This is a genomic window from Rhizobium sp. BK538 (genome assembly GCF_014197575.1).
Taxonomy (GTDB): Bacteria; Pseudomonadota; Alphaproteobacteria; order Rhizobiales; family Rhizobiaceae; genus Rhizobium.
Map to the genome: position 1 here is coordinate 615 of NZ_JACIFT010000006.1, position 109768 is coordinate 110382.

Consider the following 109768-nt stretch of genomic DNA (forward strand, 5'->3'; position numbering starts at 1 on the left):
GGATTCCGACTCCGGCTTTCCGATGACCGGCTGATCGTCGACGACATTGACCGTGAAGGTGTTCGACGCCGTGTCGCCGTCCGAATCCGTCGCCGTGAAGCCGAAGTTCAGCTTCAGGCTGTCGCTGTTCGGCGCGTGGTCGATGTTGTCCTTCAGCGTGAAGACATAGCCGCCGCTGCTCTGATCAGACAAGGTCACGGTGAACACGACGCGACCGTCGGACGACTTCGCCGTCAGTTCCGTGTGATCTTCGTTGAAGGAGTAGGTGATCGGCTTGCCGTTCGAACTCAGACCTTCCGGTGCTGTCAAGCCGGACGCGAAAGCCACCGAACGGTTGGCAATGCCGCCGTTGTTGTTGTCCGCGCCCCAGGAGATATTCAGGTCTCCATGCTGGACCGTCGATTCCGGCAAGCCCATGTCGTTGCCGTGCGGCAGGTCGTCTTCGTTGACGGATTCCGACTCCGGCTTTCCGATGACCGGCTGATCGTCGACGACATTGACCGTGAAGGTGTTCGACGCCGTGTCGCCGTCCGAATCCGTCGCCGTGTAATTGAAGGTCAGCGACAGCGGGTTCTCGCCATTGCCGGCAACATGATCCAGCGGCTGAACCAGCGTGAATGCGTAGGAACCATTTGAGCTTGCATCCGAAACCGAGGCGAAGAAGACGACGTTCGCGGCGCCTTCACCGGTCGCTGCCGTCGGAGTCGTTTCGCCGGTATAGCCAACGAGAACGCCATCGATCAGCACCGTGTGCACAGCCTGGCCGAGCGACGTCAGCGTTTCGCCGGCCTCACCAGTAACGGCGACGTCGGCATTGGTGAAGGCAACCGCGCGATCACCCGGCTGGCCGTTGCCGTCATTGGCGCTGTCTGCGCCCCAGTTGATGTTCAGTGACCCGCCGGCCGTTGCCGACAGGCCGTCGCTTTCATTGTTGCCGCCATTGACCGCTTCGTCTTCCACGGTCGAGGCCGTGCCGGCATTGGCGACCGGGGCGTCGTCATTGATGTCGATCGAGGCGGTGCCGGTTGCGGAATCGCCGTCCTTGTCGGTGACGGTATAGCTGAACTGCAGACGCAGGACGTCATCGAGACCTGCCTGTCCCTTGTCCGGATGGTCGAGCGGGCCGAACTGGGTAAAGGTGAAGGCGCCGGTTGCCGCGTTCGTAACAGTCAGGACGAAGACAGGCTGGCCGTCGATGCTACCGGTGATAGTCAGGCCATCGACCGTGATGACGACAGGCTTGCCGTCGGACGTCAGATCAAGGTGCGAACCGTTCTGCGTGCCTTCATCCATGTCCAACGAATCGATGAACTGGATCGCGGTGATCTGGCCAACGTCTGCGCCGCCGTCGAAGCCGAACGTGCCGTTCACCGACTGTGTCTCGAAGCCGCCTTCCTGGCCTTCCGTTTCCGTCAGGCTCAGCGTTGCGGTGTCGGAGATCGTCGGCAGATCATCGAACAGCTCCTGGCGATCGCCGGGGCCCGGGTCGGGCTGTTGCGTGTCGGCCAGCAACTGCGCAAGCTGTGTCGGATCGTTCGGGTCCTGCTGGATCGTGTCCTGGAAGTCGGCACCGGAGCTCGGAGGAGCCGCGCTTGCAGAATAGGAGCCGTCCGGACCGGCCGCGACGTTGATGTTGCTCTGCTCGAGGGCGGCGATCACGGCCTGCTGCGGCAGCTCGACTTCGCCAAGCAGGAAGGTCGGCACGTGCAGGGCGCCGTTGACGATGACGATCTCCGTGCCGTCGGCCTGAACGAGCACGAGATTGTTGCCTTCGACGCGAATGTCGTCGATCGATACATCAGCCGGCAGATGGGCGATGTTGTTCTGATCCGGGACGATTTCGGCGGGATGGGCGTTCGCAGCTACCGTCTGCGGGGCCGCCGGCACGCGGTCGGTCTTCTCAGGCTGCTGGCTATTATTGGCTTGCGCGACCTCGACGCCCTCACGAGCGGAAGCCTCAATACTTGCGTCTTCATGAATGTCCTGGCGGAAGTCGTGCGAGACGTTTTCGCTTGCAGTAGCGGAAATGCGCGGATCTTCGATAGACATAACAAAACAACCCCAATGAGAAACTGGGGCCAATCAATTACGCAGAAGAGCCAAAAGCAATACTTGCAGCCGTCTAAGACATAGCCGGTTATGCATCCACCCAAAAATGTTTTAGGAAGAGTTAACGGCGAGGCGCTGAATGTGGCTGGAAACGCTAAAATTCTAATAAAATTAATGAAATACAAACACGCTCCGGCGCTGATGGCCGTGCGTTCCGGGCCGTCGATTCAACACCCACGCCGCCTCCAGGACATTCCGGCAGCACGCTTGAACCCTCCGATGCACGTCAGTGCGAGACGGCTGACACCGTCTCGCACTGAGCTCAAAAAGGTCATTCCGCTGCGCCTATCGGGTGGGCGCCACGAGGCAGAAGAATGCGCCCTGCGGATCGGTCGCATTGATGATCCAGCTGCCGCCGGGCACTTCCATCGGACCGACGATCACTTTGCCACCGCCCGCATTGACGCGTTCGATGGCGCTGTCGATCGCCGGCACGTTGAAGTAGTAACCCCAATAGCACATCGGCACGTTGGCGGGTTTGGTCATCATGCCGCCGATCTGCTTTCCATGCTCGGCGAAGATGCGATACGCGCCCATTTCGCCCATGTCGAAATCGTGGTCCTTGGTCCAGCCAAAGATCTTCGAATAAAAGGCGAAGGCCTCCTCCATGTTGCCGGCCATCAGTTCGTGCCAGCCGATATGGCCGGGCGTACCCATCGGCGCAGGCGGGGTCGGATTGTCTCTCGGCAGCGGGGTCATGACGCAGATCACGGCGCCGTGCGGATCGGCGAGGACGGCAAAGCGTCCGACCGTCGGAATATCCTCCGGCTGGCGGCGGACCGAGCCACCATTGGCAGCAAAATCCTTCGCCGTTTGATCGACATCATCGACGGCAACATAGCCCGTCCAGTTTGGTGGAATGCCCTTCCCCTCGAGTTCTGCGGGAAAATCCATGAGGCCGGCGACGCCTGCACCATTCGCTTCAAAGATGGTATAGGGCGGCAGGTCCTGGATCTTCATGTCGCTCGTCGTCCACCCGACAACCTTGCCGTAGAATTCGGCTGCGGCCTTGGGATCGGGGGTCATCAATTCGCACCAGATGAATTTGCCGTGGGTTTCGGACATCGTGTTCTCCATTTGCGCTGGGTTATTGTCGGTTGCGGACCGCACCGCGTCGGCGATACTGTCCGCTCACCCGCAGCTAGCGCTTGCGGGTGTAATGCGCTTCCATGAACTGCTTCCAGCTGCCGTCCGGTTGCTTGGCAGCGGAGTTGAACGTGCGGTGGTCGCGATCGCGAAAGATGATCTGCTCGCGATAGTCGGCGAGCTTGTTTGCGTCGCTGAAATCGGGGCCTGATGTATAAAGGCTGAGGATCTTGCCGTCGTCGGAGACCTCACCCTCATAAACCCATAAGTGGTCCATCATCGTGCCGATCCAGGTGCCGACATACTTGCCTTTATCGGCGCTGTAGCCGAGGGTCAGCACCGTCGTCGCGGCTCCGCCGCCCGGCATCTGGCCGGAGCCTTCGGCGATGAACCAAATCCCGTGAAGCGACCGCACAATTTCCGTCCATGGCTCCTGTCCGGTCATCTCGGGCGCCGTCACGTCCCAGAGGCCGACGAGATCTTCCAGGAATTCATGCTCCTTCAAAACTTTCGCTTGCTGCATCGTCCTTCTCCCCTGGATGATGGTCGCAGATATCAGTGACAGCTGGATGGCGCGTTCTTCGCCGGTTCGTATTCGTCGTGGCGCTTGACGAAGTCCATCGTGCTGTCCTCGTTGCGGCCCTTTGGCGCGCGATCGAGGATCATCAAGGTGCCGACCGCCTCTTCAAGGCCGCGGGCATAGGTCGAATAGGTATGGAATACCTCACCATTCTCATTCTTGTAGAACGCACTGAGGCCCGGAAGCTCGTCATTGGCGTTGGCGGGCTCGATTGCCTCGAAATTGTAGAAGACCTTGTCCTTCGCCAGATCGTCCGGGCTGAAGGACACGTGGTAGTCGAAGTTGAAGCTGTTATCGAAGGACGAAACCCACGGGAATTTCCAACCCATTCGCCTCTTGTAGGCCTCGATCTTGGCGAGCGGCGCGCGCGAGACGGCGACCCAGGTGACATCGTGGTTATTGAGATGCGGCAGCGTTCCGTCGACATGATCGGACAGGAACGAGCAGCCCGGACAACCGGCCTCCCAATCGGGTCCAAGCATGAAATGATAGATCAACAGCTGGCTGCGACGATCGAAGAGTTCAGCAAGGCTTTTCTTTCCCTGCGGCGTATCGAACACGTAATTCTTGTCGACCTTGACCCAGGGCAAAGTCATGCGCTCGGCATTGACCTTGTCCCTCAGATGCGTTGCTTCCTTCTCCTTGAGAAGCAGCGCGCGGCGGGCTTCCAGCCATTCTTCACGGGAAACGACTTGGTTCTGCATCGCGTGCGCCCTCCTCCGGCGCGATCGAGACGTGGCGGTCCATGCTCCTTTTCCTTGACTATTTACATTGATATCAATATAAATTGAGCATGTCAAATGCAGTAGAGATTCCTTTTTCAACGACGCTCCTCGTACGCGACACGTGCCTGTGCCTGCATGTGCAACGGGCGGCGCGCGCACTGGCGCGGCTCTTCGACGATGCCCTTCGCCCTGTCGGGCTCACCAACGGTCAGTTCTCGCTGATGATGTCGCTAAACCGCCCGGAGCCACCGCCGATGGGACCGGTCGCGACCCTGCTTGCTATGGATCAGACGACATTGACGGCAGCGCTCAAGCCATTGCAGCGCCGTGGTTGGGTAAATGTAACGCAGAATGCGAAAGACAAGCGCCGGCGCTTACTTAGCCTGACGCCGGAAGGCAAGGCTGTGCTTGCCGCCGCGCTGCCGATCTGGGAAAGCACCCACGCCAGCCTCGATGAGGCCCTGCCGAGTGGTGATATGGAAAGGCTGCGACGCGACCTGCAGGCCCTCGCCTAAAGACCGGTCGTGCATGCGGCATGCATTTAGCCGCGCGCCATTCTTGGATCCCTGGCGAAATCCTCCACCGAGAATCCAATTCTGACCTTTGGGAAATCGCAGAGTGCCTGGACGCCAATTCCCGAGAGCCGGATCCTCCATGTCTGGCGTTCAACGGGCTCGCGGGCGGCGAACGCCGCAGCCGTCAAAAGCGCGATATTGCGGCCGCGCTGCGGATCCCGCACGGATTCGTAGAGGATGGCCCGGCAGCCGGCCTCCCGTGCAGCGTCGGCGAGAGCTTGGCAGGGCGCATAGTTCTGTGGATCGGTCCATGTCGCCCGATCGGCATCGAGCGGAGGGCGCGCGAGATCGATTGCTGACGGTGTCGCGATGGCCGCAGCAAAAGCGGTGTATTCGGCGGCATTGCCGGGAGGCGCCGTAGCGGGCGACTCGGAATAGAAGAGCAGCCGGTAGAAAGCCATTTCCGCAAGTGCAGTTTTCACCCGCTCGGATGCGTAGAAGACACCGAGCGTGCGCCCTGCCCGGCGGAAACGCGAGCCATGCGGATAGACGGCACCATAGCGGAACGGCGTGGCGAGCAGGTAGTCCAGCCCGATGCACTCCGGCGGCAGCGCCGGCTTACTTTCTTCGAGCAAGGTTTCAAGCAGCGCCTGCTCCTCGAGTGTATCGACGAGTTTAAGCGTCGAAATCTGATGCTGCGCCTCGACCAGACGCCAGAATCTGCCCGAGATCGCCCGTGTCTCAGACGATAGCGCGGCGGGCGTCCAAATAGGCAATGACATCGGTCAATCCCGAGATGCTGACGATCTTTTCCAGCGGCGTCGCGCCGAGTGCGGTGTTGGCGTTGCGCAGCCATTGACGGGCAACGGCCTCGTCGCCGCCGACAATCGCATCGAGTGAACGAAACAGACGCACGAGCAGGATAGCGAGTTCAAAGGACTTCGAGCCGCGCTCCAGCAGATAATCCTGCCGCTTCATACGCGAGACGGTTGCCTCGGAAACACCGAGCACCGCCGAAAGCGTTCGAGCGTTGAGGCCAAGATGGTCGGCGGCATTAACGGCCGCTTTGGTGATCACGGCAGCCTCGGGGGACCGGGCGCCGGAGATCGGGTGTGCTATAGCCATGCCATATTCCTTTCGCTGGAAAGAATATAGCACTTTAATTTCACATGAAAAGAGCGTCGCCATGCACGACGCTCTTTTTGCACTTATGATCAAGCAACGGTGACCGGAACTTCCGTCGACGTGCGCATGGCGTGGCTATAGGGGCAGACGATGTGCGCTGCAGCGGCAAGCTTCTCAGCGGTCGGCTTGTCGAGGCCGGGAATGTTCACCGTCAGGGCGACTTCGATGCCGAAGCCCGTGCCGTCTTCACGCGGGCCGATGCCGACGGTGGCGCTGACCGTGGTCTCTTCGGGAATCTTGACCTTTTCCTTGCCGGCGACAAATTTCAAGGCACCGAGGAAGCAGGCCGAATAACCGGCTGCAAAGAGTTGTTCCGGGTTGGTGCCGGTTGCGCCGTCGCCGCCGAGTTCCTTCGGAACAGTCAGCGTGACATCGAGAACGCCGTTTTCGGAAACGGCGCGGCCCGCGCGGCCACCGGTGGCGGAAGCTTTGGTCGTATAGAGGATAGGCATGTCAGTCTCCTTTGCGTTGGGGTTGGATTTTGTATAATGCACAATTAAATTGTGTGCAAGTTAATTTTGCAAATTGCATTTCGAATTCGAAAAGAGGACAATTGTTCCCTAGGAAAGGACGACAATGAAAGCGCATCTGGCAAAGACGATGGAAATTCCGGAAGAAGAAAAGCGGCTCGACAACCAGCTCTGTTTTGCGGTCTATTCGACCGCGCATGCCTTCACCCGCGCCTACAAGCCGATTCTCGACAAGGTCGGCCTTACCTACCCGCAATATCTTGTAATGCTGGCGCTGTGGGAAAAATCCGAGCAGCCGGTCAAGGCGATCGGCGAACAGCTCGATCTCGATTCGGGCACGCTATCGCCGCTGCTCAAACGCCTCGAGCAAAATGGCCTGATCAAGCGCACCCGCGATTCCCGCGACGAACGGCAGGTCATCGTGTCGCTGACCGAGAAAGGCCGCGCCATGCGGAGCGAAATCGATACCATCATGAGCGCGATCGGCCAGGCTGCGGGCTGCACACTCGAGGAAATAAAGACAATACGCGAGATGCTGAAGGGGCTGCGGTCCAACCTCACGGCTGCGGTATAGGGGTCGCGCTGGCAGCAACGGGATTGGCCCAAGCTTACCGATCCCACAGGGCAGCATGGCGGGAATGGTTGCGCAGAAGGTCGAATTCTCGATGGTTTTCGATGGCAGCAGGGGGCCGACTTTCCTGCAGAAGCTCGATCTTCAGCCGCTCGACAACGGCCGTCGTTATTTCGTCCTGAACCGCGAAGATCTGCCCGAAATGACGATCAAAGCGTTCCGCCCAGATGATTCCGCCGGTTCGCGCATCGACAAGCTCGGTCGTTAGACGCAGTTCGTGGCCGCTCACGCGAGCGCTTCCGCTGAGAACATAGTGTACACCAAGCGCTAGCGCGACGTCCGGCAGGCGGTCGACCTTGTCGCGATAGGAGAAGCTCAAGTTCTTCGATGCGACAAAGAGATTGGGAATCTTCGCCAAGGCAGTGATGATGTCCTCGACAATGCCGTCGGCAATCCACGTGTGCCGACCGCCGGGCACCGCGACCGTGAACGGAAGAACCGCGATCGAGGGCCGCCCCGACGGACCGATCCCCGCGGGCGGTGGCGGAGCCTCGCTGCGCAGCACGAGCTTCTCGTCCAAGGCATAACCGCGGCGTGGAATGGTGCGAATGAGCTTGCCGCGCCCTCACCCAGCGTCCTGCGTATATCCGTCATGCACTGGCTGAGCGAGCCGTCCGTGACAGCCACATTTGGCCAGACAGCTGAAACCAATTCGTCCTTGGTGACGACGCGCCCCGAATTTTCAAGCAGATAAGTCAGCAACCGGGGGGATTTTGGGCGCAAACGAACATCCTGCCCGCCCTTGTGCAGCCGGCCCTGTTGCAAATCGAGCTGGTGTCCCGCGAATTCGAACATCGACATTGGATGCTCCGAATGTTGGCGCGCAATTTAGCAAACGCTTCCCACCACGACAACGAAGTGTATCCAAGCACGACACCGAAACCAAAGAATTTCAGAGAAATTTCAAAAGCGCTTCAGCGGGTCTTCACGACAACCACACGGGTAAATGGGAGGCTTTGCCAATACGACTGCAGCTTGGGGGGCTACCATGACATTCCTGCACCTACATGGCGTTCGCGCTTTTTCGCCGACAGCGGCGTTTTCGGGAACATGGCACGCGCTCGCGCATTTGGTCCCGCATGGCCATGCAGCGCCTGCAGATCACGTTGCGTGCCGGTCGTTGGACAAGCTTGACGACGAGCAGCTCGCCGATATCGGCATTGTCAGACACGAAGAGTTCGCCGGTTGGCATGAGTCAGCGAGAGGCTCCGGTCCCGACCCGATCATGTCCAAAAGCTATTCGTGGCGGTAGATTTCAACTCCGACAAACTCGCGCCAGAAGACCACACTGTCTCCCTTGGGAAGATGGCGTCTCCCTTGGGAAAGGGAGACACCAGGATGCAAATCGATCACTGCAGAACGACGACCGGTGCCTTGTTCGGCACGCGGTCATAGAGGTCGATGATGTCCTGGTTCAGCAGGCGCACGCAGCCTGACGAAACGGCCTTGCCGATCGAGCGCCATTCCGGGTTGCCATGCAGGCGATAGAGCGTGTCTTCGCCATTCGAGAAGATGTAGAGCGCACGCGCGCCGAGCGGGTTCTTCAAGCCCGGCTCCATGCCGCCGTTCTCGATCGAATACTTGGCGAGTTCGGGCTGACGCGCGACCATCTCGTTCGGCGGCTTCCAGCGCGGCCATCTCTGACGCCACTGGATAACGCCGGAACCCTGCCAGGCGAAGCCTTCACGACCAATGCCGACGCCGTAGCGCATCGCGGTGCCGCCGGGCTGGACGAGGTAGAGGAAACGCGAGGGCGTATCGACGACAATCGTGCCGGGCGCCTGGCCGGTCGGATCGACGACCTGTTGGCGATAGAAGCGCGGATCGATCTGCTGGTAAGGCACGGCCGGAATGAGAAAGCCACCGTCCTCAATCGGACCATACATCACCGCCAGCTCGGCATCACCCGGCGTCTGCGGCGCCTGGAACATGTTGATCGGATTGCGCATGACGACCGGCTGAGCCACGGGAGGCGGCCCAGCCGTAGATGCGCACCCGGTCAGCGCCGAAGCTGCGGTCATTGCCGAAAGCGAAAGGAAGCTGCGGCGGGAAAGGGATTTTTCAAAGCTCATAACGCGGGTCTGGTTTCCTGTTGCGCTGGAAGGACGAACGCCCTTCGCGGAGGGTGATTCAACGCCGGTGACGCACGGGAAATCTATCCGCTTGCGCTAAATAAACCATCACCTCACGAAGTCGTGTCCGCCCGCGACACACGATATCCCAAACCCTGTTGCGCCGCTACATCACGACGATCTCTGTCTTCGCCGGAACACGGTTGTAAAGGTCGACGACGTCCTGGTTCAGCATGCGCACGCAACCCGACGACGTGGCCTTTCCGACCGACTGCCAGTCCGGCGTCCCGTGGATACGGTAAAGCGTATCCTGTCCATCCTTGAAGATGTAGAGGGCACGGGCACCGAGCGGATTTCCGAGGCCGGGGTTCATGCCGCCGTTTTCTGCGGAAAAGGCGCGTATATCCGGCTGACGCGAGACCATTTCTGCCGGCGGTGTCCAGCGTGGCCATTTCTGCTTCCATTGAATGACGCCGCGGCCGGACCATGCGTAGCCTTCGCGGCCAAGGCCGACGCCATAGCGCATCGCCTTGCCGCCCGGCTCAACGAAATAGAGGTGCTTGCTCTTCGTATCGACGATGATCGTGCCCGGCTTCTCATTGGTCGGATAATCGACTTCCTGGCGCAGATACTGCGGATCGATGCGGCTGATCGGTATGGCCGGCAAGGTGAAGTCGGTGTCGCGCACCTGACCATACATGGCGCTGTTCACCGGATTGGTGACCGGCAGGCCGTAGGTCCGGCTAAAATTCGCGCCTGGGATGCCATAAGTCTGATTGTATATCGTCGGCGGCACACCCGGCCTCTGCGGAATCGGCGTATCCACCGGCTTGACCCGCATGGGATCAACACCGGGTGGGTTATAGAAAACAGGGGACGTTTCCTGCACGAAGCGGGCCGGATCGGTGGCACCGGTGTCGGGGATCAGGATATTGCAACCGCTCAGGCAAAGAGCAGCGGCCGCAAGCCCGACAAATGGCGACACCCGGCTGAGAACAATCATAAAATACCCTCATCGACAACAGCGAGACGTATAGCTGCGGCAAGGATGGCACTTGCGGCTGGCGCGAGGCTGGTGACTAGATCAGCCTCGCATCGATGGACGTCATCACGATCAGGCCGCGACGCCGTGGAAGAACCGTATGCTCTGTTCGATCTCCGCCGGCAGCGCCGAGGTGTGGTTGCCGGTCACCGTATCCGTTTCGATACGGACACCACCGGAGCGGGCGCGGCTTGCAAGCAGGCCGGCGCGGTCATTAAAATGCGCTTCCTCGGTGCCGTGCACGATACGAACGGGGCATTTGAAGCTCTTGGCATAGCAGAGCGCGCTGCGGACCTCGAATTCGTGGGCGTTGCCGTCGTCGAAACGAATGTCCTGCGGGTAGCGATTGAAAAAGCGGAAGGCATCCGGATTGCCGGAGATCGGCGCAGCTGCGCGGAACTTATGGCTGCTCATCGCTGCCAGCATGGTCAGCGTGCCACCGATGCTGTGGCCGGCGACGAACAGGCGGTCGGCATCGACGCCCGGAAGATGCTGCAGACGATCGGCCGCCGAAAGCACGTCATCGACCTCGTCATAGAAGCCCGAGAAATTGCCCATCTGGCCGTTTTCGCCGCGCAATGACGGCAGCATCACCACGAATCCGGCGTCGACATAGGCCTTGAGCAGAACCCAGTGGCCAAGACCCATGGCGTTGCCCCCATGCAGGAACAGAACGCCCGGTTTGGGCTTGCTGCCACGCTTGTATTTGGAGACCCAGGCGACCAGCTCCAATTCGCCGCCGTAACCGGAGCGATAGAAAATCTTCTCACCGTCCGCGGGAGCGTCGAGCGGCTCGTACTTGTCGGGAGCCGGCCCCTTCTGCAGCAGCTTGGTATGGAAGCGCTTGCGAACCTTGGCATAGTCGTGATCGATCAGCCTCGGCACGTCCGGAACCTCGAATGCACTTGCCATGCGCGGGAGCAGAAGAGCTCCAGCCAGGCCTGCGAGAACCGAGCGGCGCTGGCGGAGAAAAGAATTACCTTCGTCTGACGTCATTTCACGCTTCCATCGTTCCCGGCGATTCGAGAATTGCACCGGAAGCGTCCGGTCGCCAACACACGTTGTGTTGAAAAAGGTGGCCCTGCGGCGTTTTGCGCCAAGAAAACCTACTGCTCGCCCTTGGCATCGATCATGGCGACCAGTGTCTGGAGACGATCCGCCTCATAGGATGGTTTGTCGGGGCGCAGGCGGGAGATTCGCGGAAAGCGCATCGCAACACCGGACTTGTGGCGGGTGGACCGGTTGATGCCTTCGAAGGCGACCTCCACAACGAAGCCGAAGTCCCTATCCGCCCTGACGGCGCGCACCGGGCCAAAGCGCTCCGTCGTGTTGTTGCGAACGAACTTGTCCAGCACTTCGAGTTCGGCATCCGTGAAGCCGAAATAGGCCTTGCCGACCGGCACCAACTGTTCACCTTCCGGGGTCTCTGTCCAGACACCGAAGGTGAAGTCCGAATAGTAGCTGGAGCGCTTGCCGTGGCCGCGCTGCGCATACATCAGCACGGCGTCAACATTGTAGGGATTGCGCTTCCACTTGAACCACGGCCCCTTCAGCCGCCCCGCCTGATAAATGCTGTCGCGGCGCTTGATCATCACCCCTTCGATGACAGGATCCGGCGGCGAGGACCGCAGCTGATCCAGTTCGTCCCACGACGAGAACTCGACCAGCGGGGACAGATCGAAGCGGTCGTGCGGCGCATGGTCGATGACCTCCGCAAGACGCGCACGGCGATCGACATAGGAGCGGCCACGCACGTCCTCCTCCCGATCGAAGAGCAGATCGTAGGCACGAATGAAGGCCGGATACTCGTCGAGCATCTTCGTCGTCACCGTCTTGCGATTCAGGCGTTGCTGTAGATCGGAGAAGGTACGCGTCGGGCTGTTCGAACGGGTGGTTCCGCCAACGAGCAGCTCGCCGTCCATCACCCCGTCAAAGCTGATCGAATCGACGATATCGGGAAACGCGCCCGAGATATCGTCGCCGGAACGCGAATAGATCTTGCGCGTATCTCCGGAACGCGACAGCTGCACGCGAATGCCGTCCCACTTCCATTCCGCGGCATATTCGGCTGGATCGAGTTGTTCCAGATCCCCCTCCTCGACCGGATTGGCAAGCATGACGGAGTGGAAAATCGCCGGCGTTGCCAGGATTGGCTTGTCGCCCTGCCCTTCCAGCCAGCGAAACAACGGTTCGTAGGGTGGTTGCAGGCCATGCCAGAGCGTCTCGATTTCGGTCACGTCGCGGCCGCCCATGTCGGCGAGCGCCTGTTTCGCTAGGCGGGACGAGACCCCGATGCGGAGAGCCCCGGTCGCGAGCTTAATGAAGGCGAAGCGACCTGACGTGTCCAGCCGATCGAGCAAGTCGCGCACGAAGCTGCGGACTTCGGTGCGCCCGAGCGCGTTCATCTGCCGGACGACATCGCCGAGCCGCGGCTGGGCAAGTGCCAACCGCTCGATGTCCTTCCCGGCGTCCCAGACAAGGGAGATCGTCTCCGCGAGGTCGCCGACATAGTCGTAGGAATAGCGGAAGAGCACGTCGTCCATCCGTTCCAGCACTAATTCGCGCAGCATGGCCGGCTTGACGTTGCGCACTTCGAGCGTGCCGGCGATGGCGGCAAGACCGTAGCCGCGATCCGGGTCCGGGGTGTTGTGGAAGTAATCGGTAAGCAGCTTCAGCTTGCCGTTGCGGCTGGGGGTGAGCACGAGGCGGTCGAGCAGGTCGGCGAAGGCTTTCATCAGTCGGCCTCGTCTTCGTAGCCGACCAGATGGAGCGGTCGAGCCTTGATGCCTTGCAGCTGGCACCAGCGTACCAGCGCCTCCTCGCGGCCGTGCGTCACCCAAACCTCCTCAGGACGCAGATCGCTGATCGTCTCGGTCAGTTCCGGCCAGTCGCAATGATCGGAGATGACGAGCGGCAGTTCGACACCTTGCTGCTTGGCGCGCTGGCGCACCATCATCCAGCCCGAGGCAAACGCCGGCAACGGCTCATTGAAGCGTCGCGCCCAGCGATCGGCAAAGGCGGATGACGGGCCGACGACGATTGCTCCCTTGAAGGCGGACTTGTCGCTGCTCTCAATGGTCGCGGGTCGAAGTTCACCGAGTTCGATACCCTGACTGACGTAGTAATCACAGAGCCTTTCCATCGCGCCGTGGATATAGATCGGCTGGTCATAGCCTGTATCGCGCAGCAGGCGGATGACGCGCTGCGCCTTTCCAAGCGCATAGGCGCCGATCAGATGCGTGCGCTCCGGAAACTGCCGCAACGACGCATAGAGCTTACCCATTTCGTCGACCGGATCCGGGTGATGGAAGACGGGCAGCCCGAAGGTGGCCTCGGTAATGAAGACATCGCAGGGCACCGGTACATAGGCTGCGCATGTCGGGTCCGCGCGCCGTTTGTAATCGCCGGAGACGACGATGCGCGTGCCGTTCTTCTCGATGGCGATCTGCGCCGAGCCGAGCACATGGCCGGCGGGATGAAAGCTGACCCTGACGCCGTTGATCAGGATTTCCTCTCCGAATGCGACGGCCTGCTCATTTGTGCAGAAGCCCTCACCATAGCGGATCTGCATGATATCAAGCGTCTGGCGCGTGGCGAGCACGTTCGTGTGGCCGGGCCGCGCATGGTCCGAATGTCCGTGGGTGATCAGGGCTCGCTCGACCGGCCGCACGGGATCCACATAGAATCCTCCCTCGGGACAATAGAGCCCTTCGGGGGCGGGATAGAGCAAGGCGTCTGGTCTCATGCATGCAAAGATAGCGGGAAAGAATGGAAGGGCCAGTGGCACGCGCTTCGCAGACAGGAGATGTTGATCTGCACCAAAATGAAACAGGCGCGCTGGCACGTTTCCTGCAGAGCAGTAGAAATGAAGGAAAGTCCGTTAACCTCCCGCCGTTATCTGCTCCGCCTTGCGGGAGCATCCGCGCTTGCACTGATGGCCTCCCGCAGCTTTGCGACCACGCGCAAGGGCGGTCTGCGCGGCGCGATCGATGCTGTGCAATACAAGACGACGCCGAGCGCGGCCGATCGCCAGAGCGTCAGCCTGCAGAAGATGATTGATCAGGCCGCAGTGCAAAACGTGCCGGTTTTCCTGCCGCCCGGCACCTACAAGGTTTCCAATCTCGTGCTGCCGGAGAATACGCGGATAACAGGCGTACCCGGGGCGTCGCGTATCGTCTATACCGGCGAAGGCCACCTCTTAAGCGCGGAAAACGTCAAGCGCGTCGAGCTATCCAATATCGTCATCGACGGGCAGAACCGCTGGCTCGGCGACTATGCCGGCGCGCTGCTGCAATTTACCGGCGTCGACGAGGTGATGATCGACAATTGCCAGATCTCCGGCAGCCGCAAACATGCCGTCCAACTGGAGCGATGCGGTGGCCGGATCGAGCGTAGCCGCATCTCCGGCGCGGGCCATTCTGGCATATACGCGGTTGAATCCGATGCGCTCTCGATTACCGGCAACGAGGCCTTCGATTGCGGCAATGGCGGCATTCTCGTGCACCGCTGGAAGAAGGCGACGGACAACAGCGTCGTCAACGGCAACCGCATCTACCGGATCAGGGCCAATGACGGCGGCACCGGCCAGAACGGTAACGGCATCAACATCTTTCGTGCCGACAACGTCATGGTGGCGAACAACCACATATCCGACTGCGCCTTTACCGCCATCCGCGCCAATTCGGCCTCCGACATCCAGATCACCGGCAACCAGTGCCAGCGCTCGGGCGAGACAGCGATCTATGTCGAATTCGAATTTGAGGGCGCTATCGTCTCCAACAACATGGTGGACGGCGCGGCAAACGGCATCTCGATCGCTAATTTCGACCAGGGCGGCAGGCTGGCAAGCGTCACCGGCAACGTCGTGCGCAACCTCACACTCAAGGGCCCTTACGAACATGAGGTCGGCTTCGGTATCGGCATTGCCGCCGAGGCGGACACGCTGGTCTCCGGCAACATCATCGAAGGTGCTCCACGATGGGGCATGCAACTCGGCTGGGGACCGTATCTGCGCAATCTTGTCGTGACCGGAAACGTCATCCGCAAGGCGCCGATCGGCTGTGCGGTCTCGGTGGCGAAGGGCGCGGGAACGGCCGTCATCACCGACAATGTGTTTCAGGAGACACCCGGGGGCGCTGTCCTCGGCTTCGAATGGGACAAGAAGGTATCAGGAGAACTGGCGGCCACGGGCTCCTCACGTTTTGCGCAGCTGACGGTCGAGCGCAACCGCATCTCCTGAGAAACATCAAAAGCTTTCATCGATTCATAAGGCTCGGCAGCTTCCGTTGGGACGCTTCGGCTCCTACCCTGTGGCCAGTCGAACCGGGGATGTAGAAATGCTGACAATCTATGGGGTCTATCGCTCGCGCGCCTCGCGCGTTTACTGGATGGCCGAGGAACTGGGGCTGGAATTCGATTCCGTGCGGGTCATTCAAGCCCGGCGTCTTGCCAATCCACTTGCCGCCGATGCGCCTGTTAACACGCTATCGCCCGATTTCCTGGCGATCAATCCGATGGCGCTCATCCCCAGCATCAAGGACGGCGACCTTGTGATGCATGAGTCGCTTGCCATCACGCTCTACCTTGCGCGCAAGCATGGCGGCCCCATTGCTGGTCAAACCGTCGAGGAAGACGGTTTGATGACGATGTGGACCATCTGGGCGGCAACCGAGGTGGAACCGCATACGGTGAAGATCGTCTACGTCTATGACGACGAGAAGCAGAACAGCGACGAGGGCAAGGCGACGATCGGCGTAGCGGTGCGCTCGCTGAAGAAGTCGTTTGCGACCCTGGAGAAGCATCTGGCGACGAACGACTACGTCGTCGGCAACCGCTTCACGGCAGCCGATCTCAATATCGCCGAGGTGCTTCGCTACGCGCAGACGGAACAGGCGCTGTTCGACGCCCATCCCAACATCAGCGCCTGGATCAAGCGCTGCCAGTCGCGACCAGCCTACATTGCCATGCAGGCGACGCGTTCTGAGGAGCCGATCTGATCAGGGGAAGAGCTTCAGGGTGCCTGCCATTTCCTCGCGGATCCAGGCCTTGAAATCCCTAACCTTCCTGGGCTCGCGCGAACCTTCGGCCGTTACGAAATAGTGGCCGAAGCCGGTTTGGGCGCGAATGCCGAAGGGCGCGACCAACTGCTGCTGCTGCAGGGCAAAGCCTGCCAGCGTCTGCCAGGCGAGCATGACGCCCTGGCCTGCGATTGCCGCATCGAGACAGAGCGAGGCGTCGTTGAAGATGTGGCGGGTATCGAGCGTCTTGCCGGAAAGGCCGGCCTCGCGCATCCACACCTCCCAGGTGAACATGGCGCGGCCATCGATCACGGCCGGAAGCGACAGGATATCGGCCGGCTCGCGCAGTCGCGCCGCCATGACAGGCGAGCAGACCGGGAAGACCTCCTGCTGAAGCAACAATTCCGCCTTCACATCGGGCCACTGCCCGTTGCCGACACGAATGCCGATATCGATATCGCACAGCGCCGGATTGACCAGCCGGGTGGTGGCATCCATCCGCAGGCTGATCTCGGGATGCCGCTCGGCAAAACGATCGAGCCGATAGACGAGCCAGCGTGCGGCAAAGACGGGTGCCACCGAGATCGTCAGGATGCTGTCGTCGTGCCGCTGTGTCGTCGCCACCGCCTGTGACAGGGCGTTGAAGCCCTCCGTCAAGCCGGTCAGCAGGCGCGCGCCTGCCTCCGTCGCGACCATGCCTTTCGGCGTGCGTTCGAAAATCACCTGATCGAGCTGTGCCTCGGCCTTGATGACCTGCTGGCTGACCGCACCGATCGAGACGCCCAGTTCCTCGGCCGCGGCCTGCAGGGAGCCGAGCCGTCCGACTGCTTCGAGCGCACGCAATCCGTTCAGATGAACCGAGTTCAGGTTTCTCATATAGTTTTTCTATACTGACAGATTGGTAATCTCAATTGAAACGTGTCTCACCGGCCGCGATAATCCGGCGGTATTAAGCAAATGCTCCGTTCGCCACCCAAGAAGGAAGCGAGGTATGCCATGCAAATCCTGAAGTTTTTCTTGAGCGTCGAAACCATAGAGCCGCCCTACAACGCGGATATCAAACAGGATCCGTTGAACCACCCGGATCTGGCGCGGATGTCACCGACTGCGCTCGCCGATCTGCCGCTCGGTCCGGAGCCACGCACGCCGAAGCCCGAGCGGCCGCAGCCTGCAAGGTGCGCTTAAGAGTGAGAAATCTGCTAGTCTGTGCGAGCTTCAATTCGAGCGAGCCCAATGACCGACAGCGTCGACACGATCTTTGCGCGTCTCAAGCGCCTCTCCGTGGAAGCCAATCTGCCTGAACTCGAGGAGGGCACGTCCTATGGCAATCCAGCGCTGAAAGTGGGCGGCAAGTCCTTCGTGGCGGTCAAGAACAATGAGACCATCGTGCTTTCCATCTCGATCGACGACAAGGAACGGCTGATCGAGATGGCGCCCGAGATCTACTATCAGACACCCCACTATATCGGCTGGCCATATATGCCCTTGCGCGCCGCCATGATCAGCGACGCCGAACTGAAGGAACGGCTGATCGGCGCCTGGCGGTTCCGTGCACCAAAGCGGCTTGCCGCGAGTTTTCAGGGCTGAGCGCACCGCCCTAGCGACTTGTCGCCCTGATCCCCTGATATGCTCGGCGAGCGGGCTACGCCTGTTTAGGCCTGCTCGCGCTCCAATGCCCGCTGCACGGCCGGGCGCTCCATCATCTGGGCATAGTGCGCCGTCGCTCTCCTGAAGCGGGCCGGATCGACGCCGTCGGGACGCAGCCAGCCGGTCATGACGAAGAGATAGGGATCGGCGACCGAGTAGTACTCGCCCATTACCCACGGGCCCTCCAGCATCTGCGCATCGATGAGTTCAAAGCACTCGGCCATGGTCTGCGGCACCTTCGCCTTCATCGCCCCGTGCGCGGCCGGATCATCCGCCCAACGGCTGCCGCGACGACCGTGTGCGTGGTTCACATGCACCGTCGAACAAAGATAATTGTTGAATGCCTGCATCCGGGCGAACTCGAAAGGATCGAGCGGCGCCAGCTGCGCCGCCGGTGCGAGCTGCGCGATGTAGGCCAGGATTGCCGGCGTTTCGGTTAGGACGCCGCGTTCCGTCACAAGCGCGGGAACCCGGCCCTTCGGGTTGATTTCGAGATACTCAGGCGAACGCTGCTCCGCATCGGCGAAGTTCAGCTTCTTCGTCTTGAACGGCAACCCAGACTCTTCCAGTGCGATGAGGCTTGCGAGCGCACAGGTGTGGGGCGCGAAATACAATGTCAGCATGATCGACTCCCTTCGATGCTGACTTTATAGCGCGACGATCCGCAAACGCACAGATCGAGGCCGGCAAGCCGGCCTCTCAAAATAAAGCTACTTCAGGCACAGCCCGGAACATCCTCGACCCGATGCCAGACGGGAATGCCGCGTTCACGCGCGATCCGCACGTCGTTGTCGGCGCCTTTCGATTCCCCCTCGAGCCGAAGCACACCGTCGCAAAGCTGCAGCAGCCGGCCGGCAACGGGGTGGAATATCTCTTCGTAGAGATCATCGCCGACAGCCTTTCCGCCGGCGGCGTTCCACACCGGCAAAGCCACCCACTCTCCAATCATCGGCACGTGGCCCGCCTTGAACAGCCGATGCGAGGGCTGCTCCAGCCTCTTCAAATTCGCTGCCATTTTTGCGGGATCGTCCCCCGTTCCGGATCTGTAGGGCCCGGCAATCAAAATTAACATAATCAAACTCCATTTCTCCCGGCTTCATGCACGAGAAGTCAAATAACTGCACGAAATTTCTTGATTGTCGAATCATTTCGTGCATCATCATGATACTTCATGCAAACATCGGATCGAACCATGCTCACGAGCCAGCGCAAATCGTTGATCCTCGACATCCTTCGGCGAGATGGCCAGGTAATCGCCAAGCAAATCGCCAAGGACCTGTCGCTGTCGGAGGACACGATCCGTCGTGACCTCCGGGAGATGGCGGCAGAAGGATTGCTGAAGCGGGTACACGGTGGGGCAATGCCTGTTGCGCCCGAGTTGCCCGACTTCTCGACGCGAAAAGGCGTTTCGTCTGAGACCAAGGCGCGGCTCGGGAAGAAAGCTGCCTCACTTGCGCGGCCGGGCCAGCTGATTTTTCTGGATGGCGGCACGACAACGGCGGAGATCGCCCGGCAACTGCCGCGCGACTTTGCGTTCTCAGTCGCGACACACAGCCCGACGATTGCCGCGGAGCTGGAACATCACCCGACGGCCAGCGTGATCCTCATCGGCGGTAAGCTCTACAAGCACTCGATGGTCGCGGTCGGATCCGTCGCCATGGCTGCGATTTCGCAGCTTCGGCCGGACATCTTCTTTCTCGGAGTGACGGCTGCCCATCCCGTGCATGGCCTGTCGACGGGCGATTTCGAGGAGGCGGCCATCAAGCGGCACATTGCGTCCTGCGCCGCCGAGACCTATGTGCCGCTGACGGAAGAGAAGTTCGACCACGTCTCGCCCTGCAAAGTCCTGCCGATCTCAGGCGTATCGGGACTGATCGTGGCGGCAGGCCTTGCCGCGGCTGCCATCGAGCCCTATCGCAACCTCACTGCCGAGATCCTCGAAGCATGAACGGCTGCACGAAGCGCGCCTTTAGTTCGCGGGGGTTCTGCGGTAGCAGGCTCACGGCGAGACCGGCGACAAAGATTGCCAGGACAATATACGCGAAGGTGTCGCGGGCCATCCCGAGGGTCATGACATCGTGCAATCCGGGCTGCAACGCAGCGATCGACGTCGAAAGCCGCAGCTCCCCGATGAGACGACCCGGAATGGTCGCAAAGGCCGGCGCCTCCGACAGCGCCAACAGCGCGCCATAGAGAGCAGCGACCGAAATGGCCGCTCGCAGAGCGCGCCACACACCAAGTGGCCGTGCGCCACTCTCTTCAAATGACCAGCCGATATAGGCGCAGAAAGCCACAAAGAACAGGAACGCCACCGGCAGCCCCTCAAGCACGGTCTCCGGCTTCAACTGGCCGGTCCAACCATTGGCGAGCAGCAATGGAAACGGCGCCGATGCGACGAACCAGATTGCGACGATAGCGCCCCAGACCCAGCTCATCGAAAGATAATGGATGCGGGCAAGGGTAACGACGAAGATGATGCCGCCCGCGAGGTAGACGCCCGACGGTTTCATGGAACCGGTCATGGTGACGATGATCGGTCCGCAGGAGCCGGCGATCCGGGCGCAACCCGACGAAACGACCGTCAGCCAGGTCACGTAATCGAAACACATGGTGAAGAAGAGAAAGATCGCTATGGCGATCAACATCCACCAAAGATAGCGGCCCGCAAACATATCCTGCCCTCATGGCGTTCGATGTAGTGGGCAAAGGGTAACTCAGCCTTCGAAAATCGCATCCGTTCTCGTGGGCTGTAGTTTCACATACATTAGCAATTTCTGCTGCTGCGGCGCGACTGTTTCGTTCCGGAACGGCTTATGCGGTCAACGCAGCCGTCGCGCGAATGTCGCCGACATGAATGCCGTTCCAATTGTGCATCTGGACGGTCGCCATGACGGCCAATCTCGCGCGAATCGGGTCGTCCTTGCCGAAGAAGCGGCTGAGCGCGGCGGCAACCATCGCCTCGGAGGCACGCGAATGGCCGTCGTCGCATTTGACGGCGATCGCAATTCCTTGCTCGGGAATGGCCGCGCAGAAGACACCTTCGGCACCGGTTTTTGCGAAGATGCGGTGGGGTGCCACCTCCATCAGCTCCGTGCAAGCGCGGCCGGTTCCGGCCACATAGAAGGGCTCGGCCATGCAGGCATCGAAGAGCCGCCGGGAAGCCCTGGCGCGAAGGGGCTCGAGTCCGTTGCCGGTCGCCATCTTGGCAAAACCATGCGCCAAGCCGCGCAAGGGAACCGCATAGGTCGGGATGGAGCAGCCGTCCGTGCCGCAATTGTCATGGCCGAGCACCGCGCCCGTCAGGCTTTCCATGATGCCGCGGATTTCGGCCTGCAGCGGATGGTCGTAGCCGACATATCCCTTCGGATCGACGCCCTGATGGCAGCAGGCGCAGACGAAGCCGGCATGCTTGCCCGAGCAGTTGTTGTGCAACGCCGTCGGCTTGTCCATTGTGCGCGCCTGGTGGATCAGCACCTTCTGGCTCGAGGACCAATGCGCGCCGCATTCAAGCGCTTCGACATCGCGTCCGGCACGCGCGAGCATGGCAGCAGCGAGCGCCACATGCTCGTCTTCGCCATTGTGCGAGGAGCAGGCGAGCGCCAATTCCTTGTCGCTGAAGCCATACGCATCCGCCGCGCCGCTTTCCATCAGCGGTAGCGCCTGCATCGCCTTGCAGGCCGAGCGCGGAAAGGTTGCTGCATCGACGTCGCCGATCGAGAACACGACCTTTCCATCACCATCGACGGCGACGACTGCGCCGCGATGCCGGCTTTCGACGAGCGAGCCTCTGGTGACTTCGACGGTGACGGGATTGGTCATGGCATGGTCCTGATCGTATACGCAGATGCGTCACGCATAGCGAGTCGCGAGGATAAAGCAATTGCCTTTCGCCGTGCCCCGTCTTGCGCCGATGCAGGTCAAAGCGGGGTGATGCGATAAGCGCAGCGGCGGGCGCCAAGCAAAATATGCTCCTCGCGCTCGACTTTGGCACCGAGAACGGCTCGAAAAGTCTCCAGCTCCGAGCGGCAGAAGCCCGCACAGACGGTTGCCGCAGCACAGATCGGGCAATGGTTCTCGACGAGCAGCAGCGAGCCGTCGGCCTCCGGCCAGCTGTCGGCCATGTATCCTTCGCTGGTGCGTACGGCCGCTAGCTGCTGCACACGGGATTGAACGTCCGCCGCGTCCACTTCTTGGCGATAGCGCATAAGGGTGTCTGCTTCCCGGGCGGAAATGACGGCATCCAGCGCCGATGCCCCCAGCTGTGCGACCAGCGTGCTCAGGATCGTGGCGGTGAGTTCCGCGTGACCATCGGGAAAGGTTTGGTTGCCCGCAGGCGTGAGGCTCCACAGCTGCCGCGGTCTTCCCCTGCCTGTCGTGGCGTCGCTCACGGCTTCGACAAGCCCCTCCTCCGCCATCTTCGTTAATTGCTGACGGACAGCTTCCGAGGAAATGCCGAGCCTTGCCGCAAGTGCGGCGGCAAGCTGGGGTCCTTCGGTCTTGATCAGCAGCAGGATTCGATTGACCGGGGATTGTCTCATTTATTTTTCCAAGTTAACGCTTGCTTTAATAGCATGGCCGTGTATTTTTTCCAAATAATAACTTGCAAAAATACTGCATACCACGGGAAGCACACAAGGCATTAGATATGACCGGCATTGAAGAGATTTCCGCAGACAAGCCCTCCGTCTTCCATCTGTTTTCCGCACCGCTCCTGCCCGCGACGCTGATGCTGGGCGGCGGTGTCACCCTCTATGCCGTTGAAACTTACATCACTGCGACCATCGCACCATCGATCGTGCGCGACATCCGTGGGCTCGAACTGCTGTCATGGATGACAACGCTTTTCGTTGCCGCGGCGGTCCTTGGGTCGATCTTCGTGGCGATGCGCCCGCGCGGCATCGGGCTGCGTAGTGTCTACGTCGCCGGCGCGCTGATATTCGGGGCCGGCAGCCTGATCTGCGCGCTTGCCCCGGCGATGCCGTTGGTCCTGGCCGGACGCACGGTACAGGGGTTCGGCGCCGGCATTCTTGCCGGGCTTGCCTATGCCTTCATTCGCTTCGCCTACCCCGAACCGCTGTGGCAGAAGGCGTCAACGCTCTATGCAGCCATTTGGGGTGTCTCGACATTGCTCGGCCCCAGCCTCGGCGGAGTCTTCTCCGAAGGCAGCGCGTGGCGCCAAGCCTTCATGCTATTGGTTCCGCTCTGTGTGCTGATGGCGGCACTTGCGCCCTGGCTGCTGCCGCGCGCCGAAGACGATCGCGCCCATAGCAAGACGCCAATCCTCCAAATTGTCTTGCTGCTTGCCGCCGTTCTGCTGGTCAGCATCGCCGGAACGATCGACGAAACAAGCTCCAAAGCGTTGCTGATTGCCGCATCAATCGCCACGATCGTTTCGATGCTGACCGTCGAGCGGCACGGCCGAAACCGTCTCCTGCCGACCGGAGCCGTCACGCTCGCAAAGCCGGTGGCGCGCGTCTACTTGACGATGTTCGTGCTGCTGCTGGTGCTGACAAGCGACATCTATATTCCTTATTTCCTGCAGGTGCTGCATGGCGTAACACCTCTGGTGTCAGGCTATCTGACCGCCCTTGTGGCGCTCGGCTGGACCTTTGCGGCCTTCTTCAGCGGAATGCTGTCTGGACGCCGTGCCAGCACCGCAATCGTCGTCGGCTGCGTGGTCGAAATGGTTGCGGTTGCGTCGCTAACGATCTTCCTCGCAACGGACAATCAGTCCAGCGACCTAGCTACTCTTGGCCCTGCCGTCGTTGGTATGTTCTTGATGGGCTTCGGCGTCGGCCTTGGTTGGGTTCATCTGGTAACCAAGATCCTTGGTTTGGTCGACAACTCCGAACAGGACAAGGCCTCGGCCGCGATCTCGACGGTGCAGTCGCTCGGCAGCGCCTTCGGCGCGGCCGTTGCCGGCGTGATTGTCAACAGCACCGGGCTGGTGGATCCCGGTGGTGTTGCGGGCGGCATTTCGGCCGCACACTGGCTCTACGTGCCGATGGCGCTTCCCGGCCTGATTGCCGTCACGATATCCTTGACCCTCTCGTCGCCCACCGAACGGCAGGCCCGGTGAGCGACGCGCGAGCGGTCACAGACGCAGCATGATCTTGCCGATGTGACCGCTCGTTTCCATCCCGGCGATCGCGCGGGTTGGCCTTTGGCGACCGGCAGCCATCACGGCATGAGGCCATCCATCACGTGATTTGACCGCTGCCATCACAAACTCTGGTTTTTCGAAAGCACACTACTGGTTTATATCGGGGGTATCGGGAACCCTGCCATGCCATCCGCCTTTTCTTCCATTCTCCGCGATCACCAAATCCGTGTCCCAACGCTGACGCTGGTTGCGCTCGCCTTCACCTATGCCTCGACGATGCCCTATCAATCGATCATCGGCATCAATGAACTCGGCCTGTCGGACCGCGCCTATTCCGGGCTGATCTTCCTTGCCGCACTCGTCAATGTCGCCACCAGCCTGACGCTCGGCATCTGGTCCGACAGGCTCAGCGATCGGCGCCCGCTGGTGCTGGCGCTATCGGTGAGCGGTATGCTCGGCTTCGGAATGATCTACGAATTCCGCACCGCCGGCGTCTTCATCTTCGGCATGCTGGTGCTGATCCCCATCAGCAATTCCACCTATTCGATCCTGTTTGCCAGCATCCGTGCGACGACGAACACAATGGATCGCGGAAGAGCTGCGGAGATCACGTCCACCGTTCGCGCGCTGTTCTCGGGCTCCTGGGCGCTGGCACCAGGCCTGATTGGCCTGTACCTCATCAACTCACAATCGATGACACCGGCCTATGGCATTGCGGGTCTCGCAAGCCTGACCTGCTTCTGCCTCTACCTGTTTTTCGCCAAGCCTGCGCCTGTCGGCAACGCCTCCCCTTCGCAGCGGATCGGCTTCTTCTCTTCGCTCGGCAGAGTCTTTTCGCCCTATGTCGTGGTAAGGGTCGGCGTCATGGCGCTGCTGCTCGGGCTGCAGCGGCTAAACAGCGTGGTGTCGCCGTTGATCATCACCCATGCCGCCGGCGGTACCGTGGTAGATGTCGGTTTCATGGCCGGCCTCACCGCCTTCCTGGAAATGCCGTTCATGCTGATGTGGGGCGCGCTGCAACGCCGCTTCCGCAGCGTGCACGTGCTTGCCGTGGGAGCGCTGATCTATTGTTTGTATCTGGTATTGCTAAGCTTTGCCTCGGCGCCCTGGCAGATCTATGCCCTCGTGCTGATCAACGCCTGCGGCGCTGCAGCCATCCTCAGCGTGCCGATCACCTACCTACAGGATCTGATTGCCGATCGCCCCGGACTCGGCAGTTCGCTGGTCTCGGTCAACACGTTCATCGCCAACGGCATCAGTGCATCGATCTTCGCGGCCGGCACTGCCTTTACGGGCTATTCAGGCACAGCCCTGTTTGCCGCCATCGTCGGCCTCGCTTCGGTCGGCCTTCTGCTGTTCCTTGAAAGAGCCCCCCGACCGGTCCGGCAGCCGGCCTAGAGCCGCAGCATGATCTTGCCGATGTGACCGCTCGTTTCCATCAGTCGATGCGCCTCGGCAACCTCTTCGAAAGAAATGACGGTATCTATAACCGGAGCGAGCTTGCCTTCATCGAGAAGCGGCCAGACCTGGGAAAGGAGATCGTCGCGGATCGCGCGCTTTTCCTCGGCAGTGCGCGGGCGCAGCGTCGAGCCGGTGATCGTTAGCCGTTTGACCATGATCGGTGCCAGATTGACCTTCTCCGCAACGGCGCCGCCGAGGAAGGCGATGATCGAAAGGCAGCCGTCCTTCGCGAGCGACGCCACGTTCCGTTCGAAATAGGCGGCACCGATCATATCCAGGATGATATCGACACCGTGGCCGGTCTCGGCCTTGATGGCCTCTGCAAAGTCCTCTGTCTTGTAGTTGATTGCCCGCTTTGCGCCGAGCTTGACGCAGGCATCGCATTTTTCCTGCGAACCGGCCGTCGCGTAGACCTCGGCGCCAAAGGCCCGCGCAAGCTGGATGGCGGTCGTTCCGATGCCGCTTGAGCCGCCATGCACGAGAACCTTTTCGCCTTCGGTCAGTCCGGCCATCTGGAACATGTTTGCCCAGACCGTGAAGTAATTCTCCGGCAGCGCCGCAGCTTTAACGGCATTGTAGCCCTTCGGGAAGCGCAGAGCCTGGCCGGCGGGCAGCAGGCAATAATCGGCATAAGCACCGCCGTTGGTCAGGCCGCACACCTTGTCGCCGAGGGCAAAATCGCGGACGCCCGGGCCGACGGCAACGATCTCGCCTGCCATCTCAAGCCCGAGAACAGGGCTTGCATCCTTCGGCGGCGGATAAATGCCCTGGCGCTGTGCGACGTCTGGCCGGTTGACGCCGATTGCTTCGGTGCGAACAAGGAGCTGGCCCTCCCCTGCTATCGGCAAGGGTCCGGTGGCGATCCGCATCACCTCGGGCGCGCCGAAGCTAGGCAGGTCGATGAAGCGCATCTGCTTGGGCAAGGACATGATCCGGTCTCCTCGTTCCGAAAGCATGTCAGATAGTTCAGCTCTTCGGACTTGAGAAGGCGGGAAGCGCGGGTGGCGTCAATTCGTCTCGCCCAAGAGATGGAAAACGAGCCCTTCTTCGCTTTCCTTCGCCTCGGCCTTGATATGGGCGATCGCGGCACTAACGCGGTTGACATCGTCGATGACGAGACCTTCCGGCAGCTCCAGCACGCCGATCGAGCAACGCATCAGCGGGAACAGTGCCTCGACGCCGGCGCGGTCATGGCCCCGAATGCGGCCGGCGGCACGATCCGTATCGGAATAGAGGTCGAGCACATCGTCGTGGAAATCGCTGATCAGACGATCGAGAATTTCGGTCAGTTCTTCCTTGGTCCAACCCCGGACGCCGATGAAGAAATCGTCACCGCCGACATGACCGAGGAAGTGGCGCTCAGCAAAGAAATAGCGGCGCATCAGGGCGGCAAAGAGCGAAATCGCGTGGTCGCCAAGGTGGAAACCATAGGCATCGTTGAACGGTTTGAAGTTGTCGAAATCGCAGTAGCAGAAGTGACGTTTCTCATCGCCGTCGAGGCTCGACTCGCGCATGAAGTCGCGGATCGCCCTGTTGCCTGGCAGCCCGGTCAGCGGGTTCTGGTCCTGGGCGGTCTTCAGCTTCTTCTCGTTCATCACCTTGATGAGCGAGGCCGCCGATACGACGCCTGCATAGCGCATATTGTCGGTCAGCAGCAGGCAGTTTGTGCCTTCCATGTTGGCGAAGATCGCCATCAGCTGTTCGGTATCGGAATCAAGACCGACGATCGGAGCCATTTCGACGAAATGTGAGATGGTTCGCTCGTAGACCTTGTTCTTCAGAAGATCGCGGCCAAAGGGCTGGTAAATATATTCCTTCAGGTGCCGCTCGTGCAGGATGCCGCGCGGCTCGCCGTTCGCGTTCAGCACCGGGAAGAAGGCCTGGTGTGGATTGCGGCGGAAGAGCTCGAAGACGCTGTCGATCGTGTCGTTTTCAAAAACCGTTGGCAGCATCTCGATCTGCTTGCGGATCAGGATCTCATCGAGCGATTGCGGGCTGCGCTTGCCCTTGCCGAGGTCCAGCAGGTGCGGAAACGACGGCTGCAGCTCGGTGATATGGGTTGTCGGACGGGAGATGAACCAGCCCTGGACGAGATCGACGCCGAATTCGCGGCAGGCGACGAACTCTGCCTCGGTCTCGATCCCCTCGGCAATGACGCGGGTGCCAAGCACGTGTGCGATATGGACGATGTTCTTCAGGAGGTGACGCTTGCGCGGGCTGCTGTCGATGTCGGCGATGAAATGCCGGTCGATCTTCAGATAGTCGACCGGGTGGTCGCAGAGCAGCTTCATCTCGCCGTGGCCGACGCCGAAATCGTCGATCGCCAGCTTGAAGCCGGCCTTGCGCAGCAGTGATACGAGGGCCGCAAACTCCGGCACGCTGGTGTTGTCGAAGCGCTCGGAGAATTCGAAACAGATCGAGGAGGGTGGGATATTGGCAAGCTTCAGATGTTGCAGCAGGCCTTCCACCAGCCGCTCGCCATGTGGGATCAGACGGACATCAAGATTGAGGAACAGCGTCGAGCTCGAGAAATGCGGCAGCGTGGCGAACTTCGCAAGCGCGCGGCTTGCCACCATCTGCTCCAGCTGCAGCAGCTGGTGGTTCTTGTGCGCCTCGTCCAGAATTTCGACCGGAGAGCTGAAGCCGATGCGCTCCTGTCCGCGCATCAGCGATTCATAGCCGAATGCCACACCTGTCCCTGCCTCGACTATGGGCTGAAAGGCATTTTCGATAACGAGTTTCGCAAGGGTTACGATCTGATCACTTGCGTAGCGACGAACAAGCGCCGGATCGACGGTGGCAGCCAAAGACATGCCAATCTCCACTGTGTCTTATTGTTTTTCGCATGGAGACTGGCGGAGAAGGATCAACGAACCCTTTCCCGAATGTGAAACTTTTGTGAAGACCGGCGAACTCGACCGCCCGGGCAAGCGAATTTTGCTCCCCGATCAACGGTTTGGTCAGGCGGTGCGCCGATGCTCGGCCTCGTGATCGGCGAACATGTCGGCGACGCATTTGCCACTGCGCGAGGTGCAATCCTGATCGAACATGACCTCGTGATATCCGCCAAGTTTGCGGGCGGCGTCCCACATGCGCAGGGCTTCGCGCACGACCTCGCTGCTCGACGCGTAACTCCCGTTGTCAACGGCGGCCCGGATGTCGGCGGCCTGCAACGGTGAAATGGATACGGTCACCATCGGCATGAGATTCCTCCCTTTACCTCGTGGGGCACGTATGCCCCGGTCGGGGGACGGTCAATCCGTCCATGGCATTACCGACGCGCGCCGCCGCCTCGGCTGCCTCTTGGTGAGCAAATTTTAGCCCTCCCTCACATACTTGTCAAAAAAGAAACAGTCCGTGAAGCCAGGCTGTGAATTGCGGGCATAACTCAGCGACGGATCGCAAGACCGAAAGCAAGCATGGACCAGCCCTGGATGAGAAGATCGCAGGCGAGGAAAAGACCAAGGATCCACAGGCTGTTGACCGGCCAACCGAGGTAGATGACGACGCCGGCGAGTGCAGTGATGATGCCGCTAGCAAGCACCCAGCCCCAGCCCTTGACCGGGCGCATGCGCCAGCCGACCCAGATGCGGAACACGCCGGCAATCAGCAAAGCGATCGCAAGAAACAGCGTCAGCGCCGCCGATGCCAGAAGGGGATTCTCGAAGGCGAAGACGCCGGCCAGCACGTAGAGCACGCCGCTCAACGCCCAAAACAGCACCTGGTCCCAGCTTCTCACCTGAAACGCGTGAACCAAGTAGACGATGCCGCCGATCAGCATCAGTATTCCGACATAGTAGACGGACACAACGGTCGCGAGCGCGACGTTTGCCAGTGCGATAAGGCCGCAGACGATCAGCAGCAAGCCAAGTACGGCGAACCAACCCCATTTCGATTGTAGAGATGAAAGGCTCAGTCGATCAGACGTATCTGCCATGGCACACCTCCTGGTTGGTAAAAGAATATGCCGCAAAAACACGGAATTGGAAGGGGTTAGGTTTTCGGGTTTGCATCAGATTTTTATTGATTGATCAATCAATCAAAATTATACTTACTGCCACCTTCATGGAGTGATGCGATGCCCAAAGTCGGAATGGAGCCGGTTCGCCGCAAGGCGCTCGTCGATGCCGCGCTGCGCGTGATCGGCGGTCAAGGCTCGCTGACCGTCACCATGTCCGAAATTGCCCGGCAGGCCGGTGTGTCGCCGGCGCTCGCGCATCATTACTTCGGCAGCAAGGAGCAGCTGCTGATCGAGACTATCCGCTCTCTCCTAAAGCAGCTGCGCGGCGACGCAGTGACAGCGCTGAAGGCGGCGGATGCACCGCGCGAGAGGCTTTCCGCTGTCATCCGGGTCAGCTTCCAGGCCGACCAGTTTGCTCCGGCGACGATCGCCGCCTGGCTTGCCTTCTATGCCGAGGCGCAGCGCTCCGAGGAGACGCGGCGCTTCCTCGTCATCTATGCCCGCCGCCTGCGGTCGAACCTGCTCGCCAACCTGAAAGCACTCTGCCCCGGAGATGCCGCAGAACGCATCGCCGAAGGCGCGGCTGCGATGATCGACGGGCTCTACATCCGCCAAAGTCTGAGGTCTGCGCCTGTCAGTATCGAGGCATCGATCGCGCTTACCGAAGACTACATCCATTCACAGCTTGCCGCCCTTGCGAAAGGACAGATCCAGTGACCCTCAAAGCCCAGCCGAAAGCCTCCCATTTCATCGACGGCGAGTATGTCGAGGATGAAGCCGGCAGCGTCATCGAAAGCATCTATCCGGCGACCGGCGAGGTCATCGCGCGGTTGCACGCGGCCACACCTGCCATCGTCGAAAAGGCGATCGCGGCTGCCAAGCGCGCCCAGCCGGAATGGGCGGCGATGAGCCCGACGGCGCGCGGCCGCATCCTGAAACGCGCCGCCGACATCATGCGCGAGCGCAATCGCGAGCTGTCCGAGCTCGAGACGCTCGATACCGGCAAGCCGATACAGGAAACCATCATCGCCGACCCGACATCGGGCGCCGACAGCTTCGAGTTCTTCGGTGGCATCGCGGCTGCCGGCCTCAATGGCTCCTACATCCCGCTCGGCGGCGATTTCGCCTACACCAAGCGCGTGCCGCTTGGCGTCTGTGTCGGCATCGGCGCCTGGAACTATCCGCAGCAGATTGCCTGCTGGAAGGGCGCACCGGCGCTCGCGGCTGGCAATGCGATGGTCTTCAAGCCATCGGAAACCACGCCGCTCGGCGCGCTTGCCATCGCAGAGATCCTGTATGAGGCCGGCCTGCCGAAAGGCCTCTACAATGTCATCCAGGGCGACCGCGAAACCGGCCCGCTGCTGATCAACCATCCTGATGTCGCGAAGGTGTCGCTGACGGGCTCGGTGCCGACCGGTCGCAAGGTCGCAGCCGCCGCTGCCGGCAGCCTCAAGCACGTCACCATGGAGCTCGGTGGCAAGTCGCCGCTTGTCGTCTTCGACGATGCCGATATCGACAGCGCTGTCGGCGGTGCCATGCTCGGCAATTTCTATTCGACCGGCCAGGTCTGCTCGAACGGCACCCGCGTCTTCGTGCAGCGGAAGATCAAGGCGGAATTCCTGAAGCGGCTGAAAGCCCGCACCGAGGCCATCTTGATCGGCGACCCGATGGATGAGGCCACGCAACTCGGGCCGATGGTATCCTGGGCACAGCGCGACAAGGTTCTCTCCTACATCGAGAAGGGCAAGGCGGAGGGTGCGACGCTCGTCACAGGCGGTGGCATCCCGAACAATGTCTCCGGCGAAGGCTACTACGTGCAACCGACGGTCTTTGCCGACGTCACTGACGAAATGACGATCGCCCGCGAAGAGATCTTCGGGCCGGTGATGTGCGTTCTCGACTTCGACGACGAGGCAGAGGTGATCGCGCGCGGCAACGCCACCGAATTCGGGCTTTCCGCCGGCGTCTTCACGGCCGATCTGACACGCGCCCATCGCGTCGTCGACCAGCTCGAGGCCGGCACATTGTGGATCAACACCTACAACCTTTGCCCTGTCGAAATCCCGTTCGGCGGCTCCAAGCAATCCGGTTTCGGGCGCGAAAATTCGCTGGCGGCACTAGAGCACTATTCGGAGCTGAAGACGGTCTATGTCGGCATGGGGCCGGTGCAGGCGCCTTACTGAGGCGGCGCGGCCTGCGTCGCCCTTCGAGGGTCGCTTCGCTCCCGCCTCAGGGTGCGGGCAGGAGAACCGGAAGCACTCGCGGACGTCTATTCGCGTCATGGTGAGGAGGTCCGGAGGGCCGTCTCGAACCACGAGGGGCGCGGCACGTTAAAACACTAGAGGAAGTAGCATGCAGCAGGCAGATTTCGTCATCATCGGCTCCGGCTCGGCGGGCTCGGCGCTTGCCTACCGGCTTTCGGAAGACGGCAAGAACACCGTCATCGTCATCGAGGCGGGCGGCTCCGATTTCGGGCCGTTCATCCAGATGCCTGCAGCCCTTGCCTGGCCGATGAGCATGAAGCGCTACAACTGGGGCTACCTCTCCGAGCCCGAGCCGAATCTCAACAACCGGCGCATCACCGCGCCGCGCGGCAAGGTGATCGGCGGCTCCTCCTCGATCAACGGCATGGTCTATGTGCGCGGCCACGCCGAGGACTATAACCGCTGGGAGGAGCTCGGCGCGCAGGGCTGGGCCTATGCCGACGTGCTGCCCTACTTCAAGCGGATGGAACACAGCCACGGCGGCGAGGAAGGCTGGCGCGGCACGGATGGCCCGCTGCATGTCCAGCGCGGCGTCTTCCGCAACCCGCTGTTCCACGCCTTCATCGAAGCCGGCAAGCAGGCGGGTTTCGAGGCGACGGAGGATTACAACGGCTCAAAGCAGGAAGGTTTCGGACTGATGGAACAGACGATCTTTGGCGGCCGCCGCTGGTCGGCGGCCAACGCCTATCTGAAACCGGCACTGAAGCGCCCGAATGTGGAGGTCGTCTACGGCCACGCCCACAAGGTGGTGATCGAGAACGGCCGGGCGACCGGCGTCGAGGTCGAGCGCGGCGGCAGGGTCGAGGTGGTGAAGGCGAACCGGGAGGTCGTCGTTTCGGCCTCCTCCTTCAATTCGCCGAAGCTGCTTATGCTGTCGGGTATCGGGCCCGGCGCACATCTGCAGGACATGGGCATCGAGGTGAAGGCGAACCGGCCGGGCGTCGGCGCCAATCTGCAGGACCACATGGAATTCTACTTCCAGCAGGTCAGCACCAAGCCCGTCTCCCTCTATTCCTGGCTTCCCTGGTTCTGGCAGGGTGTTGCCGGCGCGCAGTGGATGTTCACCAGATCAGGGCTCGGCACCTCGAACCAGTTCGAGGCATGCGCCTTCCTGCGCTCAGCACCAGGTGTCAAGCAGCCCGATATCCAGTATCACTTCCTGCCGGTGGCGATCAGCTACGACGGCAAGGCGGCGGCCAAGAGCCACGGCTTCCAGGTACATGTCGGCTACAATCTCTCGAAGTCGCGCGGTAACGTCACGCTGCAGTCCTCGGACCCAAAGGTCGATCCCGTCATCCGCTTCAATTATATGAGCCATCCCGAGGACTGGGAGAAGTTCCGCCACTGCGTGCGGCTCACCCGTGAAATCTTCGGGCAGAGGGCTTTCGACCAGTATCGCGGACCGGAGATCCAGCCGGGCGAGAACGTGCAGACCGACGAGCAGATTGACGCCTTCCTGCGCGAGCACCTGGAAAGCGCCTACCACCCCTGCGGCACCTGCAAGATGGGCGCAAAAACCGACCCGATGGCGGTTGTCGATTCCGAGACGCGTGTCATCGGCGTCGACGGGCTGCGCGTCGCAGACTCATCGATCTTCCCGCACGTCACCTATGGCAACCTCAATGGCCCATCGATCATGACCGGCGAGAAGGCGGCCGACCATATCCTCGGCAAGCAGCCACTGCCACGCTCCAACCAGGAGCCGTGGGTCAACCCGCGCTGGGCCGTGAGCGATCGGTAGGGTTTGCCGACCGCCATCAGATAAAGCCGATCCACCGGCCGGCAAGGATCGCCGATATCCACACGGCTGCAGAGACGCCGGCCTGAAGGCGCAAGCCGAATGTTGGCGCTGTGCCCAAAACGGCCCGCTTCCAGGCTGCCTGGGTATGGACCAGGGCAGCGTTCGCAATGCCGAGAACGAGCAGCCCCAGCTTCGCCAGAAAGGCCGGATTTCCGGCGTATTCGATTGGCTTCACGCTGAAAAGGGCAAAGCCGGTGATGACCGCTCCCGCAAGTCCGATGGCCGCAGCTCGCGATAAAAACGGGCCGATTGCCGCCAGCGGCACCGATCCGAAGAGGCCCACAAGCCGGAGATCAAGCGGCAGGATCGCCCCGATCAGCAGCCCGATCGAGAGGATATGGGCGGCATTGACCGCCATATAGACGAGCGCCGAGCGCCGCAAGCCGGATGACAGCGGGGTTGCGGCGAGCCATTCCAGGAACTCGATCGCCATCACTCAGTTCGTCTGGATCCGTTCCGGATAGATGTCATAGCGCTTGTCGGCGACCGTGATCCGTACGGCCTTCATCCGTTTTTCGTCAGCCTTTAGCGAACGGTTTCCGAGAACGACAACCGGATCCCCCTTCTTCGCGGCCCCCTCGACAAAGCCCGAGCGCTCCGTCTGCCGCGGATTGCCGAGTTCGACGAGCCAGACGCCGTCGGCGGCGGTCGCAACATCGAGCGTCGGGTGCGGGCCGCCCATCGTTACCTTTTCGATGGTGCCACGCAATTCCGTCTGCTCGCCCTCGGCCCATGACCAGCCGTGGTGCGCGGCAGCTCCTGTCGCCAAAGTGACGGCAAGGATTACGCCGATTGCCATTCGTTTCGAGCCAATGACGTGCATGTTCGTTTCTCCCTACCACTGGACAGGAGCGAATTGGCGCACAGGGGGGCGATTGAAAGCTATCTCACCGAATCTTGAAGCGGTGCGGTCGAGCGCCATCACAGGCGTGGGTGGCCCAACGTGGTCGCGGAGATTGCGTCCTAGGCCAGCAGCCGGGTGACTTGCGCGACCTTTGCCGGCGCGACGGCATCGGCAATCGTCGTGGAGAACAGCACCTTGCGGGTCGCATCCGCCACCTTGGCGAAGACGTGGCGGATCTCGCAGTTCTGCTCGCCGTCGCAATCATCGCATTTGCGATAGGCAGTGATTGAGAGGCAGGGAAGAGGCGCGATCGGGCCGTCGATAATGCGCAGCACCTCGCCGAACGTGATCATGTCGGCCGGCTTGAGCAAGAGATAGCCGCCCTGTTTGCCACGACGGCTGGCGACAATGCCCTGATGCTTCAGGTCGAGCAGGATCTGTTCGAGGAACTTCTTCGGTATCTTCTGCTGCGCTGCGATGTCCGAGATCATCACAGGTTCGCCGCGATCGGCTTCAGCCAATACCGTCAGCGCCCTCAGCGCATATTTTGCCTTCTGCGTAATCATTTTCGACCGTCGACACACACATGGTGGGCGGAATCATCGACCCACCGCAAGTTCGATCCTGCCTCTATGGCATGCGCAGCATGAACGGAATTTGAACAAGCCTGCGAAGTCCCTGAGAGACAAGGTTTTTGGCCTTGTTTTTTCACCCTCGGCCAATGCTTTAAATCTACTGCAAAATGCTCCCTGATGTCATCAATTCACATTTCCGATTGACAGGCAACGTGTTACTCTACTAAATCAATAGACAATTAGGCTGACCGTCGGCGAATCATCGCCGGTGCGGCTGCTTTTCCGCATTGCAGCGGCCGGGGAGAGATATTTGCTCCTATCGCGCCCGCTTTCGAAATGCCTTTTTCTGTCCGATCCAAGCCCGACCTGCGATACTCCGGCCAACATCAAGGACAGGATCCCCATGACTGTTGCTGCCAATCCCAACGCTGAAGCGGAAACGCTGAACGCGAAACTTGCAAGCCTTGACCTTGCCGGGCGTCTGTCGCTTGTCGCCGGCCTCGGCGGCCGCGTCGTCTTCACGACCTCTCTCGGCATCGAGGACCAGGTGATCACCGCCGAGATCGGCAACCATCGTCTGCCGATCGATGTGGTTACGCTGCAGACCGGGCGGCTGTTTCCGGAAACGCTCGCCCTGATCGACGAGACCGAGAAGCAGTACGACATCCACATCAGCCGTTACGAGCCGGAACAGGCCGATATCGACGCCTATGCTGCGAAATACGGCCTCAACGGATTCTACGAAAGCGTCGAAGCCAGGCATGCCTGTTGTGGCGTGCGCAAGCTGAAGCCGCTTGCGCGCGCACTTGATGGGGCAACCATCTGGATCACCGGTCTGCGCCGCGGCCAATCGGCCAACCGTGCCGAGACACCGTTTGCCGAGTACGACGCAGAGCGTCATCTCTTGAAGGTGAACCCGCTCGCGGACTGGGACCTGGACGTCATCAAGGCCTACGTTGCCGATAACGGCGTGCCGGTCAATCCATTGCATGCCCGCGGCTATCCCTCGATCGGCTGTGAGCCCTGCACCCGTGCGATCAAGCCCGGCGAGCCGGAACGCGCCGGCCGCTGGTGGTGGGAACAGGACGAGAAGCGTGAATGCGGTCTGCACGTGGCCGAAGAGGCCACGGCGATCGCCGCACAACAGTAACCCGTCAACTTCGGGATCGGAGCGCGGCTGCCGCCTGCGCTCCTCGAAGTCTGAAATGCAACTCATTCCGGAGGCCTCTCTTCCGAGAATGATCGAAGTCTGGAGTTAGAAATGCCCGATAGCCGTCCGGATACGGAAATCAACAGTCCCCGGAGCACGAAGCCGCCGCTCGACCCGCATTTGAAGGCGCTCGAAAACGAGGCGATCCACATTTTCCGCGAGGTCGCCGCCGAATTCGAGAAGCCGGTCATGCTTTACTCGATCGGCAAGGATTCATCGGTCCTGCTGCATCTGGCCCGCAAGGCGTTCTATCCCGGTCGCGTCCCCTTTCCGCTGCTGCACGTCAACACCGGCTGGAAGTTCCGGGAGATGATCGCCTTTCGCGACGAGACGGCCAAGAAGTACGACCTCGACCTGATCGAGCACATCAATCCGCGCGGTGCGTCTGAGAACGTGACGCCGTTCACGCATGGCTCGGCAGCCTTCACCGACATCATGAAGACCGAAGGGCTGCGCCAGGCTCTCGATGCCGGCCAGTTCGATGCCGCCTTCGGCGGCGCGCGCCGCGACGAGGAAGCCAGCCGCGCCAAGGAGCGCATCTATTCGTTCCGTACGCCAGATCATCGCTGGGATCCGCGCAACCAGCGCCCGGAACTCTGGAACATCTACAACGGCCAGATCCGCAAGGGCGAAAGTGTTCGCGTCTTCCCGCTATCGAACTGGACCGAGGTCGATATCTGGCGCTACATCCAGGCCGAGGACATTCCGCTGGTACCGCTCTACTACGCCAAGAAGCGCCCCTATGTTGAGCGCGACGGCATGATGATCCTGGCAGAAGATCCACGGCTGGAACTGCTTCCCGGCGAAGTGCGCCAGGAAGGCATGATCCGTTTCCGCACCCTTGGCGATTTTCCGCTGACGGGCGCCATCCCATCGAAAGCGACCACACTCGAAGACGTGATCGCCGAACTCGAAATCGCCACGGTTTCCGAACGACAGGGCCGTGCCATCGACCGCGACCAGTCCGGCTCCATGGAAAAGAAGAAGCGTGAAGGATATTTCTGAGATGACCGCAGCCGTAACCGCCGCACACGCCCTTGCCGTGCCCGCCGCAGAACCTGCAACGGCGACGCGCGATTCACGACCGTTGCGCCTCATCACCTGCGGCAGCGTCGATGATGGCAAGTCCACCCTGATCGGCCGCCTGCTCTGGGATACCAAGGCCGTCAAGGAAGACCAGGCCGCCACGCTCCAGCGCGATTCGACGGGCAAGCAGAACGATCTTGGCCTACCTGACTTCGCGCTGCTGCTCGACGGCCTGCAGGCCGAGCGCGAACAGGGCATCACCATCGATGTCGCCTATCGCTACTTCTCGACCGACAAGCGCTCCTTCATCGTTGCCGACACGCCCGGCCACGAGCAGTACACCCGCAACATGGCGACCGGCGCTTCCACCGCCGACCTCGCCATCCTGCTGGTCGACGCCCGCGCCGGCATCCTGGAACAGACCCGCCGCCATGCGACGATCGCCTCGCTGCTCGGCATCAAGCAATTCGTGCTTGCGATCAACAAGATCGACCTGACGAACTACGACCGTGCCGGTTTCGAGAAGATCACGCATGAATTCCGCGAATTCGCGCTGTCGCTCGGCGTCAAGCAGATCACCGCGATCCCGATGTCGGCCCTGAAGGGCGAGAACGTCGTCTATTCCGGCGAAGCGTCGATGCCTTGGTATGCTGGCCCGACGCTGGTGGAAACGCTCGAGCTTGCCACCGTGCGCTCCTCGCAAGCCACAGGCTTCCGCTTCTCGGTGCAGCGTGTGTCGCGGCCGGGCGAAAGCTTTCGCGGCTACCAGGGCACGGTTGCCGGCGGTTCCGTCAAGCCGGGCGATAGCGTTATGATCCTGCCGTCGGGCATGGTGGCCAACGTCTCCAAGATCGTCACCTTCGACCTCGTGCGCAATGCCGCGGTTGCGGGCGACGCGATCACGCTGGTTCTCGACCGGCCGGTGGACGTCGCTCGCGGCGACATGATCGTCTCGATCGACAGCCAGCCGCAGGTTGGCCTTTCCTTCGACGCACAGATTGTGGCGCTGCAGCCGGAAGGCATCGAAGCCGGCAAGCGCTACTGGCTGAAGAGCGGCAGCCGCCGCCAGCGTGTGCAGGTGCAGCCGTTGGCGCAGCTCGAATTGAAGACCGGTGCCTGGGCGCCCGTTGATACGCTCTACATGAATGCCATCGGCAAGGTGCGCCTCGCCTTCGACGAACAGGCGATCTTCGACCCGTATGAGCAGAACCGTGCATCCGGCTCGTTCATCCTGATCGACCCCGACACCAACAACACGGTGGCGGGCGGCATGGTGGGCGGAAAGCGCAGTGAACTCGGCGGTATTCACGGCGGCGACGCCCGCGTGATCCTGTCGCTGCCGGCCGACCTCGCCGACCAGATCATGGCCAGCGAACTCTTCGCCAACCGCCGCCACGAGGCGGAGGTGCGGCGCATGACGGCGGCTCAGGCCGCCGACCTCTGGTCGAATGCGGCAAGCGACATTTAAGCAAAACGAAAACGGGGCCAAATCGGCCCCGTTTCTCATTCTGGTTTGTCTTTCTGCGCCTACCACAACGGCATGTGCCGGTTGACGTCCTTGTAGAGCAGATAGCGGAAGCGGCCGGGGCCGCCGGCGTAACAGGCCTGCGGGCAGAAGGCGCGCAGCCACATGAAGTCGCCGGCCTCCACTTCGACCCAATCCTTGTTGAGCCGATAGACGGCCCGGCCCTCGAGCACATAGAGGCCGTGCTCCATCACGTGCGTTTCCATGAACGGGATGACGCCGCCGGGCTCGAAGGTGACAATGGTGACATGCATGTCGTAGCGCAGGTCGGCCGGATCGATGAAACGGGTCGTGGCCCAGGCGCCGTCGGTATCGGGCATCGGCTGAGGCGGATGGTTCTCCTCATGCGTGAAGATCGCCGGCGGCGGCTCCTGCCCTTCGACCTCCTGGAAGGCCTTACGGATCCAATGAAACTTCACGGGTGCAGCGCTCTTGTTCCACAGCGTCCAGCGGGAGCCGGCAGGCAGGAAGGCGAAAGAGCCTAGACGCATGGCATGCGAGGCACCATCGAATTCGACGGTCATCTCGCCGTCGACGACGAAGAGCACGCCTTCGGCGCGCTTTTCTGGCTCCGGCCGATCACTGCCGCCGCCGGGCTGCACTTCCATGATGTATTGCGAAAAGGTCTCGGAAAAACCGCTCAACGGGCGGGAGATTACCCAGGCTCGCGCACCTTCCCAGTGCGGGAGATAGCTCGTGACAATGTCGGTCATCACGGTGCGGGGGATGACGGCATAGGCCGTCGTGAACACGGCCTTGCTGGACAGGAGTTCGGTCTGCGGCGGCAGGCCGCCCATGTTGGAATAAAAGCTGCTCATCGGTTCACTTTTCACCGGCCGGGATTGTCAATCTGCTTTAAGCGCCGCATCTCTTCTAGGCAACCTTTAGATTGCCGCCGCCGCGCGTCAGAATGTCCGCGGCGCTTGGCTACCCCAGGAGGGATGAGATGAGTCTGGAAAAACTTCGGGAAGACTATGTTCAGAGGGTCAAGGAGTACGAGGACAATCTCAAATCCATGGCCGAGAATGACGTCAAGCACTTCCGCGCGGAGGGAGCCGGGCCGCTCTCCGATATCACCGAGCTGATTCGCAACGAGTATTATCGGCATATCGAGACCTATGGCGCGTTGATTGCCGAGATCGATGCCATCCTCGGCGTATAGGAGTGTACCTTCAACCCAACCGGTGCAATCTCGCCGCGCCGGCGCGCAAGGTGCGGGCTTTCGTTCAGATCGCTAAGAATGACGACAACCGCCGGCCTTAACGACGATAGGCGGCGGAAAAGAAAAAAGCCCGCTTTCGCGCCGCTTTCGCGGGCCCACTTTCGCGGGCTTTTCGGCTGGTCGGAGTGGAGTGATTCGAACACTCGACCCCCACGTCCCGAACGTGGTGCGCTACCAGACTGCGCTACACTCCGTGACCAGCGGCGCCTCTATAGACCGGCCCATCCCGTTGCGCAAGCACCAAAATTCAAAAGCCGGCGCATTTTTTCGAAGACGCAAGCCGGCGGCAGAAAGGCGCTTTCCGGAACAAAAAGCCACACTCACGGCAAATTTTGCAATTGCGAAGGCGGGCCGATTTTCTTTTGCCGGGTTCCACGCTAAAGCGCTCGGCGGGACAAGCGGAAACCGCTGCAGGCCAGTGATTCCCGCCGTTGAATGCGTGACAATTTCAGGGACGATAGAATGACACTCCGCACCTTTGCCGCGGCCGGGCTTGCCATTGCGCTTGCCGGTTGCACGACTATTCCGACTTCCGCCGATCCGATCTCCAGCCGCTGGGTGGGCCAATCGGCCGGCAAGTTCTTTGCCGCATTCGGCCCGCCGATCAACGATGTCGAGAACGGCTCCGGCGTCACCTACACCTGGAAGGGCGGCTACAAGACGGTTCGCGTCCCGGCGAAATACGCAGAAGGCGCCGACGGCAAGCGCGGTAAGCAGATCTCGCCCGCACGCACGCAGTACCTGCGCTGCCAAGCGGAAATCGTCACCAGCTCCGACTACACAATCCGCAGCATCCGCGTCGTCGGCGACATCCCGGGTGTAAACGGCCCCTCCTATTGCGCCGAATTCCTGGCGCCGGCGCAGCCCGCGCAGTGATTTAGGCCGCGGTTTCGATTTGAATGCAGGCGGCCGAAAGGCCGCCTGTCTGTTTGTGTCGGCCGTTGTCCGTACATGCAATTTGCCATAACATTCAATTCGCATGTTCGATGGGCACGGCGTGAACTTCGAGACAGCCAGCCGGACTTTCGAAAGTTTCGTCTTCACGGTGATCGACAGCCGTTTCAACTACCGCGAGTTCGCGAGATCAGCATCGGCGCAATCGACAATCTGGTCGTTCTCACCGTCGTCCATACCGATCGCGATGGCCGGAAGAGGACCATATCCGCGCGACCGGCAAAGAGCGAGATGCCGCTCAGGCCAGTCCGCTGCCTTTGTTCCTGAAGAAAGCAACAAGATACTCAATGGCTGGGGCGCCAGGATTCGAACCTGGGAATGCCGGTACCAAAAACCGGTGCCTTACCGCTTGGCGACGCCCCACCAGAGCTTGAAAGCGGAGACCGCTTGCCAAATCGACGCCTGCTTAGCAAAGCTCGCCTGCCGTCACAATCATTAAGTTTCGGGCCGCGGCATATTTCTGTGCGCTTTTTGCACCGCCATGCTAGGTCTCGGGTCAGCCATCCAAGACGATCCGGAGTGACGATGAGCCAGTACCGCGCCCGCCCGCCTGCCCTCGCAACGCTGCTGCTCGACGATGCAGTGGTTCGGATCACCCGTTGGGATTTCGAGCCGGGTGCGGACACGGGCGTTCATACGCATGGCATGGGCTACGTCGTCGTGCCGATGACGGACTGCCCGTTTCTTCTGGAGGAAAAGGACGGCAGCCGCAGGGTCGATGTCGCCAAAGGCGCGGCCTACCGACGCGATGCCGGCACGGAGCACAATGTCGTCAATGCCGGCGATCAGCCGATGTCCTTCATCGAGATTGAATACAAGTAAATGGCAAGTCCCGAGTTCAACCTGGCCTTCGAGCCCGCCTACGGCCAGGCCGTGCCGGTTGCGTCAGGCGTGCAGCGCATCACTGTCAACAATCCGAGCGCCTTCACGTTCCACGGCACCAACAGCTATATCGTCGGAGATCGCTCCACGGCGGTCATCGACCCCGGACCGGAGGACGAGGCGCATTTCCGGGCCTTGATGGCAGCGCTCGACGGGCGCGAGGTCACGCATATTTTCGTCAGCCATACGCATCGCGATCACTCGCCCCTCTCGCGCCGCCTGCAGGCGGCAACCGGTGCGCAGATCGTGGCCGAGGGACCGCACCGCGCCGCCCGCCCCCTATACCAGGGAGAGGTAAATCTATTCGCAGAGAGCTCGGACTTGGACTTCCGGCCGGACATTGCGATCGGCGACGGCGAAACGATCGAGGGCGACGGTTGGAGCCTGACCGGCGTGCTGACGCCCGGCCATACCGCCAACCATGCGGCCTTCGCGTTGGAGGGAACGGGCATCCTGTTTTCCGCCGATCATGTCATGGCATGGGCGACGTCAATTGTCGCGCCGCCAGACGGCTCCATGGGTGACTACATGACCTCCCTCGACCGGCTGATCGAGCGCCACGACCGCATCCTGCTGCCGGGACATGGCGGTCCGGTGCGGAAGCCGGTCTCCTTCCTGCGCGCCCTGAAGACGCACCGGCGAATGCGCGAGCGCGCCGTGCTCGACCGGATCCGCGCCGGCGACAGGAACATTCCTGACATGGTGAAGGTGATCTATCGCGAGACCGATCCGCGCCTGCATGGCGCTGCCGCCCTCTCGGTTCTTGCCCATGTCGAGGATCTGGTGGAGCGAGGCGAGATCGAGACGGACGGACCGCCTGCGCTGCTGGGATCGTACCGACCTGCGACGCGGAGGTAGCCTCGTGCGCGACGCCTACAGCTATCGCACCGACGCCGCCGTGCCGGCCTTTGCCGACGACAAGCCTGTCATCGTCTTCGATGGCGAATGCGTGTTCTGTTCTGCCTGGATCCAGTTCGTTCTGAAGCATGACAAGGCGGAGCGTTACCGCTTCCTCGCTGCGCAGTCGCCGCTCGGGGAAGCGCTTTACCGGCACTATGGGCTGGACGGGCGCGACTACGAGACCAACATCCTGATCGAAGACGGGCGCGCCCACTTCAAGTCGAGAGGGACGATCCGCATGGCTGCGGGGCTCGGCTTTCCCTGGTCGCTGGTGAAGATCCTGCGGCTGCTGCCGCAGGGACTTGCCGACAGGCCTTACGAATTTGTCGCCCGCAACCGATTGCGCATTGCCGGCCGACGCGCGACCTGCTTCGTGCCGAGCCCGGAGCAGAGGGACCGCTTCCTGGGATAGCTGTCCGGCGGCAAAAACCGTTCATTGGTCACAAAAGGGTGGACGAAACTAGCTGCCGGCGATGCCGAGCAATTCGGAATCGAGAGCCTTCAGATAATCCTCGGCGATATCGGCGCTGAGGCCGAGATCGTGCGGGCCGTAGCGCGAGGCGACGCGAACATCGACGAGGGTGGTTTCCGCTTCCTCGCGCAGGCGGATGACGATGTCGAAACGCAGGCCGAGAACGAGGGTGCGGGTTTCGCCCTGCAGCGTCACGCCGTTCGCCCTTCGAATGAGCTGCGCCACATCGTCGTCATAGGGACGCGGCGTCGGGATCGGCACAGCCTCAGGAGCCTCGGCGACCGCGCCGTCGTCCGCCTGCGGCTTCGCCGGCCGGTCTTCGAGATCGCGGTCTGGCTCGCTGTCGCCCTCGGCGCGGGTGATCCGGATGCCGTTCTGCTTGGCGACTTTCTTCACCGCTTCGAGCACGCGGTCGATCGCGCCGTCATAGCGGCGGCCTGTGAGTTCCGGGTAGGCCTCGAGCTGCTTTTCGCGATCCTCCGGCGTCACATCCGGCTTCCTCTTCAGCCAGATCTGATCGGCGTTCGGGGTCTTCAGCCAGTCGGGCGCCGAGACGAGATCGCTCGACACATCATAGATTGCCGGCAGCACAAAATAGCGTTCGGCGGCAATCCCGCCTATCGCGAGCGGAAGGGCGGCGAAAATAAGGGCTTTCAGCGCATCAAGCCCGCCTTCGGCACCGGTCAGCCAGAGGCTGCGCAGCCCGGCAAGGGCAAGCAGCGCCGCAAGGAGCGCAAAGCCCGCGGAGACGAGCAGAACCAGCACCAGGTAGGGCGTGACAAGGCCCGCGAAGCGGTGACCAATCAGAGCCGCAAGGCAGAGAACCAGCGCAAATGCCCCGAAGCGCCGCGCGAAGCGGGCGGCACTTGAAACGGGGCGGTCGAAACGGATTGCCATCAAACTTACCGGTTACTCGCAAGCGGCGCGTCCCGCATGAACGCGCAAAATCGCCCTCGACTTGTTTAGTGCAAGATTCGCCTAAATTGAAACTGTTGTCGCGATCGGAGGGACGCAATCCACGGGGAAGACGACAATGGCGTGCGTGAGCATTTTCTGATATTCCTTGATCTGCAGTTGTGTGGTTTGCGTCGCACACCGACTAACAGGAGAAGGGCAATGATTGCACCGGAGCTCGCATCGGGAACCCAGTCGCCGGCGCTGGGGGCAGCCGATCATGCAGATCCGCTTCTGCCGATAGAGCTTCTGGAACTGGAACTGTCACTCGACGGATATGATGGCAAATCCGACTTCTGCGAGACGGTCCGCGTGGCATCGGCTAAGGCCGGCGGGGAATTTCTCTTCGATCTTCCGGCCGAAGGCCTGATGGACGACTGCAAGCGCATCGCCGTGCTTCGCATCCCCTCGCCCGGCGAGCAGATGCGCGTCGTTCTCGCTGTGCTCGACCACAGCGGCACGGAAATCCGCATGGAAGCGCCGGACCCAGCGACGGCCCACCTTGTCCGCTTCGCCGAAGCCTTCGTCAAGGTCCTCGAGCGGTTCTGACCTAGAGCCGCTCAGCCGCCGCTTCCGCCAGACTGCGGAACGGGAACTTGCGTCCGCATTCGCACTTGATCATGCTGGTTTCCTGGTGATTGGACGCGCGCTGGATGAAGAAGCCGCGCGGCAGATGATCGACGCTGAAGCCGGGATGCTTGCGCTTCGGATCATCGATCTCGGAAGCTTCGGCAAAGCCGCTATTGCCGCATTGCGGGCAGGTCAGTTTCTTCGAGAATCGATCGCGCAGTGCCATGCTTGCCTTCCAATATCGTGCGAGCCCTCTTCTTACAGACGATCCCCGACGCGCGAAAGCCATTCGCGCCTCCGGTCGGTCGGCGAGCAGCGATCCCAAAGGTAGCTCGTAACCCTAAGCCACTCTTTTAGTTGACTGTAAGCCGCGATTAGCGTCATCTGACTGTGAGAAATTTTCGTTGCAAAGACACACCGATGCGTATCCTCGTTCTATCTCTCGCACTCGCCGCAGCTGCCATAAGCCTCTCGGCGTGCCAGACGCTGACGCCGGAGCAGCAGCGCGCCGCCGACGAAGACCAATGCTTGCGCTATGGCTTCAAACGCGGCACGGATGGCTTTGCAGGCTGCCTCCAGCGCATCGATCTCTACCGCCGCGCGCAGTACCGCTATGACAGCGACAGGCTCATGATGGGTATGGCGTTCGAGCTAGACCCGTCCTACTACGGGCGCCCGTATTGGCGGCAATATCGTTGGTAATGACCGCCTGCGCGGCTGCAAGCCGAGCGATCGGCACACGGAAGGGTGAACAGGACACGTAATCCAATCCGATCTCTTCGCAGAAATGGATGGATACGGGATCGCCACCGTGTTCGCCGCAGATTCCGAGCTTCATGTCGTTGCGTGTGCGCCTGCCGCGTTCGGCGGCGATGCGGATCAGCTCCCCGACACCATCGAAATCCAGCGAAATGAAGGGATCGTGCTCGATAATCCCCTTGCGTTGATAGGTCGGAATGAAGGCGGAAGCATCGTCGCGCGAGATGCCGAAGGTCGTCTGCGTCAGGTCGTTCGTGCCGAAGGAGAAAAACTCCGCCGCTTCCGCAATGATATGGGCTCTGAGGGCTGCGCGCGGCAATTCGATCATCGTGCCGACCAGGTAGTCGATCCGCATGCCGGCCTCCGCCATGACGTCGCCGGCAATGGTGTCGATGCGCTCCTTGACGTAGTCCAGTTCTGAGCGCAGCCCGACCAGGGGCACCATGATCTCGGGCACAACGGCAGCACCCGTTTCATGGGCTGCCGCGACCGCCGCCTCGAAAATCGCGCGCGCCTGCATCTCGACGATCTCAGGGTAGGAAATGGCCAGCCGGCAGCCGCGATGGCCGAGCATCGGATTGAATTCATGCAACGCATCAACGCGCTGGCGCAGCACCGCGGCGTCCATGCCCATCGCGGCGGAAACGTCGGCGATCTCCTCGTCCGTCTTCGGCAGGAATTCGTGCAATGGTGGGTCGAGCAGACGGATCGTCACCGGCAGGCCATGCATGACGTTGAACAGGCTGGTGAAATCATGCCGTTGCACCGGCAGCAAGCTGTCCAGCGCGGCACGGCGACCGGTCTCGTCCTCCGCGAGGATCATCTCGCGCATCAGATGAATGCGGTCGCCCTCGAAGAACATATGCTCGGTACGGCAAAGGCCGATGCCCTCGGCACCAAAGGAACGGGCTGCACGCGCGTCAGCCGGCGTATCGGCATTGGTGCGCACAGTCATACGACGCGCCCGATCAGCCCATTGCATGATGCGCCCGAAATCGCCCGAAAGCTCCGGCTGGATCATCTGTACGTCGCCCTTCAGGACCTGTCCGGCCGAACCGTCGATGGTGATGACGTCGCCCTTCTTCAGCGTAATGCCGACGCCGATCAGCCGCTCGTTGCGGGCGTCGATGCGCATGCTGCCGGCGCCGACGACGCAGGGGATGCCCATGCCGCGCGCGACAACGGCGGCGTGACTGGTCATGCCCCCACGCGTCGTCAGAATGCCTTCGGCCGCATGCATGCCATGAATGTCTTCGGGACTGGTCTCGACCCGCAGCAGGATGACCTTGCGCCCCTCCTCGGACGCCGTCACGGCCTCCTCGGCTGTGAAGACGATCTCGCCGGTCGCCGCGCCGGGAGACGCCGGCAGGCCCGTGCCGATGACCTCGCGCGACACGCGCGGGTCGATCGTCGGGTGCAGGAGTTGGTCAAGGGACGAGGGTTCGATGCGAAGCACGGCCTCTTCTTCCGTGATCACCTTCTCATCCACCATGTCGACGGCGATCTTCATCGCCGCGCGCGTTGAGCGCTTTCCGGCACGCGTCTGCAGCATCCAGAGCTTTCCGCGTTCAATGGTGAACTCGATATCCTGCATGTCGCGGTAGTGCTCTTCTAACTCGGCGCAGATGCGCGAGAGCTCCTTGAAGGCGTCGGGCATCAGCTTTTCCATCGACGGCCGCTCGGAACCAGAGCTGATACGGCCCTCCTCTGTGATGCTCTGTGGAGTGCGAATGCCGGCAACGACATCCTCTCCCTGCGCATTGACGAGGAATTCGCCGTAGAGCGACTTGTCGCCCGTCGACGGATTGCGGGTGAAGGCAACGCCGGTCGCGGATGAATTGCCGTGGTTGCCGAAGACCATGGCCTGGATGTTGATTGCCGTTCCCCAGCCTTCGGGGATATTGTGAAGATGGCGATAGGTGACAGCGCGGGCGCTCATCCAGCTGGAGAATACGGCCCCGACCGCGCCCCATAGCTGCACCTCGGGATCCTGGGGAAACTCCTCGCCCAGTTCCTCCTCGATGATGCTCTTGTAGAGCGAGACCACATGCTGCCATTCGTTGGCGGTCAGTTCCGTGTCGAACTCATAGCCGAGGCGCGCCTTCTCATCCTCGAGAATTTCCTCGAACACTTCATGATCGAGACGCATGACGACATCGGCATACATCTGAATGAAACGGCGGTAGCTATCCCAGGCAAAACGCGCGTCGCCGGCGTCGTGGCCGAGCGCCTGCACGGTTTCGTCGTTGAGGCCGAGATTGAGGACGGTGTCCATCATCCCCGGCATCGAAACGCGCGCTCCCGAGCGCACGGACAGCAGCAGCGGCCGATCACCCGCGCCGAACCGCCGGCCGGTAATTTGCTCGATGCGCTCGATGCCGGCGCGGACCTGTTCTTTCAGCTCTTCGGCAATCTGTCGCCCGTTCTTGTAGTAGGCAGAGCAGGCTTCGGCGATGATCGTCAGACCGGGAGGGACAGGAAGGCCGAGATTGCACATCTCCGCGAGATTTGCGCCTTTGCCGCCCAAACGCTCGCCGTCGAGAGCACCACCCTCTGCCTCACCGTTGCCAAATGTATAGACCCACTTGGTCATATTCCCCCCAATACCAAATCCGGATCAACTTAATCCGTTGGTGTTGAAATGAAAATCGACAAATGCGGCCGAAATGTTGCGACGCACAATAACTGCGACAGACTGAAGCGTTTGAAGGGAGAAAAAGCTTTGCGGGACTGCAACAAAGTCCCGCAAAGCCTTATGTCCGTCCGGCCAGGAAAACCGGACGGGGGGTTCCGCCATACGACTGTCAGAGCCAAAAAGCATTTTGCCCCGATCGCGTCGCATAGAAAACTACGCAGCCGACATCACTTCGCGGTAAGTCGACGGCGACCTGAAGCAATCTCTAATACAAGATCGGTAGGAAAACATTACCTGAATGGTGGAGACGGCCCAATCCGGCAGACTTTTTTTGGGCGTTTCTCATGCGATTTCACGCAATTGTTCAGCAGTCTGCAGGTCGACAGACACAAGTTGCGAGACCCCCTGCTCCGCCATCGTCACGCCGAACAGCCTGTTCATGCGTGCCATGGTGATCGGATTGTGGGTGATGATGACGAAACGCGTCTCGGTGGAGGCAGCCATTTCGTCCATCAGGTTGCAGTAGCGCTCGACATTGTGGTCGTCCAATGGGGCGTCCACTTCGTCTAGGACGCAGATCGGCGCCGGATTGGTCAGGAAGACGGCAAAGATCAGCGCCATTGCCGTCAGTGCCTGCTCGCCGCCTGAAAGGAGCGTCATCGTCTGCGGTTTCTTGCCCGGCGGACGGGCGAGGATTTCGAGACCGGCTTCGAGCGGATCGTCGGATTCGATCAGCTGCAGTTCGGCCGTGCCGCCGCCGAAAAGATGGGTGAAGAGGCGCTGGAATTGGCCGTTGACGACGTCGAAGGCGGCGATCAGGCGCTCGCGCCCCTCCCGATTGAGGCTCTGGATCGCGCCACGCAACTTGCGGATTGCATCGATCACGTCGTCGCGTTCCTTGATCAGCGCCTCGAGCTTCCCGCTCAGTTCCTTCTGCTCTTCCTCAGCGCGCAGGTTGACCGCGCCAAGTCGCTCGCGTTCCATCTTGAGACGTTCGAGTTCGCGTTCGACCTCGCGAAGGTCGGGCGCTGTCTGCAGCGGCTCCAGTCCTGCGAGCCGAAGCGCCTCATGTGGCGCAACGTTCAGGGTCTCGCGAATTCGCGCCTCAGTTTCCTGCCGCTTTTCACGAGCGGAGACCAGGCGCTCTTCAGCGCGACCGCGACGCTCGCGGCTTTCGGCGAGTTCGGAGAGAGCAGTCGCCGCCTTGTGGTCGGCATCGCGCTGGACGAGCTCGGCTTCGGCAAGCACGTCGGCCGCATGGCGGCGCGCTTCCTCGGCCTTCTGGAGTTCGTTCAACAGCGCGCGTCGCTTGTCGTCGAACTCATCGGGAGCCATCTCGAGCTCGGCGGCCTCCTCGCGCGCCTCTTCTTCGCGATCGCGAAGCGTAGCGATGTGATCCTCGGCGCTCGCAGCGCGCTGACGCCAGGTCTCGCGTTCCTGCCCGATGACCACGATTCGGCGCTGTCGGGCCTCGTTTTCGCGGTTGAGGCTTTCGTGGCGTGCCCGCGCTTCGGCGAGCGCACCACGATCAGTCGCGACCTCGGCCTGCTGCGACCGAAGCCGTTCGTCCATCGCCGTCAAATCAGGGGCATCTTCCAGCTCGATTCGGGCGTTTTCGTCCTGGACTGAGATGTCTTCAAGCTGGATCTGGAGTTGACTGACAGCCTCGGCAACGACATCGCGGCGACGGATGAGATCGCCGGAGGCTCGTTCGGCCACTGCCAGTGCTTCACGCGCCTCGGCGAGTTGCCGCGCAGACATACGGCTCTTCTCGCGCGCCTCGGCAAGGCGGCGCTCTTGCAGGCGAATGGCATCGGCCGCACCAGCCAGGCGTTCCTCTGCTTCAGCGAGTATGTCGCGGGCAAGCGCGGCTTCGCTTTCCAGTTCGGCGAGCCGGTTCTTCTGCGCCAGCCGCAGCGCGGCCGCGCTCGGTGCATCGGCACCGGTGACGTGGCCGTCCCAACGGTAGACGGAGCCTTCCTTGGTCACCAGACGTTGGCCGGGCTTGAGATCCTTCATCAGCGCCGCAGCATCCGAAGCGGAGACGAGGCCGATTTGTTTCAGGCGACGCATCAGCGCGGCAGGGGCGCGAACGTAGTCAACCAACGGAGTCACGCCGGCCGGCAGCGCCGGGTCCGCGACACCGTCGCCATTGCCAGACCAATGAGCCGGCGCCTTGGAATCAAGCGGGGATTCGATGTCGTCACCCAACGCTGCGCCGAGCGCCGTTTCAAAGCCGCGGTCGACGCGCAGCTGATCGGCGGCCGGCGCAAATTCGCCTGCGGCGGCGCCGGCAGCGAGCATGCGTGCAATGGTCCGGGCTTCGGTTTCGATGGCGTTCAGCTTCCCACGCGCCTGATCGACCGGCGATCGGGAGAGAGCTTCTGCCTGGCGGGCAGCGACCAAGGCCTGCTCGACGCTTTGGATCGCGGCTTCCGCCTCGGCAACAGCCTGCTCGCCTACCTCCACCACGGCCCGCTTCTCGTCCGGATCGGGCAGGCTAGCAATCGTCTCGCCGATTGCGGAGAGCTCGCGATTGGCCTCATCCATATGCCGTTCAAGGCGCATCTTGCGATCGGCAAGGTCGCGAATGGCGCGCTCAAGCTGGTTGCGTCCGGCTGCAGCCTCGGCACGTTCGGCCGTCAGCGCGGTAAAAATACGCTCGCTGTCGGCAAGCTTTGCGGCTGCCTCCTCGAAGGCCTCGCGGGTCTCTTCGGCAAAACGGCCGGAGTCGGCAAGGATCTCGGCGATCTCGGCTTCTTCGGTATCCAACCGCGCCAGGATTGCCGCGTTGTCTGCCACCAGCCGCTCCTCGCGGCGGATGTCTTCGCCGAGCTGTGCAAGGCGGCGGGTCAGTTCGTCGCGACGGCGCAGGATGCGGTTAGCGTCCTCCTCAAGCTGAGTCTTGGCGATCTGCAGACGCTGCACCGCGGCGGCGGCACGCGCGTCGCCCTCGCGCAGTTCCGGCAGCTTGAGGCTCGCAATGCCCTGGGCCTTGGCGGCCTCCATCTGCATCTGCGCCTTTTCGGCGACGACGACGGTTGCCTGATTGAGCGCACTGTCGGCTTCCGCTTCCGCCTCTTTGGCCTGAACCCAGCGGATATGCAGGAGCATTGCCTCGCGGGCGCGGATATCGGCGGACAGCGACTTGAAGCGACTTGCCTGACGCGCCTGACGCTTCAAGCTCTCGATCTGGCTCTCAAGCTGCGAGGTTACGTCGTCGAGACGTTCGAGATTGCCTTCGGCGGCACGCAGGCGAAGCTCGGCTTCGTGGCGGCGCGAATGCAGGCCTGATATGCCGGCTGCTTCTTCCAGCAGCTGGCGGCGGGCCTGCGGCTTTGCCGAGATCAGCTCACCGATCCGCCCCTGCCCCACCATCGACGGCGAACGGGCGCCGGTGGAGGCGTCGGCGAAGAGCAACTGCACATCCTTGGCGCGGCTTTCCTTGCCGTTGATGCGATAGATCGATCCCTGCTCGCGCTCGATGCGGCGCGTGACCTGGATCTCGTCGCTATCGTTGAAGGCGGCAGGCGCCGTGCGCTCGGCATTGTCAAGATAGAGCGCGACTTCGGCGGTGTTGCGGGCGGGACGGTTCCCCGAGCCGGAAAAGATGACGTCGTCCATGCCGGACGCACGCATGTTCTTGTAGGAATTCTCGCCCATCACCCAGCGGAGCGCTTCGACGAGGTTCGACTTGCCGCAACCGTTCGGGCCGACGACACCGGTCAATCCGCGCTCGATGATGAATTCGGCGGGTTCGACGAAGGACTTGAAGCCGACGACGCGAAGCTTGTTGAACTTCATGCAGCGCCCCCGCGCCGCACAAGGCAAACAACGGGCGAACGGCCTCTGCCGTCGCCCGTCGATCGGATACGGTTCAGTTTAGAGCAGGCTGTCGATAAGGGCCGACATGGTGTCAACCGTCATGTCTCCAGAATAGCGCTTGCCGTTGATGAGGAAAGTCGGCGTGGCATTGACGCCAAACTCTTTGGAACCCCTTTCCCGCGTTGCGTTCACTTCATCCAGCAGCTTCTGGTTCGTCAAGCACTTCGTGAAGCTATCCTCAGTAAATCCGGCAAGTTTGGACATCTGAAGCAGTGCAGCGCGGCCATCGTCTGCAGCGGCCCAGGTCTGCTGCTGCTTGAACAGCATGGCCACCATCGGAAAATACTGTTCGGCGGTGCTCAATTCTTCCGGCTTGGAAGGATTGCAGCGTGCCAGCATGAAGGCAGCGGCCGCACGCGGATCAAACGGGAATTCGCGGATGATGAACCGCACCTTGCCCGTATCGACGTACTTCTTCTTGATCTCGTCGAAGGTCGCCGTGTGGAAGTGGGCGCAGTGCGGGCAGGTCATCGACATGTATTCGACGATCGTGACCGGGGCGTCTTCCTTGCCGAGTGCCATTTCCGGCAACTCGCCTGGCTTCAGCACGGCAGCCATGTCGACGTCGCCGTCGGGCTTGGGCATTTCGGTCGCGGCATGCGCGGTGCTGAAAACCGCCAGGGTCGCCGTCGCGGCAGCCACGCCGCCCAGAAGCTGGCGTTTCGTCAGTTGCATTTCGGAAATCGGCATGAAGGTCCCCATGAATGAGAGTAGTGGCTGACAGTGCGATATAACGGCTCGAAGCCCTGAACAAGGCACGCTTCGCCAACTTTCTTCAAAGAATTGTGACCTTGGTTGGACCGCCAGATTAAATTGCGGACAGAATTGCCGCGGCAATACTTGTAAGGCACTAGCGGCCGCGCTTCCCCAGCACGGCCGTGCCGAGACGCTTTACCGCTTCGCGCAGCTTGTCGCCCTCGATGCCTTCCATCATGTCCTCCAACTTTGCGGCTGCCGCGCCCTTCAATGGCGGCGGAGTGCGGGAGCGCTTGACCGCCTGATAGACAGGCTTCTGGACGATACGGATCTGATGAACAGCGGCGAAGCCGAAGAAACTGTTGACGCGCTGGATCAGCTCACCCTGCGCATGGGTCAAAAACAGTGCTCGGGCGCCCTCGCAGGCGATCGTGAGCACGCCCGGACGGAAGCCTCCGTCATCATTGCCGCGCGCCCAGGCAATCTTTTCCGGCCGGGTGCAATCGGCAAATTCCTCACCGGCGATTTCATTCCACGAGCCGAGCAGCGCCGTATTGATGCCGGCGCGCTTTGCAAGCACCGGATCGATCAGCCCGTTCGCCAATTCGGAGATTTGCTTTTCACCTTTGCGTGGATAACTCATCGAAACCTTCACATCGCGCTGCCATCCGGCACCACTGCCTTGATCGCGCGGCATTGCTTCGCCAAGTATAGGGCACTTCCCCTGACGACGGCAAATGATGACATCGACAACACTGGACGCGCCCGCCGCCAAGCCCCTTCTCGATTGGTATGACCGCCACCATCGCGACCTGCCATGGCGCGTTTCCCCGCCGATGGCGGCGCGCGGCGTCAAGGCCGATCCGTACCATGTCTGGCTTTCCGAAGTGATGCTGCAGCAGACCACGGTGTCGGCGGTAAAGCCCTACTTTACCAATTTCCTGGCGCGCTGGCCGACGGTGCGCGATCTTGCCGACGCCGCTAGCGAAGACGTGATGGCTGCTTGGGCCGGACTCGGATATTACGCCCGCGCCCGCAACCTCAAGAAGTGCGCCGAGGCCGTGACGCGCGAACACGACGGCGTCTTTCCAGACACCGAGGAAGGACTGAGATCGCTTCCCGGCATCGGCGACTACACGGCCGCTGCAGTGGCGGCGATCGCCTTCAACCGGCAGGCAGCCGTCATGGACGGCAATGTCGAGCGGGTGATTTCGCGCCTCTACGCGATCGCCACCCCACTGCCTGCTGCCAAACCACTGATGAAGCAGAAGGTGGCTCTGCTAACCCCGAAAGATCGGCCCGGCGACTTCGCCCAGGCGATGATGGATCTCGGCGCGACGATCTGCACACCGAAGCGGCCCGCCTGTTCACTCTGTCCCCTCAGGGGATCCTGCGAGGCGCTGCGTCTGCATGATCCCGAACACTTTCCGGTCAAGGCCGCCAAGAGGGAAAAGCCTATACGGCGAGGCGCAGCCTTCATCGCCGTTACGCCGGATGGCGACGTTCTGTTGCGGCGGCGCATCGAGAGCGGCCTGCTCGGCGGCATGACCGAAGTGCCGACGACCGACTGGACGGCGAGGCAGAACGGAGAAACGTCGGCCAGTGCTGCACCGTTCCCGGCGGCTTGGGAGCCCTGCGGGACCGTGACCCACGTCTTCACCCATTTCGAGCTCAGGCTTTCCATCTACCGCGTCGCGATCCCCTCGCGAATTCAAACGGATAACGGTTGGTGGGAAGCGGTTACAAATCTTGACTCGCAGGCGTTGCCGACTGTCATGAAAAAAGCAATCACCGCAGCTATTCCGCTCGCGTTCAAACATGCCAAGGATTAATCGATGCCCATTGATCATATTGTTTTCGACATCGGAAAAGTTCTCGTCCATTACGATCCGAATATTCCGTTCAGCCGCCTCATTCCCGATGAGGGCGAGCGCAAGTGGTTCTTCGAAAATGTCTGCACCCATGATTGGAACGTCGAGCAGGACCGCGGCCGCACCTGGGCCGATGCCGAAGCCCTGCTGATCGAAGTTCATCCGGATCGTGAGGAGCATATCCGCGCGTTCCGGAACCACTGGCACGAGATGGTCCCGCACTCCTACGACGACAGCGTCGCGATCATGGAAGGCCTGATTGCCGATGGCCAGGATGTGACGATGCTGACCAACTTCGCATCCGACACCTTCCGCGAGGCGCAGGTCCGCTTCCCGTTCCTTACTAAGCCGCGCGGCGTCACGGTGTCCGGCGACGTCGGCCTGATCAAGCCCGATATCGCGATCTACGAAACGCATGCGAAGAGCTTCGGCCTCAATCCGGCGGCGACGATCTTCATCGACGACTCCGCCCCCAACGTCGAGGGCGCCAAAGCCGCCGGCTGGGATGCGGTTCTCTTCACCGGCGCCGACCAGCTGCGTGCCGATCTTGCAGCGCGTGGCGTGAGGGTCTGATCATGGCATTCGATCCGGCTGAAGAAATCAAGCGCTTCCACGGCGCCATCAATGCGCTCGATTTCGATACGATCGAGAACTGCTTCGCGCAAGATGCGACCTATGTCTCCAACGGTGTCGGCAGCCTGTCCGGGCGAGCCGATATCATGGTCGCCTTTCGCAGGTATTTCGACGACTACCCGGACCAGACGGCAATCGACACGCTGGTCGAGAAGGTCAGCCCGAATGCCGGCCGCGCCGTCTGGTCGGTTCGTGCGACGCACAGCAAGACGGGCAAACCGCTGGTGCGGGAGGGCGAAGAGACGATCACCTTCAATGAAGATGGTCGTATCACTCACGTCGAGGTAACCGACTATCAGGCGTTCTGAAAGAACGCTGCCGAAAGGTAGAAGGCGAGCACGAAAAAGAGCCACAGGTCGGAAACCATCGCGATGGTCCTCGACCTGTTCCTCCCTGGTTCGAGAAGATGCTTGAGACCGGCAAGGCCGAAGAACAGGCAACCGGTGATCGCGGCAGGGACGATCCACTGCGGCTCGAAGAAACTGAGCAGGCCAAGCATGCCGATCGACAGGTTGCCGAAGCCAATCTCCTGGACCAGTGGCTGGGCCTTGTGATCGGTGACGCCAAAGATCGTCTCGGCCGTAAAGGCCGGATTGACGATCTGCTTCAGGCTGGCCACAAGCAATCGCAGGCCGACGCCCCAGAAGACGAACCATTTTCCGATCATGAAGACGAGGTTGGCGTCTGTGCCCCACTGCGCTTCGGCGACCACCGAGCCCAGCGGCGAAACAAACATCAGCAACAGTATGATCGCAAGATACATGGCCAGTTCCCTGCCTGTTCGGATCATCAGTCACCGATACATGGCACGGAATTGCGCTGCTGCGCGAGCCAAAATGAAGAGCGCCCGGGGTGTTGATCCCCGGGCGCCAGGCCTTCTTCCGTAACTGGAGGTACAAAACACCGGAAGAAGGAAGTCTCGATCAGGTGAAGGCGCGCATCATTCCGCCTTTGCCAGATCACTGCGGATCACGGACCGCAATTCGTCGATCGGGCGCAGGGATTGCCCGTCGTCGAAGTGCCAGAATGTCCATCCGTTGCATGCATCAAGGCCCTGGACCTTTGCCCCGAGGCGATGAATGGAACCGGCCTCGCCACGGGAGGCCACCGTACCGTCGGCGCGAACGATTGCGCTGTAGCGACGGCGCGCATCGGTCAGCACCTGGCCGGGCTTGATCAGGCCGCTTTCGACTAGCACGTTGAAAGCCACGCGGACTTCCTGCTTCTTGCCGGTCATGACGGTGAGCTCGGCCTTGCCGAGCGGCTCGACCGCTTCGATGCGGGCGGAGGCCGCATCGATGTAATCCTGCTCGCGCTCGATGCCGACGAAGTGGCGGCCAAGACGCTTGGCGACGGCACCCGTCGTGCCCGAGCCGAAGAACGGATCGAGGATGACGTCGCCCGGCTTCGAGGAGGCCATGATGACGCGGGCGAGCAATGCTTCCGGCTTCTGCGTCGGGTGCACTTTCTTGCCGTCGTCGCCCTTCAGGCGCTCATTGCCGCTGCAGATCGGGAACAGCCAGTCGGAGCGCATCTGCACGTCGTCGTTGGCCGCCTTCATGGCATCGTAGTTGAAGGTGTAGCCCTTGGCCTTGGCGTTCGGGCTCGCCCAGATCATCGTCTCATGCGCGTTCTGGAAGCGACGGCCCTTGAAGTTCGGCATCGGATTGGTCTTGCGCCAGACGATGTCGTTGAGGATCCAGAAGTTCAGATCCTGCAGCGTGGCGCCGACGCGGAAGATGTTGTGATAGGAGCCGATAACCCAAATCGTGCCCGTCGGCTTCAGGACGCGGCGGCAGGCGAGCAGCCAGGCGCGGGTGAAGGCATCATAGGCCTCGAAGGAAGCGAATTGATCCCACGCGTCATCGACAGCATCGACCAGCGACTGATCGGGGCGATGCAGCGTGCCGCCAAGTTGGAGGTTGTACGGTGGATCAGCGAAAATGACGTCTACGGAGTGGTTCGGCAGGGCTTCAAGGGCAGCAACGCAATCGCCCTTGATGATCGTGTCGATCCAGGAGTCCGGCTTTGCGGAGGCCTTGAGATCGGCAAGCGGAAATACTGACGCCATCTGGAAACTCGCTCATACACATTACGCTTTTACTGTCCGTTATGGTTACTCAGTTTGGTTACCAAAGCCTGAAGGGATGAGCGATTTCGGGAAAATAAGTCGCAGCGCCGGTTCGGCGGTAGAAAGGGTCGGCCGCCAAACGATGCCTGCCCACCCTTTCCGACTGGCGCAGCTAAGCCGCGACGTCATGCACCTTGCGGCTGTCGGCCGGTGCCTCGGCGCGCTCGTTCATGCCGTAGTCGCGGACGATGTGGCCGATCCGCAGCCGATAGTCCGCAAAGACGCCGTTGCGGCCGGCGTGCTGGGCAGCGCGGTGCGCCTCGAGGTTTCGCCACGTCTTTACCGCCTCCTCGTCACGCCAGAAGGAGAGCGAAAGCAGCTTGCCGCGATTGGTGAGGCTTTCGAAGCGCTCGATCGAGATAAAGCCGTCGATCTTTTCCAGTTCACCGCGAAGTTCACCGGCGAGATCGAGATAGGTGTGGCGTTCGCCCATGAAGGGCAAGACTTCGAAGATGACAGCGATCATGGCATCACCAGCTTTGCGTGAGGAAGGGAAGCGTTTTTGAGGAAGATGCGATCTTCCTTCAGGATGAAACGTTCGCGCTTGGCGAATTCGTAATTTTCCTTGCCGAGCGGATCGGCAGCAAGGCGGGCGCGATAGGCTTCATACGCGGCGAGGCTATCGATATTATAGACGCCGTAGGCAGTCGTTGCCGAGCCTTCATGCGGGGCGAAATAGCCGACGAGATCGGCACCGTTGCGCGGGATCGCCTGGCCCCAATTGCGGGCATATTCGGCAAAGGCCTCCTTCTTGAAGGGATCGATCTCATAGCGGATGAAGCAGGTAATCATCGTCGTCTCCAATGTTGTCTGGAGACAGTTTTCGCACATTGCGGGACGACAATGCTTCGGTTAGGATCGAAGTATGAAGGAAGGACCTGACATATCCCAGATCGGCGCGCTGATCGGCGACCCCGCCCGTGCCAACATGCTGACCGCACTGATGGGCGGTAAAGCGCTGACGGCGACAGAGCTCGCTGCCGCCGGTGGCATTACTGTGCAGACGGCGAGCACGCATCTCGCCAAGCTGGAGGCCGGCAACCTGCTGGTGCAGCGCAAGCAGGGCCGCCATCGCTACTTCACATTGGCGGATGACAGCGTTGGCAAGTTCTTGGAAAGCATCATGGGCTTTGCCGCCGGGCGCGGCCATCTGCGCCACAAGCCGGGGCCAAAGGAGCCGGCATTGCGCAAGGCGCGTATTTGCTACGATCACCTCGCCGGCGATTACGGCGTGCGAATGCTCGACAGCCTGATCGCTCGAGGCGCGATCGACGCATTCGGCGATGGCCTTGCATTGACGGAGACCGGTGAAAGCGAGCTGACGTGCATCGGCATAGACGTGCAGGCTCTGAAATCGTCGCGAAGGCCGCTTTGTCGCTCCTGCCTGGACTGGAGTGAGCGACGGGCGCATCTCGCCGGCGGCCTCGGCAAGGCCCTGCTTTCCAATTTTCTCGACAAAGGCTGGGCCCGCCGCACCGCCGAAAGCCGCTCCGTCGTTTTTTCTCCAGAAGGCGAACGGCAGTTTCTCGCGCTGTTTCCTGCCACCAAATAGCCGCGAACGACCGCAAAATCCAAGCCGCCCGCGGCGCGCAATCCAGCCATGCCTTGCTATCGGTTGAGCTTCGCCCAGGCATCGTGTAAAGGGGCATCATCCCAAACAAGGCGCGAATAAATGGACGGCTTCGACCTCATCATCTTCGACTGCGACGGCGTTCTGGTCGATTCGGAAATCATCGCTGCGGATGTGGAATCCAAGCTTCTCACCGAAGCGGGCTACCCAATCAGCATCGAGGAAATGGGCGAGCGCTTCGCGGGCATGACCTGGCAGAACATTCTCTTCCAGGTCGAGCGCGAGGCCAGCATTCCGATCCCCGCGTCTCTGCTTGACAAGTCCGAGAAGCTGCTCGACCTGCGTCTGGGGCAGGACGTGCAAGCGATATCGGGTGTTGAAGCCGCCCTTTCGCGTCTGCAGCTGAAGCGCTGCATCTGCTCCAACTCCAGCAGCACGCGGCTCGACATGATGCTCGGCAAGGTGGGCCTGAAGCCGCTGTTTGCGCCGCATATCTTCTCGGCCAAGGACCTTGGTCCCGATCGCGTGAAGCCGAAGCCGGACGTCTTCCTGCATGGCGCCAAGCAGATGGGCGTTTCGCCTGACCGCGCCGTTGTCGTCGAAGACTCCGTTCACGGCGTCCACGCCGCGCGTGCAGCAGGCATGCGCGTCATCGGCTTTACCGGCGCATCACACACCTATCCGGCGCATGCCGACAGGCTGACCGATGCGGGCGCCGAAACAGCCATCTCCCGCATGAGCGACCTGCCCGGCGTCGTTGCCGCGCTCGCCGAGTGGGAAGGCGTTCTGTAACGTCGGTTGCTCTCGAGCGCAGGCGCTCGCCCGGCCCTATCCGGCGTCCAACTCCAAAGTCGGTTGCAGCGTCGAAACGCTGCCACCGATTTTGCTATGGGATGGGGTGCCTTATCGGACAGTAGAATTTCGCTCTCTGCACCGAGACAGATCGGAACCATTCAGCTATCGGAGTGATCTCTGTCTGATGGAGGCCGTCTCGCATGACTATTTCCGTGGAATTATGTTCCTATCCCGAGCTTGACGATCGGATCACCATCGTCAGGGCGGGAGACGAGGTTGACGCCATCTTCGTGCGCACCGAGAGATTTAACGTCCTGATCGACACTCTCGGAACGCCTGAGCTATGTCGGATGGCATTGGATCTCCTTGATGAGGACGTGCGCGCTCGTCCTCTGATCGTCGTAAATTCGCACATGGACTGGGATCATTTCTGGGGCAACGCTGCGATTGCCGGGAAAGCCCCTATTGTCGCCCATGCTGCTGCACGTGAACGTCTGAACGACCCCTCCTCCCTCCAAGTTCTGAACGAGAAGATAGGCGAGGATTCGCGGTTTCAAAACGTCGAGCTCATAGCGCCTGACATCACCTTTTCAGGTTCGATGACCCTTCATGGCGGCGATCTCACGCTCGAGCTATTTCACACACCGGGGCACACGCCTGACCATATTGCGGTGTGGATTCCGGAAATCCGTGTCTGCCTGGCTGTCGACGCGGTGGAATACCCTATTCCGGAGGTCTGGAGCAAAACCGCCAGTGATCTCCGGCTGATCTGCTCATCCCTCGAACGAATACGTGACTTGGACGCTAGATTTGTCATCCCTGCCCACGGAAGGACGCTCTCGCCTTCCACTGTGAACGACAACTTGTCATACTTCCGAGAATTGGCTGCCCGCGTCGAAAACCTAAACGAGCGGGAACTATCCAACCCCGAGCTGGCCAAATTGATGGACCTTCGACTTCAGGATTTCGTGGCGATCCCGGCCGACATGCCGCCGCGGGTGGTGGAATTCTATGAAAGGTGTCACGGAACCAACCTCGGGGCGACAGTTCAAGCACGCATAGAGGGTTGAGTTTCTCGCAAGCACCACAGGTCTCATGATCACTCCCTCGCTAGCCCTCGCAATCGCTAGATTTTCAGGCCGAGGACGCCGGCGAGCATCTCAAAGCGCGCCGGAAGTTTCCCGGGTGCCTCGCCGTCGCTGTCGATGGGAATCGGCTCCTTGCAGATCGGCCATGCCTCGACGAGCCTGGCGCGATGGATGCTGACAAGCGGGCTCCTGACGTGGCCGCCGCCATAGATGCCGTTCATCAGCGACAGCACCTTCAGCCTGCCGGCGCCGCGGATGATGACTACGTCGAACAGGCCATCGGCGACATCCGCGTCGGGAGCCACTTTCATGCCACCACCGAACCGGGCGCCGTTGGCAACGGCGACCGCCGTGATCGGACCGTCATAGACATCCTCGCCATCCAGCCGAAGGCGGATATTGCGCGGCTTGTAGCGCAGGATCTGCAATAGGCTGTGGAAGAGGAAGACCATCGGTCCCGGCAGCCGTTGGCCCGGGCGCGCCTCGTTGACGGCACGCACGATATGACCAGACACGCCAAAGCTTGCGATATTGGCAAAGTGGCGCGTCACCGTGTCGCCGTCCTCATCGTCGCAGGTCAGCAGCCCGGCATCGATCTGCCGCACGGACGGAGACATCAGCCCTTCGGCGATCTTGGCAGGGTCGCGCGATATCGGGAAATTGCGGGCGAAGTCGCAGCCGGTCCCGGTGGCGATGAACGAGAAGGCCGTAGCCGGCCGCTGCGATTTCAGAATGCCGCCGGCCACCTCGCCGATCGTCCCGTCGCCGCCGACGGCGATCACAAGGTCGGCGCCATCATCCGCCAGTTCGCGCCCGAAGCGCTCGGCATCGCCGAAGCCCTTGGTTTCACGCAGGCTCAGATCGGTGAATCTCGCCTCGATGGCGCGCCGCAGCGTCGACCAGAACAGTTTCTTTCCGCGCCGGCCGGACGCCGGGTTCAAAACGATACCGATTTTCAAGCGGTCTGCGCTCCCCGCGCCAGCCAGCATAGCGAAGCGGAAATAAGGACGTTTTTCAGGCCTTCTTCTTTTTCGTCGACACCGGTCCCTGATCGAAACCAATGTTTACGCGCACCAGCGCGCCAGAGCCGACAGGAAGCTTGATGCCGTCCTTGCGGAACAGGGCCTGCGTGGCGCCGGAGCCGACCTCGACCGGGAAGTTCGTCACTTCCGAATAGAGCGCATCCTCGCCGTCGTAGACCGTGATACGGACCGGAAGCGTGACTTTGCCAGACGAACCGCTCGGACCAGCGAGAACGCGAAGTTGGGCAACCACCGTCATCGTCAGGTTCGTGTCGTTGAGGCTGCACTGGCGGCTGTAGTCGCCGATCGATGCCTGGTAGGCGAGTTTCTCCGCATCACCGGTCCTGGCTCCGCCGGCATAAGTCCGGAAGATTGCGTCGCTGTCCTTCATGAACATCTGCGGGCACGCGCCCTGGACAACCGGGGCAGTGGCGCCCGACGCGGTCTTGGCGGTACCGATCGAAGGATCGTTGGACGACGGGTTGGCTGGCGCCAGCGGCATGATCTGCCCATTGCTATTCGACTGGGCCGGTGCCGTTGCGCTGTCCGAGCCACCGCCGACGCCAAGGGAGTTGCAACCGGCAAGAATTGCCGCAAGCGAAGCTGAAACGATGAGACGCGAGACCTTGCCAAGCACGATTATTCCACCCTCTCCACAAAGTTTTTTGGCAGGCCCAATCACTTGATGGCAGGCCTTTCGTGACAGTTTGCGATGGTCTATATCAGCGGCGCAAACAAAAATCGATTGGGTAAGAACCGTTTTGATGCACATTTCGGGATTGCAGGCGATGGCCGGCAGGGCAAGCGAGATGCGGCGCGAGGCATACTTTCCCTCCAACCCGGACTTTCTCCGGCCGGCACATCAAGGATGACGACAGTGGATTATATCTCGACCCGCGGCGAAGCCCCTTCCCTCGGTTTCTGCGATGCATTGCTGGCGGGTCTGGCGCGCGATGGCGGCCTTTATGTGCCGCGCAAGTGGCCGCATTTCTCAAAAAAGGAAATTCGGGCGCTTCGCGGCAAGAGCTATCAGGAGATTGCCTTCGCCATCCTGTTGCCCTTCACCAATGGCGAGATTCCGGGCGAGACCTTCCGTTCGATGATCGACGAGGCGTATGGGACTTTCCGCCACCCGGCGATCGCCCCGCTTGTGCAGGCCGGTCCGAACAGCTTCGTCATGGAACTCTTCCACGGCACGACGCTGGCTTTCAAGGATGTCGCCATGCAGCTGCTCGCCCGGCTGATGGACTACGCGCTGGAAAAGCGCGGCGAGCGTGCGACCATCGTCGGCGCAACCTCCGGCGATACCGGGGGCGCCGCCATCGACGCCTTTGCCGGCCGCGAACGCACCGACATCTTCATTCTCTTCCCGAACGGCAAGGTGTCGCCGGTGCAGCAGCGTCAGATGACAACCTCCACCGCCTCCAACGTTCACGCGCTTGCCGTCGAAGGCAATTTCGACGATTGCCAGAACCTCGTCAAAGCGATGTTCAACGACGCGCCGTTCCGCGATCGTGTCAAACTCTCTGGCGTCAACTCGATCAACTGGGCCCGCATCATGGCCCAGATTGTCTACTACTTCACGACGGCAATCGCGCTCGGCGGCCCGGACCGTAAGATTTCGTTTACCGTGCCGACCGGCAATTTCGGCGACATCTTTGCCGGTTACTGCGCAAAGCGCATGGGCCTGCCGATCGGCAAACTTGTCGTTGCCACCAACGAGAACGATATCCTGGAGCGCACGCTGAAGACCGGCCGCTACGAGATGAAGGCGGTGAAGGCCACAACCTCGCCCTCGATGGACATCCAGATCTCCTCGAACTTCGAGCGTCTGCTGTTCGAGGCCTATGATCGCGACGCTTCCAAGGTCCGCGCGGCGATGAATAGTCTGAAGCAATCCAACGGCTTCGAGATTGCGAAGGAGGCCCTTGCCTTCATCAAGAAGGACTTCCGCGCCGGCCGCGCCAGCGAGAAACAGGTCGCCCAAACGATCAAGAAAACCCATGCCGAAACCGGCTATCTCCTCGATCCGCATTCGGCGATCGGCGTCTTCGTTGCGGCAAAGCACGAGAAACCGAACACGCCGATGGTTACGCTTGCCACCGCGCACCCGGCGAAATTCCCGGCCGCCGTAAAATCCGCCTCCGGTATTGACCCCGCGCTTCCGACGTGGCTTGCTGATCTGATGCACAAGGAGGAGCGCTTTCAGATCGTGAAGCCTGAGCTCAAAGCCATTGAGACCTTCATCGGCGAGCATAGTCGGGCCTAAGTAAAGCAGGCGCAGAAAGATAACCAATGACAGTTGAGTGCACCCGGCTCAAATCCGGGCTGACAGTAGTCACACAGACCATGCCGCATCTGGAAAGCGTTGCGCTGGGAGTTTGGATCAAATCAGGATCGCGCAACGAGACGACAGACGAGCATGGCATTGCCCACCTGCTCGAGCACATGGCCTTCAAGGGCACGGCGCGCCGCAGCGCGCGTGAAATCGCCGAAGAGATCGAGGATGTCGGCGGCGAGGTCAATGCCGCGACCTCCACGGAAACGACCTCCTACTATGCCCGCGTTCTCAAGGACCATGTGCCGCTTGCCGTCGACATCCTTGCCGATATCCTGACGGAATCAGCCTTCGAGGAGGAAGAACTCGAGCGCGAAAAGCAGGTCATCCTGCAGGAAATCAACGCCGCAAACGACACGCCTGACGACGTCGTTTTCGACAAGTTCTCAGAAACCGCTTATCGCGACCAGACGCTCGGCCGGGCGATCCTCGGTACGCCGCAAACCGTGGTGTCGTTCACGCCGCAGCAGATCCGTGGCTATCTCAGCCGCAATTACACGACCGACCGGATGTTCGTCGTCGCGACCGGCGCCGTCCAGCACGACGAGTTTGTTCGCATGGTCGAGGATCGCTTCGCCAGCCTTCCCACCTCTCCATCGGCAACGCCCGTGATGGAGCCGGCAAAATATATCGGCGGCAACATCCGCGAGACGCGCGACCTGATGGATGCGCAGATTTTGCTCGGCTTCGAAGGCAAGGCCTATCACGCCCGCGACTTCTACTGTTCGCAGATTCTCGCCAACATCCTCGGCGGTGGCATGTCGTCCCGCCTGTTCCAGGAAGTGCGCGAGATCCGCGGTCTCTGCTACTCCATCTATGCCTTCCACTGGGGCTTTTCCGATACCGGTATCTTCGGCATCCATGCCGCCACCGGCGGCGAGAACCTGCCGGAACTGGTGCCCGTTATCATTGACGAGCTTCACAAGTCGGCAGCAACCATCGAGCAGAAGGAAATCGAACGCGCCCGCGCCCAGATCCGCGCCCAGCTGCTGATGGGTCAGGAAAGTCCAGCCGCCCGCGCCGGTCAGATCGCAAGGCAGATGATGCTTTACGGCCGCCCGATCTCCAACCAGGAGATGATGGAACGGTTGGAAGGCATCACGGTCGGGCGACTGACGGATCTTGCTGGACGCCTGTTCTTCGACACCGTGCCGACGCTCTCGGCCATCGGCCCGCTCGAACATTTGGCTCCAATGGAAGACATCGCCGCATCTCTTTCCTCGCCCGCTCCTCAGAGCAAACAGGCCCTCGTCTGACCTGATATCCATGTGCCGGGGGTGATCGATGGCAAAATCGGTTTTTCGGTTCCTGTCGCGGCAACCGGATTCAGTGGAACTCGAGAACGAGCACTATGTGCTGCGCCTACCGCGCTACCAGGATTTCAACCAGTGGCATAAGCTGCGGGCGGCCAGCCGGCAGTTTCTGGAACCCTGGGAGCCGACATGGCGCCGCGACGAGTTGACCGAGGGCGCCTACCGCGCCCGCGTCATCCGCGGCAAGCAGGAATACGCCTCCGGCCAGGCCATCCCGCTCTTCCTCTTTCACAAGCAGAATATGACGCTGCTCGGCGGCATCACGATCGGCTACATTAGGCGCGGTGCAGCACAAAGCTGCATGATTGGCTACTGGATGGGCGAGGCATACGCCGGCCAGGGCCACATGTTCGCCGCACTTCAATTGGTTATACCCTATATCTTCGCAGGGCTTGAGTTGCACCGTATCGAAGCAGCCTGTATTCCAGACAATGCTCGGAGCATCCGCCTGCTTGAAAAAGCCGGGTTTCAGCGGGAAGGTTATCTGCGCGGATACTTGAAAATCAACGGTCAGTGGCACGACCATGTGATGTTCTCATTGCTCGCCACCGACACCGATAAAGGCAGGATAACCGACAGCCGATGACTAACAATCGCATGCTGCTCTCATCACCGGCCGGACGATTGATCGCGGTGATCGCAGCTCTCTTGCTGTCAGCCTTCATGCTAGCGGCAGGCCATGTTCAGGCAGCCGAACCGGTCAAGATCTCCCGTGACGATACAGCGCTCGATCTGACTGCCACGACGGAAATCTACGCCAACCAAGGGGAAGCCTTTCAAGTCTCGACGGCTGCCGGTGCCGATGGTATCCGCCGCCGTATTGAGGTACGTGCCAGCTCCGACAACCACCAGGGCGACTGGGCCGTCTTCGCGCTCGCCAACGTCTCCGACGAGCAGCTTGAGCGCGTGATCGTGGCGCCCCATTTCCGCCTGGTGAATTCGAAGCTGTTCTGGCCCGACCTCGGTTCGCAACGCATCATCGCCATTACGCCGAGCGAAGGTTTCGCGCTCGATCGGCAGCCGAGCGACGAGGCCGACGTGTTCCGCATCACGCTCAACCCCGGTGCGGTGATCACCTTCGTTGCCGAACTGACGACGCCGGAACTGCCGCAGATCTATCTCTGGGAACCGGATGCCTACAAGGACACGATCAACGCGTTTACGCTTTATCGCGGCATCGTGCTCGGCATTGCCGGCCTGCTCGCTGTGTTCCTGACGATCCTTTTCGTGGTCAAGGGCACGTCCATGCTGCCGGCGACGGCCGCGCTAGCCTGGGCGGTGCTCGGCTATATCTGCGTCGACTTCGGCTTTCTCGGCAAGCTGATCAGCATCGCTTCAGCCGACCAGCGAATATGGCGCGCCTGCGCCGAAGTCGCCCTCGCCTCCAGCTTCGTCATCTTCCTGTTCACGTACCTCAACCTAAACCGCTGGCACACGCATCTCGGCTACCTCACGCTCGCCTGGGTGCTCGGCCTGGCGCTGCTCTTCGGCGTCGCGATCTATGACCCGGCAATCGCCGCCGGCATCGCGCGCCTGTCGTTTGCGCTGACGGCGACGATGGGTCTTCTGCTGATCGTCTATCTCGGCCTCAACCGGTATGACCGCGCTATTCTTCTGGTGCCGGCCTGGGCGCTGATCCTCGTCTGGATCTTCGGAGCCTGGCTGACGATCACCGGCCGGCTCGACAACGACATCATCCAGCCGGCTCTAGGCGGTGGCCTTGTTCTCATCGTCTTGCTGATCGGCTTTACCGTTATGCAGCATGCCTTTGCCGGCGGCGCGTTCCAGCAGGGTCTGTTTTCCGATCTGGAGCGTCAATCGCTGGCTTTGACAGGCTCGGGCGATATGGTTTGGGACTGGGATGTGGCGCGCGACCGCGTCGTCACGATCCCGGATGTTTCCGTCAAGCTCGGCTTACCGCCCGGCGCGATGCATGGCGCTGCCCGCAACTGGCTGCCGCGGCTCCATCCCGACGATCGCGACCGCTTCCGGGCAACCCTCGACGTCCTGCTCGAACATCGCCGCGGCCGACTGAACCACGAATTCCGCATCCGTGCCGAAGATGGTCATTTCCACTGGCTGCTTATCCGCGCGCGGCCGGTGCTCGGCTCCAACGGCGAGATCATCCGCTGCGTCGGCACCATCGTCGACGTCACCGAACAGAAGAACTCAGTCGAACGACTGCTGCACGACGCGCTGCACGACAACCTGACCGGTTTGCCGAACCGCCAGTTGTTCCTCGATCGCCTGCAGGCCGTGCTTGCATTGGCACCCGGCGGCGAAACGCTGCGCCCGACGGTGATGGTGATCGATATCGATCGCTACAAGCTGGTGAACGATACGCTCGGGATCGCCGCCGGCGACAACATCCTGATCGCACTCACGCGCCGTCTGCGTCGTCTTCTCAAACCGCAGGACACGCTCGCACGCCTTTCCGGCGACCAGTTCGGCCTTATCCTGACTTCCGAGCGTGACCCGACGAAGGTGGCAGACTTCGCCGACGCGATCAGCAAGGCAATCATGGTGCCGATCAACTTCGCCAATCGCGAGATCATCCTGACGGCGTCGATCGGCCTTGCCTCCTTCGTCGATCAGCAGGAAAGCGCCGCTGGAATGCTCAGCGATGCGGAGCTCGCGATGTACCGGGCCAAGCGTGCCGGCGGCAATCGCGTTGAGCCGTTCCAGCCCGCCTTCCGCGATTTCGGCGCCGACAGGCTGCAGCTCGAATCCGATCTGCGCCGCGCCATCGAGCGCAAGGAACTGTCGATGGTCTACCAGCCGATCGCTGGGCTGGAGGACGTGGAGATCGCTGGCTTCGAAGCCCTTATGCGATGGGAGCATCCGAAGCGCGGCAGCATCCCGCCTTCGGAGTTCATTCCGATTGCGGAGACATCCGATATCATCGACATGCTGGGCATCTTTGCCCTGGAGCAGGCGACGAACGACCTGATGGGTTGGGAGAACCAGACCGGCGAGCTGCCGATCTTCGTCTCGATCAACCTCTCCAGCGCACAGCTGCTGAACAACGAGCTTTATGAAGATGTCCGCTCGGTGCTGGCGAAGACCCATTGCGATCCTTCGCGTTTGAAGCTCGAGCTGACGGAATCCATGGTCATGGAGAACCCGGAACAGGCGCGCCTTGTGCTCGAGAAGCTGCGAGAAATGGGGCTCGGCCTTGCGCTTGACGATTTCGGAACCGGCTATTCCTCCCTTGCCTATCTGACGCGCTTCCCGTTCGACACGATCAAGCTCGACAAGACGATGGTGTGCGATGCGAGCGACAAGAAGGCGACCGTGCTCCGCTCGGTGATCGCCATGGCCCGCGAGCTTGACATGAAGGTCGTCGCCGAGGGGATCGAGTCCAACGAGGATGCGATCGAGCTCGCCAAGATGGGCTGCACCTTTGGGCAAAGCTACCTCTTCGGACCGCCGATGGCATCGGAGTCCGTCTTGCGCCTGCTGAAGGAGCGGTTCCCGCTGACGAAGCGCGCCTAAGCTGCCCGCAGCCGTCAGATGCCACGTTGCTGGACAAGCTGATGCACATATTCCAGCTTGGCCACCACAGGCGGTGACAAGACGAACGGATAGGAGTACGGCTGGCCCATGCTGCGCTGGATGGCGTTGATCGCTACGCTTAGCGGAATCCAGGCGCTGACAAGCTGCTCGGCGCTGCGCGCCCGATACGGATTGAAATCGACCTCCGCCGCCATTTCCTCGTGCCCACGTGGATCGATCGCAATGCCGAAGGTGTGTGCCGTCTCCAGGGCGTCGACAATGTGGAGATAGTGGGCGAAACATTCTGCGAAGTCCTCCCAGGGATGGGCAGCCGCATAGGCGCTGATAAAGTTGTCCTGCCATCCTGATGGCGCGCCATTCGCATAGTGGTTCTGCAGCGCGGCGGCGTAGTCCTGGCGCTCATCGCCGAAGATCGCGCGAAAGCCGTCGAAGGCGTTGCGGTCGCGAACCAGTTTGTTCCAGATGAAATGCCCGGTTTCATGTCTGAAATGGCCAAGCAGCGTGCGATAGGGCTCGTTCATCGACGTGCGCGCCAGTTCGCGGGTGACGCCGTCCGCCTCCGCCGCGCGGATCGCAATCACCCCTTCCTTGTGGCCCGTCATCGCGGCAACGACGTTGCCGTCGCTCTGCACAGTGTCCTCGAGGAAATCGAAGACCATGCCGCCGTCTGGATCCTGCTGCCGATCTGGATGCGGAAGCTTCAACCGCAGGAGGGAATAAAACAAATGCCGTTGCGCTTGACCGATGTTTCGCCAGCGGTCTACGCCGTCCAGCGTATTGGTGTTCGGCACCAGTCGATTGTGGCGGCAGGCGAGGCAGAAATCGCCGTCATCCCCCGCACCGATCAGCCAGTTGCAAATGTCGAGCCCGGCGTTGGCGCAAAAGCGAACCTGCCCATCCCGGCGGCCTGCGAGCTGCCATCCGTCATCATCCAGCGGCTCCAGCGCACGCATGGCAAGGTCATGCGGCAGGAACCCGAGCCGATGGCTGCACCGGACGCATTGGCGGTTGTCGAAATGCACAACCTGATCGCAGTTGTCGCAGGCAAACAGTCGCATCGCGCTCCTCGCGGATCCCGTCATCGAAAAGCCCGCGACACGGGATGCAGCGGGCATGCGCAGTTACCGCCAGACGGCGTTCATGCCCGCCGCGGCGCCAGGAGAACGCGTTTTTTGTGCAGATCGTTCCGCGGGTCAGGCGTGGCCGGCCTCGGCCGAAAGCATGGCGGCATTGATACCCATGGTGGCCAGAGCGCGCTCGTACTTGTCGTCGAGGCTGCGGTCGAAGATCAGTTCTTCGCTGGCCGGGCATGTGAGCCAACCGTTGTTGCCGACTTCGGCCTCCAGTTGACCTGCGCCCCAGCCGGCATAGCCGAGCAGCATGGTGGCTCGCTTCGGCCCCTTGCCCTTGGAGATCGCCCTGATGATGTCGAGCGTCGCTGTCATGCAGATATCGTCACTGACGGGAATGCTGGAATCGCATAGATAGTCATCGGAATGCAGGACGAAGCCGCGGCCGCTTTCCACCGGCCCGCCGGTCTGGATCGGGCAATCGCGCGCATGTGGGGGAAGGACAATGGCCTCCTCGTCCTTGATCATTTCGAGGTGCAGGAGAACGTCGGTAAAGGTCAGGTTCTGCGGGCGGTTGATCACGAACCCCATCGCGCCAGCATCCGAATGGGCGCAGATATAGATCACTGTGCGGGCGAAGTTGCGATCCTCCATGCCCGGCATGGCAATGAGAAACTGGCCGTCGAAGAAACCACGTTCTCTTTTGTTTTTCAGGGTCGCCAAGGACATCATTCCTCCTCTGCCAGACCGCACGAGGCCCCGACACCATGAGCATGAGCCAATGTCACGGATCAATCAACTGAAAATGAAGACTTAAGTGATGGCGAGTTCTAGCCGAGCATGAGGATTTTCAATAAACGGTTGATCCATGGAGACTATTTCACTCGCCGTTCGCCCATTCTGGCCCGCCTCGTGCCTGCTCGTGGTCATCTTGCAGCTTTCCCCGCCGGCTCGGGCGGAGATGAGCGCCTGGGCCGACAATGAGGGCGGCCGGATGCGGCTGATTGCGCTTTCGCCTGATGCAAGCGGGAAGATACGCGCCGGCCTGCAAATCGAGCCGAAGCCGGGCTGGATCACCTATTGGCGCGAGCCCGGGAATAGCGGCATCCCGCCCCAAGTCAGCTTCTCCTCGGACGCCGTCTTCCTCGACAAGATGAGCTATCCGATCCCGAAGCATATCGTCGATGGAAAGGTCGACGAGGTCGCCTACGACGCGTCGGTGACGTTCCCGCTGCAACTCACCGCAAAAGACGCCGCCACTCACGAGATCAAGGCAAATGCCTTCATCGGCATCTGCAAGGAAATCTGCATCCCCTTTCAGGCTGAGTTATCGCTGACCTTTGAGCCGTCGGCTCAATCGCGCCCAGCCGAGGAGGCAATTCTCAAGGCTGCCGCTGCCACCTTGCCGGAAGCCGCCTCCTCCGAATTCAAAGTCGACCACCACACCCTGTCGGCGGACATGACGGAACTTTCACTCAGCATTACCCTGCCGGAGAGTGGCGAAAGCGCACCCGAGGTGATTGTGGCAGGCCCGAGCGGGCACGTCTTTACCAAGCAGATGGCGACCCACCGCGACGGCAACAAATTCACGACAAAACTTGCAGTTGGCAAGCTTCCCAAGGGATACAACGTCCACGGAAAGGCATGGAGCGCGCTCGTCATCGATGGCTCGCGCGCGATCGAGACGCCGCTTGTCTTTGAGTAATCGCGGTCTATAGTCGCGCCAAAATCGCGGTATCTGCACCGCCATACATGACAAGGAGACGTCCATGACCATCGCAATCGGCGACAAGCTTCCTCCGGCCACCTTCAAGGAAAAGACGTCGGATGGCCCGGTCGAGATTACCACGGAGCAGCTCTTCAAGGGCAAGCGCGTTGTTCTCTTTGCGGTCCCCGGCGCGTTTACGCCCACCTGCTCGCTGAACCACCTGCCGGGCTATCTGGAGAACCGCGACTCCATCCTTTCCAGGGGCGTTGACGATATCGCCGTCGTCGCCGTCAATGATTGGCACGTGATGGGCGCCTGGGCCCAGTCTTCCGGCGGCATGGGCAAGATTCACTTCCTTGCCGATTGGGACGCGGGCTTCACCAAGGCGCTCGGTCTTGACGCCGACCTTTCGGCCGGCGGCCTCGGCGTTCGGTCGAAGCGCTACTCCATGCTTATCGACGATGGCGTCGTGAAATCACTGAACGTTGAAGAGAGCCCAGGCCAGGCTACGGTTTCCGGTGCTGCGACAATGCTGGAGCAGCTGTAAAGCTTCACTGACCCACCATCTCAAGGCGGCCCTTGCGGCCGCTTTTCTGTTTCGCCGCTTAATTTCAGGCGTTGCCATTTTTTCGCCCCATTTGTTATAACATAACACGTAATGTTATTACATTTTGGTACAAGCATGCGTTTCTCAAAGTTTCCAACCTGTCCGGGCCTGATGGCGCTCTCCGCCGGACGTCGTGTCTTCTACGTCGCTTTAATCGGTATCCCGCTCTGGGCGGCGATCCATTGGGCAACGCTGCTGCCATGAGCGACATCGCGATTGAGCTTGAGGATCTGACTGTCGCCTACGAACGGCATCCCGCCGTGCATCATGTTTCCGGAACGATTGCGGCCGGCAGCCTGACTGCGATTGCCGGCCCAAACGGAGCCGGCAAATCCAGCCTGTTGAAAGCCATCATAGGAGAGCTCCGTCCCTCCTCCGGCACAATAAGGCACCGGTTGAAGCGCACGGATTTCGGCTATCTGCCACAGGCAGCCGACATCAACCGCCGCTTTCCGATCTCGGTGCTCGACACGGTTCTGCTGGGATCCTGGCGGCAAGCTGGAGCCTTCTTAAGCATTGCATCGGCCGACCGCGGCAGAGCGCACGACGCACTGGGCGTGGTGGGGCTGGAGGGCTTCGAACGGCGGAGCATCGCATCGCTGTCGGCGGGCCAGTTTCAACGCGTGCTGTTTGCGCGGCTGCTCCTGCAGGACGCGAGTGTCATTCTTCTTGACGAGCCGTTCACGGCCATCGATGGCCGCACGACTCGGGATCTTCTGGAGATCGTTGCGGACTGGCATGGCGAAGGCCGAACGGTCCTTGCCGTCCTGCACGATTTCGAGCAGGTCCGTGCCCACTTTCCGCAAACACTCCTACTTGCGCGCGAAGTTATCCGCTGGGGGGCAACGGCGGATGTCATGTCCCCGGCAAACCTGCGCAAAGCGCGGGTGATGGCCGAGCGGTGGGACGAGAGCGCCGGTATTTGCGAGCCCGCGAGATGACCGCCTACGATCTCCTTCTCGCGCCCTTCGCCGATTATGGCTTCATGCGCCGCGCGCTTGTCGCTTGCCTATGTCTGGGACTTGGCTCCGGGCCGATCGGGGTCTTCCTGATGCTACGGCGAATGAGCCTCGTCGGCGATGCGATGAGCCATGCCGTGCTGCCCGGCGCGGCCATCGGCTACCTTGTGGCCGGCTCGCTCTCGCTGACGGCGATGGGCCTCGGCGGGCTTGTTGCCGGGCTTTCTGTTGCACTGCTGTCCGGCATGGTCAGCCGCGTGACGTCCTTACAGGAGGATGCGAGCTTTGCCAGCTTCTATCTGTCCTCGCTGGCGCTCGGCGTGCTCATCGTTTCGTTACGCGGTTCGAATATCGACCTGTTGCACGTCCTGTTCGGCACCATTCTCGCGATCGATGCGCCTGCCCTTTATGAGATCGGCGTCATCAGCACGGTGACCCTGATGACGCTCGCGATCATCTACCGGCCGCTGGTCGCGGAATGCTTCGATCCAGGCTTTCTCCGGGCCATCGGCGGGCGTGGACCGATCTATCACTTTCTCTTCCTGCTATTGGTGGTGCTCAATCTTGTCGCCAGTTTTCAAGCCTTGGGAACGCTGATGGCGGTCGGGCTGATGATGCTGCCGGCGGCGATCGCCCAGCTCTGGTCGCGTAGTCTACCATCCATGATGGCGATTGCGGCTGCGAGCGCCACTGCCTCCGGCTATCTCGGGCTCATCGCCTCCTACCATCTCGAATTCGCCTCCGGACCGACGATCATCATGACGGCGGCGCTGATCTATGGCCTTTCCATCTTCCTCGCCCCGTCAGGCCTTGCCTGGCGGTATTTCCCTCGCCCGCACCTGAAGGGCTGACAACCCTGGAGACCCTCATGATTTCCCGCAGACTGCTTTTCTCAGTGATGCTCCCCGCGCTCGTGGCATTTTCGACGACATCGGCGTCTGCCGCGACGCTGAAGGTCGTCGCGTCCTTTACGGTGCTTGCCGACGTGGTCCGCCAGGTAGGCGGCGACCGTGTGACGGTCACAAGCCTCGTCGGCCCGAACGGCGACCCCCATGAGTTTGAACCCTCGCCGAGCGACGCGAAGAACCTCAATGCGGCACAGGTGGCTTTCGTCAGCGGCGAGGGTCTGGAGGGCTGGATGGACCGCCTGATCACCGCCTCAGGCTACAAGGGCAAACCGGTTGTCGTCTCGGAGGGGATAAAGTTCCGCACCATGGACGAGGACGGGCAGACGGTCACCGATCCGCACGTCTGGAACAGCCCGGTCAACGTCAAGGTCTGGGTCGCCAACATCGAGCAAGCGCTCGCGAAGGCCGCGCCGGCCGATGCTACGGCGTTCAAGACCAATGCCGAGACCTATCTGAAGAAGCTCGACGCGCTCGATGCCTACGCGCATTCGAAGCTCGAGACCATCGCTGCCGCCCATCGCAAGGTCCTGACCAGCCACGACGCCTTCGGCTATTTCGGTCGCGAGTATGGCGTGCAGTTCCTCGCCCCGATCGGCGTCTCGACGGAGAGCGAAGCCTCTGCCGCAGATGTCGCCAAACTGATCGAGCAGATCAAGGCCGAGCACGTGAAGACGTATTTCTTCGAGAACTCCAACGATCCGCGCCTCATCAGGCAGATCGCAAGGGCGACGAGGGCAGAGCCTGGCGGCGAGCTCTATGTCGAGTCTCTTTCGGACGCCAAGGGGCCGGCATCAACCTACGAGAAGATGTTCCGCTACAATGTCGACCAGCTCGTTGCGGCAATGGCAAAGGCTAGCTGATGACAAAAGCTGGGCCGCGCAACGCGGCCCAGCCTCAATAATTGAGATCGAATACGATCAGGCCGCCCAAGCCGCCGTCCGTCGAGGAGACGATGCGCTCGCCGACGCCGACATGCTCTGGATGCACGAGGTAGGCGTCGCGCGCTTCCGCACTTTCGAAGGTCACGGCAAAGCCGTCGACGTAGCCCGCGTGCAGCCCCTCCGGCGAGACATTCGGGCCATACTTGATATCGATGATGCCGGGAATCACCTGCTTCAATGCGACGATCGCGTCAAACAAGGACTGCTTTTCTTCCCCTGTCATGGCTGCCTTCAGCCGCATTAGCACGCAGTGCAGGATCATGTGATAACCTCCCGGATCCATTTTCAGGCGAGCATAAGGAGAAACGTCGCAGGGGCAAGTGACAAGGATGTGCCGTTTTGAAGACATCCCCATCTGAATGGCCTCGGCAAACGCCGGTGTGCAAGACGCGGCCAATTCGGCGCCGTAAACCGTCGTAAATGGAACTGCGCGTCCTACATTCTCGTCTAATCTGTCGGTATCCAGTGCGCGGGGAAGAGGAGCCCTGCACTAGACACATTTTCAACGGAGGAGATGGAAATGAGCAAGAACCGAGGCGTCGTCTACATGCGGCCGGGCAAGGTCGAAATCCACGACATCGACGATCCGAAGCTTGAGGCGCCCGATGGCCGCCGCATCGAGCACGGCGTCATCCTGAAAGTGATTTCCACCAACATCTGCGGGTCGGACCAGCACATGGTCCGCGGCCGAACCACTGCCATGCCTGGCCTCGTACTCGGTCATGAAATTACCGGCGAGATCATCGAAAAAGGCATCGACGTGGAGATGCTTCAGATCGGCGATATCGTCTCCGTGCCATTCAACGTCGCCTGCGGCCGCTGCCGTTGCTGCAAGTCGCAGGACACCGGCGTCTGCCTGACGGTCAATCCGTCGCGCGCCGGCGGCGCCTACGGATATGTGGACATGGGCGGCTGGATCGGTGGGCAGGCCCGCTATGTCACCATTCCCTACGCTGATTTCAATCTGCTGAAATTCCCAGACCGCGACAGGGCCATGGAGAAGATCCGCGATCTGACCATGCTCTCCGATATCCTGCCAACCGGTTTCCATGGCGCGGTGCGCGCTGGTGTTGGCGTGGGATCCACCGTCTATGTCGCCGGCGCCGGCCCGGTCGGGCTTGCGGCGGCCGCGTCTGCCCGCATCCTCGGTGCTGCTGTCGTGATGATCGGCGACTTCAACAAGGATCGCCTTGCCCATGCCGCCAAGGTCGGCTTCGAGCCGATCGACCTGTCGAAGAGCGACCGGCTTGGTGACATGATCGCGCAGGTGACCGGCAGCAACGAAGTGGACAGCGCCATCGACGCCGTCGGCTTCGAGGCGCGCGGCCACAGCGGCGGCGAGCAGCCGGCGATCGTTCTGAACCAGATGATGGAGATCACCCGCGCGGCAGGCTCGATCGGCATTCCCGGCCTTTACGTGACCGAGGACCCCGGTGCTGTGGACAATGCCGCCAAGCACGGCAACCTGTCGCTGCGCTTCGGCCTCGGCTGGGCAAAGGCACAGTCCTTCCATACGGGTCAGACACCGGTGCTCAAGTACAACCGCCAGCTCATGCAAGCGATCCTGCACGACCGGTTGCCGATCGCCGATATCGTCAACGCCAAGGTCATTCCTCTCGAAGATGCAGTGCAGGGTTACGAGAGCTTCGACCACGGCGCGGCAACGAAGTTCGTGCTCGACCCGCACGGCGAAGTCGCCAAGGCAGCATAATCGACAAGCCTCCCAAGGCTCGGCGCAGCGGATGCCTCCTGCACCGCTGCGCCATCCTGCAGTGTTCCCTACGCGATCTCCAGCAACAGGGCCCGATGGTCGGAAACCTCGGGCTCTTCAATGACGTCGAACGCCACGACGTCAACGTTTGCTGTGACCAGCATATAGTCGGCGTAGCGGCCCTCCTTGATGTAGTGCGAGGTTCGCGTATCCATGTGACCGCGCGAGGTCACGAGGTCGGTGAGGCTGAGGTCGGCGAGCGCGCCGAACATGACACTGTCGGGGAGCACATTGAAATCGCCGCAGACGACCAGCGGCTCGCCTTCGCGCCATATGCGGCGAATGAGAGCAATCAAGGCATCCGCCTGCCCGCGGCGTGCAGCCGTGTCGCCCTTGCCGGCAAGGTCGCGCAAGCCATGCAGCTGTGCGACGGTGATCGGGCGATTGGTGCGATAGTCGAACAGGCGAAGGCACTGCGCATTGCGCGCGCGGGGGTGCACGCCATAGCCATCGCTCGAGAAGTCGCCGTGCACGAAATCCATCGCCTGGCCGATGATCGGGTGGGACTGGCGCACGAAGGTTGCGAGGCCGAACTCCGACATGACAGAGGTCTCGCCTTCGAACAGTTCGCCCCGCGCGGTCGGCGCGAACAAGGCATCGTGTGCGGGAAGGATCGCCTTGATCTCGGCAAACAGGTTAGCGCGTTGCGGCAGGATATGACTTCCGTCGCGGTAGACCAGCCAGTCACTGGAAACGGTCACCGAACGCGTGATTTCTTGCAGGCAGAGAACATCGGCGTCGATCTCGGCGAGGTAGGGAATGAGCGGCGCGTGCAGCTTTCCGCCCCATGCATTCAACGAGACAATCCGCATGACATCCCTCCCCGGTCTGTGCCAAGCGTTTCCTTTCAGATGCAACGAAACGCTCGATGTCCTTGTTTCTGTGAAAGTCTGAGCGGCAAGCTCTAGCGTTTCTTGAACGGCTCCATGCCTTTGCGGGCGAGCTCGTCGGCGCGCTCGTTTTCCGGATGGCCGGCGTGCCCCTTGACCCAGTGCAGAGTGACTTTGTGCCTGTTGCGGGCTTCCTCGAGCGCCTGCCAGAGCTCGGCATTCTTCACCGGCTTCTTGTCGGCGGTCTTCCAGCCGTTCTTCTTCCAGCCGAAGATCCACTTGGAGATACCGTCCTTGACGTAGACGCTGTCCGTGTAGAGGTCGACCTCGCAGGGCGTCTTCAGCGCCGACAAGGCGGAGATCGCTGCGAGCAGTTCCATACGGTTGTTGGTTGTCTCCGCCTCGCCGCCGAAGAGTTCCTTTTCCACCTCGCCGTAGCGCAGCACCGCCCCCCAGCCGCCGGGGCCGGGATTGCCCGAGCAGGCGCCGTCCGTGAAGATATCGACGTGCTTCATGCTGCAAGCCCATATTCGGCGGCAGAGGCGATCTGCCGATGGAAGCGCAGCTTGCGCAGATATTCGAGCGGATCCTTCTTGGTGACCAGCGCACCCTCGGGCGTCGTCAGCCAGTCGTAGAGGCGCGTCAGGAAGAAGCGCAGCGCCGAGCCGCGAGCCAGGATCGGCAGCGCGGCCAGCTCGGCTGCGCTTAGCGGCCGGACGCTCTGGTAGCCTTCCAGCATCGCCATCCCCTTGGTGATGTTGTAGGCGCCGTCCTTTTCGAAACACCAGGCGTTGAGGATGATCGAGACGTCGTAGGCAAGCAGGTCGTTGCAGGCGAAATAAAAGTCGATCAGGCCTGACAGATCGTCGCCGAGGAAGAAGACGTTATCGGGGAAGAGATCGGCGTGGATGACGCCATCGGGCAGATCCTTCGGCCAATGGGCGGCGAGGAAATCGAGCTCGCTGCCGATTTCGTTCTGCAGCCCCTTTTCCACCTCGTCGGCGCGGGCTTCCGACTTCTCCCAGAGCACCTTCCAGCCATCGATCGACAACGCGTTCGGCCGCTTCAGTTCGAAGCCTTCGCCGGCGACATGCATCTGCGCCAGTGCCTTGCCGACTTCACGGCAATGCTTGGCCTCCGGCTTGCGCAGCCACATGCCTTCCAGGAAGGAGATCAGCGCTGCCGGGCGATCGGAAAGCGTGCCGAGCAAGGCGCCGTCCTTTCTGGGCAGTGGCAGCGGGCAGGACAGACCGCGGGCGGCCAAATGCTGCATCAGCCCCAGGAAGAAGGGCAGGTCGCTCTTCTCGACGCGCTTCTCGTAAAGGGTGAGGATCAGCGGGTCCTTGGTGGTGTGCAGCAGGAAGTTCGAGTTCTCGACGCCTTCCGCGATGCCCTTGTAGGACAGCAGCGTGCCGGCATCGTACTCGATCAGGAACCACTTCAAATCGTCTTCGGAAATATCGGTATAGACTGCCAATTTACGTCCCGCGAAAATGGTTGATCAGTTGAAGGCCACCACCCGGTCCGGGCGCTGGCAGGCGCTGCAATCGTCGCTCGACGATTGCCCCCGCATCGCGGGACCCGCCTCATCCGTTTACGAAAGCCATGTCGGCCGACGTCAGCTCTATGTTGCGCAGCTCGCGGTTGACGAGGAAATGCTCGTTTTCCTGAACCGTCTCCGCAAGCTCGACCTTGGCGTCGAAGCGTGCGCGGAAGGCCTCGATGATCTCGTTGACGATCACCTCGGGTGCCGATGCGCCTGCGGAAAGCCCAAGTGTGGAGATCGGGCCGATCTCATCCCAATCGAGCTCCGAGGCGCGTTGCACGAGGAGCGACTTCTTGGCCCCTGCCCTGAGCGCCACCTCGACGAGCCGCTTGGAATTCGACGAATTCGGCGCTCCCACGATGATGAAGAGGTCGCAGCCGGGCGCTGCCTGCTTGACCACTTCCTGGCGGTTGGTCGTGGCGTAACAGATCGAGTCGGCCGCCGGCGCCGTCAGATTGGGGAAGCGTTCCTGCAGGCGCGCGATGACGCCGGCCGTGTCGTCCACCGACAGTGTCGTCTGCGTCACGTAACCAAGATTGTCCGGATCGGCGGGCTCATAGACGTCGGCGTCCTCGACCGTCTCGATGAGGGAGACGGAACCCTCCGGTAATTGGCCCATCGTGCCGATGACTTCAGGGTGACCGGCATGGCCGATGAGCACCACATGGCGACCGAGTCGGCTGTGGCGCATCGCCTGCTTATGGACCTTCGACACCAGTGGACATGTGGCATCGAGATAGAAGAGGTTGCGGGCGCTCGCATCTTCCGGAACCGATTTCGGAACGCCATGGGCGGAGAAGACGACCGGCTGGGCGCGGTGCTCTTCGGGAATCTCATCGAGCTCTTCAACGAAGACCGCGCCCTTGGCTTCAAGGCCTTCGACCACATAGCGATTGTGGACGATCTCATGGCGGACATAGACCGGCGCACCGTAGGATTTCAGCGCCAGCACGACGATCTGGATAGCGCGGTCGACGCCGGCACAAAAGCCGCGCGGTCCGCAGAGCCTGATCGTCAAAGGGGGTTTCGCCGCAATATTCATGTCTGTTCCGGTTCATAGGGATAGGGCTCTCTAACCCAATATAGGCAAGAATTGAAGCGATACTATTGCGCTGGACTCCGCTTACGGAAACGGGCGACCACGACGATGATCACGAACGTTGCCGCGAGCCCATACCATGTGAAGGCATATTGCAGATGGTTGTTGGGCAGATCGACATCAGTGACGCCGCCGATCGGCAGCCCCTTCGGATTGGGGGTATCGTCCGCGTCCACGAAGAAGGGAACGACCTGGGCCTTGTCAAGGTCGACGCTGGAAGCCATCACATCGAGGTCTTTCCAGTAGAAGATGTTCTTGGCGACGTCGTTGTCGGGCACGACCCAGGATGGCTTACCAGCTAGTTTCGCACGGGCAAGACCGATGACCGTTTGCTGATCGGTCAGTTGGCCCTGCATGCGCATTTCCGGTTCCTTGTTCTCGTAAGGAACGAAACCGCGATTGACGAAGAGATAGCGGCCATCGGCAAGCTGCAGCGGCGTGTAAACGTAAAAGCCCGTTCGGCCGTGCCAGGTGGCGAAGAAGTGCCGCTCCTTGCTGTTGACGTATTCGCCGCTGACCGTGACGTGGCGATAATCGATATCCTCGCCCTTTGCCGCCAACGCTTCGATATCTGCGAGCGATGCCGGCGGCGCCTGGCGGCGCTCGGCGATATCGGCGAGCAGCTTCACCTTCCACTGCAGCCGCTCGACCTGCCAAGTGCCGAGCGAAAGGAGGATGGCCAGCGCAATAAGCACCGCGATGCCGGTGAGGACCGACCGCTTTCGGCGAGACGCCGAAACATGAAATTCAGTCACGCGAAAGACGCCCTTCCCTGGCGTTGTGGCGATACTGCATCGCGATCAGGATCCCCTTGCACCAGCGAAGCGCAAGCAGGGAGAGAATGATGGTCAGGGGGCCGAACAGCAGAATGTGCAGCCAGATCGGCGGCGCGTAGTTGACCTCCAGCCACAGCACCGAGCCGATAACGATGAAGCCAACAATGAGAATGACGAACACCGCTGGGCCGTCGCCGGCATCGGCAAAGGCGTAGTCGAGACCACAGGCCGAGCAGCTCGGCTTCAGCGCCAGCAGGCCGTTAAAGAGCTTTCCCTGGCCGCAGCGCGGGCAGCATCCCTTGATGCCTGTCTTCACCGGATCGACCGGCGGGAAATGCGCGCTGTCCTCGTTCATGCCATCCTTCCAATTGCCTATGGCCAACCGGGGCCTCCGCCATAACTCACCCATAAAGTATTCGCAGAGGGAAAGGAAATACCTGCGCTCTTTCGCCTCAGCGATTCGCGCCAAACAGAAGACGAAAACTGATGACATACGACAGCTCGGCCGGACAGATCGTCATCCTGAACGGCGCCCCGCGCAGCGGAAAATCGTCGATCGCCAACGCGATCCAGGAGCACTTCGACGGCCCCTGGATGAACCTCGGCGTCGACACCTACAACGGCATGACCCCGGAACGTTATCTGCCGGGGATCGGGCTGCGCCCAGGCGGGGAACGCCCCGATCTTGAGGAGATGGTTCCGTTTCTCTATGCGGCGCTCTACGAATCGATCGCCATTCACGCCGGGCTCGGCCTCAATGTGGTGGCCGACCTCGGCCATCACGACAGCTACTCTCAGCCGCTCGGCATTCTCGCCGATTGCGCGCGCCGGCTTGAGGGATTGCCGGTGCTTTTTGTCGGCGTCAGATGTCCGATCAAGGTCATCATGAAAAGGCGGAACATCCCTGTGCCTGGGGGGCATACGCTTTATGTCCGCGCGACCGAAAGCGACGCGGTCCCCCATCCCGTCCAGCTCTGGCAGGAGCAGGTTCATATCCCCGGCATCTACGATCTTGAGGTGGACACCTCGGTGCTGACGCCGTTGGAATGCGCCGAAGCAATCCGGCAGCGCCTCGACCTCGGCATTCCTGAACCCTCCGCATTCGAGCGGATCGCCGCCATGCGGTGATCGACAAAACAAAAAGGGCGGGTGCCACGGCACCGGCCCTTTTTCCGTTTCGCGACCTGCGGCTCATCCCGCAGCCAGTGGTGCGCCCCAGCCGCCCCAAACATAGATGCAGAAGAACAGGAACAGCCAGACAACGTCGACGAAGTGCCAATACCAGGCCGCCGCCTCGAAGCCGAAATGCTGCTTCGGCGTGAAGTCCCCGCGGATCGCGCGCAGCAGGCAGACCAGCAGGAAGATGGTACCGACGAAAACGTGGAAACCATGGAAACCAGTGGCCATGAAGAAAGTCGCGCCGTAGATCGAGTTCTTGAAGGCGAACGGAGCGTGAGCGTATTCGTAGGCCTGCACGGCGGAGAACAGGACACCGAGCAGAACGGTCAGCGTCAGGCCCTGGATCAGGCTCCTGCGGTCGTTGTGCAGCAGCGCGTGGTGCGCCCAGGTGACCGTCGTGCCGGACAAAAGCAGGATGACTGTGTTGTAGATCGGCAGGTGCCACGGATCGAGGACCTCAATGCCTTTCGGCGGCCACTGGCCACCAGTGTAGGCGAGGCGCGAGGCCTGGATCGCTTCATTCGGGAAGAGGCTCGCGTCGAAATAGGCCCAGAACCAGGCGACGAAGAACATCACTTCCGAAGCGATGAACATGATCATGCCGTAGCGCAGGTGCAGCGAGACGACGCGCGTATGGGCACCCTCATGCGCTTCCTTCACGGTGTCCGACCACCAGCCGAACATGACGTAGAGAATGATCGCAAGGCCGATGAAGAACAGCCACGGATGAGCCCACTCGACGCCGAAGAGGTGCAGCGAGCCGCCATTGAGATAGCGCATGAAGCCGACGCCGCCGAATGTAATGACGAACGCGCCGATCGAAGCCAAGAGCGGCCACGGGCTTGGATCGATGATGTGGTAGTCGTGATGTTTCTGATGAGCATCAGCCATGTAAGCTATCCCCGGATCTCTTCCTCTCCGCTCCGGCATAGCCGGAAACGAACCTCAATCAAAGTTTCTTTTCAAGCTTTACCGTTCTACCCTCATTCGAAGCCAGCGGCTTCGGACCCTCTTTGGGATAGAACGTATAGGACAAGGTAACGGTGTGGATATCCTTCGATTCCACAGCCTTGGTAATATCAGGATCGATATAGAATACGACGGGCATTTCTAGCTTTTCGCCCGGCTTCAGGACGGTTTCGTTAAAGCAGAAGCACTGCACCTTGTTGAAATAGGCGCCGGCCTCGCCGGGGGTCACGTTGAACACAGCCTGGCCGCGCTGCGGCTCGTTCGACTTGTTCACGGCGACGAAATTCACCTGAATGGTTTCGCCGATGCGCGGATTGACCTCGCGCTCGACCGGCTTGAACTCCCAGTCGAGACCCGGCGCAATATTGGCATCGAAGGTGACGCGCATCTTGCGGTCGAGAATCACACTGGAGGCCTGCTCGACGCGCTGCGTCGTCCCATTGTAGCCGGTGAGTTGGCAGAACATCCTGTAGAGCGGCACCGCGGCATAACTCGCTGCGCCCATGCCGAAGACGAAGGCAAGGCACATAAGAACGATGGCGCCGTTGTTGCGCGGCTTCCTCGGTGCGCTCCGCATCTCGCTCATCCCATGTGCCCCGACGTAAACTTCACGATCGTAATCGCGTAGAAGAGCACGACCAGGCCGCCCAGAACCAGGCCGAGAGCGACGTTGCGGTTGCGGCGCGACTTGCGCTGCGCTTCCGTAAGCTTGACGACGTCCATTAGAAAATGCCTCCCGCATGTGAAACGAGCACGGCCGCAAGCCGGTCGAACATCAGGGCGGAGAAAATCGCGAAGAGATACAGGATCGAGAAGCCAAAGAGCTTCTTCGCCGGGATCATCTTCTCATCGCCGTCCGGCATCCGCCAGACGGCGATGGAACAGTAAATAAAGATTGCGCCAAGCGCGGCGGCAACCAGGCCATAGCCAAGGCTCGCAAAGTCGAGCGCCGTCGGCAGCACGCCGCAGATCGCCGTCAGCACAGCGTAAGCGACGATCTGATGCTTGGTGGTCCGCTCGCCCGAGACATTCGGCAGCATCGGGACGCCGACCGCCTCGTAGTCTTCCATCTTGAACAGAGCCAAAGCCCAGAAGTGGGCAGGCGTCCATAAGAAGATGATCATGAACAGCACGAAGCTTTCGATCGTGACGGTACCGGTCACGCAGGCCCAGCCGATCATCGGCGGGAAGGCGCCAGCTGCCCCACCGATGACGATGTTCTGCGGCGTCGAGCGCTTCAGCCACATCGTGTAGATCACGGCGTAGAAGAAAATCGTGAAGGCGAGGATCGAGGCTGCCAGCCAATTGACCGCGAGGCCGAGGATCGTCACCGAGAAACAGGAAAGTACCAGACCGAATGCCAGCGCCTCGCGTGGAGCGATGCGGCCAGCCGGGATCGGACGCTTGGCGGTACGGGTCATGATCGCATCGATATCGGCGTCGTACCACATGTTCAGTGCGCCGGAAGCGCCCGCGCCGATGGCGATGCAAAGGATGGCGATGAGGCCGAGCACCGGGTTGATGTGCCCAGGGGCCATAACGAGACCGGCAAATGCCGTGAAGACCACGAGCGACATGACACGCGGCTTCAGGAGCTCGAAATAATCGCGCGCACTCGCCTCCGACAGGCGGAACTCGCCATCGTGTGCCAGAGCTTTGCGATTGCCGATTACTGTCATTCTCTTGTCCTGCAAACCTGTAAGCCGACCGCCGCACTGTAACACGCGGCGGTCGCAATTTCTCGCATCTTACTTGATACGCGGGAGCTGTTCCCACTGGTGATAAGGCGGCGGCGAAGACAGCTGCCATTCGAGCGTCGTTGCGCCCTCACCCCACGGATTGTCGCCAGCAACGCGCTTCTTGGCGAAAGCCTCGAAGACACCGATCAGGAAGATCAGCACGCCGACGGCCGAGATGTAGGAGCCGATCGAGGAAACATAGTTCCAGCCAGCAAACGCATCCGGATAGTCGATGTAGCGGCGCGGCATACCGGCGAGACCAAGGAAGTGCTGCGGGAAGAACACCAGGTTGACGCCGACGAACATGACCCAGAAGTGCAGCGTGCCGAGGAACTCGTTGTACATGTAGCCGGTCATCTTCGGGAACCAGTAGTACCAGGCAGCGAAGATGGCGAAGACGGCGCCAAGCGACAGAACGTAGTGGAAGTGAGCCACGACGTAGTAGGTGTCATGCAGCGAGCGGTCGAGACCGGCATTGGCGAGCTGAACACCCGTGACGCCGCCGACCGTGAACAGGAAGATGAAGCCGATCGCCCAGACCATCGGCGTGCGGAAGCTGATGGAGCCACCCCACATCGTTGCGATCCAGGAGAAGATCTTCACGCCCGTCGGAACGGCGATGACCATCGTTGCAAACACGAAGTAGCGCTGCGCATCGAGCGACAGGCCGACCGTGTACATGTGGTGCGCCCAGACGACGAAGCCGACGGCACCGATCGCCACCATGGCGTAGGCCATGCCGAGATAGCCGAAGACCGGCTTCTTCGAGAAGGTCGAGATGATGTGGCTGACGATGCCGAAGCCCGGCAGGATCAGAATGTACACTTCCGGGTGACCGAAGAACCAGAACAGGTGCTGGTAGAGGATCGGGTCACCGCCGCCTTCCGGTACGAAGAAGGAGGTACCGAAGTTGCGGTCCGTCAGCATCATGGTGATGGCGCCTGCCAGAACCGGAAGCGACAGCAACAGCAGGAAGGCGGTGATCAGCACAGACCAGGCGAAGAGCGGCATCTTGTGCAGCGTCATGCCCGGAGCGCGCATGTTCAGGATCGTGGTGATGAAGTTGATCGCACCGAGGATCGAGGACGCACCGGCGATGTGGAGCGCAAAGATCGCAAGGTCGACCGCAGGACCCGGCGTGCCCGAACTAGACAGCGGCGGATACATCGTCCAGCCGCCGCCCGCACCGTAAGCGCCGGCAGGTCCTTCGACGAACATCGACAGGATGAGCAGAAGGAAGGCCGGGACGATCAGCCAGAAGGAAATGTTGTTCAGACGCGGGAACGCCATGTCAGGCGCACCGATCATGATCGGGACCATCCAGTTGGCGAAGCCGCCGATCATCGCCGGCATGACCATGAAGAAGATCATGATCAGCGCGTGAGCGGTGGTGAACATGTTGAACATCTGCTTGGCGCCGTCGATGGCGGCGTCGCCTTTGTAGCCGTAAACCATCGATGCCAGACCGTGGAAGATCTGGATGCCCGGCTCCTGCAGCTCCATGCGCATGGCAACGGAAAGCGCGCCGCCAATGATGCCGGCGATGATCGCGAAGATCAGGTAAAGCGTGCCGATGTCCTTGTGGTTCGTCGAAAAGAACCAGCGATTGATGAAACTCGGCTTGTGCGAGTGATCGTGATGGTCGTCATGGGCGTGTGCGCCATGAGAATGATCATGCGAGTGATGATCGTCGTGTGCGGAAGGTCCAGCCATGTCCCGTTCCCTCTTCCCTTACTGTGCGACGTTTTCGGCAACGTCGACGGTCTTTGCAGGACCATCGGTTGCGGCCATGAGTGTCTTGTACGCGCCGGGCAGATCGCTGGCGGCAGCGGCGAGCCACTGCTTGTACTTGTCCTCGGAAACGACGCGGATGGCGATCGGCATGAATGCGTGGTCCTTGCCGCAAAGCTCGGAGCACTGGCCGTAGAACAGGCCTTCGCGCTCGGCGCGGAACCAGGTTTCGTTGAGGCGACCCGGAACGGCATCGATCTTGACGCCGAAGGACGGCATCGCAAAAGCATGAATGACGTCGGTTGGGGCAGCGGTCACGAGAACGCGGACGGTCTTGTTGACGGGCAGCACCAGTTCATTGTCCACAGCCAGGAGGCGCGGATATTTCGACTTGTCGTCCTTGCCAGAAGCGGTGCGGTCCTGATCCTTCAGGAGATAGGAATCGAAAGCAACCGGAGTTTCGCCCGAGCCTTCATATTCGTAGTTCCACTGCCACTGGGTGGCGGTCGCCTTGATTGTAACATCCGGATTTTCCGGCAGGGTCAGCTGGGCGGTCAAAAGATTGAACGAAGGCACAGCGAGGAAAAGAAGCACGAGGACCGGTCCCACGGTCCAGGCAACTTCGATCAACGTATTATGGCTCGTCTTGGACGGCACCGGGTTTGCACCGGCGCGGAACTTGAGACAGACGACGACAAGAAGGACCAGAACGAAGAGCGTGATCGGAACGATAAACCACAGGGTATATTGTTCGAACCAATGAATGTCCCGCATGATCGGCGTGGCTGCCGGCTGCAACGTCGCCTGCCACGGCATCGGTTGGTCGGCATAACTGCCGGAAGCAAAAAGCAGACAGACCAGCGCGGTCAGAGCTGCATAAGCCTTCTTAATCACCTTAAAATCTCCCTCGAGCGCTGATCTGTGCAAAATCGCGCACAGAATCCTTGCCATCTCAGCGCTTCAAACCACAGTTTGTCATTGATCGCAACAGCCCAAAGCGTTTGTTCGTGCGGCATTTTCGCTTTCAAACAGGTTGATCCAAGCATAACGAAACATTCCAACTTTTCGTTATAATCCGTGAAATATCGCTTGCGGCCCGGGCCGTCCGCCAACATTCTCGGATAAACGTCCCATTTCCGCCGTAGTCCCCGGCTTTTCAGCGGGTGGGGCTTTTCATTTTTGATGGCGCGCCCCAACTTAGCGGCACTGATTCGAATTGCAGAGGTTTTCATGGGTTTCCGTTCCCTCGCACGGCCGTTTGTGCTGACAGCGTGCATTGCGGCAGCAGCGACTGCTCCCGCTTTCGCCCAGCAGCAACCCGCGCCGGCACAGCCCGCGCCCCAAGCTCCGGCGACGCAGGCAACACCCGGCCAGACGCAGCCGCAGGCACCCGGCACCGTAAAGTCGAACCACGGCGCATGGTCAGTCGTGTGTGACAAGCCGGCCGGCGCCTCGACCGAGCAGTGCGCGTTGATGCAGAACGTCATCGCCGAGGATCGGCCTGAGGTCGGTCTCTCAGTCGTCGTCCTGAAGACCGCCGACCGCAAGTCGAAGATCCTGCGCGTTCTGGCCCCGCTCGGCGTTCTGCTGCCGAACGGCCTCGGCCTCAATGTCGACGGCAAGGACATCGGCCGGGCCTATTTCGTCCGTTGCTTCGCCGATGGCTGCTATGCCGAGGTTGTTCTCGAGGACGAACTGCTGAAGACCTTCCGCAGCGGCGCCAGCGCCACCTTCATCGTCTTCCAGACGCCGGAAGAAGGGATCGGCATCCCCGTCGATCTCAAGGGCTTCGCCGAAGGCTACGACGCCCTTCCCTGATCGTCTCGTTTTTCGGGGCTTGCTCGAACCGTCCACCGGACCTACATCGGCTGAGAGCATTCCTGCTTCAGCGGAGCACAAAGACATGAATACGGATCTCCTCACGCTTTTCGATGCCGACGAAGCGAAGATGCGTTCGCTCGTTGCCGAGGCGCTTTCGGGCGCGGACGACGGGGAGCTCTACATCGAACACGCCCAGGCGGAATCGCTGATGTTCGATAATGGGCGACTGAAGGGCGGCAGCTTCAACACCGAACAGGGCTTTGGCCTGCGCGCGGTGGCCGGTGAAGCGGTTGGCTATGCGCATGCGGGCGACCTCTCCGTCGCCGCCTTGAGACGTGCTGCTGATGCCGTTGGCGCTGTCACCCGCGGTTACTCCGGCAGTTATGCCGCGCCTCCCCAGCGGACGAACAAGAAGCTCTATTCGGACGAAAACCCGATCGGCGCGCCGACGTTCGAGGAGAAGGTCAAGGTGCTGACCGATATCGACGCTTATCTGCGTGGCAAGGACGACAAGGTGCGCCAGGTGACCGCATCCGTGGCCGCCAGCTGGCAGGTCGTCGACATTCTTCGCGCCGATGGTCACCGCGTACGCGATATCCGGCCGATGACGCGCATCAATATCTCGGTCATCGTGGGTGAAGGCGAGCGCCAGGAGAGCGGCTCCTATGGCAGTGGCGGCCGTATCGGCTTTGGCGACTTCATCACCGAGGACAGCTGGCAATTCGGCGCAGACGAAGCCTTGCGGCAGGCGCTTGTGAATTTGGAGGCAATCGACGCGCCGGCAGGCACCATGGACGTCGTGCTCGGTTCCGGTTGGCCGGGCGTCATGCTGCACGAAGCGGTCGGCCACGGGCTGGAAGGCGATTTCAACCGAAAGAAGACTTCGGCCTTTGCCGGCCTTCTCGGTCAGATGGTTGCAGCACCCGGCGTGACCGTCGTCGACGACGGCACGATCGACAACCGCCGCGGTTCGATCACCATCGATGATGAAGGCACACCGTCCGCCTACAACGTGCTGATCGAAAACGGCAGGCTCGTCGGCTACATGCAGGACAGGCAGAATGCCCGTCTGATGGGCATGACACCGACCGGCAACGGCCGTCGCCAGGGCTACGCACACGTTCCGATGCCCCGCATGACCAACACCTACATGCTGGGCGGCGACAAGACGCCCGAGGAAATCATCTCTTCCGTCAAGAAGGGCATCTATGCCGTCTCCTTCGGTGGCGGCCAGGTGGATATCACCTCCGGTAAGTTCGTGTTCGGCTGCACCGAAGCCTACCTGATCGACAACGGCAAGATCGGTGCACCGATCAAGGGCGCAATGTTGATCGGCAACGGCCCGGAGGCGATGAAGCGCGTTTCAATGGTCGGCAACGACATGAAGCTAGACACCGGCATCGGCAATTGCGGCAAGGCCGGACAGTGGGTTCCGGTCGGCGTCGGCCAACCGCACCTCAGAATGGATCAGGTGACCGTCGGCGGCACGAAGGCTTAGTCGAGAACGGGGAGCGGCGATGAGCGAAATCGAAATCAGACCTTTCGTCGCCTCCGATATCGATGATGTTTTCTCGGTGATCCTGCCGATCCAGCGCGAGGAATTCGGTATTTGCGATTACGGCTGACGATCAGCCGGATCTTGCCGTCATTTCCGATTTCTATCAGTCTGGAAAAGGTCAGTTCTGGGTTGCCGTACGCGACGGCCAGATCGTCGGCACGATCGGGCTGAAGGACATCGGCAACGATCAGACGCCATTGCGCAAGATGTTTGTCGCGGCTGAGGTGCTCGGTCGCGAACACGACGTTGCGGCACGGCTTCTGGCGCAACTGGTGGCGCACGCAGAAGATCATGGGATCAAGGATATCTTCCTTGGAACGACCGACAAGTTCCTCGCCGCGCATCGCTTCTACGAAAAGAACGGCTTTTTGGAAGTTTCGAAAAGCGAGCTTCCGCGATCGTTTCCGCTGATGGCCGTTGATACCAAATTCTACCGGCGCATGATCACCGCAGCCTAGGTCTGGCCCTCCTCGGGCTGGAAGAGCCATTTGCGCTTGACCGCCGCCGCCAGATCCAGATCGTTCCTGTGCGCGAAAAGCAGGATGTGGCCGAGGACATCGGCCGTCTCATCAGCGAGGTCGCGAGCCAGTTCCTCATCCGACCTGCCTTTCCGACGCCCTTTGCCGCTGACCCGGTTCCAAGCCTGGGTGAGTTCGCCGATTTCCTCTTGAAGCTTCAGCAGAAACCAGTCCGCGTCGCGCTCTATGCCGTTGGCATCGGCATAGTTCCGCGAAGCACGCTCGAACTTTTCTGCGAGATCATCCAGCATGACGTTCTCCTTTTGTTTATAAAGGAGAATCCTGATTCTGCTGGAAAGTCGAGATGGATCAGCCGTGATCGGGCAGCAGCATGCAGTCGTAGGAGCGCTGTCTTAGGGCATCGCAGGCAGATGTAGCCGCCTCACGGCTCTGGAAGCCGATGAAGCGAGCGCGATAGACCTTGTTGGCGCCATTGCCGACAGCCTCGGTATAGGGCGACGCGGCTTTCAGCGCCGCACCACCTTCAGCCTTGGCCTGGGCAAGAAGGGCGCGGGCGGCATCGTCGCTCGATGCGGCCGAGATCTGAATCTGCCAGTCGCCGGAAGCAGACGGCGCGCCGGCGGATTTGGCGGCGGGCTTGCCGGCGTTGGTTATTTCTCCGAGAGCGGACGGACGCTCCATCGGAACCGTCGCATCGCTCAGATAGCCGAGCGCCTTCGGCGAGAGTTCATTTGTGCGCGGCGCAGTTTCCGGGATCGGCATGTCGCTGTCATCAGCCGCGGAAGCAATTTCCACCTGCTGGCGCGCATTGATGCTTGCAACCAGTTTACCGCCGGTTGAGGCACGGCCGAGATACTTGTCGAGCAGACCCGCCATCTTGGCGTCGCGGCTGCGGGCGGTGCGGCCGCCAAGCACGACACCGACGACGCGGCGGTTGCCGTCCTTTACCGCGCTGACCAGATTGAAGCCGGATGCGTTGGTGTAGCCGGTCTTGATGCCATCCATGCCCTGGTAGCGGTACATCAGGTTGTTGTGACCGCGGATCGTGCGCCCACGAAAATTGAAGCTGGCTGTCGAGAAAAGGCGATACTCGCTTGGATAATTCCGCATCAGCGCCACGGCAAGCGTGGACATGTCGCGCGCCGTGGTGACCTGCCGGCCATCGGGAAGGCCGGACGCATTATAGAAAGCCGTGCGGTTCATGCCGAGCTGCCGGGCCTTCTGCGTCATCATGCGGGCAAAGTTGCTTTCCGAACCACCTAGCTTCTCGGCCATGGCGGCGGCGGCATCATTGGCAGACTTGGTGATCATGCCAAGGATCGCATCGCGAACCGTAATGGAATCGCCAGCGCGAACGCCGAGCTTCGTCGGCGGACGCGAGGCGGCGTATTTCGACATGACAAGCGGTGTGTTCCAGCTGAGCTTGCCACGGTTGATCGCCTCGAATGCCATGTAGATGGTCATCATCTTCGTCAGCGAAGCGGGGTGATTCAGAACGTCGGCATTTTCGGCGCTGAGCACCTTGCCGGTACGGGCATCCAATATGAGGGAGGCGCTGCCGGCCATCGCCGTCAACGGCGCCGCAACGACGAGCGTCGCGGTCATAATCGCGGCCAGCAGCTTCTTCATGCAATTCCCCTCGATGAACGAATAGCCGGCGCCATTCGGATTTGTCCCGTTCCGCTACAGAAGCCGCCAATGTGGCGCGACTTTGCGGCGACTGGTATGATTTTTGACAAGTTTTATCCTTCATAGTGAAAATCCCGTAAAGAGGACACTCAAAAATCCTCATTCAGCAAGACTTAACCTCGGGCTTGCTAGTTTCGCCGCTCCGGAAACCAGCGGGCGAATGAGATGACGGCGAGCGTCAAAAAGCTTGCGAAGCGGATTGCGATCGCAAGCGGTCTTGAAACTGCCAATCTGCTGCGCGCAGCCGGCGTGATGCGCGGCGCTCGCGGACTTGGCGCCATCTTCACGCTCCACCATGTCCGTCCGCACGAAGAGAGCACGTTCGAGCCCAATGCGCATCTGGAAATCACGCCGGAATTCCTCGATCTCGTCCTCGATCGCCTGAAGAGCGACGGTTATCGCTTCGTGGCGCTTGCCGAGATTCCGGCACTGCTTTCGCAAACCGCGTCCAGTCAACCCTTCGCCGCCTTCACCCTCGACGATGGCTACCGCAACAATCTCGTCTACGCCCTACCGATCTTCGAAAAGCACGAGGCGCCTTTTACCGTCTTCGTCGCCAAGGGCCTTGCCGAACGCACGCATACGATCTGGTGGGAGACGCTTGCAGCACTTCTACGCAGGGAAGAGAAGCTCGGCTTCGATTTCGGCAGCGGCCACGAGATGCTCGACGTCACGACGACCGATGCAAAGGAGCGCGTTTTCGCGCGCATCGCCAACCATCTTCATCGTCATGACGAGAGCGCCGCCGTCGCAGCCATCGATCTAATGGCGCGAAAGCACGAGATCGATCCGGACGCAATCGTCGACGATCTCGTCATGACCCCGGCGGAACTCAATCTCCTCGAGGCCAGCCCCCTCGCCTCGCTCGGCGCGCACACAATCAGCCATAGGGCGATGTCGCGACTCTCCGACCCGGAGGTTCGCGACGAGATGGAGGCGTCCCGGGACTACGTTGCTGCGATCACCGGCGACCGACCAAGCTCCTTCGCCTACCCTTACGGCACACGCGAGGCGGCAACACAGAGGCAGGCAGCCATCGCACGCGAAGTCGGTTTCGATATCGCGGTAACGACCCAACCCGGTGTCGTCACCCAGCGCTCGCTCGGCAGCCTCACCTATCTGCCGAGACTCTCGATCAACGGAATTTATCAGAACGTGCGGTACGTGTCCGGCCTTGCCTCCGGTATTCCGTTTCGGTTTGCGCCAAACAGGGCGTGAACGCTCCTGCTGATGCCTGATCAGGGATACATGCGGACCTTCGTCCAATCGCCTTCTGGCGAAGGCCGGCGGAACTCGATGCGGTCGTGCAGGCGGAATTTCTGATCTTTCCAGAATTCGATCGATACCGGCCGGATCCGGAAGCCCGACCAATGCGCCGGACGCGGGATCTCCCCGATTGCATAGCGGGCGGTGTATTCGGCTACAGCTTTTTCCAGCGCGAATCGGCTCTCCAGCGGCCGCGACTGCTTGGATGCCCAGGCACCGATTCGGCTGCCGCGGGCTCGCGTCTTGAAGTAAGCGTCGGCTTCTTCGTCGCTCACGATTTCCACAGGTCCGCGCAAGCGAACCTGCCGCCGCAGCGTTTTCCAGTGGAAACACATGGCCGCTTTTTTCTGCCCGAGGATTTCCTGACCTTTCTGACTCTCGAAATTCGTGTAGAAGACAAAGCCCTCGTGATCGAATCCCTTAAGGAGAACCATGCGGACATTGGGAAGGCCGTCCTCATCGACCGTCGCAAGCGCTACCGCATTCGGGTCATTGATCTCGGAAGCCTCCGCTTCCTTCAACCACTCGGCAAAAAGATCGAACGGTTCGTTTCGCTCGGTGAAGTCACCGCTTGTTAACTCATTTGCCGACATATTAGCTCGAATGCCCCGGGTTTATTCGAAATTTGCCCAGCCTTTGGCTACTGGACAGGACGCAGGGTGGAAGTCATAGCAAAGTCAGATCGTGATACAAAGGGTCTGCTGCGTCGCAGCGCGGCCTTCTGCATTGTCGGTGCGGCGGTGCTCTCCCTCTCTGGCTGCATTTCCAGCGGTCTGGATCTCTTCAGCAGCTCCAAGGTCGATCGGTCGGTTGCAACGGGCACCGTGCCGCAGCCCGCGCCGACGAGCGACTCGATCTCCGACGAAATGACCGTCGGCAACGCCGTGACCTCAGCCGATATCCAACGGCTGGAGGGCCGTCCCCTCCCTTGGGCAAACGCGTCGACCGGCAGCGCCGGCGTCATCGATACGATCGTCGAGAATACGGATTCCGGCAAGGTTTGCCGCCAGTTCCGCACGACGCGGCATTCCTATGTCGGCATCGCAAAATTCTACGGCAAGACCTGCCTGGTCGGCGGCGGAAACTGGCAGCTCATGAGTTTCCAGCCGGAAAGCTGAACGCCGGCCGAGCATGCTTAACGCGCGCTCCGTTCTCTCATGATGTTTAGCAAAAGGCTAACCATTCGGCGCAAAAGCGAGACGTCTCCCACGTCGAATAAGAACTGATTAGCAACTTCTATCCACAATCCGCCTCAGGTGGGCACGGTTTCTTCCTGTGGATGAGGCCGGGCGCCAAGTGAGAGGCTTCGGGGTGCTAGGGCAGAGGACAGGCACACCGCATCGGAACACCGGCGGTTTGGGACATGCGCGATCCTTATAAGATTTTGGGCGTCAAGCGGGACGCGGGCCAGGACGAAATCAAGGCAGCCTGGCGTAACATGGCCAAGGCCGTTCACCCTGATCACAATCAGGGCGACCCGACGGCGAGCGCGCGCTTTGCCGAGATCGGCCGCGCCTATGAAACGTTGAAGGATCCGAAGAAGCGGAGCCTCTTCGACAATGCCGCGCGCATGGCAGAAGCCAAGGCCAATGAGAACACGATCATGCAACAGCGTCAGGCAGCTCGCGAAGCTGCCGCACGTGCAAAGGCCGCTCAGGCCAATGCCGAGCGCGTTATGGAAGAGCTTGCGCGCGCCGCCGCGCAGAAGGCTGCGGCGGACGCCGCCAAGCAGCGGAAGACAGGTACGGGCGAGCCGCCAGAAGAAATAATCGAGCGTATCTTCGGCACGCAGGCACGCGCTGCGGCCGGTGGCGGCCGCACCCAAGGTTTTGCCGCCGGTGCTTCGAAGCGGCCGGAGGCGGAAATTGCGAATGCAGACAAACAGCCGGATGCAGCCAACGCCGAGGCTGAACAGCAAGCTGCTGAGGACGCGACCACTCAGGCCTCCGCGGTCATGCAGCCGCTTAGCTTGCTGACTTCACTCGTTCGCCGCTTTACCGGCGGCAGCGCTGCCGCGCCCGAAAAAGCGCCAGACCAGTTCGTAACGAAGACCGTCACAGTCGATGAGGTCATCAAAGGCAGTTGGGTCACGGTCGACCTCGGTGACGGTCGTGACACGGGATTTGCGCTGGCGGCCGGCACGACGGAAGGTCATCAGATCCGTCTGAAGGGTCAGGGCCACAAGCTCGCCGGTTTGCAGCGCGGCGATGCTGTCGTCAGCATCCACATTGCTTCGGATGAACGGTTTACGGTCAATGGCTTCGATCTGCACACGGTGCTGCCGGTAACGATCGAGAATGCGGTGCTCGGAACCGAAGCGCGTATTGAAGGCCCCAATGGTCCCGTCACCGTCACGATTCCCGCCTGGTCGGGCTCCGACAAAACCATCCAGATTCAGGGTCAGGGGTTGGCGAACACGGACGGCGGCAGGGGCGATCTCGTCGTCGAACTGCGTATTATGTTGTGGGAAAAACCCGACGACAAAGTCACGGATCTGATGCGGAGCATGAAGAACGGGCTGTTTCTGTGAAATTTTGGTGACACACGCACCCTTTGTTACGGTCCCTAACAGTTGATGATTGCTGCCAATCTTGAACCGATTAGCAGCCTATGCCATAGGCAGGACCGATCAGAATTCCTTAGGGGGCGAAATATGGCTCAGGCAACAGGCCTCATGTCAGGCAAGCGCGGCGTCATCATGGGCGTTGCCAACAATCGTTCGATTGCGTGGGGTATTGCCAAGGCTATTCATGCACAGGGCGGCGAAATCGCATTTACCTACCAAGGCGACGCATTGAAGAAGCGCGTAGAGCCCCTGGTTGCAGAAGTAAACGGCGTTCTTGCCGGTCATTGCGACGTCAGCGACGAGTCGACCATCGATGCCGTCTTCGACCACGTCGAAAAGCTGTGGGGCAAGATCGACTTCATCGTTCACGCGATCGGCTTCTCGGACAAAGACGAGCTGACGGGCCGCTATGTCGATACTTCGGCTGACAACTTCGCCAAGACGATGCAGATCTCCGTCTATTCGTTCACCTCGGTCGCGCGTCGCGCCGAGAAGCTGATGATAGACGGCGGTTCGATGCTGACGCTCACCTACTATGGCGCCGAGAAGGTCATGCCGAACTACAACGTCATGGGCGTTGCCAAGGCGGCACTGGAAGCGAGCGTGAAGTACCTGGCCGTCGACCTCGGACCGAAGAACATTCGCGTCAACGCTGTTTCCGCCGGCCCGATCAAGACGCTTGCAGCATCAGGCATCGGCGACTTCCGCTACATCCTGAAGTGGAACGAATACAATGCGCCGCTGCGTCGGACAGTAACGATCGAAGAGGTCGGCGATGTCGGTCTGTACTTGCTCTCGGATCTCTCGCGTTCGGTTACCGGGGAGGTCCACCACGCAGACAGCGGCTACCACGTCATCGGCATGAAGGCGGTAGACGCGCCGGACATTTCCGTCATAAAGGACTGATCGCACTCTTTGCTGCGTCGCGCTCGCGACCCCTTTCTTCGCGACAGCGATTGAGGGGTTGCGTGCCCCAAACGGAGCCGATCATTGCTTATCTACGTCGTCAGACACGGCCAGACAGACTGGAACGCCGAACGCCGCCTGCAAGGGCAGAAAGACATTCCGCTCAATGCCATCGGCAGAGCGCAGGCGTGGCAGAACGGTATCGACCTCGCAGAAATCCTCAAGGTCGAAGCAATCCCCTTCGATTTTGTAGCAAGCCCGCTGGCGCGCACCCGCGCCACGATGGAAATCATGCGCGAGGCGATGGGTCTTCCATCGAAAGACTATCGAACCGACGAGCGCCTGGTCGAGGTGTCCTTCGGGGACTGGGAAGGCTTCACGATCAAGGAGCTGAAGGCCACTGCCCGGGACCGCGTCACCGAGCGCAATCTCAACAAATGGGATTTCATTCCCCCGGGAGACGACGCGGAAAGCTACGAAATCATGTCCTGGCGTGTGGCTTCCTGGCTGAATTCCATCGACAAACCGACGGTTTGCGTGACCCACGGCGGCGTCATACGCAGTCTCTTCAGGACGATTGCCGCCTTGCCCAAGGATGAGGCTGCCGAAGGTGAGATCCCACAGGATCGCATCCTCAAGATCGATCGCGACAACGGATTGATTGGCTGGATCTAGGCCTGATTACTGGACGATATCGAGATCGTTGATGACGCGTTTGCCATCCACCTCGGTGTAGAAGACGATAACCTTCACGCCCGCCTTCAACCCCTCGAAATTGAATTCTTCCGGTGCCTGATAGGTCTTTCCGTCATCAAGCGTGAGGCTGAGATTTGTCACATCGACCTTCTTGATCGTCGCCTCGACGTCCGCGCTCTCGGCAAATCCGCTGATCGGCGACAAGAAACTGGCAGTGGCCAAAAGCGTAGCTACTACGAAGCGCATGACAGCATTCCCTCGAAAACACGACTCAATAATCCAACTGCGCACAGATAACCTCCCGAATATGGCGAAATTTGCCCTGAAGAATGACTTGCCGCGCCAAATTGGTGAAGAGTATTTTAACAATAACGGCACCGGTTCATTAATTGCATTTCCAGTACGTTTCCGCGTCCGGCAAAGGGTATTTGCGGGCAAGCGTAAATTAACGGCTTCTCTCTACAGTCGTCCTCGAACATGGGAGACTGGGTTTTGCTATTCCGCCTTAGAGACAGCAACACATTGCGGCGCGTCTTCAGGCATACACGCCTAGCCCTCCTGATTTCCAGCCTTGTTACTGTTGTTGTTGTCATCGTCGGCTTCGGGCTGGACCGCGCCAATACTGCCGCTCATCTGCGCGAACTGACGATACGGACAGAAAACGAAGTAAGTTTGATTCGGGCGCGGATGACTGCGCAGATCAACATGGACATCACGGTCGTTCGCGACCTGGCCAACATGGTTGCCGTCAATTCGAGCGTAAATGCCGAGGAGATGGAGCGGCAGATCAACTGGCTGCTCATCCAGAACCCCCACTTCCTGAATATTGCCGTCGCACCGGATTTCATCGTCGGCGCCGTCTATCCGCCACAGGCCGGGAAAGGCCGAATTGGGAAAGATGTCCGCGACGCTCTTGCCGCGCGTCAGTCGGTGATGCGCACCGCCGGCACGCAGCAGGCACGCTTCTCTGGCCCGATCACGGTGGCCGACGGCACGGAAGCGTTCGCGATCTTCTTTCCTGTCTTCGTGAAGGAGAATGGGCAACGCCGGATCTGGGGCGCGGTCGAGGTCATGATCGATGCAGACATGTTCTATCAGAGCACCGGCTTGCGGCCGGCGCGCAACAGCGAGAATCAGGAGAAGTATCCCCACCTCGATCACCTCTCGATCGCGGTACGCGACCTCGCTACGGCGGACTCGGTCACGCCCTTCTTCGGCGTGCAGGATTTGCGCGAGAAGCAACCGATAACGCGAAAGATCGCCTTTGCGGGCGGGCGCTGGCAGATTGCGGCGGTCCCGAAGACCGGCTGGAACGCTGTTCCCGAGAACCAGTCAACGCTCCGCCTGATCATCGCCGCCGCCGGCTGCATCACGGTCGTCCCGGTCTTCTTTGCGACCCTGCTGCTCGGCGAGCGCAATCGCAACATCGAGCAACTCAAGATGCGCGAGGCAACGCTGCTGAAGCTGTCGCAGCGCCTCAATCTAGCATTGGAATCCTCGAATATCGGCATATGGGAACTGCACGACCACGGGCATACCCTGTTCTGGGATGCCCGGGCCGCAGCGCTCCACGGTAAACCGGCAGAAGATGGCAGTCATTCGCTGGAAGACTGGCTTGCTGCGATCGTTCCCGAAGACCGGCACATCGCCGAGGTCCACTTCTTCAACTACAACGTCGCCGGCTCCGCCTATGAAACACAATACCGGGTCGTAGCCGAGGACGGCACTGTCCGACATCTGCGCTCCGTCGGCTCCTTCTACACGGACGCGGCCGGCGACGACAAAACCATCGGCATCGTCTGGGACGTCACCGCCGACGCGGAAGCGGCTGAAACGCTGCGCAGGGCGAAGGATGTCAGCGACATTAAGAATGCCGAACTCGAAATGGCGCTGGACGAACTGTCACGGCGCGAGGCGGAGCTCTCCGAGCTCTCCGGCAAGCTGGATCTCGCGCTCGACTCCTATCAGTGCGGCATCTGGGAAGCGACGCTCGGCGACGAAGGCTCGATCTGGGACGAGCGGATGCACGAGCTTTATGGGTTGACGCCAAGGGCCGGATTCATGACCGAACCGGTCTGGCTTTCCTGTATCTTGCCTGAAGACAGGGGACTGGCGGTCGAGAGCGCTCGCCATTTCAAGCAACTTGGCGACACTCATACCCTGATCTGCCGTGTCCCGACGGAAGACGGCGCGATGCGCTACGTTCGTTCGACGGGCAAGGTTCACCAGACCCCCAGCGGCAAACTGAAGATCATCGGCGTCGCCTTCGATGTCACCGAAGATGCTCTGATGACCGCGCAGCTCAAGGCGGCCAAGGACGAGGCGATCGCCAAGAATATCGAGCTCGAGATCGCCAAGAACCGCATCGAGCACAATTCGCTGCACGACCCGCTGACGGCGCTCGCCAACCGCCGCAAACTTGATATCGCACTTGAAAGGCTGACGCTCGATGGCCGCAGTGAGCGGCAGAAGTTCGCCATCCTCCACATCGACCTCGACAGGTTCAAGGAGATCAACGACACGCTCGGCCATGCCGCCGGCGACGCGATGCTGATCCACGCGTCACGAGTGCTGTCGAGGAACCTGCGCGGTGGTGACCTCGTCGCGCGTATCGGCGGCGACGAGTTCGTCATTCTGTCGCTCAACGCCAGTGATGCCGATATGTCGGCGCTGGCCGGCCGCGTCATCGAGCAGATGCGCCAGCCGATCGACTTCGAAGGGTTCGCCTGCCGTTGCGGCGTCTCCATCGGCATCGCGCTCGCCAATGGCATGCACGTCGATGCCCGCAAAGTGCTGATCAACGCCGACATCGCCCTTTACCGCGCCAAGAGCCAGGGGCGGAACCGCCACGAATTCTTCAGCCACAATCTTCAAGCCGACATCATAAACAACAAGCGCCTGGCCGACGAGATCCTTGCCGGCATCGAGAACGGCGAGTTTACCGCCTGGTATCAGCCGCAGTTCTCAGCGCGCTCGATGCAACTCACCGGCGTCGAAGCCCTGGTTCGCTGGCAACATCCGTCCCGGGGACTGCTGACGCCGGACAAATTTCTGAAGATCGCCGACGAGATCAACGTCGTCCAAACCCTTGACCGCATCGTTCTCGACACGGCACTGAAGGACAAGATGCGCTGGACAGCAAGGGGCGTCTCCGTTCCGAAGATTTCGGTCAACGTTTCGGCGCGACGGCTGCATGACGAGACACTGGTCGAGACATTAAGCGGCCTGCAAATCCGGCCCGGCGAACTGTCCTTTGAATTGGTCGAGTCAATATTTCTCGACGAAAGCGAGGATGTGGCCACCCATAACCTTGAACGGATCAAGGCGCTTGGGATCGACATCGAGATCGACGATTTCGGCACCGGTCATACGTCGATCGTCAGTCTCCTCAAGCTCAAACCGAAGCGGCTCAAGATCGACAGGCAGCTGGTGCAGCCGATCATGAATTCGCCGCAGGAGCGCGCACTGGTCAGCTCGATCATCGAGATCGCCCGCTCGCTCGGAGTCGAGACGGTAGCAGAAGGCGTCGAAACGGCGGCTCACGCCACCCTCCTCCACGAACTCGGCTGCGACCTTCTGCAGGGCTACGCGTTCTCGCGCCCGCTGTCCTTCGCGGACTTCGCGCAAATGGCGATCGGAAGCTCCTGGAGTATCGCCTCCTGAGGCCATCGTTTACAATCAACGGAAACACCATTTCCTTTCGTTGACGGTTTCGAGCAAAGAAAGGCTTTTGCCGCTGCGTCTTTTTGGCCTATGAGTGTCGCGCATTTTTCAGATGAAGGACGCCGCCGGTGACGACCGGTTGGCGTGATCCGGTCGGGACACATGTCGCACAACACATTCGGTCATCTCTTCCGCGTAACCACCTGGGGTGAGAGCCACGGGCCGGCGCTGGGCTGCGTCGTCGACGGCTGCGCTCCCGGTCTGCGCTTCAAGCTCGAGGACATTCAGGTCTGGCTCGACAAGCGAAAGCCCGGCCAGTCGCGCTTTGTAACGCAGCGTCGCGAAGCCGATCTCGTCCAGGTGCTGTCCGGCGTTATGCTGGACGCCGACGGCGAGACGATGATCACAACAGGCACGCCGATCTCGATGATGATCGAGAACACCGACCAGCGCTCCAAGGATTACGGCGAGATCGCACGACAGTACCGGCCCGGCCATGCCGACTATACCTACGATGTAAAATACGGCATCCGCGACTACCGCGGCGGCGGCCGCTCGTCAGCCCGCGAAACGGCTGCACGCGTGGCAGCCGGCGGCATTGCCCGCCTCGTCGTGCCTGGCGTCAAGGTGCGTGGCGCCCTGGTGCAGATCGGCAAGCACAAGATCAACCGCCAGAACTGGGATTGGGATCAGGTCGATCAGAACCCGTTCTTTGCGCCGGACCCTGAGATCGTTCCTGTCTGGGAAGACTATCTCGACGGCATCCGCAAGAACGGCTCGTCGATCGGCGCCGTTGTCGAGGTCGTGGCCGAGGGCGTACCGGCAGGTCTGGGTGCGCCGATCTATGGAAAGCTCGACCAGGATATCGCCTCGCTGCTGATGTCAATCAACGCCGTCAAGGGCGTCGAAATCGGCAATGGCTTCGAGGCCGCCGAGATCACCGGCGAGGAAAACGCCGACGAGATGCGCATGGGCAATGACGGCAAGCCGTTGTTCCTGTCGAACAAGGCCGGCGGCATTCTCGGCGGCATTTCCACCGGTCAGCCTGTTATCGCGCGTTTCGCCATCAAGCCGACCTCATCGATCCTGACCGAGCGCCAGTCGATCGATGCAGACGGTAACAATGTCGATATCCGTACCAAGGGACGGCACGATCCATGCGTCGGCATTCGCGCCGTGCCGATCGGCGAAGCGATGGTCGCCTGCGCCATTGCCGACCACTATCTCCGTGACCGCGGCCAGACCGGCCGGCTGAAATAGGAACACTGACATGCCTTACGATCAGAAGCGCGTCGTCGATGCGATCCGGGCCTTCGAGGCTGGCGAAATTGTCGTGGTGATGGATGACAACGACCGCGAGAACGAAGGCGACCTGATCGTTGCGGCCGTCCATTGTACTGCGGAGAAGATGGCGTTCATCGTGCGTCACACCTCCGGCATCGTCTGCACACCGATGCCGAAGGAAGAAGCCCGCCGGCTCAATCTGAATGCAATGGTTGCTGAAAACGACTCGGCCCACACGACGGCCTTCACCGTTTCGGTCGATTTCAAGCACGGCACGACGACGGGCATTTCCGCTGATGACCGGACGCTGACTGTTCGCAGCCTGGCCAACCCCAATGTCGGCGCCGGGGACTTCGTGCGTCCGGGCCACATCTTCCCGCTGGTCGCGCGCGAAGGCGGCGTGCTCATGCGCTCGGGTCACACCGAAGCCGCCGTCGATCTCTGCAAGCTTGCCGGGCTTCCGCCGATCGGCGTGATCTGCGAGTTGGTCAATGATGACGGTACCGTCACGCGCGGACCGCAGGTGGTCGAGTTCGCCGAAAAGCACGACTTGAAGCTCGTGTCGGTGGCCGATCTGATTGCCTATCGCCAGCGCAAGGAAACACTGATCGAACTCGGCGCCAGCTTTGATGTCGAAACGCCCTTCGGCAAGGCAAAAGCCCATACCTACTCGCTCCCCTGGGATCCGATGCAGCACCTCGCCGTCGTCTTTGGCGATATCCGCGACGGCATCGATATTCCAGTACGCCTACACCCCGAAAACGTCGCCGAGGACCTCTTCGGGAAGCGGAGCCCGGTCGATCACTACATGCAGAAGATCGCCGAGGAAGGCCGTGGCATCATCGTCTATCTCCGCGAAGGCTCCGTCGGCGTCGGCCATTACGACAACGGCCGCAAGACGCGTAGCCAGGGCCGCGAATCCCACGCCGAAGCCAAGAGCCGCGAAAGCGAATGGCTGGAGATCGGCCTTGGCGCGCAGATCCTCAAGGACCTCGGCGTCACGTCGATCAAGCTGCTCACCAGCCGCGAGCGTCACTACGTCGGCCTCGAGGGCTTTGGGATCAAAATCGCCAATACGGAGATTTGCTGAGATTCAGCTAGATAGTGTTGGCAAAGGTCTCAATATTGACGAGACGATCGTTGCGATAGGTTATCGAGAAGTCGTACGCATAAGGCTGCAGAATGTAATACCGGCGGCGCCACTGCGCTATAAGGCTGCTACAGCTCCCGGTATGCTTGGTGCATGCGAAGCTGAGCGTGCGATCAGAAGCGTTTGGTAGAATGCGCGTGATCGTTGTATTTTAGATGCTGCGCACTCAGCCAAGCCACCCCTTGCTCCGGACCTCCCAAGTATCCAGAATCCGCAATAGGCAGATTTGTGCATCCCACTCCGTACGGAAACGGCTCCAAATCGATCTCGAAGGAGTCTCGTTGCGCACAGCTTTCAGGATCCGGCCATCTTTCGAGGCCGTGCAGTAACCCAAGTGAGATATCGTAATGCAGATCGCGCAGCATCCGATAGTTTCCCAGGGAAACAATACCGTCGGGACTTATCGAGGTGATGTGGCTCTTGAGATTTGCGACGTAGGCGGCGGCGCATCCGGCCAGCGCGGCGACCACTGAAAGAAATCGAAGAATACGGCGAACCTTGACGAAAGCGAGCATCGCTGTGTCTAGATGTAACGGGCGGAGCTCGGCCAGCGAGGTTTGAAAGGCTGGTGGTCGTCCCTCACAATGATGGTGTCGCGGAGTCAGGAATGGCCTGCTCCATAGCATCACGGAGAGACGACCATGAGCGAGTATGCCGGCATCGACGTGTCATTGGAATACTCAAGTGTGTGCGTGGTGGATGCGGATGGCCGCATCGTGCGGGAGGCAAAAGTGCTCAGCGAGCCCGATGCGTTGATCGCCTGGTTTGGCGAGCACGGCGTGGCCATGGAACGAATTGGTCTGGAGGCCGGTCCCTTGTCGCAATGGCTGCACGCCGGGATGACAGAGGCGGGTCTTGGCGGTCGAACTGATCGAGACGCGCCACGTGCGTGCCGCCTTCAAGACGATGCCGGTGAAGACGGACAAGAAGGATGCGCGGGGTATTGCGCAGTTGATGCGGCTTGGCTGGTTCAGGCCAGTCCACTGCAGATCGCTTCCGGCCCAAGAGGTTCGTGCTCTGCTGACCGGCCGCAAGCTCATCCAGGGCAAGCTTCACGACATCGAGATGAGCATCCGCGGCATTTTGCGCGGTTTTGGCCTCAAGGTGGGGCCGACGACGCGGCGCACCTATGCGGCACGCATCCGCGAGCTGATTGAAGGTCACCCGACCTTGGAGGCGATCGCCGCGTCGCTGTTGAAGGTGCGCGACGCGCTTGCGGACGAATTTGCCGGGTTTGAACGAAAGCTCCGTGCCTTGGCCCGTCAGGACGACAACGCACGGCGGCTGATGACGACGCCCGGCGTTGGCGTCGTGGTGGCGCTGACATTCGCATCGGCCGTTGATGCGCCCGAGCGTTTCCGCTCATCCCGAGCGGTCGGGCCGCATTTCGGACTGACGCCAAAGAAGTACCAATCGGGCGAGACCGACTATAGCGGTCGCATCTCGAAGATCGACGATGTGGGCGTACGAACCGCGCTCTACGAGGCGGCCAACGTCATCCTGACGCGCCCCGTGAAGGGTTCGGATCTGAAGAGCTGGGCGCTGGCGGTCGCCAGGCGCGCAGGTCCCAGAAAGGCGCGCGTTGCGCTGGCCCGCAAGCTGGCGGTGGTGTTGCACCACATGCTCAGGGATAAAACCAACTTCATCCCCCACAAGGCGACGTCAGCCATGGCCGCCTGAGCCGGAAGGAGACACCAGGACAGGTTTCGGGCGGGCGCTGCCATCAGCCCCCCCGGAGCAAGGTCCCTTCGCCGGGACGATGGATGGGCTAGGCTGCCGAAAGGCAAGCAGCACTCAGGTGACTGCGCGTCAGCAGACCCCATAGAGCAGCGGCCAAGCGTCGACTGCGGGCAGGATCGGTTGCTCGGCGGCGTTGACGCCATGCAATTGAAAGACGTGCTTTGACGTATCCATGCCAATACGGATAATCTGATCCACGGACGGCTCCTTCGTTTGAGATCGTTAACGACTCACTCTGGCACATTTCGATGCCGTTCGGGGCCGTCCACCCCAACAGAAGCAAGCACTTGGCGAGGGACTAAGCTCACAAGGGATTGACTCAAGGCCCGTTACAGAAGCCTTTCATCTAGCTCTTCGTATACCACCCATCCAGCAGCACGATCTTCTCCAGTCCCGCAAACTTTGCCACGCGCTCCAGTTCGGCATGCAGCCTTTCGAGCCGCCCGGCCGCAGCCTTCACGCTCGGCTCCAGCCACAGCCGCTTCACGTCCAGCGTTCCGCCTTTGCGATCGGCCTTCATGTCGATGCGACCGATCAGCTTGTCGCCTTCCAGAAGCGGGAAGACGTAGTAGCCGTATTCCCGCTTGGGTTCGGGCACGAACACCTCGATGCGATAAAAGAAGCCGAAGAGACGTTCGGTGCGATTACGGTCGCGGATCATCGGATCGAAGGGGCTGAGCACGCGAACGCGCGGCGGCGCATCGGGATAGTCCTGAAGGCTCGTCAGCAGATCCAGGAAGGCCCAGGAGGCTCGCGGTTTGCCGCCAAGCGCCGGCTCTATCAGAACCTCGGTCAACTCGTCGCGATGCGCGTTGACCCATGCTTTCGCTTCATCGGGCGACAGCAGATCCCAGAAAGCGGCGATCTCGCCATGCGTTGCAAAGCCCAGGCGCGTCAGCGCACTGCGGCAGGCCCAGTCGACAAACTCCTCACGACTGACTTCTGGCTCGTGGAATTCGGCGGGAATGACGCGCTCGACCAAATCATAGATCTTCTGGAAGTTGGAGCGTCCGGCGATGGCGAACTTGCCGGTGCGCCAGAAATATTCGAGCGCCGTCTTGTTCGGATGCCAGTTCCACCAGCCGCCGGAAACGTGCCCATCCGCCTTGATCTCGCGGGCCATGATTGCTCCGTCGCGAGCAACCCGCTTAAATGTCTCGTCGAAGGCGTGTTCGAACCCCTCCCCCTGCCATTTTCGCCAGCGTTCGCCGATCACCTCTTCCTCGTGGCGAAACTTGTGTTTCCAGTATCGGAAAAAGGCGCTGGGCAGGATCGAGGCGTCATGCGTCCAGTGCTCGAAAAGCGAGCCTTCCTTCTCCAGAAGTGCAGTCAGATGCTCGCGCTTGTAAGTCTGGTTGCGGGAAAACAGGATCTGGTGGTGCGCCCGCTCCACCGTCTGAATGCTATCCACCTGCACGAAGCCGATCTCGTGGATGAGTTCCAGCAGGCCGGCCTTCGTCAACGCCTTGTTCGGCGGCGCGCTCAGGCCCTGCTTGGCGAGGAATATGCGGCGGGCATCGGAATTCGAAATGAGATTCGTCATCTGCGCATCATAGAACGGAAAATGTTCCTAGCCACCCGATATGTTGGCACGATCATCAGGTAGGAGCAGCCGGCATTCAATGCGAGATTTTGAGCTTTCAAAGTGCGAAATTCGTTATAGAACGGCCTCTCAATTCACGAGGGACCAAGTGGATATCCGTTTCGAAGGCGCAGGGGTCAGCTATGGTACGCGCGTCGCGCTGGCACCAGTCACGCTGCAGCTCACAGAAAAGCGCGTCGGCATCATCGGCCTCAACGGGTCGGGCAAGACGACCTTTGCGCGTCTCATCAACGGCCTGACCAAGCCGAGCGTCGGGCGCGTGGTCGTCAACGGGCGCGATACCGCCGACGCCAAGGCGATCCTTACCGATGTCGGCTTCATCTTCCAGTCCCCGCAAAACCAGATCATCCTGCCCGTCGTGCGCGACGATATCGCCTTCGGCCTGAAGAGCCGCGGCTACAAACCGGCAGAAATAACAGCCAAGGTGGAGGCGGTCCTGCAGCGTTTCAGCGCCGCCCATCTTGCCGACCGCCGCGCGCACGAGCTTTCGGGCGGGGAGCTCCAACTTGCAGCCCTTTGCTCTGTGCTGGCTACCGGGCCCGACATTCTTATCCTGGACGAACCGACCAACCAGCTGGATCTCAAGAACCGCTGCCTCGTGCAGAGGCTGGTGGAAGGCCTTCCAGAGAACGCTATCGTCATCAGCCACGATCTGGAATTGGTCGCTGATTACGAACGCGTGCTGGTTTTCCACGAAGGCAACCTTGTTGCCGACGCGCCTGCCACAGAAGCGATCCGCCGCTACAAGGAGATCGCCAGCCGATGAAGTCGCTTTTCGTCGAAGGCAACAGCGCCATGCACCGCCTTTCCGCCCGCACCAAGCTGCTTGCGCTTGCCGCTCTTGGCGTCTTGCTCTTCCTTTCGGCGAACCTCCTGCTGCTTGCCCTGGCAGTGCTCGTAATGGCCACGATCTACTTCAACATCGGCCTCTCGACGCGGTCAGCGCTTGCGCGCCTGAAGCCGATATTCCTGACCATCCTCGTCGTTGCGCTGTTCAGTCTTGCCTTCAATCCCTGGCATGTTGCGGTCGTCGCATTGCTGCGGCTGACGGCGTTGATGCTGTTTGCTGCCGCCGTGACGGCGACGACAACGATCGCGCAATTCATCGACGAGATTACGCTGCTGGCGCGGCCGTTGGAGCGCCTCGGCCTCCTCCGGGCCGACGATGTCGGCCTCGCTGTCGGCCTTGTCGTCCGCTTTGTTCCCGAGATTCTCGGCCGTTACCAGGCTATCCGCGAGGCGCACGCTGCACGGGGCATCAAGGTGCGACCGACAACAGTGCTCGTGCCACTGATCATTCTGACGCTGAGGGATGCGGATAACATTGCCGCGGCGATTGACGCGCGCGGCGTTCGGCGGCATGTCAATTTGAGAACTCGCTAACAGGAGCCCTGCATGAGCACTCGCGACCTCGTTCTCTCCGCTCTCTTTGCGGCCATCATCGTCGCGCTCGGCATTCTGCCGCCGATCACGCTTGGTTTCATTCCGGTACCGATCACCGCGCAGTCGCTCGGCGTGATGATGGCGGGTGTCGTGCTTGGTGCGCGCCGCGGCACGATCGCGGTCCTGATTGTTCTCGTGCTTGTCGCGATCGGCCTTCCGGTCTTGTCAGGCGGCCGCGGCGGGCTTGCCGCTTTCGCCGCACCGACCACCGGCTTCCTCATCGGTTGGGTATTCGCTGCTTTCGTGACCGGCTGGGTCAGCGAGCGGCTGGTCAAATCCGAACAGTCGGCGCTGGTGCAGACAGTCGGCTTTTTCCTTGCCGCAATGATCGGTGGCATCGTGGTTCTCTACGCCTTCGGCATCGTCTATCTGGCGGTCGCCGCCCAGCTTGGCCTCTCCAAGGCCTTCCTCGGCTCGATGGCGTTTATTCCTGGTGACGTCGTCAAGGCGTTCGTTGCGGCTCTTGTCGGCCGCGCGGTCATGGTCGGTTATCCCCTGCTGCCGGTGCGCAGCTAGTCGACGAAACCGTAAAGCCAGTCACGCGTGACCTCCGGAAGCGGGACTGGCGAACGATCTTCGCGTGAGCGTGCCTGCCAGATGATTTCGACCTCCGCAGAGCGCTCATCGCCAATATCGGCCGAAATGATGAAGCCAACCGAACGCACGCCGATCTTGTCGACCGATGCCGTGAACAGGACTCTCTCGTCGTAATGCATCGGCCGATGCAAGATGCAGGTCACCTTGCTGGCGATATAAAGCGGCTCATTCTCCAACCGTGGCCTTGACGACCAAAAGGTGGCCAGCACGGACTCGGCATAGGAAATATAGGAACCCAAAAATACCTGGCCGTTCATGTCGACGTCGCGGAACGGCACATTCATCTCAACGGTGCGCGTGACCTCGTTCATTGATCTTTCTACCAATTTCCCCCTCCCCGAAGACTAGCCGCGAGGTCGACCGAAGTAAACGGGAGGACCGGTGCGAGGAGCAAGGTGCGCGCTTGTTGAAATCGCAGC

The 109768-nt window shown here is 61.0% G+C and carries 115 protein-coding genes, 2 tRNA genes and 5 pseudogenes; 55 read left to right on the forward strand and 67 right to left on the reverse strand.

Going from position 1 to position 109768, the window contains the following annotated elements:
- From FHX09_RS08615 to FHX09_RS08630, 4 genes and pseudogenes are all read right to left on the reverse strand, one after another.
- Positions 1-2049 (reverse strand): annotated as a pseudogene (locus FHX09_RS08615) (hypothetical protein); the annotation flags it as partial.
- A gap of 345 nt (positions 2050-2394) precedes the next feature.
- On the reverse strand, positions 2395-3174 hold the full coding sequence (locus FHX09_RS08620) for a VOC family protein (RefSeq protein ID WP_007791547.1): 780 nt from the start codon (positions 3172-3174) through the stop codon (positions 2395-2397).
- Positions 3175-3250: 76 nt separating this feature from the next.
- The gene (locus tag FHX09_RS08625; RefSeq protein ID WP_132588531.1) at positions 3251-3718 is read right to left on the reverse strand and encodes a DUF1579 domain-containing protein; all 468 of its coding nucleotides are present in this window, start codon (positions 3716-3718) and stop codon (positions 3251-3253) included.
- A 32-nt stretch (positions 3719-3750) separates the two neighbouring features.
- On the reverse strand, positions 3751-4479 hold the full coding sequence (locus FHX09_RS08630; protein ID WP_132588530.1) for a thioredoxin family protein: 729 nt from the start codon (positions 4477-4479) through the stop codon (positions 3751-3753).
- Positions 4480-4568: 89 nt separating this feature from the next.
- Here FHX09_RS08630 and FHX09_RS08635 point away from each other — a divergent pair, with 89 nt between their 5' ends.
- A complete protein-coding gene (locus FHX09_RS08635) occupies positions 4569-5015 on the forward strand; it encodes a MarR family winged helix-turn-helix transcriptional regulator (RefSeq protein WP_007791555.1) in 447 nt (148 codons plus the stop codon).
- A 26-nt stretch (positions 5016-5041) separates the two neighbouring features.
- Here FHX09_RS08635 and FHX09_RS08640 read toward each other — a convergent pair whose 3' ends face one another.
- The 3 genes from FHX09_RS08640 to FHX09_RS08650 form a co-directional block, all read right to left on the reverse strand.
- Entirely contained in the window at positions 5042-5797 is a 756-nt protein-coding gene (locus FHX09_RS08640) for an RES family NAD+ phosphorylase (protein ID WP_183721177.1), read from the reverse strand.
- Positions 5757-6140 carry an antitoxin Xre-like helix-turn-helix domain-containing protein gene (locus FHX09_RS08645; protein WP_132588528.1) on the reverse strand — a complete coding sequence of 128 codons (384 nt, stop codon included), beginning with the start codon at positions 6138-6140 and terminating at the stop codon, positions 5757-5759. Before FHX09_RS08645 ends, FHX09_RS08640 begins: the two co-directional genes overlap by 41 nt.
- Before the next feature lie 89 nt (positions 6141-6229).
- Positions 6230-6652, reverse strand: a complete 423-nt coding sequence (locus FHX09_RS08650) for an organic hydroperoxide resistance protein (protein WP_007791565.1) — start codon at positions 6650-6652, stop codon at positions 6230-6232.
- Between the two features lie 124 nt (positions 6653-6776).
- On the opposite strand from FHX09_RS08650, the gene FHX09_RS08655 reads away from it, so the two are divergent.
- Positions 6777-7244 (forward strand): MarR family transcriptional regulator, encoded by a 468-nt coding sequence (locus tag FHX09_RS08655; protein WP_007791567.1) that lies wholly within the window; start codon positions 6777-6779, stop codon positions 7242-7244.
- Positions 7245-7278: 34 nt separating this feature from the next.
- On the opposite strand, the gene FHX09_RS08660 is transcribed toward FHX09_RS08655, so the two are convergent.
- Positions 7279-7821 carry a hypothetical protein gene (locus FHX09_RS08660; RefSeq protein WP_246699417.1) on the reverse strand — a complete coding sequence of 181 codons (543 nt, stop codon included), beginning with the start codon at positions 7819-7821 and terminating at the stop codon, positions 7279-7281.
- A 101-nt stretch (positions 7822-7922) separates the two neighbouring features.
- Positions 7923-8102: pseudogene (locus tag FHX09_RS29765) on the reverse strand (winged helix-turn-helix domain-containing protein); the annotation flags it as partial.
- 187 nt (positions 8103-8289) lie between these two features.
- Here FHX09_RS29765 and FHX09_RS08665 point away from each other — a divergent pair.
- Complete coding sequence (locus FHX09_RS08665; RefSeq protein WP_132588527.1) at positions 8290-8553, forward strand: DUF1127 domain-containing protein; 264 nt, start codon at positions 8290-8292, stop codon at positions 8551-8553.
- 97 nt (positions 8554-8650) lie between these two features.
- Here FHX09_RS08665 and FHX09_RS08670 read toward each other — a convergent pair whose 3' ends face one another.
- The 5 genes from FHX09_RS08670 to FHX09_RS08690 form a co-directional block, all read right to left on the reverse strand.
- Positions 8651-9373: a L,D-transpeptidase gene (locus tag FHX09_RS08670; protein ID WP_007791575.1), complete on the reverse strand. Its 723-nt coding sequence runs from the start codon at positions 9371-9373 to the stop codon at positions 8651-8653.
- Between the two features lie 166 nt (positions 9374-9539).
- Complete coding sequence (locus tag FHX09_RS08675; protein ID WP_132588526.1) at positions 9540-10376, reverse strand: L,D-transpeptidase; 837 nt, start codon at positions 10374-10376, stop codon at positions 9540-9542.
- Positions 10377-10487: 111 nt separating this feature from the next.
- A complete protein-coding gene (locus FHX09_RS08680) occupies positions 10488-11411 on the reverse strand; it encodes an alpha/beta fold hydrolase (protein ID WP_132588525.1) in 924 nt (307 codons plus the stop codon).
- A 110-nt stretch (positions 11412-11521) separates the two neighbouring features.
- Positions 11522-13150, reverse strand: coding sequence for a cisplatin damage response ATP-dependent DNA ligase (locus FHX09_RS08685; RefSeq protein WP_007791585.1), 1629 nt, complete (start codon positions 13148-13150; stop codon positions 11522-11524).
- Positions 13150-14160: a ligase-associated DNA damage response exonuclease gene (locus tag FHX09_RS08690; RefSeq protein WP_132588524.1), complete on the reverse strand. Its 1011-nt coding sequence runs from the start codon at positions 14158-14160 to the stop codon at positions 13150-13152. The genes FHX09_RS08685 and FHX09_RS08690 overlap by 1 nt, the downstream gene beginning before the upstream one ends.
- A gap of 120 nt (positions 14161-14280) precedes the next feature.
- On the opposite strand from FHX09_RS08690, the gene FHX09_RS08695 reads away from it, so the two are divergent.
- Both FHX09_RS08695 and FHX09_RS08700 read left to right on the forward strand, forming a co-directional pair.
- Positions 14281-15654, forward strand: a complete 1374-nt coding sequence (locus tag FHX09_RS08695) for a TIGR03808 family TAT-translocated repetitive protein (protein WP_132588523.1) — start codon at positions 14281-14283, stop codon at positions 15652-15654.
- Positions 15655-15751: 97 nt separating this feature from the next.
- On the forward strand, positions 15752-16411 hold the full coding sequence (locus tag FHX09_RS08700; protein ID WP_007791592.1) for a glutathione S-transferase family protein: 660 nt from the start codon (positions 15752-15754) through the stop codon (positions 16409-16411).
- Here FHX09_RS08700 and FHX09_RS08705 read toward each other — a convergent pair whose 3' ends face one another.
- On the reverse strand, positions 16412-17308 hold the full coding sequence (locus FHX09_RS08705; RefSeq protein WP_007791595.1) for a LysR substrate-binding domain-containing protein: 897 nt from the start codon (positions 17306-17308) through the stop codon (positions 16412-16414).
- 120 nt (positions 17309-17428) lie between these two features.
- Here FHX09_RS08705 and FHX09_RS08710 point away from each other — a divergent pair, with 120 nt between their 5' ends.
- Both FHX09_RS08710 and FHX09_RS08715 read left to right on the forward strand, forming a co-directional pair.
- The gene (locus tag FHX09_RS08710; RefSeq protein WP_132588522.1) at positions 17429-17617 is read left to right on the forward strand and encodes a hypothetical protein; all 189 of its coding nucleotides are present in this window, start codon (positions 17429-17431) and stop codon (positions 17615-17617) included.
- Between the two features lie 48 nt (positions 17618-17665).
- Entirely contained in the window at positions 17666-18019 is a 354-nt protein-coding gene (locus FHX09_RS08715; RefSeq protein ID WP_007791598.1) for an MmcQ/YjbR family DNA-binding protein, read from the forward strand.
- A gap of 65 nt (positions 18020-18084) precedes the next feature.
- On the opposite strand, the gene FHX09_RS08720 is transcribed toward FHX09_RS08715, so the two are convergent.
- Entirely contained in the window at positions 18085-18702 is a 618-nt protein-coding gene (locus tag FHX09_RS08720; RefSeq protein WP_007791599.1) for a glutathione S-transferase, read from the reverse strand.
- 92 nt (positions 18703-18794) lie between these two features.
- Complete coding sequence (locus FHX09_RS08725; RefSeq protein ID WP_007791601.1) at positions 18795-19151, reverse strand: hypothetical protein; 357 nt, start codon at positions 19149-19151, stop codon at positions 18795-18797.
- Positions 19152-19271: 120 nt separating this feature from the next.
- Between FHX09_RS08725 and FHX09_RS08730 the strand changes: the two genes are divergently transcribed.
- Positions 19272-20027 carry a DeoR/GlpR family DNA-binding transcription regulator gene (locus FHX09_RS08730; RefSeq protein ID WP_132588521.1) on the forward strand — a complete coding sequence of 252 codons (756 nt, stop codon included), beginning with the start codon at positions 19272-19274 and terminating at the stop codon, positions 20025-20027.
- Here FHX09_RS08730 and FHX09_RS08735 read toward each other — a convergent pair.
- The 3 genes from FHX09_RS08735 to FHX09_RS08745 all read right to left on the reverse strand — a co-directional run bounded on the left by FHX09_RS08735 (position 20002) and on the right by FHX09_RS08745 (position 22617).
- Positions 20002-20751, reverse strand: coding sequence for a hypothetical protein (locus FHX09_RS08735; RefSeq protein WP_184449772.1), 750 nt, complete (start codon positions 20749-20751; stop codon positions 20002-20004). The genes FHX09_RS08730 and FHX09_RS08735 overlap by 26 nt on opposite strands.
- Before the next feature lie 139 nt (positions 20752-20890).
- On the reverse strand, positions 20891-21898 hold the full coding sequence (locus FHX09_RS08740; RefSeq protein WP_184449774.1) for an asparaginase: 1008 nt from the start codon (positions 21896-21898) through the stop codon (positions 20891-20893).
- A gap of 98 nt (positions 21899-21996) precedes the next feature.
- Positions 21997-22617 carry a MarR family transcriptional regulator gene (locus FHX09_RS08745; RefSeq protein ID WP_007791607.1) on the reverse strand — a complete coding sequence of 207 codons (621 nt, stop codon included), beginning with the start codon at positions 22615-22617 and terminating at the stop codon, positions 21997-21999.
- 107 nt (positions 22618-22724) lie between these two features.
- Between FHX09_RS08745 and FHX09_RS08750 the strand changes: the two genes are divergently transcribed.
- Positions 22725-24158: an MFS transporter gene (locus tag FHX09_RS08750; RefSeq protein ID WP_184449776.1), complete on the forward strand. Its 1434-nt coding sequence runs from the start codon at positions 22725-22727 to the stop codon at positions 24156-24158.
- 15 nt (positions 24159-24173) lie between these two features.
- Here FHX09_RS08750 and FHX09_RS30310 read toward each other — a convergent pair whose 3' ends face one another.
- Complete coding sequence (locus tag FHX09_RS30310; protein ID WP_281040942.1) at positions 24174-24302, reverse strand: hypothetical protein; 129 nt, start codon at positions 24300-24302, stop codon at positions 24174-24176.
- A 63-nt stretch (positions 24303-24365) separates the two neighbouring features.
- On the opposite strand from FHX09_RS30310, the gene FHX09_RS08755 reads away from it, so the two are divergent.
- Positions 24366-25580, forward strand: coding sequence for an MFS transporter (locus tag FHX09_RS08755; RefSeq protein ID WP_184449778.1), 1215 nt, complete (start codon positions 24366-24368; stop codon positions 25578-25580).
- Here FHX09_RS08755 and FHX09_RS08760 read toward each other — a convergent pair.
- From FHX09_RS08760 to FHX09_RS08775, 4 genes are all read right to left on the reverse strand, one after another.
- Positions 25577-26572: an NAD(P)H-quinone oxidoreductase gene (locus tag FHX09_RS08760; protein ID WP_184449780.1), complete on the reverse strand. Its 996-nt coding sequence runs from the start codon at positions 26570-26572 to the stop codon at positions 25577-25579. The genes FHX09_RS08755 and FHX09_RS08760 overlap by 4 nt on opposite strands.
- 78 nt (positions 26573-26650) lie before the next feature.
- Positions 26651-28456, reverse strand: coding sequence for a GGDEF domain-containing protein (locus FHX09_RS08765; RefSeq protein ID WP_132588516.1), 1806 nt, complete (start codon positions 28454-28456; stop codon positions 26651-26653).
- Between the two features lie 147 nt (positions 28457-28603).
- On the reverse strand, positions 28604-28846 hold the full coding sequence (locus tag FHX09_RS08770) for a type II toxin-antitoxin system ParD family antitoxin (RefSeq protein WP_007791620.1): 243 nt from the start codon (positions 28844-28846) through the stop codon (positions 28604-28606).
- A gap of 185 nt (positions 28847-29031) precedes the next feature.
- The gene (locus tag FHX09_RS08775; protein ID WP_007791622.1) at positions 29032-29580 is read right to left on the reverse strand and encodes an HdeD family acid-resistance protein; all 549 of its coding nucleotides are present in this window, start codon (positions 29578-29580) and stop codon (positions 29032-29034) included.
- A 141-nt stretch (positions 29581-29721) separates the two neighbouring features.
- On the opposite strand from FHX09_RS08775, the gene betI reads away from it, so the two are divergent.
- The 3 genes from betI to betA all read left to right on the forward strand — a co-directional run bounded on the left by betI (position 29722) and on the right by betA (position 33609).
- Positions 29722-30321 (forward strand): transcriptional regulator BetI, encoded by a 600-nt coding sequence (betI, locus tag FHX09_RS08780; RefSeq protein WP_007791624.1) that lies wholly within the window; start codon positions 29722-29724, stop codon positions 30319-30321.
- Positions 30318-31787, forward strand: a complete 1470-nt coding sequence (betB, locus tag FHX09_RS08785; RefSeq protein ID WP_184449782.1) for a betaine-aldehyde dehydrogenase — start codon at positions 30318-30320, stop codon at positions 31785-31787. Before betI ends, betB begins: the two co-directional genes overlap by 4 nt.
- A 169-nt stretch (positions 31788-31956) precedes the next feature.
- Positions 31957-33609: a choline dehydrogenase gene (betA, locus tag FHX09_RS08790; RefSeq protein ID WP_132588512.1), complete on the forward strand. Its 1653-nt coding sequence runs from the start codon at positions 31957-31959 to the stop codon at positions 33607-33609.
- A 16-nt stretch (positions 33610-33625) separates the two neighbouring features.
- On the opposite strand, the gene FHX09_RS08795 is transcribed toward betA, so the two are convergent.
- The 3 genes from FHX09_RS08795 to FHX09_RS08805 all read right to left on the reverse strand — a co-directional run bounded on the left by FHX09_RS08795 (position 33626) and on the right by FHX09_RS08805 (position 35079).
- Positions 33626-34102 (reverse strand): DUF2214 domain-containing protein, encoded by a 477-nt coding sequence (locus FHX09_RS08795; RefSeq protein WP_184449784.1) that lies wholly within the window; start codon positions 34100-34102, stop codon positions 33626-33628.
- A 3-nt stretch (positions 34103-34105) separates the two neighbouring features.
- A complete protein-coding gene (locus FHX09_RS08800) occupies positions 34106-34492 on the reverse strand; it encodes a DUF6152 family protein (RefSeq protein ID WP_184449786.1) in 387 nt (128 codons plus the stop codon).
- Positions 34493-34632: 140 nt separating this feature from the next.
- Positions 34633-35079 carry an Rrf2 family transcriptional regulator gene (locus FHX09_RS08805; RefSeq protein WP_007791634.1) on the reverse strand — a complete coding sequence of 149 codons (447 nt, stop codon included), beginning with the start codon at positions 35077-35079 and terminating at the stop codon, positions 34633-34635.
- A 412-nt stretch (positions 35080-35491) separates the two neighbouring features.
- Here FHX09_RS08805 and FHX09_RS08810 point away from each other — a divergent pair, with 412 nt between their 5' ends.
- The 3 genes from FHX09_RS08810 (at position 35492) to cysN (ending at position 38792) form a co-directional block, all read left to right on the forward strand.
- Complete coding sequence (locus tag FHX09_RS08810; protein ID WP_132588508.1) at positions 35492-36238, forward strand: phosphoadenylyl-sulfate reductase; 747 nt, start codon at positions 35492-35494, stop codon at positions 36236-36238.
- Between the two features lie 111 nt (positions 36239-36349).
- Positions 36350-37303, forward strand: coding sequence for a sulfate adenylyltransferase subunit CysD (gene cysD / locus FHX09_RS08815; RefSeq protein WP_184449787.1), 954 nt, complete (start codon positions 36350-36352; stop codon positions 37301-37303).
- Position 37304: 1 nt separating this feature from the next.
- Positions 37305-38792 carry a sulfate adenylyltransferase subunit CysN gene (cysN, locus tag FHX09_RS08820; RefSeq protein WP_184449789.1) on the forward strand — a complete coding sequence of 496 codons (1488 nt, stop codon included), beginning with the start codon at positions 37305-37307 and terminating at the stop codon, positions 38790-38792.
- A gap of 59 nt (positions 38793-38851) precedes the next feature.
- Here cysN and FHX09_RS08825 read toward each other — a convergent pair whose 3' ends face one another.
- The gene (locus tag FHX09_RS08825) at positions 38852-39667 is read right to left on the reverse strand and encodes a bifunctional allantoicase/(S)-ureidoglycine aminohydrolase (protein ID WP_184449791.1); all 816 of its coding nucleotides are present in this window, start codon (positions 39665-39667) and stop codon (positions 38852-38854) included.
- A gap of 128 nt (positions 39668-39795) precedes the next feature.
- Here FHX09_RS08825 and FHX09_RS08830 point away from each other — a divergent pair, with 128 nt between their 5' ends.
- Positions 39796-40011 (forward strand): hypothetical protein, encoded by a 216-nt coding sequence (locus tag FHX09_RS08830; RefSeq protein WP_132588504.1) that lies wholly within the window; start codon positions 39796-39798, stop codon positions 40009-40011.
- Between the two features lie 177 nt (positions 40012-40188).
- On the opposite strand, the gene FHX09_RS08835 is transcribed toward FHX09_RS08830, so the two are convergent.
- A tRNA-Pro gene (locus FHX09_RS08835) sits at positions 40189-40265 on the reverse strand.
- Positions 40266-40533: 268 nt separating this feature from the next.
- Between FHX09_RS08835 and FHX09_RS08840 the strand changes: the two genes are divergently transcribed.
- Positions 40534-40947: a hypothetical protein gene (locus FHX09_RS08840; protein ID WP_132588503.1), complete on the forward strand. Its 414-nt coding sequence runs from the start codon at positions 40534-40536 to the stop codon at positions 40945-40947.
- 366 nt (positions 40948-41313) lie between these two features.
- On the opposite strand, the gene FHX09_RS08845 is transcribed toward FHX09_RS08840, so the two are convergent.
- Positions 41314-41388: transfer RNA gene (locus FHX09_RS08845), tRNA-Gln, on the reverse strand.
- A gap of 162 nt (positions 41389-41550) precedes the next feature.
- Between FHX09_RS08845 and FHX09_RS08850 the strand changes: the two genes are divergently transcribed.
- The 3 genes from FHX09_RS08850 to FHX09_RS08860 are packed head-to-tail and all read left to right on the forward strand — an operon-like array spanning position 41551 to position 43219.
- The gene (locus tag FHX09_RS08850; RefSeq protein WP_132588502.1) at positions 41551-41847 is read left to right on the forward strand and encodes a cupin domain-containing protein; all 297 of its coding nucleotides are present in this window, start codon (positions 41551-41553) and stop codon (positions 41845-41847) included.
- The gene (locus tag FHX09_RS08855) at positions 41848-42765 is read left to right on the forward strand and encodes an MBL fold metallo-hydrolase (protein ID WP_132588501.1); all 918 of its coding nucleotides are present in this window, start codon (positions 41848-41850) and stop codon (positions 42763-42765) included. It begins immediately after the preceding gene.
- A gap of 4 nt (positions 42766-42769) precedes the next feature.
- On the forward strand, positions 42770-43219 hold the full coding sequence (locus FHX09_RS08860; protein ID WP_184449793.1) for a DCC1-like thiol-disulfide oxidoreductase family protein: 450 nt from the start codon (positions 42770-42772) through the stop codon (positions 43217-43219).
- 48 nt (positions 43220-43267) lie between these two features.
- Here FHX09_RS08860 and FHX09_RS08865 read toward each other — a convergent pair whose 3' ends face one another.
- Entirely contained in the window at positions 43268-44176 is a 909-nt protein-coding gene (locus FHX09_RS08865; protein WP_132588499.1) for a DUF1499 domain-containing protein, read from the reverse strand.
- A 219-nt stretch (positions 44177-44395) separates the two neighbouring features.
- Between FHX09_RS08865 and FHX09_RS08870 the strand changes: the two genes are divergently transcribed.
- A complete protein-coding gene (locus FHX09_RS08870) occupies positions 44396-44782 on the forward strand; it encodes a hypothetical protein (protein WP_132588498.1) in 387 nt (128 codons plus the stop codon).
- A gap of 1 nt (position 44783) precedes the next feature.
- On the opposite strand, the gene FHX09_RS08875 is transcribed toward FHX09_RS08870, so the two are convergent.
- Positions 44784-45029, reverse strand: coding sequence for a hypothetical protein (locus tag FHX09_RS08875; protein WP_007793001.1), 246 nt, complete (start codon positions 45027-45029; stop codon positions 44784-44786).
- Positions 45030-45223: 194 nt separating this feature from the next.
- Here FHX09_RS08875 and FHX09_RS08880 point away from each other — a divergent pair, with 194 nt between their 5' ends.
- Positions 45224-45505 (forward strand): hypothetical protein, encoded by a 282-nt coding sequence (locus tag FHX09_RS08880; protein WP_007793005.1) that lies wholly within the window; start codon positions 45224-45226, stop codon positions 45503-45505.
- On the opposite strand, the gene ppdK is transcribed toward FHX09_RS08880, so the two are convergent.
- The 4 genes from ppdK to FHX09_RS08900 all read right to left on the reverse strand — a co-directional run bounded on the left by ppdK (position 45432) and on the right by FHX09_RS08900 (position 53421).
- On the reverse strand, positions 45432-48155 hold the full coding sequence (gene ppdK, locus FHX09_RS08885; RefSeq protein ID WP_132588497.1) for a pyruvate, phosphate dikinase: 2724 nt from the start codon (positions 48153-48155) through the stop codon (positions 45432-45434). The two genes, FHX09_RS08880 and ppdK, sit on opposite strands and share 74 nt — an antisense overlap.
- A gap of 384 nt (positions 48156-48539) precedes the next feature.
- Positions 48540-52001, reverse strand: a complete 3462-nt coding sequence (locus FHX09_RS08890) for a chromosome segregation SMC family protein (protein ID WP_132588496.1) — start codon at positions 51999-52001, stop codon at positions 48540-48542.
- A gap of 78 nt (positions 52002-52079) precedes the next feature.
- A complete protein-coding gene (locus FHX09_RS08895) occupies positions 52080-52772 on the reverse strand; it encodes a DsbA family protein (protein WP_184449795.1) in 693 nt (230 codons plus the stop codon).
- A gap of 160 nt (positions 52773-52932) precedes the next feature.
- Positions 52933-53421: a DUF721 domain-containing protein gene (locus FHX09_RS08900; RefSeq protein ID WP_132588494.1), complete on the reverse strand. Its 489-nt coding sequence runs from the start codon at positions 53419-53421 to the stop codon at positions 52933-52935.
- Positions 53422-53518: 97 nt separating this feature from the next.
- On the opposite strand from FHX09_RS08900, the gene mutY reads away from it, so the two are divergent.
- The 3 genes from mutY to FHX09_RS08915 are packed head-to-tail and all read left to right on the forward strand — an operon-like array spanning position 53519 to position 55590.
- Positions 53519-54610 carry an A/G-specific adenine glycosylase gene (gene mutY / locus FHX09_RS08905; protein WP_165933040.1) on the forward strand — a complete coding sequence of 364 codons (1092 nt, stop codon included), beginning with the start codon at positions 53519-53521 and terminating at the stop codon, positions 54608-54610.
- 3 nt (positions 54611-54613) lie between these two features.
- Complete coding sequence (locus FHX09_RS08910; protein ID WP_007793024.1) at positions 54614-55222, forward strand: HAD family phosphatase; 609 nt, start codon at positions 54614-54616, stop codon at positions 55220-55222.
- A gap of 2 nt (positions 55223-55224) precedes the next feature.
- Positions 55225-55590, forward strand: a complete 366-nt coding sequence (locus FHX09_RS08915) for a nuclear transport factor 2 family protein (protein ID WP_132588492.1) — start codon at positions 55225-55227, stop codon at positions 55588-55590.
- On the opposite strand, the gene FHX09_RS08920 is transcribed toward FHX09_RS08915, so the two are convergent.
- The 4 genes from FHX09_RS08920 to FHX09_RS08935 form a co-directional block, all read right to left on the reverse strand.
- Complete coding sequence (locus FHX09_RS08920; protein WP_007793030.1) at positions 55578-56045, reverse strand: DUF6790 family protein; 468 nt, start codon at positions 56043-56045, stop codon at positions 55578-55580. The two genes, FHX09_RS08915 and FHX09_RS08920, sit on opposite strands and share 13 nt — an antisense overlap.
- Positions 56046-56222: 177 nt before the next feature.
- On the reverse strand, positions 56223-57353 hold the full coding sequence (locus FHX09_RS08925) for a site-specific DNA-methyltransferase (RefSeq protein WP_132588491.1): 1131 nt from the start codon (positions 57351-57353) through the stop codon (positions 56223-56225).
- 172 nt (positions 57354-57525) lie between these two features.
- A complete protein-coding gene (locus FHX09_RS08930; protein ID WP_132588490.1) occupies positions 57526-57879 on the reverse strand; it encodes an antibiotic biosynthesis monooxygenase in 354 nt (117 codons plus the stop codon).
- On the reverse strand, positions 57876-58205 hold the full coding sequence (locus FHX09_RS08935; RefSeq protein WP_007793039.1) for an NIPSNAP family protein: 330 nt from the start codon (positions 58203-58205) through the stop codon (positions 57876-57878). The genes FHX09_RS08930 and FHX09_RS08935 overlap by 4 nt, the downstream gene beginning before the upstream one ends.
- A gap of 73 nt (positions 58206-58278) precedes the next feature.
- On the opposite strand from FHX09_RS08935, the gene FHX09_RS08940 reads away from it, so the two are divergent.
- From FHX09_RS08940 to FHX09_RS08950, 3 genes are all read left to right on the forward strand, one after another.
- On the forward strand, positions 58279-58965 hold the full coding sequence (locus FHX09_RS08940) for a helix-turn-helix transcriptional regulator (protein ID WP_132588489.1): 687 nt from the start codon (positions 58279-58281) through the stop codon (positions 58963-58965).
- A gap of 120 nt (positions 58966-59085) precedes the next feature.
- Positions 59086-59775, forward strand: coding sequence for an HAD family hydrolase (locus FHX09_RS08945; protein ID WP_184449797.1), 690 nt, complete (start codon positions 59086-59088; stop codon positions 59773-59775).
- Positions 59776-59978: 203 nt separating this feature from the next.
- Positions 59979-60848: an MBL fold metallo-hydrolase gene (locus tag FHX09_RS08950; protein WP_184449799.1), complete on the forward strand. Its 870-nt coding sequence runs from the start codon at positions 59979-59981 to the stop codon at positions 60846-60848.
- A 56-nt stretch (positions 60849-60904) separates the two neighbouring features.
- Here the strand turns inward: FHX09_RS08950 and FHX09_RS08955 are convergent, their stop codons facing one another.
- Both FHX09_RS08955 and FHX09_RS08960 read right to left on the reverse strand, forming a co-directional pair.
- Positions 60905-61825 (reverse strand): diacylglycerol kinase family protein, encoded by a 921-nt coding sequence (locus FHX09_RS08955; protein ID WP_184449801.1) that lies wholly within the window; start codon positions 61823-61825, stop codon positions 60905-60907.
- Positions 61826-61880: 55 nt separating this feature from the next.
- Complete coding sequence (locus FHX09_RS08960; RefSeq protein WP_183721180.1) at positions 61881-62528, reverse strand: hypothetical protein; 648 nt, start codon at positions 62526-62528, stop codon at positions 61881-61883.
- A 228-nt stretch (positions 62529-62756) separates the two neighbouring features.
- Between FHX09_RS08960 and thrC the strand changes: the two are divergent.
- The 4 genes and pseudogenes from thrC to FHX09_RS08980 all read left to right on the forward strand — a co-directional run bounded on the left by thrC (position 62757) and on the right by FHX09_RS08980 (position 69034).
- Positions 62757-64180 (forward strand): annotated as a pseudogene (gene thrC / locus FHX09_RS08965) (threonine synthase).
- Positions 64181-64183: 3 nt separating this feature from the next.
- On the forward strand, positions 64184-65482 hold the full coding sequence (locus FHX09_RS08970) for a pitrilysin family protein (RefSeq protein WP_007793060.1): 1299 nt from the start codon (positions 64184-64186) through the stop codon (positions 65480-65482).
- A gap of 28 nt (positions 65483-65510) precedes the next feature.
- Complete coding sequence (locus FHX09_RS08975; RefSeq protein WP_007793062.1) at positions 65511-66125, forward strand: GNAT family protein; 615 nt, start codon at positions 65511-65513, stop codon at positions 66123-66125.
- Entirely contained in the window at positions 66122-69034 is a 2913-nt protein-coding gene (locus tag FHX09_RS08980; protein ID WP_007793064.1) for a sensor domain-containing phosphodiesterase, read from the forward strand. The genes FHX09_RS08975 and FHX09_RS08980 overlap by 4 nt, the downstream gene beginning before the upstream one ends.
- A gap of 14 nt (positions 69035-69048) precedes the next feature.
- On the opposite strand, the gene FHX09_RS08985 is transcribed toward FHX09_RS08980, so the two are convergent.
- Both FHX09_RS08985 and FHX09_RS08990 read right to left on the reverse strand, forming a co-directional pair.
- On the reverse strand, positions 69049-70113 hold the full coding sequence (locus FHX09_RS08985; RefSeq protein ID WP_132588485.1) for a putative zinc-binding metallopeptidase: 1065 nt from the start codon (positions 70111-70113) through the stop codon (positions 69049-69051).
- Positions 70114-70248: 135 nt separating this feature from the next.
- Positions 70249-70854 carry a YqgE/AlgH family protein gene (locus tag FHX09_RS08990; protein ID WP_007793069.1) on the reverse strand — a complete coding sequence of 202 codons (606 nt, stop codon included), beginning with the start codon at positions 70852-70854 and terminating at the stop codon, positions 70249-70251.
- A gap of 139 nt (positions 70855-70993) precedes the next feature.
- Here FHX09_RS08990 and FHX09_RS08995 point away from each other — a divergent pair, with 139 nt between their 5' ends.
- The 5 genes from FHX09_RS08995 to FHX09_RS09015 all read left to right on the forward strand — a co-directional run bounded on the left by FHX09_RS08995 (position 70994) and on the right by FHX09_RS09015 (position 75167).
- Complete coding sequence (locus FHX09_RS08995; RefSeq protein WP_132588484.1) at positions 70994-71830, forward strand: protein-disulfide reductase DsbD domain-containing protein; 837 nt, start codon at positions 70994-70996, stop codon at positions 71828-71830.
- Between the two features lie 64 nt (positions 71831-71894).
- Positions 71895-72380 (forward strand): peroxiredoxin, encoded by a 486-nt coding sequence (locus tag FHX09_RS09000; protein ID WP_007793077.1) that lies wholly within the window; start codon positions 71895-71897, stop codon positions 72378-72380.
- A 260-nt stretch (positions 72381-72640) separates the two neighbouring features.
- The gene (locus tag FHX09_RS09005; RefSeq protein WP_132588483.1) at positions 72641-73381 is read left to right on the forward strand and encodes an ABC transporter ATP-binding protein; all 741 of its coding nucleotides are present in this window, start codon (positions 72641-72643) and stop codon (positions 73379-73381) included.
- The gene (locus FHX09_RS09010; protein ID WP_007793082.1) at positions 73378-74250 is read left to right on the forward strand and encodes a metal ABC transporter permease; all 873 of its coding nucleotides are present in this window, start codon (positions 73378-73380) and stop codon (positions 74248-74250) included. The genes FHX09_RS09005 and FHX09_RS09010 overlap by 4 nt, the downstream gene beginning before the upstream one ends.
- Positions 74251-74267: 17 nt before the next feature.
- Complete coding sequence (locus FHX09_RS09015) at positions 74268-75167, forward strand: zinc ABC transporter substrate-binding protein (RefSeq protein WP_132588482.1); 900 nt, start codon at positions 74268-74270, stop codon at positions 75165-75167.
- 34 nt (positions 75168-75201) lie between these two features.
- Here FHX09_RS09015 and FHX09_RS09020 read toward each other — a convergent pair whose 3' ends face one another.
- Positions 75202-75510, reverse strand: coding sequence for a Dabb family protein (locus FHX09_RS09020; protein ID WP_007793088.1), 309 nt, complete (start codon positions 75508-75510; stop codon positions 75202-75204).
- A 258-nt stretch (positions 75511-75768) separates the two neighbouring features.
- On the opposite strand from FHX09_RS09020, the gene fdhA reads away from it, so the two are divergent.
- The gene (gene fdhA, locus FHX09_RS09025; protein WP_007793093.1) at positions 75769-76959 is read left to right on the forward strand and encodes a formaldehyde dehydrogenase, glutathione-independent; all 1191 of its coding nucleotides are present in this window, start codon (positions 75769-75771) and stop codon (positions 76957-76959) included.
- Positions 76960-77027: 68 nt separating this feature from the next.
- Here the strand turns inward: fdhA and FHX09_RS09030 are convergent, their stop codons facing one another.
- From FHX09_RS09030 to FHX09_RS09055, 6 genes are all read right to left on the reverse strand, one after another.
- Positions 77028-77831, reverse strand: a complete 804-nt coding sequence (locus FHX09_RS09030) for an endonuclease/exonuclease/phosphatase family protein (protein WP_007793097.1) — start codon at positions 77829-77831, stop codon at positions 77028-77030.
- A gap of 92 nt (positions 77832-77923) precedes the next feature.
- On the reverse strand, positions 77924-78364 hold the full coding sequence (gene rnhA, locus FHX09_RS09035) for a ribonuclease HI (RefSeq protein ID WP_007793101.1): 441 nt from the start codon (positions 78362-78364) through the stop codon (positions 77924-77926).
- Entirely contained in the window at positions 78361-79326 is a 966-nt protein-coding gene (locus tag FHX09_RS09040; protein WP_183720975.1) for a homoserine kinase, read from the reverse strand. Before FHX09_RS09040 ends, rnhA begins: the two co-directional genes overlap by 4 nt.
- A 109-nt stretch (positions 79327-79435) precedes the next feature.
- Complete coding sequence (gene ispH, locus FHX09_RS09045) at positions 79436-80437, reverse strand: 4-hydroxy-3-methylbut-2-enyl diphosphate reductase (protein WP_132588480.1); 1002 nt, start codon at positions 80435-80437, stop codon at positions 79436-79438.
- Positions 80438-80499: 62 nt separating this feature from the next.
- A complete protein-coding gene (locus FHX09_RS09050) occupies positions 80500-81249 on the reverse strand; it encodes an SURF1 family protein (protein WP_132588479.1) in 750 nt (249 codons plus the stop codon).
- Positions 81242-81625, reverse strand: coding sequence for a DUF983 domain-containing protein (locus FHX09_RS09055; RefSeq protein WP_132588478.1), 384 nt, complete (start codon positions 81623-81625; stop codon positions 81242-81244). Before FHX09_RS09055 ends, FHX09_RS09050 begins: the two co-directional genes overlap by 8 nt.
- A 131-nt stretch (positions 81626-81756) precedes the next feature.
- Between FHX09_RS09055 and FHX09_RS09060 the strand changes: the two genes are divergently transcribed.
- A complete protein-coding gene (locus tag FHX09_RS09060; RefSeq protein ID WP_132588477.1) occupies positions 81757-82398 on the forward strand; it encodes a chloramphenicol phosphotransferase in 642 nt (213 codons plus the stop codon).
- Positions 82399-82461: 63 nt separating this feature from the next.
- On the opposite strand, the gene FHX09_RS09065 is transcribed toward FHX09_RS09060, so the two are convergent.
- The 7 genes from FHX09_RS09065 to FHX09_RS09095 all read right to left on the reverse strand — a co-directional run bounded on the left by FHX09_RS09065 (position 82462) and on the right by FHX09_RS09095 (position 88120).
- Complete coding sequence (locus tag FHX09_RS09065) at positions 82462-83340, reverse strand: cytochrome c oxidase subunit 3 (protein WP_132588476.1); 879 nt, start codon at positions 83338-83340, stop codon at positions 82462-82464.
- A gap of 58 nt (positions 83341-83398) precedes the next feature.
- Positions 83399-84004 (reverse strand): cytochrome c oxidase assembly protein, encoded by a 606-nt coding sequence (locus FHX09_RS09070; RefSeq protein WP_184449803.1) that lies wholly within the window; start codon positions 84002-84004, stop codon positions 83399-83401.
- Positions 84001-84141: a hypothetical protein gene (locus tag FHX09_RS09075; RefSeq protein WP_007793125.1), complete on the reverse strand. Its 141-nt coding sequence runs from the start codon at positions 84139-84141 to the stop codon at positions 84001-84003. The genes FHX09_RS09070 and FHX09_RS09075 overlap by 4 nt, the downstream gene beginning before the upstream one ends.
- Positions 84141-85097 carry a heme o synthase gene (locus FHX09_RS09080; RefSeq protein WP_132588475.1) on the reverse strand — a complete coding sequence of 319 codons (957 nt, stop codon included), beginning with the start codon at positions 85095-85097 and terminating at the stop codon, positions 84141-84143. Before FHX09_RS09080 ends, FHX09_RS09075 begins: the two co-directional genes overlap by 1 nt.
- Positions 85098-85166: 69 nt before the next feature.
- Positions 85167-86870 carry a cytochrome c oxidase subunit I gene (gene ctaD, locus FHX09_RS09085; RefSeq protein ID WP_132588474.1) on the reverse strand — a complete coding sequence of 568 codons (1704 nt, stop codon included), beginning with the start codon at positions 86868-86870 and terminating at the stop codon, positions 85167-85169.
- Between the two features lie 18 nt (positions 86871-86888).
- On the reverse strand, positions 86889-87782 hold the full coding sequence (gene coxB / locus FHX09_RS09090; RefSeq protein WP_183720968.1) for a cytochrome c oxidase subunit II: 894 nt from the start codon (positions 87780-87782) through the stop codon (positions 86889-86891).
- The gene (locus FHX09_RS09095) at positions 87779-88120 is read right to left on the reverse strand and encodes a hypothetical protein (RefSeq protein WP_183720965.1); all 342 of its coding nucleotides are present in this window, start codon (positions 88118-88120) and stop codon (positions 87779-87781) included. Before FHX09_RS09095 ends, coxB begins: the two co-directional genes overlap by 4 nt.
- Here FHX09_RS09095 and FHX09_RS09100 point away from each other — a divergent pair.
- The 3 genes and pseudogenes from FHX09_RS09100 (at position 88119) to FHX09_RS09110 (ending at position 90725) form a co-directional block, all read left to right on the forward strand.
- Complete coding sequence (locus tag FHX09_RS09100) at positions 88119-88706, forward strand: invasion associated locus B family protein (RefSeq protein WP_007793136.1); 588 nt, start codon at positions 88119-88121, stop codon at positions 88704-88706. The genes FHX09_RS09095 and FHX09_RS09100 overlap by 2 nt on opposite strands.
- Before the next feature lie 85 nt (positions 88707-88791).
- Positions 88792-90207, forward strand: a complete 1416-nt coding sequence (gene tldD / locus FHX09_RS09105) for a metalloprotease TldD (protein WP_132588472.1) — start codon at positions 88792-88794, stop codon at positions 90205-90207.
- A 19-nt stretch (positions 90208-90226) separates the two neighbouring features.
- A pseudogene (locus FHX09_RS09110) lies at positions 90227-90725 on the forward strand (GNAT family N-acetyltransferase).
- Here the strand turns inward: FHX09_RS09110 and FHX09_RS09115 are convergent.
- Both FHX09_RS09115 and FHX09_RS09120 read right to left on the reverse strand, forming a co-directional pair.
- On the reverse strand, positions 90722-91036 hold the full coding sequence (locus FHX09_RS09115; protein ID WP_132588471.1) for a pyrophosphatase: 315 nt from the start codon (positions 91034-91036) through the stop codon (positions 90722-90724). The pseudogene FHX09_RS09110 and the gene FHX09_RS09115 sit on opposite strands and share 4 nt — an antisense overlap.
- 58 nt (positions 91037-91094) lie before the next feature.
- The gene (locus FHX09_RS09120) at positions 91095-92375 is read right to left on the reverse strand and encodes a D-alanyl-D-alanine carboxypeptidase family protein (RefSeq protein ID WP_132588470.1); all 1281 of its coding nucleotides are present in this window, start codon (positions 92373-92375) and stop codon (positions 91095-91097) included.
- A 225-nt stretch (positions 92376-92600) separates the two neighbouring features.
- Between FHX09_RS09120 and FHX09_RS09125 the strand changes: the two genes are divergently transcribed.
- Entirely contained in the window at positions 92601-93653 is a 1053-nt protein-coding gene (locus tag FHX09_RS09125) for a polysaccharide deacetylase family protein (RefSeq protein WP_132588469.1), read from the forward strand.
- A 20-nt stretch (positions 93654-93673) separates the two neighbouring features.
- Here the strand turns inward: FHX09_RS09125 and pdxH are convergent, their stop codons facing one another.
- The gene (gene pdxH / locus FHX09_RS09130) at positions 93674-94294 is read right to left on the reverse strand and encodes a pyridoxamine 5'-phosphate oxidase (protein ID WP_007793154.1); all 621 of its coding nucleotides are present in this window, start codon (positions 94292-94294) and stop codon (positions 93674-93676) included.
- A 66-nt stretch (positions 94295-94360) separates the two neighbouring features.
- Between pdxH and FHX09_RS09135 the strand changes: the two genes are divergently transcribed.
- From FHX09_RS09135 to FHX09_RS09150, 4 genes are all read left to right on the forward strand, one after another.
- On the forward strand, positions 94361-94819 hold the full coding sequence (locus FHX09_RS09135; protein ID WP_007793157.1) for an RT0821/Lpp0805 family surface protein: 459 nt from the start codon (positions 94361-94363) through the stop codon (positions 94817-94819).
- A gap of 245 nt (positions 94820-95064) precedes the next feature.
- The gene (locus tag FHX09_RS09140; RefSeq protein ID WP_184449805.1) at positions 95065-96231 is read left to right on the forward strand and encodes a DnaJ C-terminal domain-containing protein; all 1167 of its coding nucleotides are present in this window, start codon (positions 95065-95067) and stop codon (positions 96229-96231) included.
- A 123-nt stretch (positions 96232-96354) separates the two neighbouring features.
- Entirely contained in the window at positions 96355-97173 is an 819-nt protein-coding gene (fabI, locus tag FHX09_RS09145) for an enoyl-ACP reductase FabI (RefSeq protein ID WP_184449807.1), read from the forward strand.
- A gap of 84 nt (positions 97174-97257) precedes the next feature.
- Positions 97258-97848, forward strand: coding sequence for a histidine phosphatase family protein (locus FHX09_RS09150; RefSeq protein ID WP_007793166.1), 591 nt, complete (start codon positions 97258-97260; stop codon positions 97846-97848).
- A gap of 6 nt (positions 97849-97854) precedes the next feature.
- Here the strand turns inward: FHX09_RS09150 and FHX09_RS09155 are convergent, their stop codons facing one another.
- Positions 97855-98115 carry a DUF1344 domain-containing protein gene (locus FHX09_RS09155; protein ID WP_007793168.1) on the reverse strand — a complete coding sequence of 87 codons (261 nt, stop codon included), beginning with the start codon at positions 98113-98115 and terminating at the stop codon, positions 97855-97857.
- A gap of 246 nt (positions 98116-98361) precedes the next feature.
- Between FHX09_RS09155 and FHX09_RS09160 the strand changes: the two genes are divergently transcribed.
- From FHX09_RS09160 to ribB, 3 genes are all read left to right on the forward strand, one after another.
- Positions 98362-101532 (forward strand): EAL domain-containing protein, encoded by a 3171-nt coding sequence (locus FHX09_RS09160; protein WP_184449809.1) that lies wholly within the window; start codon positions 98362-98364, stop codon positions 101530-101532.
- A 162-nt stretch (positions 101533-101694) separates the two neighbouring features.
- The gene (aroC, locus tag FHX09_RS09165) at positions 101695-102792 is read left to right on the forward strand and encodes a chorismate synthase (RefSeq protein ID WP_007793174.1); all 1098 of its coding nucleotides are present in this window, start codon (positions 101695-101697) and stop codon (positions 102790-102792) included.
- Between the two features lie 10 nt (positions 102793-102802).
- Complete coding sequence (gene ribB / locus FHX09_RS09170) at positions 102803-103906, forward strand: 3,4-dihydroxy-2-butanone-4-phosphate synthase (protein WP_183720959.1); 1104 nt, start codon at positions 102803-102805, stop codon at positions 103904-103906.
- A gap of 173 nt (positions 103907-104079) precedes the next feature.
- Here ribB and FHX09_RS09175 read toward each other — a convergent pair whose 3' ends face one another.
- Positions 104080-104481 carry a hypothetical protein gene (locus FHX09_RS09175; RefSeq protein ID WP_183720956.1) on the reverse strand — a complete coding sequence of 134 codons (402 nt, stop codon included), beginning with the start codon at positions 104479-104481 and terminating at the stop codon, positions 104080-104082.
- 126 nt (positions 104482-104607) lie between these two features.
- Between FHX09_RS09175 and FHX09_RS09180 the strand changes: the two are divergent.
- Positions 104608-105646, forward strand: a pseudogene (locus FHX09_RS09180) (IS110 family transposase).
- 129 nt (positions 105647-105775) lie between these two features.
- On the opposite strand, the gene FHX09_RS30315 reads toward FHX09_RS09180, so the two are convergent.
- On the reverse strand, positions 105776-105904 hold the full coding sequence (locus tag FHX09_RS30315) for a hypothetical protein (protein WP_281412159.1): 129 nt from the start codon (positions 105902-105904) through the stop codon (positions 105776-105778).
- 148 nt (positions 105905-106052) lie between these two features.
- Entirely contained in the window at positions 106053-107249 is a 1197-nt protein-coding gene (locus FHX09_RS09185) for a winged helix-turn-helix domain-containing protein (protein WP_183720954.1), read from the reverse strand.
- Positions 107250-107397: 148 nt separating this feature from the next.
- Here FHX09_RS09185 and FHX09_RS09190 point away from each other — a divergent pair, with 148 nt between their 5' ends.
- From FHX09_RS09190 to FHX09_RS09200, 3 genes are read left to right on the forward strand one after another with little or no spacing between them, the layout of a single operon-like run.
- Positions 107398-108075 carry an ABC transporter ATP-binding protein gene (locus FHX09_RS09190; protein WP_132588463.1) on the forward strand — a complete coding sequence of 226 codons (678 nt, stop codon included), beginning with the start codon at positions 107398-107400 and terminating at the stop codon, positions 108073-108075.
- Positions 108072-108692 (forward strand): CbiQ family ECF transporter T component, encoded by a 621-nt coding sequence (locus FHX09_RS09195; RefSeq protein WP_132588462.1) that lies wholly within the window; start codon positions 108072-108074, stop codon positions 108690-108692. The genes FHX09_RS09190 and FHX09_RS09195 overlap by 4 nt, the downstream gene beginning before the upstream one ends.
- A gap of 12 nt (positions 108693-108704) precedes the next feature.
- Positions 108705-109268, forward strand: a complete 564-nt coding sequence (locus FHX09_RS09200; RefSeq protein ID WP_132588461.1) for a biotin transporter BioY — start codon at positions 108705-108707, stop codon at positions 109266-109268.
- Here the strand turns inward: FHX09_RS09200 and FHX09_RS09205 are convergent.
- Positions 109265-109660 (reverse strand): hotdog domain-containing protein, encoded by a 396-nt coding sequence (locus FHX09_RS09205; protein ID WP_037082786.1) that lies wholly within the window; start codon positions 109658-109660, stop codon positions 109265-109267. The genes FHX09_RS09200 and FHX09_RS09205 overlap by 4 nt on opposite strands.
- Positions 109661-109768 lie beyond the last annotated feature (108 nt).

What these genes read in the sequence shown, in the direction of transcription:
- FHX09_RS08630 (WP_132588530.1), bottom strand. Translation starts at nt 4,479, where the DNA reads ATGCAGAACCAAGTCGTTTCCCGTGAAGAATGGCTGGAAGCCCGCCGC.
- FHX09_RS09125 (WP_132588469.1), top strand. Translation starts at nt 92,601, where the DNA reads ATGACGGCGAGCGTCAAAAAGCTTGCGAAGCGGATTGCGATCGCAAGC.
- FHX09_RS09030 (WP_007793097.1), bottom strand. Translation starts at nt 77,831, where the DNA reads ATGCGGATTGTCTCGTTGAATGCATGGGGCGGAAAGCTGCACGCGCCG.
- FHX09_RS09005 (WP_132588483.1), top strand. Translation starts at nt 72,641, where the DNA reads ATGAGCGACATCGCGATTGAGCTTGAGGATCTGACTGTCGCCTACGAA.
- FHX09_RS09075 (WP_007793125.1), bottom strand. Translation starts at nt 84,141, where the DNA reads ATGGACGTCGTCAAGCTTACGGAAGCGCAGCGCAAGTCGCGCCGCAAC.
- FHX09_RS08695 (WP_132588523.1), top strand. Translation starts at nt 14,281, where the DNA reads ATGAAGGAAAGTCCGTTAACCTCCCGCCGTTATCTGCTCCGCCTTGCG.
- FHX09_RS08665 (WP_132588527.1), top strand. Translation starts at nt 8,290, where the DNA reads ATGACATTCCTGCACCTACATGGCGTTCGCGCTTTTTCGCCGACAGCG.
- FHX09_RS08970 (WP_007793060.1), top strand. Translation starts at nt 64,184, where the DNA reads ATGACAGTTGAGTGCACCCGGCTCAAATCCGGGCTGACAGTAGTCACA.
- FHX09_RS08990 (WP_007793069.1), bottom strand. Translation starts at nt 70,854, where the DNA reads ATGTCCTTGGCGACCCTGAAAAACAAAAGAGAACGTGGTTTCTTCGAC.
- FHX09_RS09060 (WP_132588477.1), top strand. Translation starts at nt 81,757, where the DNA reads ATGACATACGACAGCTCGGCCGGACAGATCGTCATCCTGAACGGCGCC.
- mutY (WP_165933040.1), top strand. Translation starts at nt 53,519, where the DNA reads ATGACATCGACAACACTGGACGCGCCCGCCGCCAAGCCCCTTCTCGAT.
- FHX09_RS08940 (WP_132588489.1), top strand. Translation starts at nt 58,279, where the DNA reads ATGAAGGAAGGACCTGACATATCCCAGATCGGCGCGCTGATCGGCGAC.
- FHX09_RS09185 (WP_183720954.1), bottom strand. Translation starts at nt 107,249, where the DNA reads ATGACGAATCTCATTTCGAATTCCGATGCCCGCCGCATATTCCTCGCC.
- FHX09_RS08830 (WP_132588504.1), top strand. Translation starts at nt 39,796, where the DNA reads ATGAGTCTGGAAAAACTTCGGGAAGACTATGTTCAGAGGGTCAAGGAG.
- FHX09_RS08725 (WP_007791601.1), bottom strand. Translation starts at nt 19,151, where the DNA reads ATGTTAATTTTGATTGCCGGGCCCTACAGATCCGGAACGGGGGACGAT.
- FHX09_RS08730 (WP_132588521.1), top strand. Translation starts at nt 19,272, where the DNA reads ATGCTCACGAGCCAGCGCAAATCGTTGATCCTCGACATCCTTCGGCGA.
- cysD (WP_184449787.1), top strand. Translation starts at nt 36,350, where the DNA reads ATGCCCGATAGCCGTCCGGATACGGAAATCAACAGTCCCCGGAGCACG.
- FHX09_RS08690 (WP_132588524.1), bottom strand. Translation starts at nt 14,160, where the DNA reads ATGAGACCAGACGCCTTGCTCTATCCCGCCCCCGAAGGGCTCTATTGT.
- FHX09_RS08930 (WP_132588490.1), bottom strand. Translation starts at nt 57,879, where the DNA reads ATGATCGCTGTCATCTTCGAAGTCTTGCCCTTCATGGGCGAACGCCAC.
- FHX09_RS08675 (WP_132588526.1), bottom strand. Translation starts at nt 10,376, where the DNA reads ATGATTGTTCTCAGCCGGGTGTCGCCATTTGTCGGGCTTGCGGCCGCT.
- FHX09_RS08650 (WP_007791565.1), bottom strand. Translation starts at nt 6,652, where the DNA reads ATGCCTATCCTCTATACGACCAAAGCTTCCGCCACCGGTGGCCGCGCG.
- FHX09_RS09080 (WP_132588475.1), bottom strand. Translation starts at nt 85,097, where the DNA reads ATGACAGTAATCGGCAATCGCAAAGCTCTGGCACACGATGGCGAGTTC.
- FHX09_RS09100 (WP_007793136.1), top strand. Translation starts at nt 88,119, where the DNA reads ATGGGTTTCCGTTCCCTCGCACGGCCGTTTGTGCTGACAGCGTGCATT.
- FHX09_RS08635 (WP_007791555.1), top strand. Translation starts at nt 4,569, where the DNA reads ATGTCAAATGCAGTAGAGATTCCTTTTTCAACGACGCTCCTCGTACGC.
- FHX09_RS08805 (WP_007791634.1), bottom strand. Translation starts at nt 35,079, where the DNA reads ATGATTACGCAGAAGGCAAAATATGCGCTGAGGGCGCTGACGGTATTG.
- FHX09_RS08920 (WP_007793030.1), bottom strand. Translation starts at nt 56,045, where the DNA reads ATGTATCTTGCGATCATACTGTTGCTGATGTTTGTTTCGCCGCTGGGC.
- ppdK (WP_132588497.1), bottom strand. Translation starts at nt 48,155, where the DNA reads ATGACCAAGTGGGTCTATACATTTGGCAACGGTGAGGCAGAGGGTGGT.
- FHX09_RS08900 (WP_132588494.1), bottom strand. Translation starts at nt 53,421, where the DNA reads ATGAGTTATCCACGCAAAGGTGAAAAGCAAATCTCCGAATTGGCGAAC.
- FHX09_RS08745 (WP_007791607.1), bottom strand. Translation starts at nt 22,617, where the DNA reads ATGAGACAATCCCCGGTCAATCGAATCCTGCTGCTGATCAAGACCGAA.
- FHX09_RS09015 (WP_132588482.1), top strand. Translation starts at nt 74,268, where the DNA reads ATGATTTCCCGCAGACTGCTTTTCTCAGTGATGCTCCCCGCGCTCGTG.
- ispH (WP_132588480.1), bottom strand. Translation starts at nt 80,437, where the DNA reads ATGAATATTGCGGCGAAACCCCCTTTGACGATCAGGCTCTGCGGACCG.
- FHX09_RS08865 (WP_132588499.1), bottom strand. Translation starts at nt 44,176, where the DNA reads ATGGCAATCCGTTTCGACCGCCCCGTTTCAAGTGCCGCCCGCTTCGCG.
- FHX09_RS08935 (WP_007793039.1), bottom strand. Translation starts at nt 58,205, where the DNA reads ATGATTACCTGCTTCATCCGCTATGAGATCGATCCCTTCAAGAAGGAG.
- FHX09_RS08685 (WP_007791585.1), bottom strand. Translation starts at nt 13,150, where the DNA reads ATGAAAGCCTTCGCCGACCTGCTCGACCGCCTCGTGCTCACCCCCAGC.
- tldD (WP_132588472.1), top strand. Translation starts at nt 88,792, where the DNA reads ATGAATACGGATCTCCTCACGCTTTTCGATGCCGACGAAGCGAAGATG.
- fdhA (WP_007793093.1), top strand. Translation starts at nt 75,769, where the DNA reads ATGAGCAAGAACCGAGGCGTCGTCTACATGCGGCCGGGCAAGGTCGAA.
- FHX09_RS08810 (WP_132588508.1), top strand. Translation starts at nt 35,492, where the DNA reads ATGACTGTTGCTGCCAATCCCAACGCTGAAGCGGAAACGCTGAACGCG.
- FHX09_RS08645 (WP_132588528.1), bottom strand. Translation starts at nt 6,140, where the DNA reads ATGGCTATAGCACACCCGATCTCCGGCGCCCGGTCCCCCGAGGCTGCC.
- FHX09_RS09095 (WP_183720965.1), bottom strand. Translation starts at nt 88,120, where the DNA reads ATGAAAACCTCTGCAATTCGAATCAGTGCCGCTAAGTTGGGGCGCGCC.
- FHX09_RS08775 (WP_007791622.1), bottom strand. Translation starts at nt 29,580, where the DNA reads ATGGCAGATACGTCTGATCGACTGAGCCTTTCATCTCTACAATCGAAA.
- FHX09_RS08670 (WP_007791575.1), bottom strand. Translation starts at nt 9,373, where the DNA reads ATGAGCTTTGAAAAATCCCTTTCCCGCCGCAGCTTCCTTTCGCTTTCG.
- FHX09_RS08755 (WP_184449778.1), top strand. Translation starts at nt 24,366, where the DNA reads ATGCCATCCGCCTTTTCTTCCATTCTCCGCGATCACCAAATCCGTGTC.
- cysN (WP_184449789.1), top strand. Translation starts at nt 37,305, where the DNA reads ATGACCGCAGCCGTAACCGCCGCACACGCCCTTGCCGTGCCCGCCGCA.
- FHX09_RS08985 (WP_132588485.1), bottom strand. Translation starts at nt 70,113, where the DNA reads ATGCGACTGTTTGCCTGCGACAACTGCGATCAGGTTGTGCATTTCGAC.
- FHX09_RS08915 (WP_132588492.1), top strand. Translation starts at nt 55,225, where the DNA reads ATGGCATTCGATCCGGCTGAAGAAATCAAGCGCTTCCACGGCGCCATC.
- FHX09_RS08875 (WP_007793001.1), bottom strand. Translation starts at nt 45,029, where the DNA reads ATGGCACTGCGCGATCGATTCTCGAAGAAACTGACCTGCCCGCAATGC.
- betI (WP_007791624.1), top strand. Translation starts at nt 29,722, where the DNA reads ATGCCCAAAGTCGGAATGGAGCCGGTTCGCCGCAAGGCGCTCGTCGAT.
- FHX09_RS08735 (WP_184449772.1), bottom strand. Translation starts at nt 20,751, where the DNA reads ATGTTTGCGGGCCGCTATCTTTGGTGGATGTTGATCGCCATAGCGATC.
- FHX09_RS08710 (WP_132588522.1), top strand. Translation starts at nt 17,429, where the DNA reads ATGCAAATCCTGAAGTTTTTCTTGAGCGTCGAAACCATAGAGCCGCCC.
- FHX09_RS08870 (WP_132588498.1), top strand. Translation starts at nt 44,396, where the DNA reads ATGATTGCACCGGAGCTCGCATCGGGAACCCAGTCGCCGGCGCTGGGG.
- FHX09_RS08625 (WP_132588531.1), bottom strand. Translation starts at nt 3,718, where the DNA reads ATGCAGCAAGCGAAAGTTTTGAAGGAGCATGAATTCCTGGAAGATCTC.
- FHX09_RS08800 (WP_184449786.1), bottom strand. Translation starts at nt 34,492, where the DNA reads ATGCACGTCATTGGCTCGAAACGAATGGCAATCGGCGTAATCCTTGCC.
- FHX09_RS08705 (WP_007791595.1), bottom strand. Translation starts at nt 17,308, where the DNA reads ATGAGAAACCTGAACTCGGTTCATCTGAACGGATTGCGTGCGCTCGAA.
- rnhA (WP_007793101.1), bottom strand. Translation starts at nt 78,364, where the DNA reads ATGAAGCACGTCGATATCTTCACGGACGGCGCCTGCTCGGGCAATCCC.
- FHX09_RS09020 (WP_007793088.1), bottom strand. Translation starts at nt 75,510, where the DNA reads ATGATCCTGCACTGCGTGCTAATGCGGCTGAAGGCAGCCATGACAGGG.
- FHX09_RS08890 (WP_132588496.1), bottom strand. Translation starts at nt 52,001, where the DNA reads ATGAAGTTCAACAAGCTTCGCGTCGTCGGCTTCAAGTCCTTCGTCGAA.
- ribB (WP_183720959.1), top strand. Translation starts at nt 102,803, where the DNA reads ATGCCTTACGATCAGAAGCGCGTCGTCGATGCGATCCGGGCCTTCGAG.
- FHX09_RS08945 (WP_184449797.1), top strand. Translation starts at nt 59,086, where the DNA reads ATGGACGGCTTCGACCTCATCATCTTCGACTGCGACGGCGTTCTGGTC.
- FHX09_RS08895 (WP_184449795.1), bottom strand. Translation starts at nt 52,772, where the DNA reads ATGCCGATTTCCGAAATGCAACTGACGAAACGCCAGCTTCTGGGCGGC.
- FHX09_RS08655 (WP_007791567.1), top strand. Translation starts at nt 6,777, where the DNA reads ATGAAAGCGCATCTGGCAAAGACGATGGAAATTCCGGAAGAAGAAAAG.
- FHX09_RS08760 (WP_184449780.1), bottom strand. Translation starts at nt 26,572, where the DNA reads ATGTCCTTGCCCAAGCAGATGCGCTTCATCGACCTGCCTAGCTTCGGC.
- FHX09_RS09200 (WP_132588461.1), top strand. Translation starts at nt 108,705, where the DNA reads ATGAGCACTCGCGACCTCGTTCTCTCCGCTCTCTTTGCGGCCATCATC.
- FHX09_RS09010 (WP_007793082.1), top strand. Translation starts at nt 73,378, where the DNA reads ATGACCGCCTACGATCTCCTTCTCGCGCCCTTCGCCGATTATGGCTTC.
- FHX09_RS09175 (WP_183720956.1), bottom strand. Translation starts at nt 104,481, where the DNA reads ATGCTCGCTTTCGTCAAGGTTCGCCGTATTCTTCGATTTCTTTCAGTG.
- FHX09_RS09205 (WP_037082786.1), bottom strand. Translation starts at nt 109,660, where the DNA reads ATGAACGAGGTCACGCGCACCGTTGAGATGAATGTGCCGTTCCGCGAC.
- FHX09_RS08715 (WP_007791598.1), top strand. Translation starts at nt 17,666, where the DNA reads ATGACCGACAGCGTCGACACGATCTTTGCGCGTCTCAAGCGCCTCTCC.
- FHX09_RS08770 (WP_007791620.1), bottom strand. Translation starts at nt 28,846, where the DNA reads ATGCCGATGGTGACCGTATCCATTTCACCGTTGCAGGCCGCCGACATC.
- FHX09_RS09195 (WP_132588462.1), top strand. Translation starts at nt 108,072, where the DNA reads ATGAAGTCGCTTTTCGTCGAAGGCAACAGCGCCATGCACCGCCTTTCC.
- FHX09_RS09055 (WP_132588478.1), bottom strand. Translation starts at nt 81,625, where the DNA reads ATGAACGAGGACAGCGCGCATTTCCCGCCGGTCGATCCGGTGAAGACA.
- FHX09_RS08750 (WP_184449776.1), top strand. Translation starts at nt 22,725, where the DNA reads ATGACCGGCATTGAAGAGATTTCCGCAGACAAGCCCTCCGTCTTCCAT.
- FHX09_RS08640 (WP_183721177.1), bottom strand. Translation starts at nt 5,797, where the DNA reads ATGTCATTGCCTATTTGGACGCCCGCCGCGCTATCGTCTGAGACACGG.
- FHX09_RS30310 (WP_281040942.1), bottom strand. Translation starts at nt 24,302, where the DNA reads ATGGCAGCGGTCAAATCACGTGATGGATGGCCTCATGCCGTGATGGCT.
- pdxH (WP_007793154.1), bottom strand. Translation starts at nt 94,294, where the DNA reads ATGTCGGCAAATGAGTTAACAAGCGGTGACTTCACCGAGCGAAACGAA.
- ctaD (WP_132588474.1), bottom strand. Translation starts at nt 86,870, where the DNA reads ATGGCTGGACCTTCCGCACACGACGATCATCACTCGCATGATCATTCT.
- FHX09_RS09140 (WP_184449805.1), top strand. Translation starts at nt 95,065, where the DNA reads ATGCGCGATCCTTATAAGATTTTGGGCGTCAAGCGGGACGCGGGCCAG.
- FHX09_RS08850 (WP_132588502.1), top strand. Translation starts at nt 41,551, where the DNA reads ATGAGCCAGTACCGCGCCCGCCCGCCTGCCCTCGCAACGCTGCTGCTC.
- FHX09_RS08740 (WP_184449774.1), bottom strand. Translation starts at nt 21,898, where the DNA reads ATGACCAATCCCGTCACCGTCGAAGTCACCAGAGGCTCGCTCGTCGAA.
- FHX09_RS08795 (WP_184449784.1), bottom strand. Translation starts at nt 34,102, where the DNA reads ATGGCGATCGAGTTCCTGGAATGGCTCGCCGCAACCCCGCTGTCATCC.
- fabI (WP_184449807.1), top strand. Translation starts at nt 96,355, where the DNA reads ATGGCTCAGGCAACAGGCCTCATGTCAGGCAAGCGCGGCGTCATCATG.
- FHX09_RS08680 (WP_132588525.1), bottom strand. Translation starts at nt 11,411, where the DNA reads ATGACGTCAGACGAAGGTAATTCTTTTCTCCGCCAGCGCCGCTCGGTT.
- FHX09_RS08620 (WP_007791547.1), bottom strand. Translation starts at nt 3,174, where the DNA reads ATGTCCGAAACCCACGGCAAATTCATCTGGTGCGAATTGATGACCCCC.
- FHX09_RS09070 (WP_184449803.1), bottom strand. Translation starts at nt 84,004, where the DNA reads ATGAGCGAGATGCGGAGCGCACCGAGGAAGCCGCGCAACAACGGCGCC.
- aroC (WP_007793174.1), top strand. Translation starts at nt 101,695, where the DNA reads ATGTCGCACAACACATTCGGTCATCTCTTCCGCGTAACCACCTGGGGT.
- FHX09_RS08825 (WP_184449791.1), bottom strand. Translation starts at nt 39,667, where the DNA reads ATGAGCAGCTTTTATTCCAACATGGGCGGCCTGCCGCCGCAGACCGAA.
- FHX09_RS09120 (WP_132588470.1), bottom strand. Translation starts at nt 92,375, where the DNA reads ATGAAGAAGCTGCTGGCCGCGATTATGACCGCGACGCTCGTCGTTGCG.
- FHX09_RS08700 (WP_007791592.1), top strand. Translation starts at nt 15,752, where the DNA reads ATGCTGACAATCTATGGGGTCTATCGCTCGCGCGCCTCGCGCGTTTAC.
- FHX09_RS09000 (WP_007793077.1), top strand. Translation starts at nt 71,895, where the DNA reads ATGACCATCGCAATCGGCGACAAGCTTCCTCCGGCCACCTTCAAGGAA.
- FHX09_RS08840 (WP_132588503.1), top strand. Translation starts at nt 40,534, where the DNA reads ATGACACTCCGCACCTTTGCCGCGGCCGGGCTTGCCATTGCGCTTGCC.
- FHX09_RS08765 (WP_132588516.1), bottom strand. Translation starts at nt 28,456, where the DNA reads ATGTCTTTGGCTGCCACCGTCGATCCGGCGCTTGTTCGTCGCTACGCA.
- FHX09_RS08855 (WP_132588501.1), top strand. Translation starts at nt 41,848, where the DNA reads ATGGCAAGTCCCGAGTTCAACCTGGCCTTCGAGCCCGCCTACGGCCAG.
- betA (WP_132588512.1), top strand. Translation starts at nt 31,957, where the DNA reads ATGCAGCAGGCAGATTTCGTCATCATCGGCTCCGGCTCGGCGGGCTCG.
- FHX09_RS09155 (WP_007793168.1), bottom strand. Translation starts at nt 98,115, where the DNA reads ATGCGCTTCGTAGTAGCTACGCTTTTGGCCACTGCCAGTTTCTTGTCG.
- FHX09_RS08975 (WP_007793062.1), top strand. Translation starts at nt 65,511, where the DNA reads ATGGCAAAATCGGTTTTTCGGTTCCTGTCGCGGCAACCGGATTCAGTG.
- FHX09_RS08925 (WP_132588491.1), bottom strand. Translation starts at nt 57,353, where the DNA reads ATGGCGTCAGTATTTCCGCTTGCCGATCTCAAGGCCTCCGCAAAGCCG.
- FHX09_RS08995 (WP_132588484.1), top strand. Translation starts at nt 70,994, where the DNA reads ATGGAGACTATTTCACTCGCCGTTCGCCCATTCTGGCCCGCCTCGTGC.
- FHX09_RS08980 (WP_007793064.1), top strand. Translation starts at nt 66,122, where the DNA reads ATGACTAACAATCGCATGCTGCTCTCATCACCGGCCGGACGATTGATC.
- FHX09_RS08720 (WP_007791599.1), bottom strand. Translation starts at nt 18,702, where the DNA reads ATGCTGACATTGTATTTCGCGCCCCACACCTGTGCGCTCGCAAGCCTC.
- FHX09_RS09065 (WP_132588476.1), bottom strand. Translation starts at nt 83,340, where the DNA reads ATGGCTGATGCTCATCAGAAACATCACGACTACCACATCATCGATCCA.
- FHX09_RS08950 (WP_184449799.1), top strand. Translation starts at nt 59,979, where the DNA reads ATGACTATTTCCGTGGAATTATGTTCCTATCCCGAGCTTGACGATCGG.
- FHX09_RS08910 (WP_007793024.1), top strand. Translation starts at nt 54,614, where the DNA reads ATGCCCATTGATCATATTGTTTTCGACATCGGAAAAGTTCTCGTCCAT.
- FHX09_RS09115 (WP_132588471.1), bottom strand. Translation starts at nt 91,036, where the DNA reads ATGCTGGATGATCTCGCAGAAAAGTTCGAGCGTGCTTCGCGGAACTAT.
- FHX09_RS08880 (WP_007793005.1), top strand. Translation starts at nt 45,224, where the DNA reads ATGCGTATCCTCGTTCTATCTCTCGCACTCGCCGCAGCTGCCATAAGC.